This is a genomic window from Eximiradius sp. (assembly GCA_937127445.1).
Classification (GTDB): Bacteria; Bacteroidota; Ignavibacteria; order Kapaibacteriales; family UBA2268; genus JAKIZO01.
This window is the reverse complement of the sequence record CAKZLY010000023.1, coordinates 1-84153: the sequence shown is the minus strand read 5'-3', so window position 1 is coordinate 84153 and position 84153 is coordinate 1. Positions and strand designations below refer to the sequence as shown.

The 84153-nt window shown below is 32.7% G+C and carries 73 protein-coding genes and 2 tRNA genes; 34 read left to right on the top strand and 41 right to left on the bottom strand.

Annotation, left to right across the window (positions count from 1 at the left end):
• Positions 1-137: 137 nt before the first annotated feature.
• From rny to AC6QZF_RS07895, 7 genes are all read right to left on the bottom strand, one after another.
• Positions 138-1700 (bottom strand): ribonuclease Y, encoded by a 1563-nt coding sequence (gene rny / locus AC6QZF_RS07925; RefSeq protein ID WP_499799342.1) that lies wholly within the window; start codon positions 1698-1700, stop codon positions 138-140.
• Positions 1701-2220: 520 nt separating this feature from the next.
• On the bottom strand, positions 2221-2517 hold the full coding sequence (locus AC6QZF_RS07920) for a cell division protein ZapA (RefSeq protein WP_499799341.1): 297 nt from the start codon (positions 2515-2517) through the stop codon (positions 2221-2223).
• A gap of 36 nt (positions 2518-2553) precedes the next feature.
• Positions 2554-2769 carry a DUF1858 domain-containing protein gene (locus AC6QZF_RS07915; protein ID WP_499799340.1) on the bottom strand — a complete coding sequence of 72 codons (216 nt, stop codon included), beginning with the start codon at positions 2767-2769 and terminating at the stop codon, positions 2554-2556.
• Positions 2753-2950 carry a DUF6132 family protein gene (locus AC6QZF_RS07910; RefSeq protein WP_499799339.1) on the bottom strand — a complete coding sequence of 66 codons (198 nt, stop codon included), beginning with the start codon at positions 2948-2950 and terminating at the stop codon, positions 2753-2755. Before AC6QZF_RS07910 ends, AC6QZF_RS07915 begins: the two co-directional genes overlap by 17 nt.
• Positions 2951-3030: 80 nt before the next feature.
• Positions 3031-4002, bottom strand: a complete 972-nt coding sequence (locus AC6QZF_RS07905; protein ID WP_499799338.1) for a cation diffusion facilitator family transporter — start codon at positions 4000-4002, stop codon at positions 3031-3033.
• A 5-nt stretch (positions 4003-4007) separates the two neighbouring features.
• A complete protein-coding gene (locus tag AC6QZF_RS07900) occupies positions 4008-6527 on the bottom strand; it encodes a YfhO family protein (protein WP_499799337.1) in 2520 nt (839 codons plus the stop codon).
• Positions 6528-6662: 135 nt separating this feature from the next.
• Positions 6663-10283 carry a S8 family serine peptidase gene (locus AC6QZF_RS07895; protein WP_499799336.1) on the bottom strand — a complete coding sequence of 1207 codons (3621 nt, stop codon included), beginning with the start codon at positions 10281-10283 and terminating at the stop codon, positions 6663-6665.
• A gap of 256 nt (positions 10284-10539) precedes the next feature.
• Between AC6QZF_RS07895 and AC6QZF_RS07890 the strand changes: the two genes are divergently transcribed.
• A tRNA-Met gene (locus tag AC6QZF_RS07890) sits at positions 10540-10611 on the top strand.
• 54 nt (positions 10612-10665) lie between these two features.
• Entirely contained in the window at positions 10666-12021 is a 1356-nt protein-coding gene (locus AC6QZF_RS07885) for a phosphohexomutase domain-containing protein (RefSeq protein ID WP_499799335.1), read from the top strand.
• Positions 12022-12024: 3 nt separating this feature from the next.
• On the opposite strand, the gene panC is transcribed toward AC6QZF_RS07885, so the two are convergent.
• Complete coding sequence (gene panC, locus AC6QZF_RS07880) at positions 12025-12900, bottom strand: pantoate--beta-alanine ligase (protein ID WP_499799334.1); 876 nt, start codon at positions 12898-12900, stop codon at positions 12025-12027.
• Between the two features lie 125 nt (positions 12901-13025).
• Between panC and uvrC the strand changes: the two genes are divergently transcribed.
• Entirely contained in the window at positions 13026-14879 is a 1854-nt protein-coding gene (gene uvrC, locus AC6QZF_RS07875) for an excinuclease ABC subunit UvrC (protein ID WP_499799333.1), read from the top strand.
• Here uvrC and AC6QZF_RS07870 read toward each other — a convergent pair.
• Together AC6QZF_RS07870 and AC6QZF_RS07865 are read right to left on the bottom strand one after the other, a co-directional pair.
• On the bottom strand, positions 14876-15229 hold the full coding sequence (locus tag AC6QZF_RS07870) for a YraN family protein (RefSeq protein WP_499799332.1): 354 nt from the start codon (positions 15227-15229) through the stop codon (positions 14876-14878). The two genes, uvrC and AC6QZF_RS07870, sit on opposite strands and share 4 nt — an antisense overlap.
• 6 nt (positions 15230-15235) lie before the next feature.
• Positions 15236-18184 carry an IgGFc-binding protein gene (locus AC6QZF_RS07865; RefSeq protein ID WP_499799331.1) on the bottom strand — a complete coding sequence of 983 codons (2949 nt, stop codon included), beginning with the start codon at positions 18182-18184 and terminating at the stop codon, positions 15236-15238.
• Between the two features lie 63 nt (positions 18185-18247).
• On the opposite strand from AC6QZF_RS07865, the gene AC6QZF_RS07860 reads away from it, so the two are divergent.
• From AC6QZF_RS07860 to AC6QZF_RS07830, 7 genes are all read left to right on the top strand, one after another.
• Complete coding sequence (locus AC6QZF_RS07860; RefSeq protein ID WP_499799330.1) at positions 18248-18793, top strand: RNA methyltransferase; 546 nt, start codon at positions 18248-18250, stop codon at positions 18791-18793.
• 2 nt (positions 18794-18795) lie between these two features.
• Positions 18796-19749, top strand: coding sequence for an AAA family ATPase (locus AC6QZF_RS07855; RefSeq protein ID WP_499799329.1), 954 nt, complete (start codon positions 18796-18798; stop codon positions 19747-19749).
• 63 nt (positions 19750-19812) lie between these two features.
• Complete coding sequence (locus AC6QZF_RS07850; protein WP_499799328.1) at positions 19813-22746, top strand: M16 family metallopeptidase; 2934 nt, start codon at positions 19813-19815, stop codon at positions 22744-22746.
• An 87-nt stretch (positions 22747-22833) separates the two neighbouring features.
• Positions 22834-23571, top strand: coding sequence for a BsuPI-related putative proteinase inhibitor (locus tag AC6QZF_RS07845; RefSeq protein WP_499799327.1), 738 nt, complete (start codon positions 22834-22836; stop codon positions 23569-23571).
• A gap of 2 nt (positions 23572-23573) precedes the next feature.
• The gene (ribD, locus tag AC6QZF_RS07840) at positions 23574-24671 is read left to right on the top strand and encodes a bifunctional diaminohydroxyphosphoribosylaminopyrimidine deaminase/5-amino-6-(5-phosphoribosylamino)uracil reductase RibD (RefSeq protein ID WP_499799326.1); all 1098 of its coding nucleotides are present in this window, start codon (positions 23574-23576) and stop codon (positions 24669-24671) included.
• 78 nt (positions 24672-24749) lie between these two features.
• Positions 24750-25730 (top strand): lipoate--protein ligase, encoded by a 981-nt coding sequence (lplA, locus tag AC6QZF_RS07835; protein ID WP_499799325.1) that lies wholly within the window; start codon positions 24750-24752, stop codon positions 25728-25730.
• Positions 25731-25746: 16 nt separating this feature from the next.
• Positions 25747-27555 (top strand): AMP-dependent synthetase/ligase, encoded by a 1809-nt coding sequence (locus AC6QZF_RS07830; protein ID WP_499799324.1) that lies wholly within the window; start codon positions 25747-25749, stop codon positions 27553-27555.
• Here the strand turns inward: AC6QZF_RS07830 and AC6QZF_RS07825 are convergent.
• The 9 genes from AC6QZF_RS07825 to AC6QZF_RS07785 all read right to left on the bottom strand — a co-directional run bounded on the left by AC6QZF_RS07825 (position 27552) and on the right by AC6QZF_RS07785 (position 36538).
• Positions 27552-28922: a phosphodiester glycosidase family protein gene (locus AC6QZF_RS07825; RefSeq protein ID WP_499799323.1), complete on the bottom strand. Its 1371-nt coding sequence runs from the start codon at positions 28920-28922 to the stop codon at positions 27552-27554. The two genes, AC6QZF_RS07830 and AC6QZF_RS07825, sit on opposite strands and share 4 nt — an antisense overlap.
• Positions 28909-30708, bottom strand: a complete 1800-nt coding sequence (locus tag AC6QZF_RS07820; RefSeq protein ID WP_499799322.1) for a tetratricopeptide repeat protein — start codon at positions 30706-30708, stop codon at positions 28909-28911. Before AC6QZF_RS07820 ends, AC6QZF_RS07825 begins: the two co-directional genes overlap by 14 nt.
• Positions 30709-30871: 163 nt before the next feature.
• On the bottom strand, positions 30872-32242 hold the full coding sequence (locus tag AC6QZF_RS07815) for a dipeptidase (protein WP_499799321.1): 1371 nt from the start codon (positions 32240-32242) through the stop codon (positions 30872-30874).
• Positions 32243-32263: 21 nt separating this feature from the next.
• The gene (locus AC6QZF_RS07810; protein WP_499799320.1) at positions 32264-33016 is read right to left on the bottom strand and encodes an SDR family NAD(P)-dependent oxidoreductase; all 753 of its coding nucleotides are present in this window, start codon (positions 33014-33016) and stop codon (positions 32264-32266) included.
• 49 nt (positions 33017-33065) lie between these two features.
• Positions 33066-33659: an HAD-IA family hydrolase gene (locus tag AC6QZF_RS07805; RefSeq protein ID WP_499799319.1), complete on the bottom strand. Its 594-nt coding sequence runs from the start codon at positions 33657-33659 to the stop codon at positions 33066-33068.
• Positions 33652-34107 carry a universal stress protein gene (locus AC6QZF_RS07800; RefSeq protein WP_499799318.1) on the bottom strand — a complete coding sequence of 152 codons (456 nt, stop codon included), beginning with the start codon at positions 34105-34107 and terminating at the stop codon, positions 33652-33654. The genes AC6QZF_RS07805 and AC6QZF_RS07800 overlap by 8 nt, the downstream gene beginning before the upstream one ends.
• A gap of 15 nt (positions 34108-34122) precedes the next feature.
• Positions 34123-35178 carry a flavodoxin-dependent (E)-4-hydroxy-3-methylbut-2-enyl-diphosphate synthase gene (gene ispG, locus AC6QZF_RS07795; RefSeq protein ID WP_499799317.1) on the bottom strand — a complete coding sequence of 352 codons (1056 nt, stop codon included), beginning with the start codon at positions 35176-35178 and terminating at the stop codon, positions 34123-34125.
• Between the two features lie 2 nt (positions 35179-35180).
• Complete coding sequence (locus AC6QZF_RS07790; protein ID WP_499799316.1) at positions 35181-36146, bottom strand: rhomboid family intramembrane serine protease; 966 nt, start codon at positions 36144-36146, stop codon at positions 35181-35183.
• 17 nt (positions 36147-36163) lie between these two features.
• Positions 36164-36538 (bottom strand): hypothetical protein, encoded by a 375-nt coding sequence (locus AC6QZF_RS07785; RefSeq protein ID WP_499799315.1) that lies wholly within the window; start codon positions 36536-36538, stop codon positions 36164-36166.
• A 195-nt stretch (positions 36539-36733) separates the two neighbouring features.
• On the opposite strand from AC6QZF_RS07785, the gene AC6QZF_RS07780 reads away from it, so the two are divergent.
• Together AC6QZF_RS07780 and AC6QZF_RS07775 are read left to right on the top strand one after the other, a co-directional pair.
• Positions 36734-36806, top strand: a tRNA-Gly gene (locus AC6QZF_RS07780).
• 130 nt (positions 36807-36936) lie between these two features.
• Positions 36937-37347, top strand: a complete 411-nt coding sequence (locus AC6QZF_RS07775; protein WP_499799314.1) for a LexA family protein — start codon at positions 36937-36939, stop codon at positions 37345-37347.
• Positions 37348-37419: 72 nt separating this feature from the next.
• Here AC6QZF_RS07775 and AC6QZF_RS07770 read toward each other — a convergent pair whose 3' ends face one another.
• The gene (locus AC6QZF_RS07770; protein WP_499799313.1) at positions 37420-38313 is read right to left on the bottom strand and encodes a lytic murein transglycosylase; all 894 of its coding nucleotides are present in this window, start codon (positions 38311-38313) and stop codon (positions 37420-37422) included.
• A gap of 116 nt (positions 38314-38429) precedes the next feature.
• Here AC6QZF_RS07770 and AC6QZF_RS07765 point away from each other — a divergent pair, with 116 nt between their 5' ends.
• Complete coding sequence (locus AC6QZF_RS07765; protein WP_499799312.1) at positions 38430-39005, top strand: hypothetical protein; 576 nt, start codon at positions 38430-38432, stop codon at positions 39003-39005.
• Here AC6QZF_RS07765 and AC6QZF_RS07760 read toward each other — a convergent pair whose 3' ends face one another.
• Positions 39006-40214 carry a response regulator gene (locus tag AC6QZF_RS07760; protein WP_499799311.1) on the bottom strand — a complete coding sequence of 403 codons (1209 nt, stop codon included), beginning with the start codon at positions 40212-40214 and terminating at the stop codon, positions 39006-39008.
• 183 nt (positions 40215-40397) lie between these two features.
• On the opposite strand from AC6QZF_RS07760, the gene AC6QZF_RS07755 reads away from it, so the two are divergent.
• On the top strand, positions 40398-41048 hold the full coding sequence (locus AC6QZF_RS07755) for a TlpA family protein disulfide reductase (RefSeq protein WP_499799310.1): 651 nt from the start codon (positions 40398-40400) through the stop codon (positions 41046-41048).
• A gap of 53 nt (positions 41049-41101) precedes the next feature.
• On the opposite strand, the gene AC6QZF_RS07750 is transcribed toward AC6QZF_RS07755, so the two are convergent.
• Positions 41102-41845, bottom strand: a complete 744-nt coding sequence (locus tag AC6QZF_RS07750) for a carbohydrate ABC transporter permease (protein WP_499799309.1) — start codon at positions 41843-41845, stop codon at positions 41102-41104.
• A 125-nt stretch (positions 41846-41970) separates the two neighbouring features.
• Positions 41971-42573 (bottom strand): Maf family protein, encoded by a 603-nt coding sequence (locus tag AC6QZF_RS07745; protein WP_499799308.1) that lies wholly within the window; start codon positions 42571-42573, stop codon positions 41971-41973.
• Positions 42574-42662: 89 nt separating this feature from the next.
• Here AC6QZF_RS07745 and AC6QZF_RS07740 point away from each other — a divergent pair, with 89 nt between their 5' ends.
• Both AC6QZF_RS07740 and mtgA read left to right on the top strand, forming a co-directional pair.
• Positions 42663-43919, top strand: a complete 1257-nt coding sequence (locus AC6QZF_RS07740; RefSeq protein ID WP_499799307.1) for an asparagine synthetase B — start codon at positions 42663-42665, stop codon at positions 43917-43919.
• Positions 43920-43977: 58 nt separating this feature from the next.
• Complete coding sequence (mtgA, locus tag AC6QZF_RS07735) at positions 43978-44667, top strand: monofunctional biosynthetic peptidoglycan transglycosylase (protein WP_499799306.1); 690 nt, start codon at positions 43978-43980, stop codon at positions 44665-44667.
• Here the strand turns inward: mtgA and AC6QZF_RS07730 are convergent.
• A complete protein-coding gene (locus tag AC6QZF_RS07730) occupies positions 44664-45050 on the bottom strand; it encodes a MerR family transcriptional regulator (RefSeq protein WP_499799305.1) in 387 nt (128 codons plus the stop codon). The two genes, mtgA and AC6QZF_RS07730, sit on opposite strands and share 4 nt — an antisense overlap.
• Before the next feature lie 123 nt (positions 45051-45173).
• Between AC6QZF_RS07730 and AC6QZF_RS07725 the strand changes: the two genes are divergently transcribed.
• The gene (locus tag AC6QZF_RS07725) at positions 45174-45479 is read left to right on the top strand and encodes a DNA-directed RNA polymerase subunit omega (RefSeq protein ID WP_499799304.1); all 306 of its coding nucleotides are present in this window, start codon (positions 45174-45176) and stop codon (positions 45477-45479) included.
• 28 nt (positions 45480-45507) lie between these two features.
• Here the strand turns inward: AC6QZF_RS07725 and AC6QZF_RS07720 are convergent, their stop codons facing one another.
• The 6 genes from AC6QZF_RS07720 to AC6QZF_RS07695 form a co-directional block, all read right to left on the bottom strand.
• Positions 45508-46131 carry an N-glycosylase/DNA lyase gene (locus tag AC6QZF_RS07720; RefSeq protein WP_499799303.1) on the bottom strand — a complete coding sequence of 208 codons (624 nt, stop codon included), beginning with the start codon at positions 46129-46131 and terminating at the stop codon, positions 45508-45510.
• On the bottom strand, positions 46131-46955 hold the full coding sequence (locus AC6QZF_RS07715; RefSeq protein ID WP_499799302.1) for a PstS family phosphate ABC transporter substrate-binding protein: 825 nt from the start codon (positions 46953-46955) through the stop codon (positions 46131-46133). Before AC6QZF_RS07715 ends, AC6QZF_RS07720 begins: the two co-directional genes overlap by 1 nt.
• Positions 46948-48060, bottom strand: coding sequence for an ATP-binding protein (locus tag AC6QZF_RS07710; protein WP_499799301.1), 1113 nt, complete (start codon positions 48058-48060; stop codon positions 46948-46950). Before AC6QZF_RS07710 ends, AC6QZF_RS07715 begins: the two co-directional genes overlap by 8 nt.
• Before the next feature lie 122 nt (positions 48061-48182).
• Positions 48183-48656, bottom strand: a complete 474-nt coding sequence (locus AC6QZF_RS07705; protein ID WP_499799300.1) for a hypothetical protein — start codon at positions 48654-48656, stop codon at positions 48183-48185.
• 11 nt (positions 48657-48667) lie between these two features.
• Positions 48668-49099: a YtxH domain-containing protein gene (locus AC6QZF_RS07700; RefSeq protein ID WP_499799299.1), complete on the bottom strand. Its 432-nt coding sequence runs from the start codon at positions 49097-49099 to the stop codon at positions 48668-48670.
• A 23-nt stretch (positions 49100-49122) separates the two neighbouring features.
• Positions 49123-49647, bottom strand: a complete 525-nt coding sequence (locus AC6QZF_RS07695; RefSeq protein ID WP_499799298.1) for a KdsC family phosphatase — start codon at positions 49645-49647, stop codon at positions 49123-49125.
• Positions 49648-49716: 69 nt separating this feature from the next.
• Between AC6QZF_RS07695 and prmA the strand changes: the two genes are divergently transcribed.
• Positions 49717-50562 carry a 50S ribosomal protein L11 methyltransferase gene (gene prmA, locus AC6QZF_RS07690; protein WP_499799297.1) on the top strand — a complete coding sequence of 282 codons (846 nt, stop codon included), beginning with the start codon at positions 49717-49719 and terminating at the stop codon, positions 50560-50562.
• A 1-nt stretch (position 50563) separates the two neighbouring features.
• Positions 50564-51496, top strand: coding sequence for a Ppx/GppA phosphatase family protein (locus AC6QZF_RS07685; RefSeq protein WP_499799296.1), 933 nt, complete (start codon positions 50564-50566; stop codon positions 51494-51496).
• On the opposite strand, the gene lgt is transcribed toward AC6QZF_RS07685, so the two are convergent.
• Entirely contained in the window at positions 51471-52265 is a 795-nt protein-coding gene (lgt, locus tag AC6QZF_RS07680) for a prolipoprotein diacylglyceryl transferase (protein ID WP_499799295.1), read from the bottom strand. The genes AC6QZF_RS07685 and lgt overlap by 26 nt on opposite strands.
• Positions 52266-52426: 161 nt before the next feature.
• Here lgt and AC6QZF_RS07675 point away from each other — a divergent pair, with 161 nt between their 5' ends.
• Entirely contained in the window at positions 52427-53428 is a 1002-nt protein-coding gene (locus tag AC6QZF_RS07675) for a dihydroorotate dehydrogenase-like protein (protein WP_499799294.1), read from the top strand.
• A gap of 76 nt (positions 53429-53504) precedes the next feature.
• On the opposite strand, the gene dnaJ is transcribed toward AC6QZF_RS07675, so the two are convergent.
• Positions 53505-54665, bottom strand: coding sequence for a molecular chaperone DnaJ (dnaJ, locus tag AC6QZF_RS07670; protein ID WP_499799293.1), 1161 nt, complete (start codon positions 54663-54665; stop codon positions 53505-53507).
• 139 nt (positions 54666-54804) lie between these two features.
• On the opposite strand from dnaJ, the gene AC6QZF_RS07665 reads away from it, so the two are divergent.
• Entirely contained in the window at positions 54805-56427 is a 1623-nt protein-coding gene (locus AC6QZF_RS07665) for an ATP-binding protein (protein WP_499799292.1), read from the top strand.
• A 7-nt stretch (positions 56428-56434) separates the two neighbouring features.
• Positions 56435-57277: a DUF58 domain-containing protein gene (locus AC6QZF_RS07660; protein ID WP_499799291.1), complete on the top strand. Its 843-nt coding sequence runs from the start codon at positions 56435-56437 to the stop codon at positions 57275-57277.
• Here AC6QZF_RS07660 and AC6QZF_RS07655 read toward each other — a convergent pair.
• Both AC6QZF_RS07655 and AC6QZF_RS07650 read right to left on the bottom strand, forming a co-directional pair.
• Entirely contained in the window at positions 57269-57955 is a 687-nt protein-coding gene (locus tag AC6QZF_RS07655) for an RsmE family RNA methyltransferase (RefSeq protein ID WP_499799290.1), read from the bottom strand. The genes AC6QZF_RS07660 and AC6QZF_RS07655 overlap by 9 nt on opposite strands.
• Complete coding sequence (locus AC6QZF_RS07650) at positions 57955-62412, bottom strand: hypothetical protein (RefSeq protein ID WP_499799289.1); 4458 nt, start codon at positions 62410-62412, stop codon at positions 57955-57957. Before AC6QZF_RS07650 ends, AC6QZF_RS07655 begins: the two co-directional genes overlap by 1 nt.
• A 120-nt stretch (positions 62413-62532) precedes the next feature.
• Here AC6QZF_RS07650 and AC6QZF_RS07645 point away from each other — a divergent pair, with 120 nt between their 5' ends.
• From AC6QZF_RS07645 to AC6QZF_RS07620, 6 genes are all read left to right on the top strand, one after another.
• Entirely contained in the window at positions 62533-64026 is a 1494-nt protein-coding gene (locus AC6QZF_RS07645) for a sensor histidine kinase (RefSeq protein WP_499799288.1), read from the top strand.
• Positions 64019-64630: a dephospho-CoA kinase gene (coaE, locus tag AC6QZF_RS07640; RefSeq protein ID WP_499799287.1), complete on the top strand. Its 612-nt coding sequence runs from the start codon at positions 64019-64021 to the stop codon at positions 64628-64630. The genes AC6QZF_RS07645 and coaE overlap by 8 nt, the downstream gene beginning before the upstream one ends.
• Before the next feature lie 78 nt (positions 64631-64708).
• Positions 64709-67591 (top strand): excinuclease ABC subunit UvrA, encoded by a 2883-nt coding sequence (gene uvrA / locus AC6QZF_RS07635; protein ID WP_499799286.1) that lies wholly within the window; start codon positions 64709-64711, stop codon positions 67589-67591.
• A 171-nt stretch (positions 67592-67762) separates the two neighbouring features.
• Entirely contained in the window at positions 67763-68191 is a 429-nt protein-coding gene (flgB, locus tag AC6QZF_RS07630) for a flagellar basal body rod protein FlgB (protein ID WP_498370067.1), read from the top strand.
• Between the two features lie 15 nt (positions 68192-68206).
• Positions 68207-68692, top strand: coding sequence for a flagellar basal body rod protein FlgC (gene flgC / locus AC6QZF_RS07625; RefSeq protein WP_499799285.1), 486 nt, complete (start codon positions 68207-68209; stop codon positions 68690-68692).
• Between the two features lie 65 nt (positions 68693-68757).
• Positions 68758-69042, top strand: coding sequence for a hypothetical protein (locus AC6QZF_RS07620; protein WP_499799284.1), 285 nt, complete (start codon positions 68758-68760; stop codon positions 69040-69042).
• On the opposite strand, the gene AC6QZF_RS07615 is transcribed toward AC6QZF_RS07620, so the two are convergent.
• The 5 genes from AC6QZF_RS07615 to AC6QZF_RS07595 all read right to left on the bottom strand — a co-directional run bounded on the left by AC6QZF_RS07615 (position 69039) and on the right by AC6QZF_RS07595 (position 73145).
• Positions 69039-69524, bottom strand: coding sequence for a hypothetical protein (locus tag AC6QZF_RS07615; protein WP_499799283.1), 486 nt, complete (start codon positions 69522-69524; stop codon positions 69039-69041). The genes AC6QZF_RS07620 and AC6QZF_RS07615 overlap by 4 nt on opposite strands.
• A gap of 94 nt (positions 69525-69618) precedes the next feature.
• Positions 69619-71172: a Ppx/GppA phosphatase family protein gene (locus AC6QZF_RS07610; protein ID WP_499799282.1), complete on the bottom strand. Its 1554-nt coding sequence runs from the start codon at positions 71170-71172 to the stop codon at positions 69619-69621.
• A 2-nt stretch (positions 71173-71174) separates the two neighbouring features.
• Complete coding sequence (locus AC6QZF_RS07605) at positions 71175-71393, bottom strand: hypothetical protein (RefSeq protein WP_499799281.1); 219 nt, start codon at positions 71391-71393, stop codon at positions 71175-71177.
• Positions 71393-72820: an O-antigen ligase family protein gene (locus tag AC6QZF_RS07600; RefSeq protein WP_499799280.1), complete on the bottom strand. Its 1428-nt coding sequence runs from the start codon at positions 72818-72820 to the stop codon at positions 71393-71395. The genes AC6QZF_RS07605 and AC6QZF_RS07600 overlap by 1 nt, the downstream gene beginning before the upstream one ends.
• Positions 72821-72824: 4 nt before the next feature.
• On the bottom strand, positions 72825-73145 hold the full coding sequence (locus AC6QZF_RS07595; RefSeq protein ID WP_499799279.1) for a cupin domain-containing protein: 321 nt from the start codon (positions 73143-73145) through the stop codon (positions 72825-72827).
• 111 nt (positions 73146-73256) lie between these two features.
• On the opposite strand from AC6QZF_RS07595, the gene AC6QZF_RS07590 reads away from it, so the two are divergent.
• Positions 73257-73886 (top strand): glycerol-3-phosphate acyltransferase, encoded by a 630-nt coding sequence (locus AC6QZF_RS07590; protein WP_499799278.1) that lies wholly within the window; start codon positions 73257-73259, stop codon positions 73884-73886.
• On the opposite strand, the gene AC6QZF_RS07585 is transcribed toward AC6QZF_RS07590, so the two are convergent.
• Positions 73851-74669 carry a class I SAM-dependent methyltransferase gene (locus tag AC6QZF_RS07585; RefSeq protein WP_499799277.1) on the bottom strand — a complete coding sequence of 273 codons (819 nt, stop codon included), beginning with the start codon at positions 74667-74669 and terminating at the stop codon, positions 73851-73853. The genes AC6QZF_RS07590 and AC6QZF_RS07585 overlap by 36 nt on opposite strands.
• A 105-nt stretch (positions 74670-74774) precedes the next feature.
• On the opposite strand from AC6QZF_RS07585, the gene AC6QZF_RS07580 reads away from it, so the two are divergent.
• Together AC6QZF_RS07580 and AC6QZF_RS07575 are read left to right on the top strand one after the other, a co-directional pair.
• Positions 74775-75239 (top strand): hypothetical protein, encoded by a 465-nt coding sequence (locus tag AC6QZF_RS07580; RefSeq protein WP_499799276.1) that lies wholly within the window; start codon positions 74775-74777, stop codon positions 75237-75239.
• Between the two features lie 9 nt (positions 75240-75248).
• Positions 75249-77441, top strand: coding sequence for a TonB-dependent receptor (locus AC6QZF_RS07575; RefSeq protein ID WP_499799275.1), 2193 nt, complete (start codon positions 75249-75251; stop codon positions 77439-77441).
• Positions 77442-77479: 38 nt separating this feature from the next.
• On the opposite strand, the gene fusA is transcribed toward AC6QZF_RS07575, so the two are convergent.
• Entirely contained in the window at positions 77480-79570 is a 2091-nt protein-coding gene (fusA, locus tag AC6QZF_RS07570; protein WP_499799274.1) for an elongation factor G, read from the bottom strand.
• A gap of 215 nt (positions 79571-79785) precedes the next feature.
• Between fusA and gatE the strand changes: the two genes are divergently transcribed.
• The 3 genes from gatE to AC6QZF_RS07555 all read left to right on the top strand — a co-directional run.
• The gene (gene gatE / locus AC6QZF_RS07565) at positions 79786-81726 is read left to right on the top strand and encodes a Glu-tRNA(Gln) amidotransferase subunit GatE (protein WP_499799273.1); all 1941 of its coding nucleotides are present in this window, start codon (positions 79786-79788) and stop codon (positions 81724-81726) included.
• A complete protein-coding gene (gatD, locus tag AC6QZF_RS07560) occupies positions 81716-83104 on the top strand; it encodes a Glu-tRNA(Gln) amidotransferase subunit GatD (RefSeq protein WP_499799272.1) in 1389 nt (462 codons plus the stop codon). The genes gatE and gatD overlap by 11 nt, the downstream gene beginning before the upstream one ends.
• Before the next feature lie 12 nt (positions 83105-83116).
• Positions 83117-84153 (top strand): fibronectin type III domain-containing protein (locus AC6QZF_RS07555; protein ID WP_499799271.1); only part of this gene is annotated, 1037 nt, incomplete at its 3' end.

Genomic DNA, 84153 nt, shown 5'->3' with positions numbered 1-84153 from the left:
ACTAATAGTATTAAGATAATAAACTATTAGCAAATTTATATAATAAAAAATAAATTAACAAATTCTTTTTAAAAAATTTCAAAAAAAAGGCTGCTCTTCCGAGACAGCCTGCTTTCTAAAAAATAATTTAACACCATTTATTTGGCAATGCTAACGCTTCTTTTTTCTCTGATGACAGTAACTTTGATTTGACCAGGATATTCCATTTCGTTCTCAATCCGTTTTGCAATTTCAATAGCTAAAATATCAGCAGTGCTGTCGTCTACTTTTTCTGGTTCTACAATTACGCGTACTTCACGCCCCGCCTGAATAGCAAAAGTTTTGCCAACACCTTCGAAACTCTCTGCAATTGATTCAAGCTTTTGCAAACGCTTCACATAATTTTCGAGCGATTCCCGGCGTGCACCAGGACGGGCGCCGCTTATACTGTCTGATGCTTGCACAAGCACTGCGTAAGGAGTTTCCATCTCGATATCTTCGTGATGAGCACCAATCGCGTTGCAAACACTTGGATTTTCACGAAACTTTTTAGCAAGTTCAAATCCAATCAACGCGTGAGGACCTTCTGTTTCTTTGTCGACGCATTTCCCAATATCGTGCAGTAAGCCTGATCTCTTGGCAATTTGTGGGTCAAGCCCAAGTTCAGAAGCCATAATCCCGCATAGATTTGCCACTTCAATCGAGTGATTAAGCAAGTTCTGCCCATAGCTCGAACGATATTTCATTTTGCCAATTAACCGAATAAGTTCTTTGTGCATGTTATGTATTCCAAGTTCTAACAAGGCACTTTCACCGACTTTGATTATTTCTTCTTCAAGTTCTTTTTTAGTTTTTTCAACAACTTCTTCGATACGTGCTGGATGAATACGTCCATCAAGCATCAATTTTTCGAGAGCCTTTTTCGCGACTTCCCGTCTGAATGGGTCAAATCCAGAGATAACTACTGCTTCTGGTGTGTCGTCTATGATTAAATCTACACCTGTTGCTGCTTCAAAAGCACGTATATTTCTGCCTTCTCGCCCGATAATTCTACCTTTCATATCGTCGCTATCGAGTGTAACAACCGAAACGGTTGTTTCAACACTATGGTCAGATGCAGTTCGTTGTATAGCCTGAACAATTATGTTTTGTGCTTCCTGATTTGCTTTTAACTTAGTTTCTTCACGGATTTGTCTGATTGTGTTTGCAGCATCTTGTTTGGCATCGTTAATCATAGCTTCCATCAATTGCTTTTTAGCTTCTTCGGATGAAAGCCCAGCAATTGATTCTAATTTTTTCATCTGTTCAGCGATTATCGAATCAATTTCTTTTGCTTTTTCAGTAAGTTCATTTTCTTTTTTCTTCAAATTTTCTTCGTAACCTTTAACATCGTTTTCTTTTTTATTTAAGTCGTTTTCTTTACGCTTTAAATCATCTTCAATTGATTTAAGTTGCTTTTCAATTTGCTGCAATTTTTGACGTTTAGCGAGTGCATCGTTCTCGAATTCGAGTTTTCTTTTATGCCATTCTTCCTTTGCTTCTATAATTTTTTCTTTTTTAATGTTGTTTGCCTCTTTTTCGGCATCTTTCAGAATGTTTTTTACACTTTCTTCTGCTTGTTGAATTTTTGCTGCGGACATTTTAGTGGCAACAAAATATGCAGCTGCAAATCCCGCTATCAGTCCAACAATACTCGCCACAATGATAATAATTGGGCTCATTTTCAGTTCTCCCTAAATATGACTAATAATAACTACTGATAAATGTGGGATTTTATTGAGAAACGATGAGAATAAAAATAATTGAAGCTAATTGTTCTTTTTTCAATAGTCCAATTATCAAGTTGATTTTTATGTATTTAATATCTAATCTTTTCATTTCGTTTCTTCAATAAAATACCCGAAAATTAAAAAAAATTAATTGACCAAAAATTTAATTTAACCTAAAACACAATTTAATTTAAAATATTAAAATATCCAATTGAAAAAATAATATTACTTTATTTTAACCAAATGTTCATTTATTAAAAAAGCCGCATCATACAGATTAATTGTGTGCAGAAGAACCTCTCCAACACACAGTGGGTGCTATCCTTACCGGGTCTGGGTTCCACTGAGCATATTAATGCTACCTCCAAAAAGGTTGAGGCCTCCCATTGCCGGCGAGAGCGTAGCTCCCTATTGTTATACTATTAGTTCTTCATCGACAATACTTGTATGATGCGACCGAATGCCAAAGAACTTATTGTTTATCAGCGTTTTGCTTTATATAATGAATTAAGAATTCTCTCATCTTATCCAATTCTTCTACCAAATACTTTTTTTCTTCTTCCAATTTTCGCCTTTCTATTTCCATTGTTTCGATTGAATTTACCAATGCCAATGTTGTAATTGTAAGCATCGGTAACTCCTTGTCATATTTCGATTTAATTTCATTAATTAACTTGTTCGCTTCATTTGCCGACCTAATAATAAGTTCCTCGTCATCACCAATTAAACTGTATTCCTCTCCTCCAATAACAACTTTAATAGATTTCACGTTCGCACCATTTTTTAATTAATAACGAAAAAAATGTCAACTTATTTTTTCGGGCAATCTATTGAGTTCTTCAACGAATTGCTCCAATTGCTCTTTGCTGAATCCTTTTTTTAAAACGAGTTCTTCAATTGTTCCCCAAAAAGGTTCTCCGCAAACAAGGCAGGCAATACCTTTATCAAGAAAATAAGATACAGCCTGTGGTTTTATCTCTAATAGTTCTTCTATATATGTGCTCTTAGTTATTTTTTCCATTTTTGCTTCTTTTTGTTGGTGTTGCAATTATTGCGCCGAAAAACGCTCCATAAATAACAGAGATTAGCCAATTTGAAGTAATTGGACAATCTCTATTGCATCCTATAAAATAATAGTATAAATATCCAGCAATTCCACCAATAATTACTCCAATTGCTATTTTAAGGATAATCTTACTCATAATATATTCCTAATTATTCATATTATTATGACGTAATGAATGTTAAATTAATTGTATTTAGATATATCTAAATTATGAAATTATTTAAAACGAATTATTTGTTTGATTGTCCAGTTTGTTTTTCCTTCAAATGGATGAATGCGATGTTTGCAATCTGATAAAGCACAATTCACACAATTTCCCGGTCTACAAGGGAAAATATGAACAGCTAAATCTATATTTTCTTTAAAATTATCATTCAGTATCTTTTTCATCTTCTCTGTTAGTTCAGTTGCTTGATTAATATTATAATACCAAGGGATTATTAGATCACAATCAATATGATAAGTATCTCCGTATTTCAGAATTCTTGTATTTTTAATATCTATCCAATCATTTTGCTTGTTTTTATTTATAATTTCAAGAAATTCATCAAGAAGTAGAGCATCTGCTTCGTCCATTAAATTTGCAACAGTATTTCTTAATATTTTGATTCCAGTAATTGCAATGATAGAACCGAAAACAATTGCAATAATACTGTCGAGCCATTGCAACTTGCTAAAATATAAAATAACAAGCCCGATTACAAGTCCAATTGTTGAATATGTATCTGATTGCAAATGTTTGCCACCAGCAATTAAGGCTATCGAATTATGCTTTTTTCCAACATTGATACTATAACTACCGATTATGTAATTAATTAGTCCTGCTGCTGCAATTATTATAATTCCAACATCAAGTTTCTGAATTTCACTCGGAACAAAAAGTCTATAAATCGCCTCATAGATAATAATAAATCCAGCTACTGCAATTAGCATACCTTCCACCGAAGCAGAAAGCAATTCCACTTTACCGTGTCCAAAAGGATGACTGTCGTCTTTGGGTTTTATTGATACAGATATACTTACCAAGCTAAGCAGTCCCGCTACAACATTTACAATACTCTCTAATGCGTCTGTCAAAATTCCTACAGAATTTGTTATCTGATATGCTAATAGCTTGCACAGCAACAAAATAATAGATACAGAAACTATTAATTTCTGTATCTTATATTTTACAGTTATATCTTTCATTATAGTTAATTAGCTAATTTAGATTTGTTTCGCCTTTTGATTTCTATAAAAATTCCAAGTATAAGCAGTAGAACTACCACAATATTTAATGAAGTGCTAATTAATTTCCCTTTTTCGAAAGCAGTGGATTCAAACTTCATCTCTATTGTATGTTTGCCAGCCGGAACAAATACTGAACGCAAAGCATAATTAGTTTTGAAAATTTCCGTTTCTTTTCCATCAATAAATGCTTTCCAGCCAACTGGATAATATATTTCTGACAACACCAATAAATTATCTGAACTATTTTCTGTTTCAATTTTTATGTATTCATTTTGGTAATTTTTGATTTCTACTTTTCTGTTTTCTGATTTTTTAGATAATTTATTCGACAATTCTTTTTCTAAGAAAGCAACTTTTCTTGGGTCGAAAGCACCGTCTTTAATTTTATTTAATATATCAATGTTTTTCATAACTTCAACGGAATCAACAAAATATGCTCTTGGAGTATATCCAGCATTGAAATATACAAACGCACCAGTTTGCTGCGATTGAAAAATTGGCTGCATTCCACCAATTTGTTGAGGTGTTATCACATACTTTACATTCAGCAAGTTCCATAAAAATGGATTTGTTACTTGTGATGTAGAACCTTGATTTGCAACATCTAACAAGTCCTGATATACTCTTAGCTTTGCAGAATGGTAACCATTAACTGTTTCAAGTCTGAAATATGCCGGCAAATTTACTATTTGTGAAGAAAAATCTGCAATCCTAAATTTGCTCTTGTCTTCGAGTAAGAAATTTATTATATCTGTCTTTTGAAACATAATTTTGTCAGCTTTCTTTTCTGCTACTTCCATTGGTCTATAGCCAACCTGCCATAAATCAATTGCTATCAATATAAACAATCCAATAGCAAACGCACCACCTGAAAGCTTTTTAAGCGCATAAGTGTAAATCAGAACACTACCAATTAGTGCAATAATTCCAACGCGATACCAGTCAGCAATCATTTCATCAAAAATAAAGTTGCTGATTTCTGCAAAAGTTGTCTCGCCATATGCTTGTATCATTTGTTTCCCGTATTTAGATGCAGCAACTGCTTCCTGGTAAGTAGTTTGAAATATTGTTGAGAAAATAAAGCCAGAAATAAAGATTAGCCCGCTAATACCGATTAAAATATTTATTGCTTTCTTATCTTTGATTGTAAGATTTTCTCTCATTCCAATAATTTCTTTTATTCCAAATGCAGCTAAAACCGGAAGTGCAAAATGGACTAATACAAGTATCATCGAAGGTGCTCTAAACTTGTTAAAATAAGGAACATTGTAGTAGAAGAAATCATATAGCAGCGGAAAAGTATAGCCAAATGAGAGTATTATTGCAACAATTGATAAAATAATTAGAAATTGGATAAACACGTTTTTGTAATTTCTTATCGCACCAAAAAATGCAAGCAATAGAACTAATATACCGGCATAAGGTGCTGCATCTTCGAAGGGTTTTTGTCCCCAGTAAGTATGCATTCTTACAGATGTATTTCCTGTTAGTTGTCCCTTGTATTCGAGTTTTCCAAAGCCAAAGTAATTAGGAACAATAAATGTAATTAATTCCTCTGGACTAAACGACCACATTGTTGCATATTCGTAGTCGTGTCCGCCAGTTTCAGTTTGGTGTTGGTTCTCACTTTTGACAATTGGAGCGCTTCCTCTTGTTGAGTAAGGTGTATATTCAAGAGTAGAAAAGTATCTATCAGAAGACATCAAGAATGCTATCCCAATTGCTAATGCTAAAATCCCTGTTGAACGAAATATCCCTAATACATTATTTTTTGTTACCAGTCTATTAATTATTTCAACTATCAAGTATATACCAATTGCTAAAAATGAATAAAAAATCAGTTGCAAATGACCTGCTTCGAACATCAAGTGAATTGCTATTGTCAATAATGCCGAAACAAGCAAAGAGAACTTTTCCTGTAATTCTTCTAAAAACAAAAACAAATATGGGACGAATGCCAGTACAACGGGCTTAGTGTTGTGTCCAATCATAACCCATAATATTACCCACGTCGAGAATACAGCTGCAAATGCAGCGATAAATGAAATAAATCTATCATTTATTTTATTTTTGATTAATAAATATATTCCCATACCATAAAACCCATACCAAAAAGCAAGCCTTGCTACATCACTGCTAAATAAAGCACCGAAAAATGAAGCTATTCCAAATACTACCTGAGCAACTACATCCCAAATTCTTGCTCCAGTTGTAAGTAAAGAGGCGTATGATGGCATTCCTGAAAAAATATATGGTATCCATAATGGGAAGTTTCCGCTCGCCTTTGCATCTTCTAAATAAGTTTTAAATGCAAGAGATGATAAAGTGTCTGATGAATCAAACCCATTCCCAAAAATTGCCGATGATAAAAAGGTTATTATCAACAAAAACAAAGATAAAATATAAAACAAGTCTAAATATTTTTCTGGAATAATTTGCTTTTGAGTAATGGATTTTTTTGAAGATGGTTTTTGTTTGCTCATTTCAATACCTAATAAGTTAATAAAAAACAAATTTAATAAAAATTCAAAGAAAATAAATTTAATTTATATGATAAAAATCAACATCTTTAAATAAAAACAAGGCTGACATTTAGCCAGCCTTGTTCATAATGCTAATTATTGTTTAATGAATAGATAATTTTTAACTAAATTATTGCTGATAATTTGAAGTAAATATGCACCAGAAGTCAATTCTTCAAGTTGAATGCTTATTAAATTTTCACCTTCAATCAAATTGATATTACTCAATTCTTTTACTATTTTGCCACTTATATCCATAACTTTTGCTGATATTCGAGTTGAAAGATTAGAATTAATAATAAATGTTGCATTATTAGTTACTGGATTTGGGAAGATACATGAGATTTTAAAGTCATTTTGAATTGATGTAATACTTTTGCCATAACCCGAAAGTGTAATGTTTTTAGTAATTCCACTTATTAAGTCTTGAATATTGAGAAAACCAGAAATTACACCTTCTGCCTGTGGCTGAAATAGCACTGTAATATCCATACTCTTTCCAGTATCTAAACTAAATGTTTCTTGTGCTGGTAAGTATGAGAAATTTGGATTGTTAATATTTAATTTAATATTTAATCCACTTTCACCGTTGTTTATAATTGTGATTATTTTGTTCTGGACTTCTCCTAAATAAAGCGAATCGAATGCAATTTCATCCATACTTGTAGTAAACGAAGAATTTACACTTTCGATGGCGTATCCTGAAATTGGAAATTCAAGCCTATATGGTGCTGCATCGCTTTCAATTACCAAAATTGCGTTTTTTTCACCAACAGTTTTTGGACTAAAGCGAATTCTAACATTTCCTGTTGCACCAGCATCTACATATTCAGAAGTTCCAATAGTAATAGTAAATTCATCAGCATCTGTCCCTTTGATATAAACTTTATCAATAAATATTCTTGTGTTGCCTTTATTTTCAAGAGTTATTCTTTCAATTTTGTTCGTCCCGACCCGCACATTGCCAAAATTTAATTTCTCACCGTTAAGAATAGTCAATTCTTTTGTTGGATTGCTGACAGGAATAGGGAAGTCTAATGTAGAAATATAAGTTGGGCTAGCCATCCATATTCTTACATTGTTTCCCGATAGTACCGCTGCGCAGTTTTTCACTCCCTCAGTGTATCTCGATAGAATTGGTGTCCAACTCTCTCCATCATTATGAGAAATATAAACCGAACCATTTTCAAGTACTAATATATACACATTTTTGTTCTTTGGAGAATATAGATATACAGGCTTATTTCCCATACTTGAAATATTATATACATCTGTAGCCCAGTTCACACCTGCATTCGTTGTTTTTGCCAAATTGTAGCTTCCATCACTTTTCTGATATATAGTTAATCCGTTGCTCTCATCTTTGAATGCAATTAATGGAATAGATACTTGGCTTGCTACATAATGAGAAGTCCAGTTTCGTCCCTTATTAGAAGAACGATATATTTTTCCGATGCTTGTGCCAAACCAGATGCTGTTAGAAGTCGAAGCGATTGAACCGGTCAGAGCTGTTTCGCCAGATGATGCTGGAAGAGTGCTTTCAGGCGACGACCAGCTATTTCCACCATCAGTTGTTATTGCAACCCCATATCTGTTGTTTAATGGGTTCCCTATTGCTACTCCATTGTTATCATCGAAGAAATGAATGTTTCTTATTAGTGTCATATAATTAGAAAGTGTTTTACTTGTCCAGTTTTGCCCTTGATTTGTAGTCATCGAAACTGATGGCACGCTTGTAACTGAATTAATCGCAACCGCTGCTTTGCTATCGTTGAATGCATATACTGCTTGCAATTGATTGTTCCCCTGGGGTATATAAGATGCTCCATTTTGATTTCTAAGATAAATCACACTGAGAAAATCATAAATTGAACCAACCAGCCATAGTGAAGAATAATTCGGACTATAAGTATGATTAATCTTCAAAGAATAACTTGCCGGGATAAAAGACTGAGTAGTATATGTATTTTCTGTCTTTATTTTTATTGGAATTTTTACAAGATTGTAATCAATATAATTATCGTCTTCGAAACTTAATAATACATCTACATATCCACTAAACCACAAATTTGTATTCTTTAATTCGATATCAACTGTAAATTCTTTTTCTTCCATATTACCTAAAATACCAACATAATTCTGATTTCCATAAATGATTAAATTTTTATCGTATGAGGAAAATTTCACTTTAAAATTTGAAGAAGTAGGGGATAGGTAATTCTTAATTTTTATTTTTAGTGTTTGGCGAGCATAATTTGTAATAGCGTCGCTACCGCTAATTGAAAAATCTACTACTCCGCACCCCGGAATTTTTCTGTCAGGATATTTAGGATTATTGAACGTAAGAGCCTTATATGCATTTACACGACCGTAGTAAAGAGGTCTGTTGTCTTGATTTGTAACAAAATTATCGACAGTACTCCTAATTTGATGATATACTTGTATCGGCGTATAGTGTGGGAATGCACTTCGTACAAGACCCGCCAGTCCGGCAACAATGGGTGATGCCATTGAAGTCCCATCATAACTTGTATATCTGTTATTGGGTATTGTAGAATAAATTGCTTGTCCCGGAGCAAAAACTGTTACAGACTGCCCATAATTTGAAAAACTTGTTGCTTTATCCGATTGGTTTGTTGCTCCCACGCAAATAACATTACTATAATTTGCTGGATACTGAGGATATGTATTTAAAAAATATCCATCATTTCCTGCTGCTACTACTACCACACTTCCTAATGCAACTGCTTGATTTATGATATCCTGTTCTGCTTGCGAAAATCCAGGACCACCCCAACTGCAATTTATTACTTTGGCCCCATTTTGAGCTGCATATAATATTGCTTCATATCCACGGAAAATACCATTTACATTTGGATTATCCGCACCAACCTTAATCGGCATATATTTGCATTTTGCTCCTATTGATGCAATCCCAATCCCATTGTTAGTTACAGCATTTGCACAACCAGTTACGTGTGTTCCGTGAGTATTGTTGCTACTCGATGGTCTTGGGTCGTTGTCTTCTTTCCAATTGCCATTCTGGACATCAGTATAGGTTACATCACCTACAAAATCATATTGGGTAGATGATAAATTATCCTGCAAATCGGGATGAGTATAGTCAATACCTGAGTCAACAATTGCAATAACAACTGTTGTATCGCCAAGCGATACATCCCACGCTTGATATGCTGCAATATTTGTTAAATAATACTGATTTGTAATAAGTGGGTCATTTGGTGAGAAATATGGATAGCGTATAAATATTGGATAGGCATATTCTATCTCAGGGTTTTTTAGCAGCTCTTTACATACGTCATACGGATCTATTGGATTGCTATATCTGAGTTCATATATTCTTCCTACACCATATTTGTCTTCAGACATCTTTTTATATTCTGAATAATCTGGAAATAATGCTTTTATTCTTACATCGCCTAATCCTTCAGTGCTTGATTGGATAGACGGTGATAACTTAGCATATTTGTTCTTTTCAAGTGTCAAATTTTGCTTTGTTTTTATATGTATTGCTTGTGGAAGATAATACTTTTTATCTAATTGGGGTATTTCGATCATTTCTCTTGGACTAAAATAATCATTTGATAATTTTTGCCCCGCTCTTTCAATAAAAATACCTTTGTTGTTAATTGTTTGAGAAAAAACAATGCTAATCTGCAATAGCATCAGGATACAAAGAGTAATTAATTTTTTCATTTTTTGCCTCTACTGTTTTTCTTTAATATACTAAAAAAAAATCGACTTATTTATTTATGTTTAGTCAGTTAGACCAAATTTTCATCAATATTATTTCTGTTTTTTCAATGACAATTTTTATTTTCTATATAATTTTATATGTTGCAAATTTATTACTTACTAATAACACCCGTATTATTTTTTAGATACAATGCGTGTGAATAAAATTCTTCTTGGATTTTAATTAAAAATGTGTTAATTTTGTATTCCAAATTATAGCGGGGTGGAGTAATGGTATCTCGTCGGGCTCATAACCCGAAGGTTTCAGGTTCAAGTCCTGACCCCGCCACTACTCAAAGGGGCTTTTGACAGCCCCTTTTTAATTTGTTAAACCTCATTCTGGATGAATATGCCTGTTGTTCGTTCAATTTCTGGACTTCGAGCCACAACTGATGACGGCTCTCTGAATACTAAATTGATAAGTTCCTACATTAGAGCATTTGCAAAACTGCTTAATTTCGGACGAATTGTTGTAGGTAGAGACGGTCGCCAGGGAAGTAACGAAATAGAAAAATTAGTGCTTAGTGAATTATCTAATCTGGGATGTGAGGTTGTTTCGCTCGGTGTTGTTCCTACTCCAACTGTTCAACTCTATTCTGAATTATCTAATTTCGAAGGCGGAATAGCAATTACAGCTTCTCACAATCCTCAAAACTGGAATGGCTTGAAGTTTATTAATTCCTATGGTGTTTTTCTTGATGAATTTGAAAACCAAAAATTGTGGGATTTTGTTGATAACCCGGATAGTGTTGTTAATCATCGCTCTGGGAAGATTGAAACTATTAACAATGCAATTAATTTTCATATTGATAAAATTCTCGATATTGATATTGTAAAGTCAAAAATTGAGGTTATTAGAAATAGAAAATTCAAGATTGCCGTTGATGCGGTAAACGCAAGTGGTTCAGTTGCTGTCCCTGCATTGCTAAAAAGCTTTGATTGCGAAACACTTGAACTATTTTGTGATGGCTCCGGGGTCTTTCCGCACGAACCCGAACCTCTTCCTAAAAATTTAGCTCAGCTTGCTGAATTTGTTCAAATGAACAAATGCGATTTTGGCGTTGCTGTTGATCCAGATGCTGATAGACTTGTGCTTGTTGATAATAATGGTGAATGTATTAATGAAGAATTAACAATTGCTCTTGCCGTTGATGCAGTACTTCGCAATTCAAAAGCAAAAGATAATACCGTTGTTGTGAATTTATCGTCTTCAAATATTAGTGAATGGATTTGTAACCAACATAATGCAAAACTTCACCGTTCGCCTGTTGGCGAAATCAATGTAGTTAAGAAAATGAAAGAAGTAGCCGCCATAATCGGTGGCGAAGGAAGCGGTGGAGTTATCCTACCTCAATGCCATTATGGAAGAGATTCTCTTGTTGGTTTAGCTTTGATTCTTACTGAAATTGTAGATAAAAATCAAAATATTTTCGACGTTATCGCCTCTTTTCCGAAACTTTTTATGAAAAAAGAAAAATTTTCTTTTGACAGAGATTTTTCGAGCCTTATTAATAAATTTAAGAAAAGTTTTCTTCAAGGTGTGTTCGACGAACAAGATGGATTACGTATAGATTTTCTGAATAATAGCTGGTTGCAAATCAGAAAGTCTAATACTGAACCCATAATTCGTATTATTGCTGAATCACAAAGCGAAGATCAAACAAATGAATTAATAGAAACAGCAAAAAAATTACTGTAACTATTACCCCTTATTTGTGTTGGTTTTCGGAATTGTAACAAGTGCATTATCTATCAATCTTGTTGTACCAAGATAACACGCAATTAACAATACCACGTGGTCGCCAGCAAGAAATACATCAGGTTCATCTAAATTATCAGCCAACGCTGCACAAGCATAATCTATTTTTATTTCTTGAACGGTTCTTAACCTTTTGTGTAATATTGCATTTATTACTTTTCTCTCGCGGCAACCTCCTTCTATTGCTTTAATTCCATCTTCAAGTGCGTTAAATAAAACATTAGCTTTGGCTCTTAGTTCAGGTGTTAAATAAGTGTTTCGCGAACTCATTGCAAGCCCGTCTGCTTCGCGTACGGTTGGGGCAACTACAATCTTCAAGTCGAAATTCAAATCTCGAACTAATTGCTTAATTACAAGTGTTTGCTGGTAATCTTTTTGTCCGAAAATAGCAACATCTGGTTTGACAGCATTAAACAATTTGGCTACAACTAATGCAACACCATCAAAATGTCCAGGTCGCCGCTCGCCTTCGAATTTACTCGTTATGTTATGTATTTCAACAGAAGTAGAAAATCCAATTGGATACATCTCGATAATATCAGGAGCAAAAATCAAATCGCACCCTGCATTTTCAGCAAGCTTATAATCCCTTTCGAAATCTCTCGGGTACCTTTCAAAATCTTCATTCGGTCCAAACTGCTTGGGATTGACAAATAATGTCATTACAACATAATCACTAATTTCTTTGGCTTTTCTAATTAAATTCAAGTGTCCCTCGTGCAAATAGCCCATTGTTGGAACGCAGCCTATTACTACACCTTTATTTGATAATTTTTTCGATAAATTTTGCATTTCTCTTATTGTTCGTATTATTTCCATTTTCCCCTCATTGAATTTATGTTTGTAAAAATATACTCTATTGCTTATTTTATCGTTAATACTGCTAAATACTTGACAAATTTAATAAAATTAAATATTAGAACAGATAATATATATTTTATAAAATGGAAAAATTTGAAATCATACAAGAAAAAATTGACTTGCTCGGCGACAAATTATCTAATTTGCCACCAAAGCCTGGTATTTATCAATTTAAAGATAAAAATGGCAAAGTTATTTATGTTGGTAAATCTAAAAATCTTAGAAATAGAGTTCGTTCTTACTTCCAAGTTGGGAAGCCTCAAGACGCTAAAACAAATGCTATGATTCGCCATATTTTCGGTTTCGAGATTATTATCGTCGATTCTGAAATAGAAGCATTTCTGCTAGAAGATAATTTAATCAAATCCCTGAAACCAAAATACAACATAATGCTTCGTGATGATAAATCTTATCCTTACGTTCGAGTTACAAATGAGGAATTTCCTCGCATTTTCCCGACAAGAAAACTTATTAAAGACGGTTCTAAATACTTTGGTCCATTTACTGATGTTCGCAGTATTAAACAATTAATTCGTTCAATTCGCACTATCTTCCAATTACGAAGCTGCGACTTGAAACTTACAGGAAATGCTATTTCTCGCAAAAAATTCAAAGTATGTTTGGATTATCATATTCGTAAATGCCAGGGCCCTTGCGAGGAACATATTTCGCGTGAGGAATATATCAATAATGTTAAATCAGCGATACAAGTTCTTTCCGGAAAAACTCGTGAAATTGAAAAAATTCTTGAAGAAGAAATGTTTTTGTTTTCAGAAAAAATGGAATTTGAAAAAGCAGCCCTTGTTAGAAACAAACTTCAAGCTCTACGTGAATTTTCCTCGCGGCAGAAAGTTATTTTCACAGATTTTATTGATAGAGACATTTTCGGCATTGCTAAAATCGATAGCTACGCTTGTTCAATCGTCCTTAAAGTTCGTGAAGGTAAATTGCTCGGGAAAAGGCATTACATTATTAAAAATGCTGAATTAGACACCGAAGCTGAAATAATTGCAAAGACTATAGAAAAATGGTATTTGGAAACAGACTTTATTCCTGCTGAATTGCTTGTTCCTTGTGAGTTCGACCAACTTGAATATATTACTGATTGGCTTGGCAAACGGCGTGGCAAAACTCTATCTATTCAAATACCCAAAATTGGTGAAAAGAAAAAAATCATCGATATGGCTAATGCAAATGCCAATTTTATTCTTAATGAATACATTCTTGCCTTTTCGAAACGTGAGCAAAATATTGCTCGCAGCGTGCTTACCCTTCAAAGAGATTTGCGACTTAAAAATCCACCCATTCGAATGGAATGCTTTGACAATTCGCATCTTCAAGGAACAAATTTGGTTTCATCCCTCGTTGTTTTCGAAAACGGTAAACCCAAAAAATCCGATTACCGCAAATTTAAAATTAAAACTGTTGAAGTAAACGACGATTTTGCTTCTATGCGTGAAGTTGTTGAACGTCGTTATAGTAGATTAATCGAGGAAAATCAAAAACTGCCTGACTTAATCATTATTGATGGGGGCAAAGGGCAACTCTCTGCTGCTGTTGAAGTATTGACAAGACTTAGTCTCTTGGATAAAGTCACTGTAATTGGTTTAGCAAAAAGATTAGAAGAAATTTTTCTACCTGGCAAAAAAGATTCAATTCTTCTACCAAAATCGTCAAGCAGTCTTAAACTTTTGCAACAAATCAGAGACGAAGCTCATCGTTTTGCTATTTCGTTTCATCGCCAGCTCCGTGATAAAAATACACTTTATACTCAACTAACTGAAATTCCAACAATAGGCAAAACAACTGCTCTTAATCTACTGAAAATTTTTGGCTCAGTAGAAAAAATTTCAACTGCTTCTTTAGATGAACTTTCAAAACATATTACCAAGAAACAAGCGGAAGCAATTATTAAGTATTTCGGAGAAAATCGTTAAAATGCATTCTTTAAATGTTTTTCTACTTGAGAATTGTTCAAATCAACTATCAATACATCGAATCTGCATTCCTTGTCCTCAATTTTGTTCACGTATAGATAACCTTCCGCTGCACGTCGGAAACTTGATTGTTTTTTGAAATTTATTGCAAATAGGGGGTCGCCAAACTTATCGTAATTATACCTTGCCTTTACCTCAAAAAAAATTAAAGTATTGTCTTTTTCGGCAATTATATCAATTTCGCCATATCTTCCAAAATGAAAATTTCGCTTTCTTATTTCATACCCTTTATTTATAAGAAAATTAACAGCAATATCTTCGCCTTTATTTCCTTTTGCCTTGTTGTTCATATTGCTTTATCTTAAAATTATAAATGGTATCCTATCAATCGAATTATCGTAATGAACAACAGCAAAATATAGACCATTGCAAAAATCTTTTGCATCAAATCTAATATTTATCACTGAATTTATTTTGTTCCCATCAAAAAGTTCAACTATTTTGTTCGAATAACTATCATATATCTCAACTTTTATCGTTTTGTTATTTTCTATTAATGGAATTTGAATTATTCCGCTATTTATTATTGGATTGGGAAAAATTTGAACTCTGTCTGTTGATTTATTAACTGAAAAAATTACATCTACATTGCATTTTGACGAAAGTGAAAAATCTAACCTCTTGCTTGTCCCATCTACAGGGATTTTAGTGATTATGCAATTATAATCAACAATTATTGAATCTCGGTAGGTTTTATTTGCTTCCGTTGGATTGAAGCAGATATCGATTTGTCTTTTTTCCTTTGGCTTTATTCTCAGTGGTTTCTGGCTAGGTGGAATTGAAAAGTGTATATTATCTAACATAAAAACATCATTCAAAACTAATTCATAGCTTCCATAATTATAAAACTCAATACCATTACAAACTAAATCCCCAATGCTTGTTGTATCAAATAGTAATGGAGTTCCGTTCTCTAAATAAGCGATGGAAATAGTGTAGCCAGGAATTATCTTTTCGATAACGCTTTGCAAATTATTTTTGTCCGTAATTATTATTCGGAACTCAGCATCTTCTCTTGGATTAATTACATTTATATAAAGTTTAGCGTTTTTATTGTCTGTGAAATCATATTTTATATCACAATTTATCTGCTTTTCAATAACGATATTTTCTATTCCAGTATCATAAATTCTATCTTCAAGTAAATTATACGAAAAATTATTGTTGCAGTTTTCTTCAACTAATAGAATTTGTGGCGGAAGAGTATCGCTAATAAATGTAGCGATTAATTTCATCACTTCGAATTTCCCACAGGCATTTTCAATAATAAGTGTGTCTATAATTGTCGTATCTTTATCGTATATATTACAGAATTCTAATGAAATCGAATCTTTCGAAGCTAACTTATGTCTCGAAACGGGACCTGAATAAAAAGAACTATTTTTAAAATATGCTTTCTCAATCTCTACATCAAACTTACCATAATTATACAATGTAAAATCTAAACAAAAGTTTGTCTTAGTAGGTGAGTTGGTTACCTTTACGGGAATTTCATTAGAATAATAACCAAGTGCTGATACTGTGAAACCACCTATTTCAAAAGTTTTTTCTGTTTTTTGCCCAAGTGCATCTTCCGCAAAGATTGTGAAACTACCATCTTGGTAAATATTTATTAATTCTGCATTGAAACTGAGTGCCGGAATTAATCCTGAGAAAGATTCTATTGATAAACGAACGTTTTCTTGTTTGTTTGAATTGACCGTTCTAATTTTAGAATCAGTTAAATTCGAATCTGTAACTGTGCCTTTAATTTTGTAACATTCTATTTTGGCATAAATTTCAGGTGGCATAACATCTAAAGTAGCCATCCCCATACCTCCAAGATAGCCATAAGAATTAGCATTGCCATATCCATATACATAAGCAGCAAATTTCCCAACCGAACTTAAAGAATTAACCCCATCCGAAACGCGAATATTTGCCCAATAATATTGTTTATTGGGCACTTGCTTAAATAGTGATTGGTTGATTTTAATATTGTTAATAAAAATACCATTTGTATATGCAATATTATCTGCAATGATTGTAACATATTGTTCTTCATAAGCTTTATAATATTCGTCTTTGATTTCATCATATCCTGGTGCCTGTGCATTAATCACTCTATACGAAGTTATATACTGTTCTACTGGTGGAACTATTAGCATCAGAGGGTCTGATATGTTATTTCTACTTGCTTCTAAATTTGCCGTTTTCTTATATTGAGCAACTAAAATAGGTTTATCTGCTTCTATAAAAGATGGGTTTTCCAATGGCAATTCTAAGAAAGACCTGGCATTAATGGTTACTTCTGAATTATCAACTCGTATTGTGGTGTTGTCGTTGGATGCTAATATTCTGATTATATCTTTACCACTTTTAATAATTTCTCTCGGAGTTTCAAAAGGGACGACAATTGCATTTTTCCCCCAGGCTCGCGTTGGTATCATCTGCTCACAAAGAAAATCACGAGAAGGATTGTTGTCTTGCAAATCAATCGGAATTGTGGCTCTTTGATGCCCAGCAAACACTGCAATAGGTTTCGTAGATTTTACGTAGCTTCCTGTCAAATCCCGAGTTAGATTGCTTGATGAAATTCTTGCTTGAACAAGATATGATTCACCCTTATTTAGCCATAGTTTTTGCGTATTTGTGCCATTTCTGTAAGTTGCATCAGATGGTTTTATTTCCACGAATGTGCTGTCTTCTATCGCCAAGACGGTAAATTGCGATGGTGTGCTTGCTCCTGTTATTTGATTAAGTGTACTTAATTTCCCGTCAGAGTTATAAGTTAGTATATAATATTCGTTTCCCAAAACATCTGATGGTAATACAAGGAACGCTTCGCTTGTCAAATTTGCTTGATTAAGCGCATAAACTGTTACATTTTCGTCTGTTATAACTCTGAAATATTGATATGCAAGACGTTCACACTGGTTGTTTGTATCAATTCTTCCGCTGTTATTAAATCCTTTTAATTCGTAATTGAAAAATGAAACAGCAAACGTGTAAACAACAGATGGATCCGTGATCTCAAATTTACGTGTTGTAAGCAAACCATTTATGTTTCTGTAAACTATCTCACCCTTTGTTGGTAACTGAGCCGAAACAAAAATATAAAGCGAATCTGTTTCATTAATTGAATTAATATTATGATAATTTGGTAAAAAAGTTAGCCAAAAATCCTTTCCTTCGGTATTAATAATTTCTTGCGAGTACAATTGAATAATTGGGATTATATAAAATATGAATATATATTTTTTCATTTGACACCTCTTTGTTATATTGAAAATATAAACGATAAAAACCTAAAATATTTGTATTTTCTTATGAAAAAACTTTTACATAATGAAATTCTTCTTGAAAGATTAACACTTGAAACTGCAAAAAGTATCAAACGTCATCCGATTTCTGTAATGCTCTACGATATAAGAAGCTTATATAATGTCGGTTCAATTTTTCGCACTTGCGACGCAGCTCTTGTTGAGAAAATTTATATTACTGGATTTACTCCATCTCCACCAAGACCAGAAATTGAAAAAACTGCATTAGGAGCAACTGAAAGCGTCCCTTGGGAATACATAAAAAATCCGCTCAAAGCAATAGAGAAAATTAAATACGATGGCTACAAAGTAATTGCTTTAGAACTTACCGATAAAAAAAGATTGTATTCCTCATTAAATTTTAGCGACTATCCTTGCTGCATTGTGTTAGGCAATGAAATTACTGGGATTGATGACGAAATTTTGGCTGTCTGCGACGATGCAATCGAAATTCCTATGTTCGGAGTAAAACATTCATTAAATGTTAGTGTAGCAGCAGGAATCGCCATTTTTGAAGCAGTTAAAATTTATAGAGAAATAGAGAAAAAATAACTATGCAGGAAATTATTTCAGACAAAGTATATTATCAAATCAACACTCTTATTAAATCCATTAATCAAGTGATTGTTGGGCAAGATAAAGTTGTGAAAAAATCTATTGCAGCAATGCTTTGCGATGGGCACTTACTAATTGAAGGCCCTCCAGGTCTTGCCAAAACAACGCTTGTCAAAACACTTTCCGAAGCAGTTTCCTGTTCGTTCTCTCGAATTCAATTTACCCCGGATCTTATGCCGTCGGATATCACTGGTTCTTTGGTTTACAATGTTAAACTTAATGATTTTATTACTCGAAAAGGTCCTCTTTTTGCTAATTTTATTTTAGCTGACGAAATCAACAGAGCACCTGCGAAGGTTCAATCCGCTTTGCTTGAAGCAATGCAGGAACGTCAGGTAACAATTGGCGAGGACACTTACCCATTGCCGTCGCCATTCTGGGTCCTGGCTACTCAAAACCCGATAGAACAAGAAGGCACTTATAGGCTCCCCGAAGCTCAAGCCGACAGATTTATTATGAAAATTCTTATTAATTATCCTGATATTAACGATGAAATTAAAATAACAAAAAAAGTGCTAAATAATGAAGTTTTTATTTCTAAGTCTATTATTTCATTAGATGAATTGGAGTTCCTAAAAAAAGAGATCCAGAAAGTATTCGTTGATGAAAAGATTTTTAAGTTTGCTGCTTCGATAGTTCATTCTACACGAGAACAATTTTTTGCGCATTTATTAAATTTTTCTGCTTCCCCAAGAGCAACAATTGCATTAATAAAATTAGGGCGAGCATTAGCACTTATTGAAGGTAGAAACTACGTCCTTCCCGAAGATATTATTTATATTGCTCGCGATGTTCTTCGCCACCGCATAGGGATTACTTTCGAGGCTCTTGCCGATGGAAAAACCAATGAAAGCATTATTGATGAGATAATAAATACAACAAATATTCCATAAAAAATGATGTTTTTTATTATTATTTTTGTTAATTAATCCTATTATCATCTTTTTAGGTGTCTTATGAAAAAGTTTTATTTTGTATGTTCATTCCTTGTTCTTTTTGTTTTTACTAATGTTATTTTTGCACAATATCAATGGGAATCTGCCAAAGACAAAAACGGATACGAATACAAATACGTTGAAGGTGATTATTTAAATTGTAGAATCTATACTTTGAATAATGGACTTACTGTTTTTTTACGACAGCTGAAGGATGAACCTCGCATTCAAACTTATATTGCAGTCCGTGCTGGTTCTACGTATGATCCAAAAGAAACAACAGGTCTTGCTCATTATCTTGAACATATGATGTTCAAAGGCTCATCAAAAATTGGTTCTGCAAATTGGGATAAAGAAAAGCCATTATTGGAAGAGATTTCAAAATTATTTGAACTCCACAGAGCAACAAAGGACCCCACAGAGAAAAAACGTATTTATAGAATGATAGATAGCGTTTCCCAAATTGCGGCACAATATGCTATCCCTAGTGAATACGACAAAATGGTTGCCGGAATTGGTGCAAAAGGCACAAACGCATATACTTCTACTGAAAGAACCGTCTATATCAACGATATTCCAGCAAACGAACTCGAACGCTGGCTCGTGATTGAAAGCGAAAGATTTAGTGAATTAGTGCTTCGCCTATTCCATACCGAACTCGAAACAGTATATGAAGAATTCAATATGTATCAAGACGAAGATGAAGCGCGCGTCGAAGAAGCATTCAACTCAGCTATGTTCAAAAAGCATCCGTACGGTACTCAAACAGTTATTGGAAATCCACAACATCTAAAAAATCCTTCTATGGTTAATATTCATAACTATTTCAATAATTTCTATGTTCCTAATAATATGGCAATGAGTCTTTCTGGCGATTTAGACTTTGAGCAAACTATTCAACTTGTTGATAAATACTTCGGGAAATTGAAAAAAGGCAATTCTCCTGCAATTCAGCATCCAAAAGAGGACCCAATTACTAAACCAATTATCAAAGAAGTTTTCGGTCCACAGCCTGAATTTTTGGTTATTGGTTATAGGTTGATGGGATATAGCAATCCTGAATTGATGAAAGCATATATTCTTGATCAAATTTTAAATAATGGCAAAGCAGGACTTATTGATTTGAACTTAATTAAATCTCAAAAAGTTTTGGATGCGTCTACTTATCTCGATAAAAATATTGATTATTCAATTCATAGCATTTCTGCTACTCCAAGAGAAGGACAATCATTAGAAGAATTGCAGCAACTAATTTTAACTGAAATTGAAAAAATCAAAAAAGGCGAATTTGATGATTGGCTAATAGAAGCAATTATCAACAATATTAAACTATCTCGAATGAGAGCTGAGGAAACAAACGCAATTGCTCATACTTTTGCTATTAGCTTTACAATGAAAGAAGATTGGATGAAATATTATACTTTTATAAGCGACCTTGAAAAAATCACAAAACAAGACATTGTCAAATTTGCTAATGAATATTATAAAGATAATTACGTCTGCGTCTTCAAAAGATTAGGAAAAGACAGCAATATTGTTAAAGTTGAAAAACCCGAAATTACTCCGGTTCAAATGAATAGAGATGCGCAATCTGATTTTTACAAAAAAGTTATGGCTATGGAGTCTGCACCGTTAAAACCAGTTTTCCTTGATTTCGAAAAAGATATTAAACGAAAAAAATTATCAAATGGAATTGAGTTCAATTATATTGAAAATAAAATTAATGACTACTTCCAACTCTCTTTTATTCTTGATATGGGGAAAAATCACGATTTAAAAACTGAACTAGCAGTTGATTATTTACCTTATATTGGAACTACTAAATATTCGCCTCAAGATTTAAGCAAAGAGTTCTACAAACTTGGTATAAACTTAAGCGTCTTCACTTCCGATGATAGGAGTTACATTTCTATTAATGGATTAAAACAGAATTTAGAGAAAGGTTTAGAACTTCTCGAACATACACTTGCAAATGCAAAACCAGACCAGCAAATTTATAATGATTTTGTCGATGGAATTATTAAATCCCGCAATGATGCTAAACTTGATAAAAATTCGATTTTGTGGGGGGCTATGTTTTACTATGCAATGTATGATGGCAAATCACCATTTACTAATATTTTGTCCAAAGAAGAACTTCGCAAAATTAACCCAAAAGAACTCACAGATATTCTCAAAAATTTATTATCCTACAAGCATTACATCTTCTATTATGGCAAAGATGCTCAATTTGCCCAACAAGCAATCGAAAAAATTCATAAATTCGAGTTTAAGAAACTCAAAGATTATCCAAAACCAATTACTTACAAAGAAAGAGAATTTGATAAAAATTATGTTTTTGTTGTTGATTACGATATGGTCCAATCCAACGTACTTTTTATGTCTAAAGATTGTAAATTTGACAAAAACTTACTTCCTTATTCAAGAATATTTGGTGAATATTTTGGCAGTGGTTTATCTTCAATTGTATTTCAGGAAATTCGTGAGGCACGAGCTCTCGCGTACTCAGCCTTCTCGGCATTTTCTACCCCCGCAAAATCCGACCTTTCACATTTTGTTTTTGGATTTGTGGGAACTCAACCTGATAAGTTGAAAATTGCAACAGACGCACTTGTTTCGCTTCTTAATGATATGCCAAAAGCACCTGCACAATTCGAACAATCCAAATCTGGGGTAATGAGAAAAATCGAATCTGAAAGAATTACAAAAGCTTCTATTTTTTGGACTTATCTATCTAACAAAGATAGAGGTATCACCTATGATATTAGAAAAGACATTTATGAAAAAACTAAAACTATGTCGCTCAATGAATTAGACGATTTCTTTAATAAACATATCAAAAATAAACAGTATATTTTCCTAATTTTAGCAAACAAAAGCTCACTTGATTACAATGTATTGCGACAAATTGGTGAAATAAAAGAACTTTCATTAGAAGAAATTTTCAATTATTAGCATTGATTAGAGATAAACGTGAGGATTTAATCATATCTTCACGTTTTCTCTTTAGATTTTTTCCAAAATTCCGATATTATTATTAGTATGAAGTTTTTCAATATCAATATTGTTCTCTCTGCATATTTTGGATTGCTTTTGCAAGCTTGTAGTTTCGTTCAGAAGCCAAAAATGTCTGATGATACATTTTATTTTGTTGATTCAACTGATGCTTATTCTGTAATATTATTCTGGAACACATATTTCTCTGACGACTATAACATCACAATTTCACAGAAAACTTTTCATCTACCCGATAATCAATTTTTAGTTTTTTCTCCATACTGCTCAGTTCTACCACAGAGAAATACATTTGAAATTACCGAGTTTTCAATTTTAAAAATAAATTCATCACTTTATGAAAAAAATTCCTTTATTGTGAATAATAATAGAATTATTTTTGATGATAAAAACTTTTTGCTTAATAATTATATTCTTTTACCGAATGTTAAGAGAAGAGCTAGTGGCTATGAGTTTGGCTTATTTTTGATTAAGTTGAAAGATAGCAATAAACAAGTTTATTTTCCGAGTTCCGAGCGATTAAGAATAGAAATATCCGACAAGAAAGGGAAATTTATTTGGAACTCAAACGTTAACAAAAGTTATTTGGCTGTTGTTGGGGAACTGTTACCAATAGAAAAATACGAATATCAATATTATTATCTTGAGTGGAATAAAATTGATAATTTAGGGAATAAATTAGTCAGCGGCGATTATTTTGTGAATTTTGTTCTGCCATTGCAACCTAATAATTTATCAATTGCTAAGACAATTTATTTGGAATAGATATGTTTTTTACCGACAAATCAGCGATGAAAAGAGCAATTGAACTTGCTCTTAGAGGAACTGGCAAGGTTAGCCCCAATCCACGTGTTGGATGTGTAATAATGGAAAATGGTCAAATCATTGCTGAGGGCTGGCACGAAGAATTCGGCGGCCCTCACGCAGAAGTTGTGGCTATTCACAATGCTTCTCGTGATACATTCGAGGGGTGTATTCTGGTTGTGAATTTAGAGCCTTGCTCTCATTTTGGGAAAACACCTCCTTGTGCTGACTTAATCATTGAAAAGCAATTTTCAAAAGTTATTGTTGGTATGGTTGACCCTAACCCTGGTGTTTCAGGTTCTGGAATTCAAAAATTAAGGGATGCTGGTATTGAAGTCGAAGTTGGGATTTTAGAAGAAGAGTGCAAATGGATAAATAGATTTTTTTCAAAGCAAATGACTACTGGTTTGCCTTATGTTATTGCAAAAGTAGGGCAATCACTCGATGGTTGTATTGCAACAAATAGAGGCGAATCAAAATGGATTACTTCCGAGGAAAGTCGCCGTAAAGTACATATTTTACGCAACGAAGTTGATGCTGTTGCTATCGGCAAAAAAACAGCTTTATTAGACAACCCTTTGTTAACTGTTAGAGATGTCGACGGTATTAATCCTAAAAGAATTGTGTTTGATACCGACCTGACTCTGCCTCTAAATTTAAATATTTTTCAAGAAGATTATCGTGAAAATACTTATATTTGTTGTAGCCCTAATGCACTGCAAACAAGAAAAGCAGAAACTCTTAAATTGGCAGGGATTAAACTCGTTCCTGTTGAAGTAAATGACTCCGGCAAGCTAAATATTCCCAGTGCTTTATACGCTTTCACTGAACTTGGAATTACCTCAATTTTAGTAGAAGGTGGGGCAGAACTCCTTTCGAATTTTGCCGCATCTCAGATGATTGACGAACTCCATCTTTTCATTGCTCCTATAATTGTAGGCAATGGTATTCATTCTTTTGAGAAATTTAAGATAAATTATTTAAAAGAATCTCTTAAATTCAAACTTAAAGCCTTGGCTAACAGTGGTCAGGATATTCACGCTTTATTTACTGTTAATTAATTTAATTTGTAAGGTTTTAAATAATTTCAATTCTTAATCGTTTTTCCTCATTGTTTTATTGAATAATTTGAGGAAAAAATGTTTTGTATTCTAAATAATTCAACTGAACCATATTTCAATCTTGCTGCGGAAGAATACTTTTTCAATAATTTTAGTGAAAATATTTTTATGCTTTGGAGAAACTCGCCCGCTATCATTGTCGGAAAACATCAAAATACTCTTGCTGAAATCAATTACGACTATGTGAAAGAAAACAATATCAAGGTTGTTCGCCGTATGACTGGTGGGGGAGCGGTTTTTCACGATTTGGGTAATATTAATTTTACTTTTATTGAAACTGGTGAAAGCGAAAAACTTGTTGATTTTCGCAAATATGTGCAACCAATATTAGATATTCTTCTCAAATTAGGTGTTAATGCAAAATTCGAAGGTAGAAATGATCTAACAATAGATGGGAAAAAATTCTCCGGCAATGCCGAACACGTCTATAAAAACAGAATTCTTCATCACGGTACCATCTTGTTTTCCGCTAAGATGTCTGATCTAACCCAGGCTCTTAATGTAAAAGATGTAAAATATACCGATAAAGCAGTAAAATCTATTCGCAGTCGTGTTACAAACGTTTCTGAACATTTGCAAACACCCTTGACTGTGCTGGAATTCATCAACCTTGTATTCAATCATATCCTTGAAATGTATGAAGATGCTAAAATTTATGAAATAACCGAAGAAGACACTAGAAGAATAAAAGAATTAGTTGAAAAAAAATATTCGACTTGGGAATGGAATTTCGGTTATTCTCCAGAATATAATTTCTCAAAATCAGTTAGAACCGAAGGTGGGACTCTCGAAGTTTCTATGTTTGTCGAAAATGGTATAATTCAAAGATTGAGATTTTATGGTGATTTCTTTACTCACAGAGATATTTTCGAAATCGAAGAGGCGTTCGTTTCCATACAACATAGGGAAGATAAGGTAATACAAGTTCTAAGCCAGTTTAATTTAGATGATTACTTTTTTAATATCAATCAAAATGATATTCTTTCAGCAATGTTCTAATTTGAGAGAGTAGAAAATGAAATATTTAACCATTCCTGAATTGTTTAACAAAACTTGTGATAAATGGGGGAGTAGCAAAATTTCGTTCCGATACAAACAAAATGATGAATGGATTAACTTGAATTACGAACAACTGCGAGATAAAGTATTTAGTTTAGCGCTTGCCTTTATGGAACTTGGTATTCACAAAGGCGATAAAATTGGTATTGCATCAGAAAATCGTATTGAATGGATTATTTCTTCTTTTGCAATATCACTTATTGGTGCTATTGATGTACCAATTTTCCCGATTCTTACTGCAAAGCAAGAAGAATATATTTTCTCTCATAGTGAAGTTTCTGCAATTATAGTTTCAAACAATTTCCAGCTAAAAAAAGTTCTTGAATTTAAAGATAATATCCCGTCGTTGAGGCACATTATCGTAATGAATGATGATTACGACAAGAAAAACGTCTTTGTGCGTTCTATTGCTGAACTTCTTGAACGTGGTGCGTTTCTGCGAAATAAACATGAGAGAGATGAAATAATTTTAGATTGTTGCAATAAAGTAAATGAAGATGATTTACTTACTATAATCTACACAAGTGGTACTACTGGCAATCCCAAAGGTGTTATGCTTACTCACAAAAACGTAGTATCTAACGCAATTGCATCACTAAAAGCGTTTGGTGGTGATGTATGTAAAGATGTTTCTCTCTCATATTTGCCATTGTGTCACGCTTACGAACGAACTGCTGGTTTCTACGCATTCTTTCTTGGGGGTGCTGAAATTGCTCTTGCAGAATCTATTGATACTGTCGCCTCCAACATTAAAGAAATACGACCTACTTTTATGACAACAGTTCCTAAATTGCTTGAAACAATCAAGAAAAAAATATATTTTGCTATGGACAAGGAATCTCCTATCAAGAAAAAAATATTCAATTGGGCTGTTTCTGTTGGAGTTAAATATGTTAGAAGTAGCTTGAACAACAAAAATAATCCTATTTTAAAAACACAATATAGTTTGGCCGACAAACTTGTTTTTTCTAAGTTACGCGAGAAACTTGGTGGCAGGCTAAACAGAATGGTTTCAGGCGGTGCAGCTTTGCCGGTTGATGTTGCAGAGTTCTTTTGGGCAATGGGAATCAAAGTTTATGAAGGTTACGGCCTGACAGAAGCATCTCCTGTTGTTTCTTTAAACAGAGAAGATAACCCAGAGCTTGGAACTATTGGTGTGCCATTAGATAATGTTGAGGTTGTCCTGGCTGACGACGGTGAAATGTTGGTTCGTGGACCTAATGTAATGAAAGGATATTGGAAAGACGAATTAGCAACACAAGAAGCAATTGATTCAGATGGCTGGCTCTATACTGGCGACATTGCTGTTTTCACTAAAAAAGGAAATTTGAAAATTACTGATAGGAAGAAAAATATTTTTGTATCGAGTGGAGGAAAAAATATTGCACCACAACCTATCGAAAATCTACTCTCTCAAAGTAAATATATTGATCAATGTGTTCTAATAGGGGAAAGAAGGGAATATTGTACTGCTCTACTTACTCCTAATTTCGAGCAACTTAAACAATTAGCGTCAGACCTTGGAATTTCATATAACAGTGAAGAAGAACTTATTATTAACGACAAAATTATTCAACATATCAAGAAGGAAATTGATTTTTATCAAAAAGACTTATCCAAATTCGAAAAAATCAGAAAATTTTCTCTTCTTAGCAAGCCTTTTAGTGTTGAAAATGGTGAATTAAGCCCTAAAATGAGTATCAAAAGGCACATTGTCGAAAGAAATTACGCTGAAATTATTAATCGAATGTATAACGAAGATTAATTTTTCTCTATACTTTTAATCCCTATTCCCACAGATATTTTACGCGAGGAATAGGGATTTTCTCTATTTAATATATTTTTGCCATTTATTACCATTATTGTTGATCCGCCGCCATCTAAATTCATTGCATCGTAACAACCAATATATTTCATAATTCTTGATAATGCTGTTAAATTTGCTCCTACCGTTTTTTCTGATGGGTTAGTTGGTTTGATTGCAACTAAATAAATTATATCTTTCTTTCTATTGTAACCGATGGCTGTTCTGGGTAAATTCTTTTGAATAAATCTCTTGCCTTTCGAACCTTCTTTTTGTGCCTCGTGTTCAGCAATGCCCTTACGAATCAAGCGAGGTGTTCCACATACTCCATCAGTGAAAATTTGCTTTTTCTGGACGTTTGTTGAAAATTTAATTTTTATTGTATCACCAACATTTGGCAGTTGTTTACTTCCGAAATCCTGACCAAAAGACACAATACAACCATTTTGTGGCATATTAATAACATTAAATGCCTTTTCTATTACTAAACAATTAATTTCAGAATTAATTGTTGGTTCGTTGAGATACATTACACTTATTTTAGGCGTGGAAAATTCAATTGAATTCATCAATTCTGTCTTGATTAATTCCTCTTTCATAGATTCAAGGTTAAATTCCGCTTCTGTTGAATCATTATATATTATTTCTTCTGAATTGTCTTTAATTTGTGAAATAGTTTCTTCTATTTTTTGTATATTTAATTCGGGTATCTTAGAGCTGCTAAACTTGTTGTAAATAACAATACCGCTCGAATCTGTTCTTCTATTAACATCTTGAATTCTAAACTTATTCCTATTGTTAAGAATTATTTCTCCAGATATTTTAAAATTATCAATAAATGGTGTTCCAGAAGTATTAAATAGTATTGAACTCCATTCTTTGTAACTATGAAGTTGTACTACCTCACCGTTAACAATAACTGGTCCAATAGGAAAATTCGAATAGGCTCGCCAAAAATTCGCATTTACTGCTCCATAAATATTTTCTTGATACAAAGAATCGTAGTATTGAATAATATTTGATAATTTATCCAGAGCAGTGATATTCTCTTTAGCTTTCATAACCGTTGGTGTGCAATTACATTCTTTCAAATGTGCTTTGATAATATAAGTGTCGTGTCTGTTGCAGTTATAATTAATTATTGCTCTTTGAAAATATATCCCTTCGCCAAGAATAGTATCTTGAATAAAAATGTGTGAAATTGGAGGACATTTCCTACTGACTTTTTTCTTCTTTTTGGCTTCAAGAGACTGAAAACTTGCTATAAAAATTGTAATTAAGAAAAAAAGTATTAAATATCGAAATCTATCAGAATTATATAGTTTCATTTCTCAAACTTTTGATTTTTTCTCTAATTTCTGGTAAATAAATCGAAAGTGGATATTTTGACAAAATTTCTGTATATAAGTTTAAAGCATTTTGCTTGTTGTTCATTAACACAAGCGCATCGGCTTTTCTTAACAGTGCAAAATCTCCATAAATTGAATCGGGAACCTTTTGCAATAAATAATCAACTGTTTTAATCACTGATTGATATTCTTCATTTAGAAATTCCATCTCTATTTGCTTTTTTAAGGCTAATTCAAATAATTCAGTTCCCGAGGATAAATTAGCAGTAGTCGAATACAATTCTATTGCTTCTTTCAGATTATTCCTTCGTTCCTCGAATTCAGCACGGGCAAATGTCGAAAGTGCTTTTGTATATTGTTTGTTTTGCTCAATTAAAACAATTCTATTTAAAGATGCATTAGCAATATCGGTTTCAGGTATAATTATCAAATTTGCATATTGTTTGAGTGCTGTATCCAATAATCCATTAAAAAAAGAAATTTCGGCTATTAGAAAGTTCGCTTTATTAGCAAAACTTTGAAAATTGTTCGAATTGTTTTTAATAAAATTATTCAGAATAGCAGTTGCATCTTCGAATTTTCCCAGATTAATGTAAATATTTGCCAAATCAATAGTTGCAGACGCAGCAATATTTGTCCGTGGTCGTTCAGAAATAGCAGTATTGAGTTCTTTAATTGCATCATCATAATTACTTAAATAGTTCGATAGAATATAAGCAATTCTAAGCCTACTCTCTGTTGCTTGCTGTGTATTGGGGAATTCCTTGATAATACTTTTATATTTTGTAATTAATTCGTTTGCCGATTCTTTGGAGATTTGCTTTTGAGCCATTACCTTTTGTTCTAACGTTCTTGTATATCCATACAAAGCAGAATGAATTAACGGGTGGTTCTTCCCAAGATCAATTACAATACCATAAGCCTTCATTGCTACGTCGAATTGCCCATCTCGACGGCATTCCTCAGCAAATCTTAATATTTCTGCACCGTTTGCTTTCTTTAATCTATCAATATTTTTGAATAAATCAAGTGCTTGATCTAATTTGTCAGTTGTTCTATAAAACCAAGCAAGCAATTCTTGAGCAATTATGTTGTTGCTGTTATTATTAGCTAATTTTATTAATTCATTTAAAATATATTTGTCAGCTTCTTCATTTATTAATAATGCATATATTCTGCCTTGCGTAATTGCCAAATTCCAATTGACTTGAAACTGGGATAAAATCTCAGTTAATCCGTTTTTGTAGTCCCCGATTGCAATATAAAGTTTGCTTAAATTTTCAGAGAAAATAACATTGTTGTTTAAATTCTTTCGCCCTTGCTTTAAAACTGAAATTGCTTTGTCGAACAATCTCATTTGTATCATAGAATTAGAAATTTGCTCATAAACAAGCGGATTTTGGGAATAATCACTTATTGCTTTGTCCCATACTTTATTTGCATCATTTGTGCTACCGGTCCTCCATAATAGTTCAGCATAAACGCTTGAAGTTATAATATCTTTTTGCTTGTCGTATTTTTCCTTAACATATTGAAGCAATTCACTATATCTATTAAGAGAAGAAAAATTTCTTACCAATCCTTCAAAGATAATTTGATTATTACTATTTTCTTTATATAATTCTTCAAAAATTCTTGCAGCATTATTTATATCCCCGCTTTTCTCATACGTTTCAGCAAGCCGCAATCTTTGCTCTAACGCCGTCTGAGCAAATAAACAATTTTGAGCCAAAGCGATTAATATTAAAAAGATTATTTTTCTCATTTGCAATATCTAATCAATAATTAAAACTACAATAAAAAGTAGACGCAAAAACAACATATATGTTTTATTTTCTTACAGGCAATCAATAAAAAAGGTGACTGAAATAATTTCAATCACCCATATAAAATATAAAATATAAAATATAAAATATATTAACGAACCTTTATAATTTAGAATATTCGCTTAAAAAGACAGCTGATGCTTTTATTCCACCAAAAAAGTTCTCTAAGTTAATTTTTTCATTCGGTGCATGAATATTATCATCTGGCAAACCAAGTCCCATTAAAACTGGTGGGGCGCCCAACATTTTAGAAAAAGTGTCAGTTACTGGAATAGAACCACCTTCTCTCATAAAAACAGGTTTCTTATTAAAAGCTGCTTCCAGGGCTTTAACTGCTGCTTTAATTCCAGGGCTATCAATTGGTGTAATCACTGGGTTGCCACCGTGTGCTGGATTTACAATGATTTTGACACTTTTAGGAGCAATTGAAATCAAATATTTAGAGAGTTTTTCAGTAATATCTTGCGGATTTTGGTTCGGAACAAGCCTCATAGAAATTTTTGCTGATGCCTCTGATGGAATAATTGTTTTCATACCTTCGCCAATATAACCACCTTTTATTCCATTGACATCAATGCTTGGTCTTATCCAAATTCTTTCTAATACACTGAAATCTATCTCACCAGATAATTCTTCGACTTCAATACTTTTTTTAAGCTCATCTTCAGAAAATGGAAGGTTTTTGAAATGCTTACGTTCTTCTTCGCTTACTTTGACAACATCATCATAAAAACCAGGTATTATAATTTTACCCCTTTCGTCTTTGAGCTTTGTAAGCATTTTTGCTAATACAAAGATTGGATTATCAACTGCACCCCCATATGAACCGGAATGCAAGTCACGATTTGGGCCAATTACTTTTATTTCAACAAAGGAAATACCCCTAAGAGCATAACAAATCGAAGGTAGTCCAAAAGTATACCATTCAGTATCGGAGATCAGTACTGTATCGCATTTTAATATATCTTTATTATTTGCAATGAATTCATCTAAGTTACCGCTGCCAGCTTCTTCTTCACCTTCAATAAGCAATTTAACATTGACAGGTAGCTTCCCATAAGTTTGGAAATGTGCTTCAATTCCCTTGATATGTGCAAAAATTTGCCCTTTGTCGTCTGCTGTTCCACGCGCATATAATTTATTGTCAATTACAGTTGGCTCAAACGGTGGAGTATTCCATTCTTCAATTGGATCCACTGGTTGAACATCGTAATGACCATAAATGAGAACGGTCTTGGCATTATTTCCTGCTCCGAGCCATTCTGCATATACTATCGGATGTCCCTTTGTTTCGAAAATTTGAGTTTTTTCGAAACCGATTTTTGATAAATGTATTTTGAGCCACATCGCAGTTCGACGAACTTCTTCTTTATATTCTGGCTCAGCGCTAATGCTTTTTAGCTTTAAAAATTCTTTGAGCTGTTCTAAATGCTTTTCCTGATTGTTTTCAATAAAACTTAATAACTCTTTCATTGTATCCTTCTAATAATATTATTATTTCCTCGAAACAATAGTTGCAGTCGCCTGCTGTGTTGGTGTCAACACAATGCTTTGAATATTTACGTGGCGTGGTTGTTGCACAATAAATGAAGCAATTCGAGCAATATCTTTGCCTTTCAGTGCTTCAAGTCCTTTATAAACATTTGCAGCACGCTCTGCATCGTTATCAAACCTAACCAATGAGAATTCAGTTTCAACCATCCCTGGGTCTATACTACATACTCTAATATTATAACCATTTGTGTCAATAGTCATTCCTTTCGAGATTGCACGTTCCGCAAATTTTGTGCCACAATATACGTTGCCTCCTGGATAAACCTCGTGTCCTGCAATTGAACCAATATTAATAATATCACCATAATTTCTTTCAATCATTATCGGCAATATACAACGAGTTACGTATAATAGTCCTTTTACGTTAGTATCTATCATTTCTTCCCATTTCTCAATAAATCCATCCTGGATTTTCTCTAATCCTCTCGCTAGTCCCGCATTATTAATTAATACATCAATTGCTTTCCATTCGGCAGGCAAACTATCAATAGTTTCTTTCACTTGCTGAAAGTGCCGAACATCACATACACGAGTAATCACTTTGACATTGAATTTGCTTTGAATATCAGATGCAATTTCATTGAGTTTCTCTTTGCGGCGTGCTAAAATAATTAAATCTGCACCTTTCGATGCAAATTCGTAGCAACAAGCCCTCCCAATTCCGGATGTAGCACCGGTAATTAATACAATCATAATTATTTTTCGATTAAATAAATACAAAAATAATGAAAATATGTAAAAATTAAAAACTTAATGCAAAATCTTTTAATGTAAAATTGTCTGAAATTTTAATTCCCTGAACACCTAACAAAACGAACTTATCAATATTTTCTTGAATATCATCAAGGAATATTGTTTCTTGTGCGATTATTTGTGATTCTCTAAGGGTGTGTTTGTATATCGGAGCGGAAGGCTTTTTATATCCTACTTGAAATGAAAAATATAGTTTATTGAACTTATTAAAAATTTGCTTCATTTCATTATAAAATCTCTCGTAATGCAATGGACTTGTGTTGCTGAGCAAATATAGATTACATTTTTCTGAAAGTTTATTTATTGCTTCTTCCGAATATTCAAATGGTTCGATTAATATACTATTCCATACTAAATCAAATTCTTCATCTGATGCTTTCCAACGAAGCAAATTCCTGATATTATTTCTAAATTCATTTGTATTTATTTTACCGCATTCATATTTATCTATTATACCATTTAAAATATTGAAATCGAGTAATACACCAGTGCTTTTAGCAATTTCATAATACTTTCTGTGTGCTGCAAGCAAATCAACTTTATAGATAACATTCCCAAAGTCAATAACAATATTCTTAATCATTTGATTTTACTGGTATTTTAATCGATAAAACCGGACATTCTGCTTTGCGTAATACTTTTTCGGTAGTGCTACCAAAAATAAACCTATCGAATGAACTTCTGCCCGTGGTTGTAATGCAAATTATGTCGATATTATTGTTTTTGGCATATTCAACTATTTGGTCAGAAGCTCTACCGAAAAGTATTGTTGTCTTAACCTTATAATTTTCAGCAGATAATGATTGTTCAATCTTTTCTATTTCTGATTTTGAGCTATTCATTAATTCTTTTTCTATATCAACATAACTTAAATGACCGAATCCCATATCAGATGGATACAACGACGGTTCAATAACGTGCAGAATATGCAAAGTAGAATTGCCACACTCTGCAATTTTTTTAGCATATTCTAATGCTACTTCAAATCCCTCGAAAAAATCAGTCGGTATTAGAATGTTTTTAAAAGGCATATTTCACCTTTATGATTAGTATTTTTCAATTTCTTCTATTAATATTTCTAATATTTTCTCTTCTGGGATTTTACCAATTATTTCTCCCTTCTTGAAAAGCAATGCTTCTCCGTTGCCGCAAGCAACTCCAATATCTGCTTCTTTTGCTTCCCCTGGACCATTTACTGCACAACCCATTAATGCTACTTTAATCTTTTTTTTAATAGGACGAACTTTTTCCTGCAATTGTTTTGCAATTGGAATTAGATCAACCTGTAATCTACCACAAGTTGGACAAGAAATAATTTCAATATATTTTTCTTTTAGGTCAAGTGATTGTAAAATTTCTCGTGCAACTTCGACTTCTCGAACTGGGTCGTCTGTTAATGAAACCCTGATTGTGTCGCCTATACCTTCTGCAAGCAGACTGCCAATTCCAACCGCAGATTTTATTGTCCCACTTAAAAAAGTTCCTGCTTCGGTAACTCCCAGATGCAAAGGATAATTAGTCTTTTCTGATAACAATCGATAAGCTTCAATAGTTAACTTCACACTTGTGGATTTTACAGATATGCATATATCATCAAAATTAAAATCATTTGCTATTTGAACGTGCCGCATAGCACTTTCAGCCAAAGCCTCTGCTGTTGGATGACCATACTTCTCCAAAATATCTTTTTCCAACGAACCTGAGTTCACACCAATTCTAATAGGGATTCTATTTATCTTTGCTGCATCAAGCACTTTTTTAATTCTTTCGTTCGAACCAATATTCCCAGGATTAATTCGTACTTTTGCAACACCAGCTTCAATCGATTTCATTGCAAATATGTAATTAAAATGTATATCTGCAACTACTGGAATAGGGGAAAGCTTGCATATTTCTTTCATTGCATTAGCGGCTTCTTCATCATTTACTGTTACTCGTACAATATCAGCGCCTGCAAGTGCTACCTGTTCAATTTGTTTCAAGGTTGCAATTGTATCTGATGTTCTTGTTTTCGTCATTGTTTGAATAGTGATAGGCGAGCCACCACCAATCTCTATGTCGCCGACCAATATTTTTTTTGTGATTTTTCTTTCAAATTGCATTTCTACAACTTCTTGCTTAATTCAATAAGGATATGCTTTTCTCTGTCTGTAAGACTTTGATAACCGCTTGCAGAAATTTTATCAAGTATTTCATCAATTTGGTTTTGAGTAATGTTTTCACCGTTAATAGTAATTACAATTTTCGTGGAAGAAGGTGTCTCCTCTTTGCAAATTGTATAGTTTAAATTGTCGGGTTTATTAGTGAATGAATAAACTTTGGGTTCTTTCTCAAACTTGGTTCGTTGTGTGAAATAATCATCAAAATCATATTTTTTGGGTGCTTTTCGTCTAAAGAGTCTTTCAGCTACAGCGTAAATTCCAAGTTTATCACCGAATTTTAAGAGAAAAAATCCTGTTGCTGCTCCACCTAAATGTGCGAACCGTGCAATCTGGTCGTTAACTGAAAAACCAAAAATTAGTTCTATTGCAATCATCACAATAACGAAAATTTTAGCTTTAATAGGGATGAAAAATGGGAACATATATATTGGTCTATCTGGATAGGAAAGCCCAAAAGCTAACAAAATTCCATAAATTGCTCCCGACGCACCCACAGTTGGTGCAATTGTTCCCAACATTGGGCTTGCAATTAAATGCGTTATTCCCGCTCCAATACCTGATAATAGATAAAACGCTAAAAATTTACCTTGTCCCCACTCATCTTCGAGTTCTGTCCCAAACATCCACAAAACAAACATATTAAAGAAAATATGCCAAAAATTAGCGTGTAGAAATTGATATGTTAGTAATTGCCAAATATAGAATGTATTATTCGTGATAATATCAGAACCATCGAAAAATGGTTGCAATGCGAAATAATAAATAATTATCCTATCAAGAGGCACTCCACCAATTGTAAAAATTGATAGCATCAAATGCTGAACAATAAAAACTATAACATTTATCAGCATTATAGTCTTTATTACTGGCGGAAACAGGCTAAATCTTCTAAATCCATAATAACTCATTTTTAAAGGATCCTATCTTAATTCAGTGAAATATATATTGTAGTTGCGCTATTTTCAAGATTATTTAGCAATTTTTGATAATCTTTCCATATTAGCGAAAAAGTTTCGTAAGAATTGAAAAAATTATCACGATTTTCAAAAAAATCTTGCCAGGCTTTCATCATTTCGTCATAAAAATAAATAATATCTTGTTTATTATACATAATCTTCTTTTTAGAAATAAGCATTTCAGGTAAATTCTTTAATACTTTTCCCATAAACCTGAGAATTTCACCAATTGTTGAATGAATTTGTTCGGATATTTTTGTGTTCATTCTCAATATTTTGTTAAGCTCTTCAAGCGAGTCAACAATAGTATTGACCACTAATATCTGCTTTTCAATTGTTAGCACAAAAATTACTCCTTTTCTTATATAAGAAGTATTAATATGAAAAATAGTTTATTCTTCTGTGTTTCTTTTGCATAATGCTGCTTTTGAAGCCAATAAAAAATTATACTACTAACTGAAATTTATGCATTCACAACACAAATTTTTTGCTATTTTCCTGAACACTTCTTATTTTTGTGCCAGTTCTTTGTGCAAGAAGCGAAAGTAGCTCAGTTGGTAGAGCACAACCTTGCCAAGGTTGGGGTCGCGAGTTCGAGTCTCGTCTTTCGCTCAATCTTTCAAACGTTTTTCCCTCATTTTTTATAATAATTTTTTAAATATCAACATATTTTTCGTTGTTATTTAAAAATTTGGCACAAAAAATGATATCGTATGATTGTATATATATTTACGAGGGAACAATGAGGGTTTTCGAAAAATTTGATGTAGAGAAAAAGCAATACAATATTAAACTATTCGGTGATGATTCTTTTAATAATACTTATACATTCTCCTACAGTAATTTTAATATTGCTTCATACGTAGTTGATAATCCAGAAAGTTGCTTCTTAATTCGCGTTAAAGGCGATTCAATGGTTGGTGCTTCCATTCATAATGGAGATATTTTACTTGTTGATAAATATAAAACAGTGAAAAATGGCGATATAGTTGTCGCAGAAATCAATTCAAAACTTGTGGTTAAGAAAATTAAATTTGAGGAGCATTGTGTAACATTGATTTCTGAAAATCCGAACTATTTACCGATAATTGTTGGGAAAAACGACAATCTCAAAATCTGGGGAGTTGTTCGTTCTACAATTAAAACTATTTAGTCGAAAACCTTAATTCCCCCCAATTATGTTTTCGACTTGGTGGAAACGCCACAAAGCCCCCTTTTGGGGGTTTTATTTTGCAAATTCAGCAAGTTTTAGCACTGCTTCTACATACGCTGTGCTATTATTGTATGAAAATATTGCTCTTCTTTGTTCGCTTGGCTTTTCGCTCCATCCGTAGCTTTTCAAATAGTTTGCCACAGAGAAAACAGCATCTGATAAATTAAATAAATCAACTACACCATCATTGTTTCCATCAATTGCATACTTGATGTAAGATGATGGCAAAAACTGCGGAATTCCAAACGCTCCAGCCCACGAACCGTAAATATCTCCAATCGGTACTTTATAACGATTTCTCATAGTTTCTAATGCAAGTATTTCATTAATTGCCCATTGAGACTTTTTTTCTGATCTTTCTTTAAGGACAATTTTTAAACTATCTTGTTTTTTCTTGTCATCAGGAAATTTAAGTTCTATTTCTTTTTCGTTTAGCTTTATATACTCTGGTTCATTGCACATTGCCGTCGAGAGAAACACGCTGACAATATGATGCGTGCCTAAAAAATTACCAAACCTTGTTTCAACCCATAAAATCGAAGCAATTATTTCCTTAGGTACCGCGTATTGCCTTTCTGCTTGTTCCAATATTTCGCGATTCTTTACTATAAATTCTTTTGTACTATTAATCGAACTACTATTGTAAAAGTGTGAGTAATCTGTCTTACTTAAATATCCCGTAACATTTATTTTGACGTATTTTTCACTGAATTGAGTTTTACCATTCGATAACAGATGATATATAAAATTTGTATCTGTCCCTTTTTCAAGCAAAATAGCAATTATATTCTTAAAAGTATCTTGATTTTCAAGAAAATTTGTTTGTTGTGATGAAAAAGAAGTTTTGGTGCAGGAAATTGCATTTATTAATACAAAAATTACAATAAAAAAAGATAATCGTCTCATTCTTTAATAAATTATTATTGAAATTATTATTCAATTTACAAAAAAATCTTTATTTTTAATTAAGATTACTAATTCAAATACTTTAAAATTGTTGTCATACTATATTGAGAATTGCTATGAAAAAAATTATTACTTTAATTCTAATCTTCTCATTCTTCACGCACAATTATATTGCTAATGCTCAACCTCCGGAAAACGATAATTTAATGCTTAAAGGACTTATGTTCGATTTTGGCGGCGGTTCTGATGGACTTAGTATGGGATTTGGTTTCCGATATTGGATTGCAAGCCTATCGATTGGAGTTGTTGGTTTTGCAAACAAAATTCCTAAATATTCAAGTATTCCACCGACAGGAGTTAATCTAAATCCATCTCAACCTTTGCCAAACGGATTTGTCGAAGAGAAACATACTGGAATAATTGTTACATTCGACGGCGCGATTCATTATGAAATGTTCCCTTGGAATTTCTTTGGTAGTATTGGTTACTATACTCAACAAGATTCAGTTTTAGCAAAGCAAGTGAACACTAATGGGCAAGTATTAGGTAGATACAGGTATAAAGTTGAAAATAGTCAAGGCATTGCATTTGGTGCCGGTGCAAATTATTATTTATCTGATAACATTGGAATTGGAGTTGGATTGCATACTAAGCGTGGAGTATATGCTCAATTAGTTTATGTATGGGAATAGTTACTTATTCCTAATATAAATTTTACCTAATATTGGGTCAGTTCTATTAATTGTTCTTATACGCTCAATTCTTTCTTCGTTCAAATTTACATTTGGGGCAACAAGTATTAGCCCTGATTCTGTTACAATATGGCGAGCCGTTGTCATTGTTTCGTCCAGCTCGTGAATTGCAACAACGTATTCGCGTCCCCTAACTCCAAGAACGCGCGAAACTTCTCTCGATGCGAGATATTGATCATAGAAAGTGATTACTCTGTGGTCATATAACCTTCTTGCTTCTATAAACATTTGTTCAATTGTTTTCGAAGGGTTATCAGCATTTTTTTTCATTAGTTCTTCAAAATCTAATGCCACACGCAAAATCCTTGAACCAAGTGGAATTTCCCATGATTTTTTCCCCTCAGGGAAACCCGTTCCATCGAAGTTTTCATATATATGATAAATAATTGGTTCAATATTTTCGGTTCCTTTGATTTGTGACAGCATTTCGCGCGAATTTTTGGGAATATCAAGCATCTCTGGTTTGGTAACCATACCTTTTGCCATTGCAGGTGCTCCCACAATCTTTTCATTTAAGCCTATTCTACCACAAAAACATAATTCTGCCGCTTTCTTAATATTTTCGACCTCTTGCATTGTTTCACACAATTCTTTGCCAATAAACTCAGAAGCTTCAATAATTCTAGGCAGTCTTTTAACTAATTCCGGCATTCGTATTTCAATAAATCTTTTAATTTGTTCAATCATAGCCTGTGCTGCTTTATCAAGCTCTTGCTCATATGCATTCATCTTTTCTTTGTAGTCCTCTTCTGAATTAATCATTTTAACCACTCTAATTGCAGCACGCACCTTAGCTAAAAATACATCTACCGAAAATGGCTTTACTAAAAAATCATCAGCACCTTGCTGAATAGTTTTTATATTAACTTCTGGTTCTATGCTCGACGACATTGCAATAAAATAAAAATTCTTTGTATTTTCAGTAGTTTTGATTTTTCTCAATAGTTGCAAACCAGTCATTCCAGGCATTATTAAATCACATATTACAATTGAAGTATTTTCCTCTTTCATTAACGCTTCCCAGGCGCTTAGTGAGTCTGTAAAAAGCTTTACTTCAATATTCGGATATAATTTATTAATAATTTTCCATAGTGAAAACACTATTTGCTTTTCATCATCAATTATATATATGTTGAAATTCTTGCCCATTTTTTCTCTAAAGTTTTAATTTAAGATTACTCAATAATTGTGCCACTATTGTTTATTATTAATATTTTAAAATACGAAAAAAAATATTCCTTTTTGGTAATATTTTAAAATAATAGTCACAACAAATACGTTAATCACTTAATAAATATCGTCAATAATTATTAATAATTAAAGGGTTTATTTATGACAAACAACACAAAAATTTTCTTGATCCTTGCTTTCTCGTTTATTATTGCTTTTTCTCAGTCTGCTTGCACTCAGCAAAAGAAAGACAACCAACCTAAAAATACTGAAAATGTTCAAATAAAACAAGAGGCTAATTCAAATAATAAAGGAATAATTTCACCTGGAGTTTTTGAATTATCGGAAGTTGGTGAACGTGCTGAAAATAAATTAGTGGATTTTTTCTACAAAAACCTTGATAAAAACGTTTCAATCAAAAATTATGCAAAAGGGAAATATATATTTTTAAATTTTTGGGGAACCTGGTGTCCTCCTTGCAGACGTGAGATTCCTGAAATAATTGAAATACAAAAAGAATTGAAAGATGAATTAGTCGTTATCGGTGTTGCATTAGAAAGACAACCAGATTTCGAATCAGCTGGCAAAAATGTCTCTGAGTTCGTCGCTGCCAACGGAATTAATTATTTGAATGTAGTTGTCCCATCTGCAAGTCCTCTTAGAATGAAAATTGCTGGTGCTTATGGTGGTATTCAAGCAGTGCCTACTACTTTTCTTATCGACAAAGATGGTAATATTTTTGAAACTATTGTTGGTAGTCGTTCTAAAGCAGAATTTATGCAATCAATTAAACGTATGATGAGTAGACAATAAAGAATTTTTAGATTTTCTATTATTTATAGGCTGTCTTGAATTAAAAAGGCAGCCTATTTTTCTTTTATTAGTTTAAATTGAACAAATGATAAAATTGCCAAGACAATAAATAATATTATCGCAATAGCTGAAGCATACCCCATTAAGTTAGTTTTTTCGAATGCGTAAGAATAAATTAAATAAACAAGTGTTGTTGTTGAATTGAGTGGCCCGCCTTTTGTCATTACATAAATTTCTACAAAAATCTGGAATGATTTAATTGTATTTATCACTACTATAAATAATAACATTGAACGAGTAGATGGCAATGTGATTCTCCAGAAAGTTTTCCAGGAATTTGCTCCCATTATCTTAGCAGCATCATAATACTCTTCTGGAATTGCTTGTAATGCAGCCAAAAATAACACTGTATAGTAACCCGTAGACATCCATACATCCATTATCATTATTGCGGATAATGCAAAATCTGTACTTTGTAGCCATCCATTGTGAGGAAAAGGTAATCCCAAAGATTTAAAAATCAAGTTGATATATCCATTTTTCGAGTATAAGTTTATAAATATCAGTGAAATGACTACTAATGAAGTTACAGATGGCATAAAAATCGTTGTCTTAAAAAAGTTTTTCCATTTTGTCATTCTTGAATTTATGAACATTGCTAATAAAATTGCAAGTGAAGTTGTAACAGGAACTGTACCGAATGTAAAAATAATCGTATTTTTCAATGCTTTCCAGAAAAGCTTATCTTGAAAAATTGTTTCATAATTTTTTAATCCGGTCAATTTGAAACTGTTCAATAGGGAATTATAATCTCCGAAACTTAAAACTATAGACCATACAAAGGGATAAATCCAAAAAATCAGCAATATGATTATCCAGGGAATAACTAACGAAAAGTAAAAGCCGTTGTGTTTTGATAGTTTCATCGCAAAACTTCTTTTAGCATTCTATAAAATAACTCTATCGGAAGCCCAACAATATTATAATAACAACCATTTATATGACGAACAAATACTGCCCCAAAATCATCTTGAATGCCATAAGCACCTGCTTTGTCTATCGGAGAACCACTTTCAATATACGCGTATATTTCATCATCTGTAAGTTCTCTGAAAGTTACATCAGTTTTGCAATATTCGCTGATAATTTTTTTTGTGTGTTTGTTTATTAAAGTTATTCCTGTATAAACTTGATGAGTTTTACTGCTTAACTTTTTTAGCATCTCAAAAGCTTCGTCGCAATCCTTAGGTTTATTCAGATAGTTTCCATCTAAATATACAGTTGTATCGGCTCCGATAACTATTTCATTGCCTTCAAGTATTGACGAAATATTTTCAGCTTTTAAACGTGATAATTTCATAACATATTCGGCAGGCTGTAATTTTTCATTGATATTTTCGTTAATATTTGAAGGAATTACATCAAATTCCAAACCTAAATTTTTAAGAAGAGTGATTCTTCGTGGTGATTTTGATGCTAATACAATTTTTTGATTGATTTTCAGTAATTTTAAAATTTTAATCATCAAATTAATATTTTGATTGATAAACAAACAGCAAATATATTAATTTATTGGTAAAAACTGAATATGTAATAAATTCAAGGAAAAATAAAATGAAAAAAATATTTCTAATCATAATCTTGTTTATCTCGACAATTTCGCTTAAATCGCAAGTGATGGTTATTCCTATGGATTTAGCACAAACAAATCATCTCAAAGCGTATGGTCTTGTCTATTGGGCACTCAATCAAGGAATACAATCTGAATGGTTGCTGAATTACCGTGGCGGTTCGTTTATGATGGATTATCACGACAGAGTTGCAACAGAGTGCCGTATTCGAGGTATTTCGTTCGAAGCAATCAGCCAATCTAAAGCAGACGAAATATTAAGCTATGTCAGATCCGAAGGGGTTAATATGGATGCTGTGCGTCTCGAAAAAGCTCCTAAAATTGCTGTTTACGTTCAACCAGGAAATGCACCTTGGGATGATGCTGTAAGACTTGCATTAGAATATGCAGAAGTTAAATACGATGTGGTTTGGGACGAAGAAGTATTGGCTGGGAAACTAAAAGAATACGATTGGCTACATCTACATCACGAAGACTTTACTGGGCAATATGGCAAATTCTATGCTACTTTTGCTACTGCTCCGTGGTATATACAGCAAGTTTCAATTAATGAAAGTATGGCGAAAAAACTTGGTTTTAGGAAGGTCTCTGAAATGAAGAAAGAGGTTGCTCTTGCCATCAAAAAATACGTTCAGGAAGGAGGTTTTCTCTTTGCGATGTGTTCTGCAACTGATACTTACGATATTGCTTTGTCTGCTCTTAATGTAGATATTTGCGAAGTAATGTTTGATGGTGACCCTTGCGACCACAGAGCAAACGAAAAATTAGATTATAGCCAAACTTTTGCTTTTGAAAACTTTAAACTAATTCTCGATCCATATATTTATGAACATTCAGATATCGATACCGGTCCCACTATGATACAAAATCCAGAAGCAGACTACTTTACTCTATTTGAATTTTCTGCAAAATACGACCCAGTTCCAACAATGCTTACGCAAAATCACGTCAATGTAATAAAAGGATTTTTGGGCCAAACTACTGCTTTTAGAGAAAGCTTGATTAAAGATAAAGTTGTCATACTTGGCAAAAGAGAAGGTACTGATGAAGTTAAATATATTTATGGAAATATTGGGAAAGGCTTCTTTACTTGGTATGGCGGACACGACCCCGAAGATTATCAGCACGCTGTTGGCGATCCACCAACAGATTTGAATTTACATCGTAATTCTCCAGGTTACCGACTAATTCTTAACAACATTCTCTTCCCAGCTGCTCGCAAAAAAGAACAAAAAACATAAGTTTTTTCTCTATCCAATTTCTTATCTTTGTAAGTTTGGATAGATATTTGGAAGTATAATGTTGTTCAAAAAAATCATTAAGTACTTATTTTACAGTATTGCACTGTTTTTTGCTTCTTCTATTATTGCAGTTGTACTAACAAAATGGATTAATCCTATAATTACTCCTGCAATGGTAATGCGGACTATTGAAGGTGTATTTCAGGGAAAATTTGTCGGTATTAATCAAGATTGGGCTGCATTCGAGGATATTTCACCAAATTTTTTCAGAGCGGTTGTTGCTGCCGAAGATGCTAAATTTATGAGACATGATGGATTCGACCGAAAAGCAATAGAAGCTGCAAAACGATATAATGAAATTCATAAAGGAAAGAAAAAACGCGGAGCAAGCACTATTTCTATGCAAACTGCAAAGAACACATTCTTATATCATTGGCGTAATTACGTTAGAAAAGGCTTGGAAGCATATTTTACAATTTTAATTGAGAATATCTGGGGCAAAAAGCGTATTATTGAAGTATATGCTAATGTGATTGAATTCGGCGATGGGCTGTATGGGGTAGAGGCAGCTTCCCAACATTTCTGGGGCAAAAACGCCCGAAATTTAACAAAAAGAGAGGCTGCACTTCTTGCGGCTGTTCTGCCAAATCCACACCGTTGGTCGCCAGCTCGACCAACGCCATATATAAATCGACGTGTAGCTTGGATAATGGGACGTATGAATTCTGTTGCTATACCGAAAGCTTAATTACTTTTAAGATAATTCAGCATATCTCGCAATACTAAGAGCAATTCTTGCTTTAACTCTTTGTTTATTTTATTCGTTTGTTTATTTGTGGAATTAGTCCCCGATTCTTCAACAATTGAGTTGGGAATATATTTTTCTATTTCATTTGATTTTAATAGATTTTTCAGCCTATTATTTGCTTCTTTGACGCTTAATTTTTCTTCACGAATGAAGGATTTAATTAATTTGAGCGTTTGTAAATCTTTTTCTGAGTATATTCTATTCCCCGCACGATTTTTTCGCGGCTTCAAAAAATCAAACTCTTTTTCCCAATATCTTAAAATATATTGTTCTTCGTCTAATATTTTTGATATTTCACTAATAGAATAATATAGTTTTTTCATTTTGATTTGTTATTTCAAGTTTAAAAAGCAAAATTATTAATTCATTCCAATAAAAAAAGTTTTTTGTTATTTTTTTTATTATTATTTTTGTAATCTTTAATCCCATAAATTTATGGAGGGAAAATGGAAAAATATATTATCAATCCTGTTATCGTGCGAATGAAAGAATCCGAAAAAGGTTCAATTTATCAATCGATTGTTGCTATGGGAATGCGTGCCAGACAAATAAATGACGACATAAAAAATGAACTTAACAATAAAATGGCAGATATAATTCCAAATACCGACGAATCCGAAGGCGCAAATTTAGACCAAATTTCAATTAGTCGTGATTTTGATAAACTACCGAAGCCAACTTTCCTTGCTATGAAGGAAATTTATGAAGGCAAATTAACCTTCGAAATCCCAAAAGAAAGTGATAATCAATAAATATTAGGGTGTTCTTTAGGAGCACCCTTTATTTTAATATCATTCCAGTTTCATAACTCCAAAAAAGCAAATCTAATTCATCAAGTGAAATATTTACTTTTTTAGCATAATCTTTGAACTTCTCTTCTATTTCTAAATATTTAGTTTTACTGATTGACTTCGGAATACTTTCTATAATACCACATTTTATTAAATTTTTTAGCAAATGTCTATCTATTATTGCTAAATTTTTATATCCAATGTTCCTTAAAAAATGTGATGCCTCTTTGTAACCAATTCCTTTTATTAATTCCACAATTCTTTCTCTCTTTGCTATTGGGGCAATCGAACTGTCTAATATTTCCAGTAATTTAGGATATTTGTTTTTTGCTTCAACTAATCTTTTTGATTTTTGATTATGAAATCTTATATAATGTTCCCGTTTGGCTAGCAATTCCACAGGGTTGATATCTTGATTTAAAAAATCCATTTCAATTAATTTTTGTTCTACTTTTTCGGCATTTTTAGCAGATGATTGTGGTGTGCAGATACAATAACATAATTCGTAGAAATAAACTTCTTTTGGTATCGCAGCAAATTCATTTAAACGTTTCTTTATTAATTCTCTATTCTTATGATAATGTTTTTTTAATTCTACTGGCAGTTGCTTCATCAATAGGTAATATTCCAAATTGGCACATATCTGGATTGTTTAATTAACGATTGAGCATAATGACTCAATACCCAATCAATAAAATTTTTCACTGCTCCTTCGGGTTGTTTTAAAGTAATAAAATATAAATATCTGCTTAATGGATATAGATCTTTTCTTATATTTTCTTCTGTTGGTTCTACTCCATTGACTTTTGCATGTTCAACTCCGTCATCAAATCCGATTCCTCCAAAACCAATAGCATATTTGTCCTTTGCAATTTTCCCAACTAATTTATTTGTATTAGATTCTGATGAAGCTGCCGAACAAAATGATTCCCCGTTTAGTACTATTTGTTGAAAATAATAATATGTTCCTGAATTCGGATTCCTTATGAATAAATTAATAATGTGATCGAATCCTCCTAATTCTTTCCAATTATTAATTCTACAAGTAAATATTTTCCTTAATCTATCAATAGTAAAGTCTTTTACAGGATTATCTGGATGTATGTAAATACTAATAGCATCTTTTGCAATAAGGTATGATATTCCGATTGACTGATTTTCTGCTGCAAACATAGCAATTTCATCAGGTGTGAGTAATCTTGATACCATAGCTATATCAATCTCTTTGCTTGTAAGTGAAGCAATCCCATTTTTCGAACCTCCTCCGTCAACATATATTGCCACATTCGGATGTAATCTCATATACTCACGCGAAAGCATTTCAACTAATCCCAACATTGTATCGGAACCTTTGATCCTAATTGTAGAAGTCTTAGGCTGAAAAATATTACAGGAAGTTAATAATATTATAAAGAATATTGTAACTCTTCTAAACATTATAGTTTCTTTTAATTTCAATTGGATAGCGTGCCATAAATACGGTTCCTAACTCTTCGTCACTTCTGAATGAAACTTTGCCATTTAAATATCTTTCACTTAATAATTTCATGCTGTATGTGCCAAGACCACGGCCGGCCCCTTTCGTCGAAAATGAGCGCTTAAATATTTGTAGTTGAATTTCTCTTGGGATGTAAACTGGATTATGGACCCAAAATTCAACTTCATTTTCAAGCTCTGTACAACCGATAGTAATAGTTCCATTTGCTGGAGTCGCTTCGACTGCATTTTTCAGCATATTCAGAAGCACTCTACGTAGTAATGCTCTATCTGAAATAATCTTTATATCAACAGTCTTTGAATCAATATCGATTTTTTTATTTTTAACTTGATAATTCTTTGTGTAAGTAGATGCAATTTCTTCAACTAATTTTCTCGTGTAAATTTCATCAATAGAAATAACAAGTTCATGTTTCTCTGCGGATAAAAGCAATTTCTGTGAGTTAATCTCTTCAATTAATCTTTCAGATAGATTGAAAATGATATCTTTAAATTCATCAATATTATCTGGACTCTCATTTAATAGTTGAGCTATCCCATACAATCCGCCAGCAGTATTCAAAATATCGTGAAAAAAAATTCTTTCAAGTGCTTGACGGCGTTTTTCATCGCTAATATCTGATAAAGCTAATATTGAATATGTAGTCCCATTGTAATCATATGTGGTTGCCCATACTCGAAAATCAAGAGCATCTCCAGTTTCGTGTTGCTCTATTCTACATTCATGTACTACATTTTTGCCGTGTAAGCTCTCAACAATTGCTTTGAAAGCACCACAAGTTTGACAGGTTTCAGTTGTACCACAACCATATATTGATTCGGCTGCATGCCGACAATTAAGCAAGTGCCCTAATCTATTCCCAATAACTTGATGTATTTGCTTATCTTTGAAAAAATCATACATCGCTTTATTTGCAAAAACAACTCTCCTTTCCTCATCTATTATTAAATAGATTTCGGGGACAGCATTAATGAACTCGGACAGCTCTTGAATTTTATTTTTTAACAATTCTTCTGAGAATTCAGGAATTATATTATTTTCCATCGTGTTATTTTAAAAATAATAAAATATATTCAAATAAATTCAAATAAATATAGCAAAAAAAATATTTATTAAAAAGGATGTCAGTTGACAACTGACATCCCAAAAATTCATCTCGAACGTACTTACTTATGAAATAATTTCCCCGTAAAAGCACTGATTGCCTTTTTTGTGGCATTTAATAAAGTAAGAGAATTATTAACAGGGTTCATAATCATTGAATAAAGTACTTTGGTTAAATTTTCCAGAGGTTCGAGCTTTTTAAACAGAATTTCAACTTTTTCTCCAACATTTTGAGCAGAATTATCTATCGTTTTTGCAAGGCTATCAACACTTTGCAATGAGGAAGATATATCGTTTTTCAACTCAACTATTTCACCCAATACTACTAATAGCTTACTTTTAACAACAGATAATTCATCTAATGATTGAATTAATCTTGTTTTCAATTCATTAGTGTCAGAAGTAATCTTATCAAGGTTCTTTTGTGCATTTTCAGCTAACATCTTATAGGATTTTACCGAATCGACAATACTTAATGCAGCAAAAATTATCGCTATGCCAGCTAAAATGCCAACAATGATTAATGCTGTAAGCATTATCTCACCTTTTATTCATTACCACGAGATGCTTTGAGCTCAGCTTTGAAAGCTTCAGCACCTGCCTTTGCAGCATCTTTGATTGTGTCGTAGTTGTGTGCAACTGCTTCTTTTGCTTCAACAGCTTTTGCTTTTGCTTGTTGAAGAATGTTTTCTGCTCCACTCATTATTTCTTGTGCTTGTTGTTTGGCACTTTCAATAATGCTTTCAGCTTTAACTTTCCCTTCATTAACAGTTTTTACAAAGCTTTCTTCTGCTTTCTTCTCAATTTGCTTTAAATAATCTGCTGCCTTGCTATAAAGTTCTGCCGAAGTATCAGCAATATCACGTCTTAACTCAGTGCCGCTTTTCGGTGCTAAAAGCAATGCTGTTATTGCTCCTGCAACTCCACCAATGATAGCACCAACAACGAAGCCTTTCGAATATTCACTTTTTAAATCCATTTTGACCTCCTTTGAAATGAAAATTACCAGTTCTCTTCTAAAATTAATGATTTATTTTGTGAAAGCAAAATTAAATCGCAAATTTCTCTTACTGCTCCGTCACCCGCATTATTTTTGCATACATAATCAACAACCTCTTTTATGGCTTCATTCGCATTTTGTGGACAAGCAGAAAAGCCTACACCTTTCAAAGCAAAATAATCATTTACATCATCTCCAATATATGCTATTTCTTCTACCCTAATACCTAATTGCTCTGCTAAATCTCCGATTGCCTGAAATTTATTTCTACTACCTAATATTACGTGTTCTATTTTTAATTTTTTTGCTCGATTTGTTACTATTTGCGAAATCTCACTTGTTACTATAGCACTTGGTATTCCTGCTTTGTTCAGCAGTGTTATTCCCATCCCATCTTTTGCACAAAATCGTTTCATTATCTCACCATTTTCCGAGTAGTATAAACTCCCATCTGTTAATGTCCCGTCGACGTCCATTGCTAATAATTTTACTTTTTTTAGTTTTTCTTTTAGTTCAGTTAATTTCATATATTTGTGTATTAGTGATACAATCAATTTACTTAATAGTAGTATCAACATTATTTTTATTGGATTATTATGCTGAAAAAATTTATTAATGTTAAATTTAGTCTTTTAGAAGAATTTTTCCCATATTTCTATGTTGTGATTGAAAATTATAACATTGAAGGAATAGAAGAATTATTCGATGAAATTGTAGTGTGTTTCCAAAATGATAATTGGAACGATAGAATAAAACTTGAACTTCTTAATTTGCTCAAAGAATATATTCCCAATATTAAAATTATTAGCGAAGAAGTAATCGAAGACAAAAATTGGAACGCAGAAATTGAGCAAAATACTCCTATTATTAAAATAAATGATAAAATTGGTATTGCTCCTCAATGGAAAATTGAACAGCTTGACACTGATATTAAAATCATCATTAACCCCAAAATGTCTTTTGGAACAGGGCAACATTCAACAACTAAACTTGTCTGCCAGCTATTAGGAAAAAATGTAAAGTCAGGTGATTTTTGGATTGATGCAGGTACAGGAACGGGGATTTTAGCAATTTTAGCGAAAAAATTAGGTGCTTCCAAGGTTTATGCTTTCGATTACGACGAATGGTCGGTTCTGAATGCTCGCGAAAATTTCGAACTAAACAATATCGATGGAGAATATGTTATTGAACAAAATAACGTTTTTGATATTATTATGCCAAGCTGCAATGGTATTGTCGCCAATATGTTTCTGAATATTCTTGATAAGACTGTCGAAAAATTTTATTCCGCACTTAAAGAATGCAAAGGTAATTTAATCCTTTCAGGTATTTTGAAATACGACAAGAATTACATAATAGACCAATATTGCAATAATAATTTTGAGCATATTGAAACATTAGAAGAAAATGAGTGGGTTGCAATTCATTTGAGGGCAAAGTAAAATGAACATTTATGCTGGAATTGATATTGGGACAAACACTATTTTAATGACAATCGCAAAAGGAACAAGTTCCCGCGAATTTCAGGTTATTGATGATGTCCATTCAATCGCGAGACTTGGAGAAGATGTTGATAAAACAGGTTTTATCTCTTCAAGCGCTATTAAACGGGCAGAAATAATACTTAGAGATTATGTTCAAATAATGAATAAACACAAAGTTGATACTGCCCTCGCAGTTTGTACCTCTTCAATGAGGCTCGCAAAAAACAACCTCGAAGTGTTGCAACTTTTCAAGAAAATTTTAGGTTGTGAAGTTATTATTGTTTCTGGTGAAGTAGAAGCTGAACTTAGCTTTACTGGCACTATCGAAACACCAGACGAAGCACTAGTTATTGATATTGGCGGCGGTAGCACCGAAATTATTATTGGAGAAAACTACCAAATCAATTATCGAATTTCTACCGAATTAGGTGCAGTCCGTTTAACTGAACGCTTTTTAAAGCATAATCCTGCGCGAAGTACAGAAATAGAAATTATGAAAACCCATATTTTAGAAAGTATCAAAGATTTGCGATTTGGAGAATTTCAAGGAAAAGTTTACGCAGTTGCTGGCACTGCAACATCACTTGCATCAATCAATTTGAATTTGAAATACTTTGATGTTGAAAAAATTCACAACTATGAACTATTAAGATGCAGAATCAAAACAATAAGCGATGATTTATTTAAAATGTCTTCTCGTGAAATTGAATTAAAATACAATATCCCGCAAAGAAGAGCTGATGTGCTTCCAGCCGGTGCACTAATTTTATATGAAATCTTAAATGCAATTAACTCTGATAGAGTTATTGTCAGTGCCTACGGACTAAGATATGGAATAGTTAAGAAATTACTTGATAAAAAAACAATTAATTCGATTTTTCAGACTTCCTAAACAAAAAATATAATCCCACTAATATGAATGGAACACTTAATATCTGACCCATATTCAATGCCATTTGCGATTCAAACTCTACTTGTGGTGCTTTCAAAAATTCTATGAAAAATCTAAATCCGAACACCAATATCAAAAAAAGTCCAGAGTTGAAACCTGCTCGAAGCTTACTTTTCTTGTTTTTATATGTAAATAGTAATATCAAAAAAGTAGTAAAATAGGCAAGGGCTTCGTATATTTGAGAAGGATGCCGAGGTACGCTATCTACTCTCTCAAAAATAACTGCCCACGGAATATTTGTCGGCGCTCCATATATTTCCGAATTGAAAAAATTACCAAGGCGAATAAAACTTCCTGCCAACGCAGTTACAATTACAAGCCTATCAACAAGCCAGAAAAAATTAATATGTGGTCTTTTTTTGATGTAAAAATAAAGTGCTATCAATATGCCTATTGCTCCACCGTGACTTGCAAGTCCTCCTTCCCATACGTAAAGAATTTTTATTGGATTAGCTAAATAATATGACGGTTCATAAAATAAACAATGTCCTAATCTTGCACCAACAATTGTTCCAACAACCATTGCAGTTGTAAGTACATCAAGGTCTTTCTGTGTTTTCCCCTCCTTACTAAAAATCTGCTGCATGATCAAATATCCTATAACAAAGCCAAGTGCAAAAAGCAATCCATACCAACGTAGAGTTATGCCGCCAATATTGAATATTTCAGGAGAAGCATTCCAATGAATTAATGATAAAAAAATATCCATATTTTTTCTTCGTTTCTAAAAATGATGTTAGTTATACAAAATTAGAAAAAAAGCAACTACATTAAAAGAAAAAACTATTTAGCATTCTTTTCAACACTTTAAATAAACTTATTTCGTTTATTATCACAACTACATTCCTTAATATTCTATGAGGTATTTATATGACAAATCTCGAAACCACCTATTTAGGTCTGAAACTTCGTAATCCAATCGTAGCAGGAAGCTCTGGACTAACTAATTCTTTAGAAGATTTGAAAAAATTAGATGAAAAAGGTATTGGGGCAATAGTTTTAAAATCAATTTTTGAAGAAGAAATTCTTGCAGAAATGGCTCAAAGCTTAGCTCAGGCTCAGCGTCCTCAAACAATGTATCCGGAAATTTATGACTTTTTTGCTATTGATGAAATGGAAGATACTATATCGAACTATCTTTTTTTGATAGAGCAAGCAAAAAAATTTGTTTCTGTACCGATTATTGCAAGTGTCAATTGCATTTCTGCTGATGATTGGACACTATTTGCAAAAAGAGTGGATGAAGCCGGTGCCGATGCTCTTGAACTCAATGTTTTTGTCCTTCCTTCCGATATTAATCATACTAGCGAAGAAAATGAAAAAGTGTATTTTGATGTTGTTTCTAAAATTAAAGAAAGCACAAAATTGCCTATTTCTTTAAAAATAAGCTACTACTTTACTAATTTAGCAAACATGATAAAAAAACTTTCTGAAACTGGTATTGCTGGTATTACGTTGTTTAACAGATTTTTCAGCCCAAATATTGATATTAACTCAATGAAAATTATTCCTTCAAGTCTTTATAGTACTCCGAATGATATTAATATTTCTTTACGCTGGGTTGGGATTATGTCTAATAGAGTAAGCTGTGATATCGCTGCTTCAACAGGTGTTCACGATGGCGAAGGATTGATTAAGCAACTTCTTGCAGGTGCAAAAGTTGTTCATGTTGCTTCTACTCTATATAAAAATGGTTTTGATGTAGTTCCAGATATGCTAACCACTCTCGAGAAATGGATGAATTCAAAAGGATATGCATCCATTGATGATTTCCGAGGCAAGTTAAGTCAATCCTCTATTGCAGATCCTGCTGCTTATGAAAGAGCTCAATTTATGAAGTACTTTGCTGGAAAAAATACATCAAATTTGTAGAATTCTTATTTGATTGATAATATAAAAGGATGTTTCCCCACATGGGAGAAATATCCTTTTCAGTTTGAATTACATATTAGCTAAAAAATGTATCTTTTACTTTGTCGAAAAAATCTTTGGTTTTCTTGTTTTTTGCTTTTGCAACAATATTTTCAGATTTAGCCAGTTCTTTAAGCAATTCTTTTTCTTTTGCATTAAGTTTTGTAGGTACATAAACATTAATCAACACAATCATATCCCCACGGCTATCATAATTAAGTCGTTTTATTCCTTTCCCTCTTAGTGTTATTGTTGCACCAGGTTGAGTGCCAGGATTAATTTTTATTTTTTCTTTTCCATCGATTGTAGGTATTTCAATTTCTGCACCCAATGCAGCTTCTGGAAAACTAATAGTTAGCGGATAAAGTATGTTATCTCCCTGTCGTGTGAAAATTTCGTGAGGCTTTTCTTCGATTATCACTATTAGGTCGCCAGATGGTCCATTGCGTCTTCCAGCATTACCTTTGCCCCGTAATGGGATATAGTTTCCTTCTTCCACTCCTGCTGGAATCGATACTTGAATTGTTTCTTCGACTGTTACTCTCCCGTCACCATTGCAAATCTCACACTTTTCTTTTATTACTTGTCCGTACCCACCGCAGCTCGGACAAGAGGAAATATTTACGAACTGGCCAAAAACCGAACGTGAGACTTGTCTGATTTCACCACTTCCTCCACAAGTTGGACACGTTGCATACCCACTATTCGATTTTGCCCCACTACCCTGGCAGGCTTCGCAACGCCCCATTTTTTTTACTTTAAGTGTTTTATCAACTCCATTTGCAATTTCTTCTAAAGTTAATGTTAACCTAACTCGCAAGTCCGAACCACGTTCGCCCATATCTCTCTTCTGGGATCTTTTTCTGCTTGAAGTGCCGAAAAAGTCATCAAAAATACTTCCACCAAAAATATCGCTGAACCTTGAAAATATATCATTAATATCTGTATATCCCGAAAACCCTGCTCCACTATTCCCAATCCCACGATGACCATATGTATCATATCTTTGTCTTTTATCAGGGTCGCTAAGTACATCATAAGCCTCGGCTGCTTCTTTGAATTTTTCTTCTGCTTCAGGATTTCCTGGATTTCTATCAGGATGATATTTCATAGCTAATTTGCGATATGCAGATTTAATCTCATCAATTGATGCAGTTCTTGATACTCCTAAAACCTCATAATAATCTCTTTTTTCCATACCTTCAAAATATAATTTAGTTACACATCCAAACAAAATATAAACGATTATTTAATAAATATATTTATAATTCTCAATTATTTGTTAATAAGAAAATGTATTGTATTTTTCACGTATAAATGTTAATTTATGATTGAAAATGAAACCTATTGTTATTTTTATTATGAGCCGCAAAATATTAATAGTAGAAGATAACGAAATTATTGCACAACAATTAAGCTTTTTCCTACAAAGGCACAATTTTATTACTGCAACTTGTATTACCGGCGAGGAAGCTTTAAAACTTGTGTTAGATTTTTGCCCAGATTTGATATTAATGGATATTAGATTAGCAGGTGAAATAGATGGTATTGAAGCAACTTCAAAAATCAAAAAAATATACAACTGCCCGATTATTTTCTTGACATCTCATACTGAAAATTCAATTGTTGAACGTGCTTTACTTGTCGAACCTGATGGTTTCATCTCAAAAAATATATCTCATTCAGAATTAAAAGTTCAAATTGATTACCAGATTAAAAAGTTTCAAAAAGTAAAAGAACAACTTGAAAAAGTCAAATCCTTAGAAGATAATATTAAAATCTACGAGCTTATCTTTAATAATGCAAAAGATGCTATTTTCTATCTTAATGAAAATTTTGAAGTGAATTATTTTAACAAAGCTGCTGAAATCCAATTTTCTTTAAAAGCAGAAAATATTTTTGGGAGCAAACTTTTTGATTTAATAATTGATGAACGAGACAAGTCTTCTTTTTTTGAAGAGCTTGTGCAAATTAAGAATATTGATAGAGATAAATTATTTTATAAAAAATTTTTGTTAAATCTTCGTAAAACCGATGGGCAAGTTTTTCCTGCTGAATTGTCTTTAGGTAGGGTAATTGATGGTGGACATATCTCATACTGCTGCTTTGTTAGGGATATTTCCGAACAAATTACAGCAGAAGAGCAAGTTAAGAAGTTAATTGAAGAGATGCAATTTAATAAGGAAATTATTGAACAAAATGCTTCTGAACTTGTACAACTTAATGCGAAATTAGTCGAATCCGAAGAGCGATTAAAAGAATTGAACGCGAGCAAAGATAAATTTTTCTCAATTATTGCTCACGATTTAAAAGGTCCTTTTCAAAATTTAATCGGTTATTCCCAATTGCTTGTTCAAGAGTTTGAAAATTTGTCCTCTGATGAAATTCGCGAAATGTCAGTTGATTTATATAATTCTGCCAAAAACTTATATAGATTACTCGAAAATCTACTTCAATGGTCGAGATTACAGCGCGGTGTGATAGAATTTAATCCAATTAAATTCGAAATTATTTTGGTCGTTTCTCAAAATTTCGATTTATTGCAAAATATTGCAAAAGAAAAAAATATCTCCTTAGTTAGTAATGTGCCTGAGAACCTAACAGTTTATGCCGACCTTAATATGATTAATACTGTTATTCGTAATTTATTGTCCAATGCCCTTAAATTTACCAATTGTGGTGGGAAAATAGAATTAAATGCAGCACCAACAAATGATAATTATGTCAAAATTGAAATAAAAGACAATGGTGTTGGTATGAGCGAAGAATTTGTAGGCAATATTTTCAGAATTGATTCTTATAAATCCACACCAGGAACAAACAATGAACAAGGCACTGGATTAGGGCTTATACTTTGTAAAGATTTTATCGAAAAGAACAAAGGTAAAATCACAGTTGAAAGCAAATTAGGTGAAGGCACTACATTTACTATTTTGCTACCTGCTTCTAATTCTCAATAAATATTTTATGCATATTAATGCAAATAAATATGTTCAGAGGTTATTACTACAACCAAAATCTATACTATTATCCCAATTATACGGTGTCTATAAAGCTGCTTTTAAAGGGGCAGGTCAGGATTATTTGCAGTCAAGACTTTACGAAGAAGGTGACGACGCGAGATATATCGATAGCCGAGTAACAGCACGTAATATTGAAATTTACACAAAAGTTTTTACAGAAGAACGGCTTCAAGACGTTGTGATTGTATTCGATATTAGCCCTTCAATTTACGTCTCATTAGATAATAAGAGCGATAGCAAGTTGCTCGAAAATATAGTTTTTATCTTGTCTAATATAGTTCTCTCTAATGGTGATAAATTGGGATATATTGCTTTCTCCGATAAGGTGGAAAGCTATTCATCCCCTAGAAATAATCCATCAATTGTTTTTAAAATAAACGAGATTATTAACAAAAATTGCCGAAAAACTCAAACAAACATTGCTCCGGCTCTTGAATTTCTTTATAATAGTTTTAATAAAAAGACACTTGTTTTTTTGATTTCAGACTTTTATGCTGATAATTACTTCGATTTGCTTAAACTTGTTTGCACAAAATTTGATACTATAATTATTAATTTGGAACAGATTAATCTTCAATGGGATAATGCTATTTTATTAATCAAAGATAGCGAAATAGGCTGCGTTAGATATATCGATTCAAACAAGAATGCTTCCAACAACCAACCAAAAGAAATCACTAGATATGTAAAAAAATTAGGTGTTGATTATATTGAAACATCGAATATCGATGATTTTGTGAAAAAACTATATTTATTAATGAAAAGACGTATTTTCTACTTAAAATAAGTTTAATAACGATAATCCGAATATTGCTGCTGTTTCGCTTCTTAAGCGTCTATTAGCAAGTCGCCATTTTTCTATATGTAGTTTGTTCAAATATTCGATTTCTTTCAAGGAAAAGCCACCCTCTGGTCCGACCAGAAGCAAAATTGATTTACTTGATTGAGGTACACTTGGTTTTATTCCATTTTCGTCTGCGAGAATTATTTTCTCGAAGTGGAATTTTGTAATATCACTTAGGCTAACTGGTTCATAAATTATGGGAAGTCGTGATCTTTTGCATTGTTTCATTGCAGCAACTGCTTTTGATTGAAGACGTAAGGTGTTCAAAGATTTTTTCTGAGAGTAATCTGTTATTAGAGGGAAAAATTGTGAAACTCCTAATTCAACAGATTTTTCTATTATCAGTTCAAATCTTTCTCTATCTTGCAAAATTCCCACACCAATAGCAATACTTCTTAGCAGCTCGCCATAATTTTCATCAAAAAAATGTTCAACAAAGGCAATGTATTCGTCTTTATTTTCTCGGTTCACTGATGCCTGACAAATTATTCCTTTTCCGTTAGTAATAAGGATTCGTTCGTTATCTTTAATTCGTAATGCTCTAAGATGCTTAGCTTCGCTATCAGTTATCTTAATACTTTGTGCAGTTTTTGATAATTCAGGTAAATAAATACATTCCATTACCAACTTCCACCTAATTTAATTTTCATTTCAAAGTCTTTCTGATCTTGCAATTGGTTTGTTATGCTCGAATTTGTTGAACGGCTTATTTGAAAAATAATATCATTAAATGCTTTTGACTTTACAGAAATTGGGACCTCGAAGCTTATTTCAAGATTAGAAAAATCATAAATATTTCCACCTATCGTCCAATTCCCAATACCAAATATTGAACCACTAAAATTAACTGTTGCTGTTTCAATTCCTTCGCCTTCGAATTTGACATCGGCGCTTTGAATTACACCGGTTGTTAACAGCAAGTCAGTGAGAGATTTTGAAGCAAGTTGGGAAATTCCCATATTAATACTTTCATCAAATAAATTTCCCACACCAAATGCATTGTTTGTGTTTTGAACTCCTCTTGGTCTTCCAGTAGCAAGCAGAATGAACGCATCTTCTTCTATTTTCTTAGCATCACCTACAGGCGAATTCCCATTTAATGTATAATCAAGCTTGATTTTAGGTTCTTCCTTTGTCCCTGTAATATACACAAATACTGTAAAATAGTTAGTTGTGTTCTTTTCTGTGTATTTGCCTTCATACTTTGCTTGTAAATCCAAAGTTGGGTTCTCAATAGAACCTGTTGGAAACGAAATATAACCTTTTGTTTCCATTGTTCTGAAAATTTTTACAGTTGAACCTTCTTTTACTTCTAACTCTCCACCATATATTCGTGGCATTGGCTCATTCCTATTCTTGAAATATCGAATTGGTATAGAAGGATCTTTTGTGCCAATTTTAGCATAAACTTCACCAATTGCTCCCATATCGAATAGCAATGAAAAATTCTTTATTTTTGCCCTAACATCAAAATTTACTAGTTCCATAAAATCAGGTTCATTATTCTGGATATTAGCAGAAACACGTGTTGTGTCAAGCTCGTTTGATAATTTATATATGCGTTTACTATCTTTTATTTCGTATGTGAAATTTGACTTTACAATTTGCTTGCTCTGTGTTTGCGGCATTTTGAGTTCAGCGTTAATAATTATAAGACTGCCCTCAATATTGGGTTCCTGCATTGTCCCGAAAAATCTGATATAATCGTCTTCTGTGCCAATTACTAAATTACCAAAAACATTAGGTAATGATTTCTTTGAGGCATCGCTTAATACCAGTATTTTGTCGGTACTTGCTTTTATATCGATATAGCCTATTCCGTTTTCATTTAATCTAACATAACCTGAAATTTCTGCTTTTCCATCTTTTAAATCTCTGTTGGTATTTCTCAATAATACTTTTTCAATATTGATTAACTTGTTGGAAAAAGATACCTGAGCGTTTGCTCTATATGCAATGTTAGTATTATCAAGAATAAAATATCCATCAGAAATTTCAAGATTCCCAGAATAGTTTATATTATCAGGTAAATATCCAAAAATTCTTGCATTAAAATTAGTTGTGCCTTGCAACTGGGAAATATTGGGGGCAAATTTTGCAAATGGTGCTAATGATAATTTATTGGCAAACACATTAATTTCAAATAATTTGTTTCCGTCGAAAATTTTTCTGGTTGTATCTGTACCAATATATATGGGCAAGCTTCGAACAATAATTTCTATCGGCTTTGTTGATTGATTTGAAAGAGTTGCGCCACCTTTAAACATTCCATTATTGCTTATTAAATCCAGGCTTAAATTGCCTAATTTGTTTTTTTCTATTGATAGATTATTAATGTTGCTTTTGATTGAAATATCAGGATTTAACAAAGATCCTTCACAATTAATTGACAAATTTGCTACACCATCAATTTCGATAGGAATTTTATGCTCAAATAAGTGATATATTTCACTTAAATTTAAGTTTGACAAGGTTAGATTCAAATTCTCGGCACTGTTGTTGAACACTGTTCCTGATAACAATAATTTTTCAAAACCCTTTCTTTCAATTTCAAAATTGTCTATATTGATAAAATTGTCGGCAATTGTAAATTGTATAGTTCTATTGTTTGTCCACATTTGTTCTTTATATTTTATTGCTAAGCTATCAGCAGTAATAGTAACAAATTTTGTAGAAAAATCTATTGCACCTGACGAAAAAATTGAATACGCTCTATTGTAGTCTGTCCGAATTTTGTAATTCAGCATTTGCTCAGCATAATAAACATTAATATTCGTTTTATCTAATAGATTTTTATTAATTAATACAGAACTGTCGGAACTTATTTCTACTTCGATATAAGATAGTGATGGATTGTGCAGGCTATCAACATTAACATTATAAACTAAATTGAGATCGGAATTTAATATCGAGAAATGAAAATCATCATTAAATATATTAAAGTTGTCAAGTTTCAGTGTATCGACTGATAAATATGAATTTCTTGAATTATTAAAATAATTTAATTTACTATAAACAGCACCCGAAAAAATAATTCCTGAGGAAAACAAATTTATAAACGATAAATCTTTTAAGTTGAGAAATAAATCTATGTAGCTATTGCTATCGAGCAATAGCTTGGGATAATTGATTTCAACTGTATCTTGGGATTTATAAAACTTAACTGAATATGAAATATCATTACTTAATTTTTGCCCTATAAACTCAAATTGTTTTGCAATGTTTTCAAAAATATTTAACGTTGAGAAATTTCCAACTAATTTAATTTCAGCAAAATCGCTTTCTAATTCAAATAATTTGTCCCGTTCATTAAAATTTAATCCCAGACTTATTTTTGTTGGCTTATAAGAGATTTTCTCATTCCTAATTTTTTTTATGTCAATGTTAATATTAGCAACAGCATAATCAATATCGAAGTTGTTGCCTTGAATTTTCATTTCAGACGTAATTAAATCAGGTAAAGCATCGTTTTTCAGTAGCTTTTTGAGATTTAAAGAGTTTATGAAAATATCCAATTTGTATTCTGGATGTTCAATGTTTTTTAGGTCTGCGCTGCCAGTAATATTAATACTTCTGTTTGTAATTGTATCATTTTCAAATTGAACAAAGAACCTGCCAATTTCAAGTTGATTATTTTTGTAATTCGCTACTAATTCTAATTTGTTAAATGAAATTTCTTCAATTGTAGAATTGCTCGAATTAAAATTTACAGCGGCATTTAACTCATTTAGTGATGTCCCTTCACCAACAATTGAAATTTGAGAATTCAAATTCCCTTTAACTAACCTTTCAGGAATTATTGAAGCTAACTCAATGCTATTTGTGGAAATATTCAAATTATATCTAATTGGCTTAGTCAATATAAACTCTGCTTTTCCTAATAAACTGCCATTATCAACTCTAATATCAAAATTAGAAGAAATTTGCTTTTCGTTACCTTTCACTGAAATACTTCTAAAGTATGAATTCTTAAATTCAGGCAACGCCCCAGATATTTTTGGTATGATATTGTTTAGAGAATATCTATCAATTTTTGAGTCAACAATGTTAATATTAAATAAAGGTTCATCTAATACATTTGCAATTTGACCATTAATATATAGTTCAATGTTTTCTGTCAGCAAGTTTAGTTCGTTTATATGAAGCAGCTCAAAAGTGCCAGAGGCACTTAATTGTATATCGTGTTTGCCCAATACCTTTATTGATAAATCTGTAAATCGTTCGACAAAATCATTGTTGTAATCTGAAAGATATAGTTCTAACCTTAAATTTGCTTTTTCAATATTGCTGTCGCTTGATAATAAATTGCAGTTCCTTATTGATAACTGCGAATTTGCATTAAAGAAATTTGTGTTGATAATTAAATTATCTGCAACGAGAGAGCTTGTATCAATTGAAAAATTCCCTTGCAATTTCTCAATTGCTATTCCAGATGGGACATCTAAAGCAGATAAATTCTGAATTTTACTCTTGAAAGATTTTTTATATAAATCCCCTTCAAAATTACATTTCAAATTAAGCTTTTCTAAAATAAAATTATTTGAGTTAAATTTCATTGGTGTAGGGATTGCTTTAAGTGAATCGATATAGCAAAATCTACCATTTTTTATTTGAATGCTTTTAGTAATTATTTGCAATTTGGATTTAGTATGCGTAGTGTCGTTTGATGCTTCTGCAATTCGGTCATAATTCCAGGTTGAGTCGCTTTTTCTTCTCAAAAGTTGTATTCGAGGTTCATTCAACACAATTTTGCTGACAAATATCTTATTTTTTAAAAGTGATTTCAATGAAAAATCTATCAATATACTATTTACATTTGCAAGTGTATCGGTTTGTGTGATAAGTCTAACTTCATCTAATTTTATTCCGCCAACTCCAATTAAATGAATATCCTTAATCTCTATTTTAGCAAGCAACTGTGTATTAACAATGTTAGTAATTTGAGAAATTATATATTGTCGGAAATTAGAATTATACGATAAAAACACAATAAATAATGAAATGCAAACAAGTATTGACAAAACTATGTAAGTTAATAAAAGCAGGAACCGTTTTATTTTACTTTGCTTTTTATTCATCAAACAAAATTTTGAATAATAGTATTTTATTTTTAATTTTCTTAACTTTTAAATTAATTAAAAAAAATATCTTTCTAAAATTATTGTTCAAATATGCAATAGGAATAAGTAAAATAGATTATGAGAAACAGATTACTGATTATTTATAGCGCTTTTGTTACTATTACCTTTGCGGGTTTTTCTTACGGGATATATAGTTATATAGAAAATTGGTTTTATGATAACCTCGATAGCAATTTGTATTTATCTGCTAAAAGTGTTGAAAAATATTTAAATATATATAACTTAAAAGTAAGTGATAGCTCTAAAATTGACGACAATTTAAAACATCTTGAAATACTTAAAAATATTCACGAGTCGATCTCTCTCAACCCTAAAATGTATTTCATTCAAATTTACGGCAAAGATAACTCGACTATATGGAAAAGCAGTAATTTAAACGATTTTAATTTGCCAATCCTTCCTTCCAAAGAAGAGCTTAAAGAACTCAAAACTTACGCTAAAGAAATCGAAAAATATGATACTGTGCCTAAATTTATTTTTCGCCAAAATTTATCCGGTCAAATTGGCGATACTGTTTTTGCAATAATTCCTTTCGAAAACAGCAAACTTAGGTTATTTATTATGAAAAGTGATGTAGGTAATATTTCTATCGGATATTCTTTATCTCGTTTTGAATTCTTTCTGAGTGAAATTTGTAGAATATTTTTTATTGGAATACCAATTATTGCGGCTATTTTGGTTTTATTGTTGTTTGTAATCTCATTTATTGGTCACTCTCAAACCAAAAAAGTAAAAGAAGTGTTGGATAGAATTGCTGAAAGCCAATTAGAAAACTTTGATTTATCTGAAATCAGAGATAAAGATGAATTTAAATTCTTCGTCGATTCTTTGGACAAACTCTACTCCGCATGCCAGAAAAAACACAATCAGATACTAAACTTTGCTTATGACGCTTCTCACGAACTTAAAACGCCGCTGACAATTCTTCGAGGAGAGTTAGAACTCTCTTTGAATTCTGCTCAAACAGTCGAAGATTATCAGGAAGTTGTTGCAAGTGCTTTGGATGAAGTGATTCGTCTGTCTAATGTAGTATCAACTGTTCTTGAAATAGCCCGTGCTGAAAATTCAAATCATTCATTGAATTATTCTAAAGTAAATCTAAGTGATGTTGTCAATGATATTTGCGAGGATATGGAAATAGTTGCAGAAGAAAAAAATATCAAGATTTTTAAAAATATCGATAACGAGGTATTTATAAATGGTGATAAACATAAAATTCAACAAGTTATAATAAATCTATTAGATAATTCGATTAAATACACTCCAAATGGTGGTAAAATTAAAATATTTCTCAATAATTCACAAAATTCTGCAACTTTAATTGTCGAAGATAATGGGATAGGAATCCCAGCGGAACAAATCCCTAATATTTTTCAAAAGTTTTATAGAACACCAAATGCAAAAAAGGTTGGAGTGCAGGGGACAGGTCTTGGACTATCTCTTGTTAAATCCATTGTTGATTTGCATAAAGGCATAATCTCAGTCGAAAGCCAGGAAAACAAGGGCACCAAAATAATTGTATCATTTCCCATAGGAAAAATTAATGAATAAGCATATAATTGTAGCAATTACAGGTGGTTTTGCAACAGGGAAAACCACAGTTGCAAAAATCATCGAAAATGAAGGCTATCCTGTAATTTACACAGATTTAATAGCAAAAGAAGTTATGACAAATGATAAAAACGTAATCAATGCAATAGTTGATTGCTTTGGTAGGGAAGCATTCAATATAGATAATTCGATAAATACCCAATATTTAAGTAATTTAGTGTTCAATAATCAAGAACAATTAGATTTGCTTAACAAAATTGTTCATCCAAAAGTAATTGAGTTAATGGAAAAACGCCTATACGAATTAGTAAAACTTGGCAATCAATTAGCCTTTGTCGAAAGTGCATTGATTTTTGAAACAGCATTGCAAGAGGGATTTGATTATATTATCTGCGTTTCTTGCGACCCAAAAATCCAAATTCAACGTGGTATGCAAAGGCATAACCTTTCAGAGCAGGAAACTATAAAAAGAATTAACTCACAAATCCCAATTAGCAAAAAAGAAGAACTTTCCGACTTCACAATAAAAAATAATGGTTCAATAGAAGATTTGGAACAATCAACACTATTAGTATTGAATATTATAAAAGCATCACTTGAATGATGCGAATAATAATAGTCTTTCAATATTTTCGTCTCTTTACACTTATTTGGTTGTTAAGTATTTTTCTACTGCTTTTTTATGAAAAAACAAACAATAATAGATGATGAATTAAAAGATATAATAATTCGCGGTGCAAGAGAACACAACTTAAAGAATATTTCATTAGATATTCCTCGAGAAAAATTAGTTGTAATAACAGGATTATCTGGTTCAGGCAAATCTACCTTGGCTTTTGATACTCTCTATGCTGAAGGACAAAGACGCTACGTCGATTGTTTATCGCAATACGCTAAACAATTCATAGGTGTTATGAAAAAGCCCGATGTAGATTTAATTGAGGGATTGTCTCCCGCAATCTCCATTGAACAAAAAACTATTCCTCACAACCTACGTTCAACTGTTGGGACTGTAACCGAAATCTACGACTATTTGAGATTGCTTTTCGCTAAACTTGGAACGCAATACTGTCCAGGTTGCAATATTCCTGTCAAAAAACAAACTGATGAACAAATAAAAAATAGTATTCTCAACAAGTATAATAATCAAAAAATAACTATTTTTGCACCAATTATTCGTGGCAGGAAAGGTATTTATAAAGAACTTTTTCAGCAGTTAATTGCCAATGGATTTACAAAAGTTAGAATTAATGGTGAAATCATTAATTTATCTGATATTTCTGGGGTGCAACGCTATAAACAACACGATATAGATGTTGTAATAGATAGACTTACTGTAAACAAAAATTCATTTTTCAGACTTTCTCAGTCATGCGATTTAGCATTGCAATATGGCGATGGTATATTAATAATCAACTATGGTAACGGCGTCTTTGGCTCCGATGAACTTTTTTCAATACATAATACTTGTCCCTCTTGTGGTCGTTCATTTCAGGAATTATCTCCCAACAATTTTTCATTTAATTCCACTTATGGTGCTTGTCCAAATTGCAATGGCATTGGCGAAATTTTCTCTGCTTACGAAGATACTGTTGTGCTTCATCCTGATAAATCTATCGAAGAAGGTGCATTGGCAATATTTAATAAAAGTGAATCTGAAAAATTATATTCAGTTTTGATTAATGTTTGTTATGAAAATAATATTTCAATCAAAAAATCTTGGAATGAACTTAAAGAAAGTGAAAAAAAATTCCTTCTTTTCGAAAAATATGAACTTTTTCAAAAGAATTCTAAAACAAATAAAGGCTATAACCTAAATGTTTTTGAAGGAATTATCCCTACTCTTAACAATTTATATGAAATGATAAAAACATTAAGGACTAATTTAGCTGGAATTAGCTCAGCTCAGCTTGAAGATGTGATGCAATACAGAACCTGTAATGTCTGCGAAGGGAGTAGATTAAAAAGTGAAAGTATAAACGTACTAATCAATAATCACAGTATTAAAGATATTATTCAATGGAATATCCCCAGAGCACTTTCATTTTTCAGAGATTTAACAAATTATATCGATAAAAGAAACAAGATTATCGCAAACACTGTTATTAAAGAAATAATCACGCGACTTGAATTTTTAGAAAATGTTGGTTTATCCTATCTAACATTGGGACGTTCCTCTAAAACTTTATCTGGTGGTGAAGCTCAGCGTATTCGGTTAGCATCTCAAATTGGTTCACAGCTTGTTGGTGTAATGTATGTATTGGACGAACCAAGCATCGGACTGCACCAACACGACAACTATAAATTAATCAACTCTCTTAAAAAATTAAGAGATTTAGGCAATTCTGTTATTGTTGTCGAACACGATAAGTCAATGATAGAGCAATCCGATTACATTATTGATTTAGGTCCCGGAGCTGGAATTCACGGAGGTGAATTGGTAGTTTCAGCAAACATTAATGAATTGAAACTTTCAAAAAATGGTAAATTTAGCAGATCACTTACAGCTAAATATATAAAAGGAATCAATAAAATTGAAGTTCCTAATCAACGTAGACAACCTAATGGAAAGTTTATTAAATTATTTGGTGCAAAAGGTAATAATTTAAAAAATGTTTCATTGGAAATACCACTCGGATTATTTATCTGTGTGACCGGTATGAGTGGTTCTGGAAAATCTACTTTAATTAACGAAACTCTTTATCCGTTGCTTTCCAATCATATCTATAAAACAAAATATAAGGTGCTTCCTTTCGAGAAAGTCGAAGGATTGGAATATATTGATAAAGTCATAGAAATTGACCAATCTCCAATTGGACGCACTCCACGCTCAAATCCTGCTACTTATACAGGACTTTTTACTTTGATTAGAGATTTCTTCTCGATTCTGTCGGAAGCAAAAATTCGCGGATATAAACCAGGGCGCTTTTCCTTCAATGTAAAAGGCGGAAGATGCGAAGATTGTGAAGGTGCTGGATTGAAGAAAATTGAGATGAATTTTCTGCCTGATGTCTATGTTATCTGCGACACCTGCAATGGAAAACGATATAATGATGAAACGTTACAAGTTAAATACAAAAACAAGTCTATTGCTGATGTCCTTGATATGACTGTCGAAGAAGCTCTAATATTTTTCAATGAAATACCTAAAATCAAAAATAAACTTCAAACTCTCTTAGATGTTGGGCTTGGTTATGTCAAACTTGGACAGCAAGCTCCTACTTTGTCAGGAGGGGAGGCTCAACGTGTCAAACTTGCAACCGAACTCTCTAAAGTGAGCACCGGAAAAACTGTATACTTATTTGACGAGCCAACTACCGGCTTGCATTTCGAAGATATTCGAATATTGCTTGAACTGCTTCACAAATTAGTTGATAGAGGTAATACTGTCATTGTCATTGAACACAATCTTGACGTAATTAAAACAGCTGACTGGGTCATTGACTTAGGCCCAGAAGGTGGGGAAAATGGTGGTGAAATATTAGCCGTTGGCCCTCCCGAAAAAATTGCAGAGTTGAAAAAAGGTTACACCTGGCTATACTTAAAAAAAGAATTGAATAATTAGTGTATAAAATTAGCCACTGTTTATAAATCTGCAGTTATTTTTAACATATATATGCTGCTTTCTTTTTGCAATCTTTTATAATAAATGAAGTTAGAAAATCATTGTTTTCCCATTTATATTTTGGCACTTCTTTTGTTCATAATTTTTTAGTAATAATATTGTGAGTAAAAAATGATATTTAATAATCATTTATTTAAAAATCGTGTTCCATTGATGAATAGGGCGCTTGATGCGTATGCATTGAGATTAAGGACTATTTCGAAAAACATAACTAATGTTAATTCTCCTCATTATAGACCAGAAATGGTAAAATTCGAAGAACTATTTCAAAGACAGGATGTTGTTCTCAAAGGCAGTAGTTCGGACGAAAAACATATTCCCATAGGTAAGTCTCCAAATGAAGTTGAAGGAGAAATTAGTCCTACTCCAATTCCTGAACCAGAAATATATTTTTCAGGTGAAACTCACGTTAATATTGACAAAGAAATGTCAGAATTGGCGAAGAATCAAATTCGATTTCAGTTCGTTTCTCAACAAATGGCAAGATTTTTTAGAGGTCTTTCTTCTGCAATAACAGGGAATCCGGCACAAAATGTTTAATAGGGGAGAGTGATTATGCCAGAAAATATTTTTGCTTCGTTTGCTATCAGTGGCCAGGGTATGAGTGTTCAGCGTATCCGACTTTCTGCTGTTGCTAACAACATTGCCAATGCAAACACTACAAAAGGCATTGATGGCAAACCATACAAAAGAGAAGTCGTCGTTGTCCGTGCTATCCCCGGTAGCCCTTTTGAGGAAGAAGTGCAGCAACAAATCGAATTAAAGCGAACAAGTCCAGACCACGCTCCTAATGCCAAGCTGGGAACTTATCCACCCGATTACAGTGTCCTTAAAGCCCGGACAGCACGAGATAATTCTCCAGATAGGTTGGTCTACGATCCCACTCATCCCGATGCCGATGAGCAGGGCTATGTTCACTATCCAAACGTTAATATTGTTACTGAAATGGTTGAGATGATTTCAGCTCAACGTGGTTTCGAAGCAAATACTGGTGTCATAACTGCTGCAAAAAATGTGGCACGGAATTCGCTTGAAATTTGACACAAAGTTTAAGTTCTTGTTCTTTTTGCCGATAATTATGATGTTGAATTATACTTTGAATTATTATGAAAGTTAATTTACTGAATAAATACAGAGATGTCTATTCAACGAGTATTGACGAACAACTTACCAATAATGGAGTTGCTTTAAGAAAAAACAATTTAAAGCAAAATCAATTAGCAGATTCTAATAATTCCCAAGAAATTATTACAAAATCAGAACGAAACTTTTTCAAGCAAATGTTTCCAGAAAATTCAAATCAAATAGAAAAATACGTTGTATTTAATCGAAATGGCAAACTTCAAGATATTCAAGTATCCAAAGGTATTATTTTTGACGGCAAATTTTAGTTATATCCTTTTGTATCGATTATCTGTGGAGGGGTTTTACGTTTTCTTAAAGTTGTAACAGTTGGGATTTCAATTTTGTTTGATTTTACTTGTTCAATCTTGTTTTTCTTATTATCATAATCTTTTTTACTAATATTTTTTTTGATTTGCTTATCATTTATATTTTTATCGAAATTTTTCTTTTTTTCAAGTTTTTTCTCATCTTTGTTTTTAAGTGATTTTAGATAATTTGAATGTTTTTTTGCAATAAACTCCTTTTGCCTGTAAAATTTATCAATTATGTTGTCCATAATAGGTATCATTTCATCGGGATAAAGATAAACCATAAATATTCTGTTGCCTTCCTGCTGCTCTACTTTGGGGAGTTCGGCTGTAAATTTTTTGACATAAATGGAATTAATCCAATTTGCAATTCGCCGTAAATCTTTTCTACTGAATGATTCCTTTTTTAAGCAAAGCCTTTGATATACAGTTGCGGGCATATAAATAAAACCTGCATAATTTACATTGAAACAATTAGCAAAATAAAATTAAAAACAATAACTTCAAAAAGATATTTTCAAATCTAACTTTGTATCATTCAATGATAATATTAATCCCTAATGATTCTTCAAGCAAACCTACTCTTCGATTTGCACCCCAGATTTCAATATCATATGATTCATCACTTGTTGGAATGAGTTGAATAACAACAGTTCTGCCGTTAATTTTAATGTTAATATCTTGGACATACTGCTTACGGCGACGGTCAATCCCTTCGCTTAGTCGTAGTATTCCAGCCAATACTTTTACCATTTCCTGTTTTTTGAATGGAAGATGTGAAAATTCAGGGTGCTTTTTTTTAGGATGGCTTTTTCTATGGTAGCGTGCTATTATTCCGATTATTTCTGCTTCATCATTAGTAAATCCAGGCATATCGCTATGAGTAATAATATAATAACTATGCTTATGATGCTGATCGTGAGAAATTATATACCCTACGTCGTGCAGTAAAGAAGCAGCTTCTAATGTTTCTCTCTCAACTGATTCTAATTTATGAAAAATTGATATTGTATCGAATATTTTAAGAGATATGTTTCTTACATGCTCTGAATGCTTTAAATCAACTTGAAACTTGTGACATAAATTCAAAACTGTTTGGTATCTCAAATGTGTTAGATGTTTATATTCGTTTAACTCTTTTATTTTTTGAACTGTGTCAAAGACTATTCCTTCCCGAAGTGCATAAGGTGAAATCAAAATTTTATCAATATTCAGTTCTTTTATAAAATGCTCGAAAATCAAAGCTCCTGCAATAATTATATCAGCACGAGCTACATCAATGCCTGCAAGGGCCTGCCTTTCCTTTACTGATGTTGTTCTGGTGATTGCGTTGATTACTTCCAACAAATCTCGCGACTGAATAGTAATCCCATTTAGGACATCAGGTATTTGCTGCCCTTTGCTTGCAAGTGCCATTCTTGCAAGAGATTGTATTGTCCCTGAACAGCCCACCACTAGCTGAAAGCCAATCTCACTGATTTTTTTGATTTCTGGTGCCCATTCGCCACGAATATACTCCCTGCATAATTTCACTGATTCTTTACTGGATTTGCCATTGTCGAAAAACCGTTTGGTTAATCTTATAGCACCTAATTTTTCACTATTTACATGAATTAAATTCCCTTCTTTACCGATTATTGTTTCTGTTGATCCGCCACCAATATCAATAACTAATGTTTGTTTATTATATATTGGCAATGCATGCAATGCTCCTAAATAAATTAATCGTCCCTCTTCTACTCCTGATACTACCTCTATTTCAATCCCAATTTCATTAAGAGCTCTTTCTTGAAATACGTTTTTATTAACTGCTTCACGAACTGCGCTTGTTGCTACTGCTCTTATTATTGCTTTTTCTGACCGAGCAAGTTCAGAAAAAGCTTTAAGTGTTGCAATGCCGCGTTCTATTGCCGCCTCTTCCAAATATTTCATATCGGTTCCGCTCGAACCGAGGCGAACCATTTCCTTCTCACGTGTAATAATATTTAATATACCCTTTCTATCAACTGATGCGACAATTAAGTGAAAAGAATTTGTTCCAACATCAATCGCTGCGATAACAGGTGATTTATCAAGTGTTATATCCATTTTCATTTCTTCCTTTTAGCTTCGCCAACCAACACTTCAACTTTATCATCTTTGTAAATTATTTCGTTGTTTGTTGTGTACTTTTTTCTATTATCAATGTTATTTGACACTTTGCTTTCATTAAAAAAAATATTTATTTTCGATAATGCTTTTGTGATTTTTCTAAAAATCAGATAAATACAAATTATTCCGATTAATAATATTATTAATAAGTATTTCATCAGATTCCCGTATTATTTTTAATAAACTTAATAAATTGACTAATATTTTCAGAATAAAAGCATAAGTGAATATTGTTAGAAAATAAAGAATTGCTGATTTTGTTTATCAGATATAGAGCAATTCCGACATAAAGCCACAAGTTTGCATATATTAAGAAACTGCTTGAAAAGAAATTTACTGTCGTGGTTTGTATCATTATAAATAAAAATACTCCTAATAGTCTTGATTCCGAATCTGTTAATTCAATAAAATATTGATTTTTATATAACTTGATTAAAAAGTAAAAAATGCTAAAGAAAATACCTAATATCGCAATTGTACCTATTAATCCCATTTCTGATAACGCATTCCCAAGAATATCGTGGGCAAAATTAATGTTTTTATTCTGATTTAGATAAAAATTCCCAAGACCACAGCCTGTTATTGGAGATTTTTGCCAGATTTCAAATCCAGTTTTTATTATTTCTGTTCTGTATTTAAATGATTCACCAGTAATTTGTCGGTCGCTGCCTTCAATTGTTTTGAATATCCCTTCAATTCGTGTGTAAAAAAGTTCTATGGGACTTGTTTCAGTATAATATTTTATGATTAAATCTGTGATTATTAGTATTATTAAAGAAGTAATCACTATTACGAGAAATTTTTTAGCGAAATTCCTATACTCAAATATCATTAATCCCAGAAAAATTGCTAACACACAAAGAATTGCAGTTATCGAAAACGTTGCCAAAAGTGCAATTATAGTTAAAACGAGTATTAAAATATTTACACATCTATTCTTTATAAATGGTTCTTGCTTTCTTATGTAGGGAACAATCTGAAAAATCAATATTGACGACAAAAATATTGCATAATAAGATGGCTCTGTAAATATCGATGTGGCACGATACAAATTCATAAATTGAATGCTAATTTGTGTAATGTCCGACATGTCGAACATACCTCTGTAAACCATTGATACGTTATTTATTGGTAGCCAGGCAAGCGGTAAATTGTATAATCTTGCAAATAATTGATAAATACCGAATATATTAATGAAAATTGAATATATCAATAATATGCGTATTAATTTGTCCCAAAAATTCTCCGAAAAATTGTGTGCGTAAAACACAAAAACTACAAAGTATACAAAAATAAAATGCACTAACGTTTTGAAATACTGAAGAATCGCCTCTGCATTCCCAGACAATAGCGGATAAAATCCCGATAGAATAGAACTAACTATCAGTAAAATGATAAAATGTAAAACAATATTATTATTTATTACTATTTTCTTTTTGTCTGTAATTAACTCAATAACAAAAAATACATATAATAAAAGTAATACAACATCGATAATTTTAACGCCGTAACCAGATATAGAAAACAACATAAATCCATCAAACGGATAAACTAAAAAAGATAATATTAGCAGTCTTTCAATCACTATGCTATTCCTTAAAATGAATAGCCAACCATATTGTTTCCTCGTCTGGTGCAGTTTCGCTTACTCTATGTTCCTCATTTGGTTTTATTAGGATGTAATTACCTGGCTTCATAGTAATTTCTTCATCGTTTTCTCTGAATTCGAGTTTAGCCCAGCCTTTTAGAAGGAAGACAAGTTCTGCTCTTTCCTGCCTAAGCCACGTGTCTTCGGGTGTTTTTTGACCAAAGCTAATTATTCGTTCAACGTAAAAGTTATCTTTTTCTATTATTATTTCGAAGATCTCTTCACTTAATTCAGTAAAATGATATTCAAACAAAGACTTCATAAATTATTGTCTCAATTAATTCACAAAGTTAATTTTTTTGAACTACTTTTTAAAGTTTAAATTTACATTTGATTTTATTATTTTATACATCAATTATTAATTTGATTAAATATGAATTATCTTATTTGCTTTTTGCTTGGGTATTTAATCGGTGCTATACCATCAAGTTACTTGATAGTCAAGTATTCTACTGGGAAAATCCTATTTCAGGAAGGTTCAGGCAATGTTGGAGCTATGAATAGTTACGAAATAACTCGTAATAAATATATTGGCATTATTTGTGGTTTTGTCGATTTACTTAAAGGGGTTTTTACTGTCCTTATCAATTATTATCTTTTCAACAATGATGTGTTTTTTTCAATTGCTTTTTTTTCTGCGGTAATTGGACATAATTTTAGTGTTTTTATTAAGTTTCGAGGTGGGCGAGGACTCGCAACAGCTGCTGGGGGGCTATTGCTAATTAATCCCGTTTGGGTTTTTTTCTGGCTGCTATTATTTTATGTTGCTAGTAAATTAATTTCAACTAACGTTCATATTAATAACTTAATTGCTACTACTTTTTCAGTTATAATAGTTTATGTTATTCCCTTCAATCTCTATAAAATCACCAATATGCCTCTGTTAATGAACTTTTTCACATTCCAGTTACTTCTAACTTCTATTGGAATTCTGATTATTATCAAACACATTAAACCTATTAGAGATTTATTGGCTTCTGGAAATTTTTCTAACAATCCATAAGTCTTGTGGATATGGGTTTTCATATGTAGCTGGTGGCTCTATATGTTCAACTATTTCTTCATTTTCAAATAATTTCCATATAAATTCTGATGGCTGGAAAGAAGAAAACACTCGATGTCCTTCATATTCTGAGCTCCTCACAACTAACATCCCTTCTTTGAATTGTTTCTGTTCCTTAGGGGTCAACTTCGGTAAGTAAATCTTCCCTTGCGTCGAGAAAACAAATATTCCTTGCCTTTTCAGTATTCTTAATAATTCTTTTGCCCATTCATAATGTTTGCGCTCAGATAAATGTGTAAAAATTGAAAGGCCGTAAATAATATCAAAATAATTGTCGTCATATGGTAGTTTTGCTTCAATAGAGTTGTGATTAAATTCCACTTCTTTTATATTTTTCTGGCACCATTGAATTGTTTCGCTATTGTAATCAGTAGCAAAAAATTTGTTATCCCCAAGCACATTTGGGAAATGTCTTACAATTCGGGCAGGCCCACATCCCCAATCTAATATTTTTACATTTTGCAATTCGATATATTTTTCAAATATTGTTTTTAACCACTTTGCTGTTGCCAAACCGCTTAAACAATATTTTTCATAATCCAATCTGAATGATTCATATAATAAATAATCTGGTGGGAGCACAAAATCAGGATTGTTCTTCTTAAAATTAATATTTTTCTTGTGATATCTTATTCTGTGAAGGTAAAATCTAATCTTGTCAATTAAATAAATAATTTTTAAAAATCTCAATAAGTACGTTAAATATGCTTTGATTCTCGTCATTTTTGCTTTTGTTAAAATAATATTTTCAAATATAAACTCAATTTGTGAAAAATCATTATTTTATTATTTCGTTAAATTAGATATATTTTATTTTTAAGTATGCTTATGAAAAGAAAAAAATACTTGATTTTATTGATGTTCCTATTTCTCTCTTGTCAGGAAGGGCTTGCTCCAACTGAAAAAGCAATTATTAAAGGTAAAATCAGCTTTGTCGAAAATCTTCCTCCCGATTCACTAATAAAAGATTTACGCGTTGTGGCATTTAACGACTATCCTCCGAAGGATATAGTTTCAGAAGTCCTTACGGGGAATGCTATTTTTACTGAAAGCTTATTACCAATCAGAAACAATCAGTGTGATTATTTAATAGAAATTGACAAGTTACCTGCAACTATTTCATATCTTGTAGTAGCTCGCCAATATGGTACTTTATTCGAATGGGATGTTGTCGGGATATACTCGAACGATACTATTAATTATACACCTGAAAAAATATTCTTTTCAAAACCTACTACAATTAACATAGATTTTATTGTTGACTTCAGTAAAAAGTTGCCTCAACCATTTTAAGGGAAATGTATGAAACTTTTATATAAATTATTACTTCTTTTATTCTTTTTTTCAAGTGTTGCATTTGCTAAGCCAAAAGGTAGCTTGCGGGGAACAGTCTTGGATGCAGAAACCAAACTTCCTGTCATTAGTTCCACTGTGCGAATTGATGGTACATCTATCGGAAGTTTTACTAATCGCGAAGGTAAATTCGAAATTAAATCAATACCAATTGGGAAATATAAACTCCTTGTAAGTGCTGTCGGTTACGAAACTCAAAGGTTCGATGTGTTAATTCGTGAAAATAGAGATACGGTATTGGAAATTGGCCTTCGTCCAAAAGTTTTAGTTGCAGGTGAAGTTGTAATTACTGCCAATAAAAAAGTTCAAACAGTTCAAGAAGTTCCGATTTCATTAAGTATTATTAAAGGAAACATATTTAGCGAAAAATCAATTGTAACAATTGATAGAGCGTTAGAATATATCCCTTCTATCGAAGTAAATAATGATAATATCAGTATACGCGGTTCTTCGGGGTTCGCTTTCGGAATAGGTTCGAGAGCTATAATGCTTATTGATGGGATTCCTGTTCTGAGTGCCGACAATGGAGATATTAAAAGCGACGCCATTCCATTTCCTTTGATTGAACAAATCGAGATAATTAAAGGTGCAGGATCAGCACTTTATGGGGCATCTGCTTTGGGTGGTGTAATCAACTTAATTACACGCGAACCAAAAGAAAAAATGTATCTAACAGCTAATTCTAATTTTGGTGTTTATACAAAACCTAAATACAAGAGTTGGCGTTTTAGTGATAATTTTCAGCAGATTCGTCAAGTGAATTTTGCTTATTCTCAACGTTATGACAAGTTTGGTTTTAGCTCTTCCGCTTCTTACTCAAAAGACGATGGCTACCGTTTATATAATCGAGAAGAGCAAGCAATGTTATTTCTAAAAACTAGCTATAGCTTTAATGATTTCACTATTCTAAATCTATCAGGTCAATTCGCACGTTCATATCGAGATGACTGGGTTTATTGGAATAGTCTTGATAGCGCTACCCGACCACCTTCTGCAACTAATTTCGATAATCAAATCTCATCAAATAAATACTTTATCGCTGCCGAATTCCGTTCAATTATCTCGTCTAATCATTTTTTTACACTTAAAAACGGTTTTTATCTAACTGAACTTCAAAATGAACTAACGGGAAATGAATATAGGCAATCGACTGCTCAGAGCATTAATTCTGAAATTCAATTTAATTCAAAAATCAATGACTTGGTTAATTTAACCTATGGGCTAAATTATATTAACAATAGTGTGAAAGCAAAAATTTATGGGAATCAACATCAAAAATATATTTCCATTTATTCCCAAGCTGAAAATAAATTCGGCGATTTGGTGATTACTTATGGTGGTAGATTCGATGCCGAACAAACCGATTCGATCCACAAGAACTTTTCAAAATCAAAAGTTGAATTTTCGCCAAAAGCTGGATTAGCATATCGAACTGCCTTCAACTCCACTGTTCGTGCCTCTATCGGCAAAGGTTTTCGTCCTGCTTCCATTGCTGAAAGATTTGCATCAGTTGCTTTCCGAGGCTTTGAAGTTGTTCCGAATACCAAACTTAAAAATGAAAAAAGTATTTCTATAGAAGTTGGCTATAATTTGCCCTTAATTATTAATTCTATCCCTATAATTCTTGACTTTTCAATTTATAACAACGAACTTTTCAATTTAATTGAACCCAAATTCATTACCAATTCTTCTCCCAAAATTCAATTTGTAAATACTACAAGAGCAAGAGTTACAGGTATTGATTTTGATGCAAAATCAATGATTACAAGTTATTTCGGAACAGAACTTGCATTTAATGTTATGAATCCTATTGATTTGGAAAACGATAAAAAATTAAAATACCGCGCAGTTTTTTCTTCTATTATAAGATTTTTCTTTGTCTTTGATAATTTCGAACTTAACGCTGACTACCGATACAAGAGCAAAACTGAACGTGTTGATGATGAACTTCGCTTTCAAATCAAAAATTTCGATGCCCGCGTTCCGATTCACTTAGTTGATGCAAGCCTTAAATACAAGTTTTCTGATTTTAATATTGCACTTTCTTCATACAATTTGTTTGATTATTATTATACCGAGGTTCCTGGTAATTTAGGCATAACAAGACAAATTGTACTTTCAATAAACTATTGTAGAAATTGATAAAATAAAGGCAGCGTTTCCGCTGCCTTTATTTTGTGTTAATTTTTTTTCTTTATTTCTTGATATTCTTTGATGATTTCATCTTGAACTGATTTCGGGACAGGTGCATATTTCAAAAATTCCATTGTAAATTCACCTTTGCCTTGGGTTGCACCTCGTAAATCATTTGAATAACCGAACATATCACGCAAAGGAACTTCTGCTTCAACTATCGCATAATTATTTTCAATTGTTGTATTGATAATTATTCCTCTTCTTTGGTTGATTTGTCCTATTATAGTCCCTTGGAACTCTTCCGGAGCAGAAGTCTCCAATTTCATAATAGGTTCCAAAATAATTGGATTTGCTTTTGCAACAGCTTCTCTAATTGCCATTTTTGCAGCAGTTTTGAATGCCATTTCGGATGAATCTACCGGATGCATCTGCCCATCATTCAATTCTACTCGTACCCCAACAATAGGTTTCTCAATTAAATATCCATCTGTTAATTGTTCAGCAAAACCTTTCTCACATGCAGGAATATATTCTTTAGCAATAACACCACCAACAATTTTATTGAGAAATTCAAATTCTTTATTAGCTTCGGCTTCAATTGGTTCAATATATCCTGCCACACGAGCAAATTGTCCTGCACCACCAGTTTGTTTTTTATGCGTGTAGTTGAATTCAGCACGGTGTGTGATAGCTTCTCGATATGCAACTTTCGGCTTCCCAACAACAACTTCACAATTATATTCACGCCTTATTCTCTCAATGTATATTTCCAAATGAAGTTCGCCCATTCCTTTGATCACAGTCTCTCCGGTGTCTTCATCACGATATACCTGGAATGTCGGGTCTTCTTTCTGAAATCTATTCATTGCTTTTGAGAAATTTGCTTGCATAGACTTTTCTTTTGGAGCAACAGACAACTCTACCACAGGTGTTGGTATGTGCATAGATGTCATAGCAAAATTTACACTCCCATCTGTAAAAGTATCGCCCGAAGAGCAATCCACACCAAACATAGCAATAATATCGCCCGCCTGTGCTTCTTCTATATCATGCATTTCGCTTGCGTGCATTCTTACAAGTCTTGGCACTTTGAGCTTTTTCTTATTTGATGTATTAATTAAATTATCTCCTTTGGCGATTTTTCCTTGATAAATACGCATATACGTTAATTGTCCGTAACGCCCATCCTCCAATTTGAAAGCAAGAGCAACAGTCGGTGATTTCGGATCAGCAATTAGCTCTACTTTCTCTTCATTCTTATCCAAATCTAACGCGAAGTTCTTTACATCAGTCGGCGCCGGTAAGTAATGACATACTCCATCTAAAAGTGTCTGGACACCTTTGTTTTGTTTTGCAGTCCCAACAAAAACAGGGGTAAGGTGCAGCGATAGTGTTGCTTGACGAATAGCTGAACGAATTTCATCTTCTGAAATTTCTTCTTCGGCTAAATATTTTTCTGCAATATTATCATTAAAATCAGCGATACGTTCAATCATTATTGTGCGTCTGCGTTGTGCTTCATCTAATAAATGTTCTGGAATATCCCTTTCTTCAACAATTTCACCATTATTTCCAAGATAATAGACCGCTTTCATTTTAATTAAGTCAATAACGCCTTCAAATGAATCTTCAATCCCAATTGGCATAGTCAATAAAACTGGTTTTAAGTGCAATTTTTCTTCTAACTGAGCTACTACTTTATCAGGATTAGCACCTGCACGGTCAACTTTATTGATGAAAGCAATTCTTGGAACAGCATAGCGCCTCATCTGTCTATCAACAGTGATAGATTGGCTTTGCACACCAGCAACCCCACACAAAACAAGTATGGCACCATCAAGCACCCGTAGAGCTCTTTCGACCTCAACTGTGAAATCAATGTGACCCGGTGTATCAATCAAATTTATTTGATAGTTCTTCCATTCACAATAAGTAGCAGCAGATTGGATTGTAATCCCCTTCTCTCTTTCCAAATCCATCGAATCCATTGTCGGTCCAGCACCAGTTTTGCTTCTTACCTCAACGACTTGATGAATTTTCCCTGTATAATAAAGAATGCGTTCGCTTAAAGTAGTTTTGCCTGAATCAATATGAGCGGCAATCCCAATATTTCGCAATTTTGCAATATCAAACATTTTCTATAACCACAAATTGTTAATAATTAATTCATCCAATTCAAAATAGAAAAGCAAAAATACAAAAAATCTTTTAATTTTAATACATTTTTTTATTAAAAACTTGTTAATTTCCAAATATTTAGTTCCAATTTGTTCTTACAAAAACATTTGAATTGCAAAAAAATATAAGTAATTTGCAATAATAAATATATTAATCAATTTATGGATTGCTTATGTCGGATTTTCTTTTTAAGCCATTTGACGAAATGACACCTGATGATTATGCCGAAATTGGTTTTAAATCAGGATTAGAAATTCACCAACAATTACTTACAGAGAAAAAACTGTTCTGCCGTTGTCCTGCTGGTAAATACAATAACGATATTTATCACGCTGAAATTCTTCGCCATATGCGACCCACCCTTTCAGAACTTGGTGAATACGATGGAACAGCCTTAATGGAATTCAAAACAAAAAAAGATATTATTTATAGAATTCATTATGATACAGTTTGTACATATGAAATGGATGATACTCCACCATTTGAAATCAATGAAGAAGCTTTGGATATTGCATTGGAAATTGGACTTTTGCTTAACGCTTCACTTGTCGATGAACTCCATATTTCCCGAAAGCAATATCTCGATGGTAGTATTCCAACAGGTTTCCAGAGAACAGCAATAACAAGCGTCGGCGGATTTATCCCATACAAAGATAGAACTATTGGCATAATTCAAATGTCTTTAGAAGAAGATTCTTGCCGAGAGGTTTCTGACTTCGGTCATACACGAATTTATCTAACTGATAGGCTTGGTATGCCACTTATCGAAACAGTTACCCAACCTGAAATGAGAACTCCGCAAGAAGTTGCAGAAGTTAATGAACTGCTTCGACGTCTTGTTAATTCAACTGGCAAAGTTCGTAATGGTATTGGTGCCGCCCGACAAGATGTTAATGTTAGCGTCCGTGAAGGAACTCGCATCGAAATTAAAGGTGTTCCCAGAATTCCGATGATACCTCTTCTTACTTACAACGAAGCTATGCGACAGTGGAACTTGCTTCATCTTCGTGATGAATTAAATAAAAGAGGTATAAATTCTGATACATTTGAAGCTAAGTATTTTGATGTAACAAAACTGCTCACAAAAACACGATACACCCCAATTCACAATGCCATTTCAGAAGGTAAAATGGTTAATTGTGTTGTTCTTCGTGGTTGGCGTGGGTTACTTCGCTGGCAAACTCAGACCGATACATATTTTTCGAAAGAAATTTCTGATAGAGTTAGAGTTATTGCTTGTCTTTCTGTGTTGCCAAATATTGCTCATTCCGATAGCCGTAGCGAAACTCTTTCGTCCCACGAATGGCAGAAGGTTCGTAAATTTGTTTCCGCGAGCGATGATGATACTCTCGTATTAGTCTGGGGAGATGCTCGTGATGCCAATACTGGTGCAAAAGAAATTATTATTCGTACAAAAGAAGCAACTATTGGCGTCCCTTCGGAAACTCGACAGGCACTTTACGACGGTACAACTGGTTTTGAGAGAATATTGCCCGGTCCGCAAAGAATGTATCCCGATACCGATTTGCCCCCGAAAAAAATTACAGATGAACGCAAGCTTCGAATTAAACAAAACCTTCCGAAATACTTTTGGGAAAGGGAAACTTGGTATAAATCTATTGGTGTTCCTACGGATATTATCAAGGATTTGTCTGTTTCGAAATATGCCAAAACTTTTGAAATTCTTGTCGAAGAAATGGGAATTTCGCCAGTATTTGCCGCAATTACTCTAATTAATTTCCCAAAGAAGTTGAAGAAAAAAGGCAAAGATATTTCTTTCTTAGACAGCAATATTTTTATTCAGGTATTTGAATTATTCAAAAATAATTTTATTTGCAAAGATGGCATTTTTTATCTTTTAGAGTTAATCGCCAGCAATAACGGTAAGTTCGAGAAAGAAATGATACCTCAGCATTGTAGTCAATCCGAATTATTATACGAAATTCGTCAAGCATCAAAAAAAGTTGAGAAAATGAAACTATATGACGAAAAAAATAAAATTACTTTGACGTTATCTCTCGTAATGAAGAATCTATTTGGTAGGATTGATGGTTGCATCGTTGCTAAGGAAGTAATCAATTATTTTGAAAAGGAGATGAATAATGAGCAATAGCGAAGATTACAAAGGCTATCGGGGACGTTCGCTCGAAGTGCTTCAAAATTTCAATGCTATGGTTTGGAGCGAAGTCTATCTCGAAACAAGTGATGGGACTTTCGATGGTATTATCCTGCCTCGGTCCGAAACTGCGGACGACCAACATGTTGTTTTGAAACTACCAAGCGGTTATAACATAGGTCTTCGGGCAGATAAAATCCAAAACATTAAAATTTTAGGCAGAAAAATTGCTCATTATAAAATTCCTGAAAAAGAATTCCCATTTAATCCAAAATTACCAAAGGTTAAGCTTTTTGGCACTGGTGGAACAATCGCAAGCCGACTTGATTATAGAACCGGTGCGGTAATTCCTGCTTTTTCTCCTGGTGAATTATATGGTTCTGTCCCAGAACTTGCAGATTACTGCAATTTAGAAACTGAAAAGCTTTACGGAGTTTTCAGCGAGAATATGGGACCTGAACAATGGATTGGCACCGCTAAAGCAATTGCTCGCGAAATTGAAAAAGGCGTTCACGGTATTGTCATTGGCCATGGCACAGATACTATGCACCACACAGCTGCTGTTCTGTCGTTTATGATACAAAATTCACCTGTTCCAATCGTAATGGTTGGCTCGCAACGCTCTTCCGACCGCCCCTCGTCCGATGCTGCATTGAACCTAATTCATAGCGTTAAAACAGCTGCCGAAAGCGACATTGCCGAGGTTATGGTTTGTATGTTTGGACCAACTTCTGATGAATATGGGCTCCTTCATCGCGGAACCCGTGTTAGAAAGATGCATTCAAGCTATCGCTCTACTTTTCGAACAATTGGTGATATACCACTCGCGATGGTAAATCGTCAAAAAATCACACCTTTACGCAATGATTATAAACGTCGTCGTAATGATAAAAAAGTTGATTTGTTCCCTTATTTTGATGATAGAGTTGCTATAGTCTACTATTATCCAAATATGAAATCCGATATTATCGATTCCCTTATCGACAACGGATACAGAGGAATTGTAATTGCCGGAACAGGTCTGGGACATGTCAATAAACCACTTTACCCAGCTTTGAAACATGCCAAAGAAAATAAAGTTGCTGTATATATGACTGTTCAAACTCTTTGGGGGTACGTTCAGATGTATGTATACGATACAGGCCGCGATATGATGGAACTTGGTGTTGTTCCAACTGCAAATATGCTTCCAGAAGTTGCTTATGTTAAATTGGGCTGGGCATTGGGACAAACAGACGATTTAGACGAAGTGCATCGTATTATGCTTACCCCTATAGCTGGTGAAATTACCGAACGCGAGCCAAGCAATGGCTATTTGATTTTTCAAGGAGGTATTCCCGAAGTCGAAGAATTTATCTCAAAAGTTAGAAAATAAATTGGAGTTAGAATGAAAACTAAATATTTTATTGTAATAATATTTTTGTTTGTTTGGTGCGATCTGAATGCTAAAAATACTCAAGCATTCTCGAATCAATCTGTTTCAAGTAATATTATATTTTTCTCTCAAAATCCACAAATTTCAAGTTCAAATCCTCCACAACTTCTACTCCCAGCAGATAATTCAACAAATGTTTCTCTCAATCCAACACTTTCGTGGAGTTCTGTTGCAGGAGCGATTTCTTATAGAATACAGATTTCAATGGATTCAAGTTTTACAAATCTTCGTTCCAATATTGTTGAAAGTTCCAATAATGTTATTATTTCTGGACTACTTCCACAAACGCAATATTGGTGGCGCGTTTGTGCGAAAGATGCAACTGATTCCACTGCCTGGTCGATTTCTAAAAAATTTATTACTAAGAATGCTGATTCAGCAATATCAATTGGTATTGGGACCGATTATGATGTTGCACAGCCGATAGATAGGTATTATTCTTACTCAACTTGTGAAATGATTTACACTCAAAGCGAACTCGGCAGCGCTAAATTTCTTAAATCTATTGCATTTTTTAAAGGGTTTGGCGATAACAAAGAACAAATTACAGGTATACAAATTTATATGAAGCATACTGCTCAACAAACTTTTAATAGTGGAAGCTACTCGCTTTCTGGTTATTCTTTAGTTTATCAAGGCAATTTCCCCAATAATTTAGATAGTGGATGGCTCGAAGTTGATTTTAATTCAATGTTTTATTATAATGGGGTTAATAACTTACAAATATTGATTATTAAATCGTATCAAGCACCGTTAGATTATTTTGATGCACCGTTTTGGCGTTTTTCCTTGCTTAATAATAATCGACAACGCTCTGCGTCATCCGATTATTATCAACCCACTTATTTGGATGCACTGCCATTCCAACCTGATATTCGCTTCCGATATGTTTCTAATCTTCCTTCACAACTTTTCCCGTTGGTAAACGGCTGGAATATGATAAGTGCGAACGTAGAACCGGTAAGCACATCAATTCCAACGCTTATGGC

Bases quoted from the DNA above. Each gene is read 5' to 3' on its own strand.
- AC6QZF_RS07745 (WP_499799308.1), bottom strand. From the start codon at position 42,573: ATGATTAAAATTTTAAAATTACTGAAAATCAATCAAAAAATTGTATTA.
- AC6QZF_RS07775 (WP_499799314.1), top strand. From the start codon at position 36,937: ATGAGGGTTTTCGAAAAATTTGATGTAGAGAAAAAGCAATACAATATT.
- coaE (WP_499799287.1), top strand. From the start codon at position 64,019: ATGAATAAGCATATAATTGTAGCAATTACAGGTGGTTTTGCAACAGGG.
- AC6QZF_RS07705 (WP_499799300.1), bottom strand. From the start codon at position 48,656: ATGCTTACAGCATTAATCATTGTTGGCATTTTAGCTGGCATAGCGATA.
- AC6QZF_RS07590 (WP_499799278.1), top strand. From the start codon at position 73,257: ATGAATTATCTTATTTGCTTTTTGCTTGGGTATTTAATCGGTGCTATA.
- AC6QZF_RS07760 (WP_499799311.1), bottom strand. From the start codon at position 40,214: ATGGGCAAGAATTTCAACATATATATAATTGATGATGAAAAGCAAATA.
- AC6QZF_RS07580 (WP_499799276.1), top strand. From the start codon at position 74,775: ATGAAAAGAAAAAAATACTTGATTTTATTGATGTTCCTATTTCTCTCT.
- AC6QZF_RS07800 (WP_499799318.1), bottom strand. From the start codon at position 34,107: ATGCCTTTTAAAAACATTCTAATACCGACTGATTTTTTCGAGGGATTT.
- AC6QZF_RS07830 (WP_499799324.1), top strand. From the start codon at position 25,747: ATGAAATATTTAACCATTCCTGAATTGTTTAACAAAACTTGTGATAAA.
- AC6QZF_RS07865 (WP_499799331.1), bottom strand. From the start codon at position 18,184: ATGAAAAAATATATATTCATATTTTATATAATCCCAATTATTCAATTG.
- AC6QZF_RS07650 (WP_499799289.1), bottom strand. From the start codon at position 62,412: ATGAATAAAAAGCAAAGTAAAATAAAACGGTTCCTGCTTTTATTAACT.
- AC6QZF_RS07770 (WP_499799313.1), bottom strand. From the start codon at position 38,313: ATGAGACGATTATCTTTTTTTATTGTAATTTTTGTATTAATAAATGCA.
- AC6QZF_RS07905 (WP_499799338.1), bottom strand. From the start codon at position 4,002: ATGAAAGATATAACTGTAAAATATAAGATACAGAAATTAATAGTTTCT.
- AC6QZF_RS07790 (WP_499799316.1), bottom strand. From the start codon at position 36,146: ATGAGTTATTATGGATTTAGAAGATTTAGCCTGTTTCCGCCAGTAATA.
- AC6QZF_RS07585 (WP_499799277.1), bottom strand. From the start codon at position 74,669: ATGACGAGAATCAAAGCATATTTAACGTACTTATTGAGATTTTTAAAA.
- mtgA (WP_499799306.1), top strand. From the start codon at position 43,978: ATGTTGTTCAAAAAAATCATTAAGTACTTATTTTACAGTATTGCACTG.
- gatE (WP_499799273.1), top strand. From the start codon at position 79,786: ATGTCGGATTTTCTTTTTAAGCCATTTGACGAAATGACACCTGATGAT.
- AC6QZF_RS07860 (WP_499799330.1), top strand. From the start codon at position 18,248: ATGAAAAAACTTTTACATAATGAAATTCTTCTTGAAAGATTAACACTT.
- AC6QZF_RS07655 (WP_499799290.1), bottom strand. From the start codon at position 57,955: ATGGAATGTATTTATTTACCTGAATTATCAAAAACTGCACAAAGTATT.
- AC6QZF_RS07845 (WP_499799327.1), top strand. From the start codon at position 22,834: ATGAAGTTTTTCAATATCAATATTGTTCTCTCTGCATATTTTGGATTG.
- AC6QZF_RS07725 (WP_499799304.1), top strand. From the start codon at position 45,174: ATGGAAAAATATATTATCAATCCTGTTATCGTGCGAATGAAAGAATCC.
- AC6QZF_RS07820 (WP_499799322.1), bottom strand. From the start codon at position 30,708: ATGAGAAAAATAATCTTTTTAATATTAATCGCTTTGGCTCAAAATTGT.
- lgt (WP_499799295.1), bottom strand. From the start codon at position 52,265: ATGGATATTTTTTTATCATTAATTCATTGGAATGCTTCTCCTGAAATA.
- prmA (WP_499799297.1), top strand. From the start codon at position 49,717: ATGCTGAAAAAATTTATTAATGTTAAATTTAGTCTTTTAGAAGAATTT.
- AC6QZF_RS07805 (WP_499799319.1), bottom strand. From the start codon at position 33,659: ATGATTAAGAATATTGTTATTGACTTTGGGAATGTTATCTATAAAGTT.
- lplA (WP_499799325.1), top strand. From the start codon at position 24,750: ATGTTTTGTATTCTAAATAATTCAACTGAACCATATTTCAATCTTGCT.
- AC6QZF_RS07730 (WP_499799305.1), bottom strand. From the start codon at position 45,050: ATGAAAAAACTATATTATTCTATTAGTGAAATATCAAAAATATTAGAC.
- gatD (WP_499799272.1), top strand. From the start codon at position 81,716: ATGAGCAATAGCGAAGATTACAAAGGCTATCGGGGACGTTCGCTCGAA.
- AC6QZF_RS07665 (WP_499799292.1), top strand. From the start codon at position 54,805: ATGAAACCTATTGTTATTTTTATTATGAGCCGCAAAATATTAATAGTA.
- flgC (WP_499799285.1), top strand. From the start codon at position 68,207: ATGCCAGAAAATATTTTTGCTTCGTTTGCTATCAGTGGCCAGGGTATG.
- AC6QZF_RS07720 (WP_499799303.1), bottom strand. From the start codon at position 46,131: ATGAAGCAACTGCCAGTAGAATTAAAAAAACATTATCATAAGAATAGA.
- ribD (WP_499799326.1), top strand. From the start codon at position 23,574: ATGTTTTTTACCGACAAATCAGCGATGAAAAGAGCAATTGAACTTGCT.
- uvrA (WP_499799286.1), top strand. From the start codon at position 64,709: ATGAAAAAACAAACAATAATAGATGATGAATTAAAAGATATAATAATT.
- AC6QZF_RS07695 (WP_499799298.1), bottom strand. From the start codon at position 49,647: ATGAAATTAACTGAACTAAAAGAAAAACTAAAAAAAGTAAAATTATTA.
- AC6QZF_RS07710 (WP_499799301.1), bottom strand. From the start codon at position 48,060: ATGGAAAATAATATAATTCCTGAATTCTCAGAAGAATTGTTAAAAAAT.
- AC6QZF_RS07855 (WP_499799329.1), top strand. From the start codon at position 18,796: ATGCAGGAAATTATTTCAGACAAAGTATATTATCAAATCAACACTCTT.
- AC6QZF_RS07595 (WP_499799279.1), bottom strand. From the start codon at position 73,145: ATGAAGTCTTTGTTTGAATATCATTTTACTGAATTAAGTGAAGAGATC.
- AC6QZF_RS07610 (WP_499799282.1), bottom strand. From the start codon at position 71,172: ATGGATATAACACTTGATAAATCACCTGTTATCGCAGCGATTGATGTT.
- AC6QZF_RS07715 (WP_499799302.1), bottom strand. From the start codon at position 46,955: ATGTTTAGAAGAGTTACAATATTCTTTATAATATTATTAACTTCCTGT.
- AC6QZF_RS07740 (WP_499799307.1), top strand. From the start codon at position 42,663: ATGAAAAAAATATTTCTAATCATAATCTTGTTTATCTCGACAATTTCG.
- fusA (WP_499799274.1), bottom strand. From the start codon at position 79,570: ATGTTTGATATTGCAAAATTGCGAAATATTGGGATTGCCGCTCATATT.
- uvrC (WP_499799333.1), top strand. From the start codon at position 13,026: ATGGAAAAATTTGAAATCATACAAGAAAAAATTGACTTGCTCGGCGAC.
- rny (WP_499799342.1), bottom strand. From the start codon at position 1,700: ATGAGCCCAATTATTATCATTGTGGCGAGTATTGTTGGACTGATAGCG.
- AC6QZF_RS07620 (WP_499799284.1), top strand. From the start codon at position 68,758: ATGAAAGTTAATTTACTGAATAAATACAGAGATGTCTATTCAACGAGT.
- panC (WP_499799334.1), bottom strand. From the start codon at position 12,900: ATGGAAATAATACGAACAATAAGAGAAATGCAAAATTTATCGAAAAAA.
- AC6QZF_RS07885 (WP_499799335.1), top strand. From the start codon at position 10,666: ATGAATATGCCTGTTGTTCGTTCAATTTCTGGACTTCGAGCCACAACT.
- AC6QZF_RS07815 (WP_499799321.1), bottom strand. From the start codon at position 32,242: ATGAAAGAGTTATTAAGTTTTATTGAAAACAATCAGGAAAAGCATTTA.
- flgB (WP_498370067.1), top strand. From the start codon at position 67,763: ATGATATTTAATAATCATTTATTTAAAAATCGTGTTCCATTGATGAAT.
- AC6QZF_RS07870 (WP_499799332.1), bottom strand. From the start codon at position 15,229: ATGAACAACAAGGCAAAAGGAAATAAAGGCGAAGATATTGCTGTTAAT.
- AC6QZF_RS07825 (WP_499799323.1), bottom strand. From the start codon at position 28,922: ATGAAACTATATAATTCTGATAGATTTCGATATTTAATACTTTTTTTC.
- AC6QZF_RS07900 (WP_499799337.1), bottom strand. From the start codon at position 6,527: ATGAGCAAACAAAAACCATCTTCAAAAAAATCCATTACTCAAAAGCAA.
- AC6QZF_RS07660 (WP_499799291.1), top strand. From the start codon at position 56,435: ATGCATATTAATGCAAATAAATATGTTCAGAGGTTATTACTACAACCA.
- AC6QZF_RS07675 (WP_499799294.1), top strand. From the start codon at position 52,427: ATGACAAATCTCGAAACCACCTATTTAGGTCTGAAACTTCGTAATCCA.
- AC6QZF_RS07615 (WP_499799283.1), bottom strand. From the start codon at position 69,524: ATGCCCGCAACTGTATATCAAAGGCTTTGCTTAAAAAAGGAATCATTC.
- AC6QZF_RS07810 (WP_499799320.1), bottom strand. From the start codon at position 33,016: ATGATTGTATTAATTACCGGTGCTACATCCGGAATTGGGAGGGCTTGT.
- dnaJ (WP_499799293.1), bottom strand. From the start codon at position 54,665: ATGGAAAAAAGAGATTATTATGAGGTTTTAGGAGTATCAAGAACTGCA.
- AC6QZF_RS07895 (WP_499799336.1), bottom strand. From the start codon at position 10,283: ATGAAAAAATTAATTACTCTTTGTATCCTGATGCTATTGCAGATTAGC.
- AC6QZF_RS07755 (WP_499799310.1), top strand. From the start codon at position 40,398: ATGACAAACAACACAAAAATTTTCTTGATCCTTGCTTTCTCGTTTATT.
- AC6QZF_RS07850 (WP_499799328.1), top strand. From the start codon at position 19,813: ATGAAAAAGTTTTATTTTGTATGTTCATTCCTTGTTCTTTTTGTTTTT.
- AC6QZF_RS07645 (WP_499799288.1), top strand. From the start codon at position 62,533: ATGAGAAACAGATTACTGATTATTTATAGCGCTTTTGTTACTATTACC.
- ispG (WP_499799317.1), bottom strand. From the start codon at position 35,178: ATGCAATTTGAAAGAAAAATCACAAAAAAAATATTGGTCGGCGACATA.
- AC6QZF_RS07700 (WP_499799299.1), bottom strand. From the start codon at position 49,099: ATGGATTTAAAAAGTGAATATTCGAAAGGCTTCGTTGTTGGTGCTATC.
- AC6QZF_RS07685 (WP_499799296.1), top strand. From the start codon at position 50,564: ATGAACATTTATGCTGGAATTGATATTGGGACAAACACTATTTTAATG.
- AC6QZF_RS07910 (WP_499799339.1), bottom strand. From the start codon at position 2,950: ATGAGTAAGATTATCCTTAAAATAGCAATTGGAGTAATTATTGGTGGA.
- AC6QZF_RS07575 (WP_499799275.1), top strand. From the start codon at position 75,249: ATGAAACTTTTATATAAATTATTACTTCTTTTATTCTTTTTTTCAAGT.
- AC6QZF_RS07765 (WP_499799312.1), top strand. From the start codon at position 38,430: ATGAAAAAAATTATTACTTTAATTCTAATCTTCTCATTCTTCACGCAC.
- AC6QZF_RS07915 (WP_499799340.1), bottom strand. From the start codon at position 2,769: ATGGAAAAAATAACTAAGAGCACATATATAGAAGAACTATTAGAGATA.
- AC6QZF_RS07605 (WP_499799281.1), bottom strand. From the start codon at position 71,393: ATGAAATACTTATTAATAATATTATTAATCGGAATAATTTGTATTTAT.